The organism is Streptomyces coeruleorubidus, assembly GCF_008705135.1.
Taxonomy (GTDB): domain Bacteria; phylum Actinomycetota; class Actinomycetes; order Streptomycetales; family Streptomycetaceae; genus Streptomyces; species Streptomyces coeruleofuscus.
This window is the reverse complement of record NZ_CP023694.1, coordinates 4,618,748-4,731,967: the sequence shown is the minus strand read 5'-3', so window position 1 is coordinate 4,731,967 and position 113,220 is coordinate 4,618,748. Positions and strand designations below refer to the sequence as shown.

General features: G+C 70.8%; 100 protein-coding genes and 4 tRNA genes (2 of these 104 only partly in view). 55 read left to right on the top strand and 49 right to left on the bottom strand.

Annotated elements, in window-relative coordinates:
- Both CP976_RS21895 and CP976_RS21890 read left to right on the top strand, forming a co-directional pair.
- Positions 1-2,011: the 3' portion of a transglycosylase domain-containing protein gene (locus CP976_RS21895; RefSeq protein ID WP_208838940.1), read on the top strand. It extends 632 nt beyond the left edge of the window; 2,011 of the gene's 2,643 nt are visible here — the last part of the coding sequence; its start codon lies off the left edge, out of view; it ends in the stop codon at positions 2,009-2,011.
- Positions 2,012-2,132: 121 nt separating this feature from the next.
- Positions 2,133-3,644, top strand: coding sequence for a glycosyltransferase family 87 protein (locus tag CP976_RS21890; protein WP_150485443.1), 1,512 nt, complete (start codon positions 2,133-2,135; stop codon positions 3,642-3,644).
- Between the two features lie 88 nt (positions 3,645-3,732).
- Here the strand turns inward: CP976_RS21890 and CP976_RS21885 are convergent, their stop codons facing one another.
- From CP976_RS21885 to CP976_RS21875, 3 genes are all read right to left on the bottom strand, one after another.
- Positions 3,733-4,764 (bottom strand): alanine racemase, encoded by a 1,032-nt coding sequence (locus tag CP976_RS21885; protein ID WP_086846502.1) that lies wholly within the window; start codon positions 4,762-4,764, stop codon positions 3,733-3,735.
- 65 nt (positions 4,765-4,829) lie between these two features.
- Positions 4,830-5,951, bottom strand: coding sequence for a peptidoglycan bridge formation glycyltransferase FemX (gene femX, locus CP976_RS21880; RefSeq protein WP_086846504.1), 1,122 nt, complete (start codon positions 5,949-5,951; stop codon positions 4,830-4,832).
- Between the two features lie 166 nt (positions 5,952-6,117).
- Entirely contained in the window at positions 6,118-6,435 is a 318-nt protein-coding gene (locus tag CP976_RS21875; RefSeq protein WP_086846506.1) for a hypothetical protein, read from the bottom strand.
- A 264-nt stretch (positions 6,436-6,699) separates the two neighbouring features.
- Here CP976_RS21875 and rpsF point away from each other — a divergent pair, with 264 nt between their 5' ends.
- The 4 genes from rpsF to rplI all read left to right on the top strand — a co-directional run bounded on the left by rpsF (position 6,700) and on the right by rplI (position 8,407).
- Entirely contained in the window at positions 6,700-6,990 is a 291-nt protein-coding gene (gene rpsF, locus CP976_RS21870) for a 30S ribosomal protein S6 (RefSeq protein ID WP_030847098.1), read from the top strand.
- Between the two features lie 71 nt (positions 6,991-7,061).
- Positions 7,062-7,661 (top strand): single-stranded DNA-binding protein, encoded by a 600-nt coding sequence (locus CP976_RS21865; protein WP_150481898.1) that lies wholly within the window; start codon positions 7,062-7,064, stop codon positions 7,659-7,661.
- Positions 7,662-7,705: 44 nt separating this feature from the next.
- Entirely contained in the window at positions 7,706-7,942 is a 237-nt protein-coding gene (gene rpsR / locus CP976_RS21860; protein WP_003949403.1) for a 30S ribosomal protein S18, read from the top strand.
- An 18-nt stretch (positions 7,943-7,960) separates the two neighbouring features.
- Positions 7,961-8,407, top strand: coding sequence for a 50S ribosomal protein L9 (rplI, locus tag CP976_RS21855; protein WP_086599149.1), 447 nt, complete (start codon positions 7,961-7,963; stop codon positions 8,405-8,407).
- 137 nt (positions 8,408-8,544) lie between these two features.
- On the opposite strand, the gene CP976_RS21850 is transcribed toward rplI, so the two are convergent.
- Positions 8,545-9,882 (bottom strand): MATE family efflux transporter, encoded by a 1,338-nt coding sequence (locus tag CP976_RS21850; RefSeq protein ID WP_167537386.1) that lies wholly within the window; start codon positions 9,880-9,882, stop codon positions 8,545-8,547.
- A gap of 460 nt (positions 9,883-10,342) precedes the next feature.
- Here CP976_RS21850 and dnaB point away from each other — a divergent pair, with 460 nt between their 5' ends.
- Together dnaB and CP976_RS21840 are read left to right on the top strand one after the other, a co-directional pair.
- Positions 10,343-11,824: a replicative DNA helicase gene (gene dnaB, locus CP976_RS21845; protein WP_150481896.1), complete on the top strand. Its 1,482-nt coding sequence runs from the start codon at positions 10,343-10,345 to the stop codon at positions 11,822-11,824.
- A gap of 59 nt (positions 11,825-11,883) precedes the next feature.
- Positions 11,884-13,269, top strand: coding sequence for a serine hydrolase domain-containing protein (locus CP976_RS21840; protein WP_150481895.1), 1,386 nt, complete (start codon positions 11,884-11,886; stop codon positions 13,267-13,269).
- A gap of 55 nt (positions 13,270-13,324) precedes the next feature.
- Here the strand turns inward: CP976_RS21840 and CP976_RS21835 are convergent, their stop codons facing one another.
- Together CP976_RS21835 and CP976_RS21830 are read right to left on the bottom strand one after the other, a co-directional pair.
- Positions 13,325-13,777, bottom strand: a complete 453-nt coding sequence (locus CP976_RS21835) for a GNAT family N-acetyltransferase (protein ID WP_150481894.1) — start codon at positions 13,775-13,777, stop codon at positions 13,325-13,327.
- Positions 13,778-13,858: 81 nt separating this feature from the next.
- Positions 13,859-14,323 (bottom strand): MarR family winged helix-turn-helix transcriptional regulator, encoded by a 465-nt coding sequence (locus tag CP976_RS21830; RefSeq protein WP_086847970.1) that lies wholly within the window; start codon positions 14,321-14,323, stop codon positions 13,859-13,861.
- 143 nt (positions 14,324-14,466) lie between these two features.
- Here CP976_RS21830 and CP976_RS21825 point away from each other — a divergent pair, with 143 nt between their 5' ends.
- Together CP976_RS21825 and CP976_RS21820 are read left to right on the top strand one after the other, a co-directional pair.
- Positions 14,467-15,675, top strand: coding sequence for an MFS transporter (locus CP976_RS21825; protein ID WP_150481893.1), 1,209 nt, complete (start codon positions 14,467-14,469; stop codon positions 15,673-15,675).
- A 77-nt stretch (positions 15,676-15,752) separates the two neighbouring features.
- Positions 15,753-16,175, top strand: coding sequence for a GlcG/HbpS family heme-binding protein (locus CP976_RS21820; protein WP_150481892.1), 423 nt, complete (start codon positions 15,753-15,755; stop codon positions 16,173-16,175).
- Between the two features lie 71 nt (positions 16,176-16,246).
- Here the strand turns inward: CP976_RS21820 and CP976_RS21815 are convergent, their stop codons facing one another.
- The gene (locus CP976_RS21815) at positions 16,247-17,113 is read right to left on the bottom strand and encodes a GNAT family N-acetyltransferase (protein ID WP_150481891.1); all 867 of its coding nucleotides are present in this window, start codon (positions 17,111-17,113) and stop codon (positions 16,247-16,249) included.
- A gap of 531 nt (positions 17,114-17,644) precedes the next feature.
- Here CP976_RS21815 and CP976_RS21810 point away from each other — a divergent pair.
- Entirely contained in the window at positions 17,645-19,234 is a 1,590-nt protein-coding gene (locus CP976_RS21810; protein ID WP_150481890.1) for a globin domain-containing protein, read from the top strand.
- Positions 19,235-19,247: 13 nt separating this feature from the next.
- Here CP976_RS21810 and CP976_RS21805 read toward each other — a convergent pair whose 3' ends face one another.
- From CP976_RS21805 to CP976_RS21785, 5 genes are all read right to left on the bottom strand, one after another.
- Positions 19,248-19,730, bottom strand: a complete 483-nt coding sequence (locus CP976_RS21805; protein ID WP_086847958.1) for an NUDIX domain-containing protein — start codon at positions 19,728-19,730, stop codon at positions 19,248-19,250.
- A gap of 133 nt (positions 19,731-19,863) precedes the next feature.
- Complete coding sequence (locus tag CP976_RS21800) at positions 19,864-20,769, bottom strand: LysR family transcriptional regulator (RefSeq protein ID WP_150481889.1); 906 nt, start codon at positions 20,767-20,769, stop codon at positions 19,864-19,866.
- Positions 20,770-20,965: 196 nt separating this feature from the next.
- Positions 20,966-22,192, bottom strand: a complete 1,227-nt coding sequence (locus tag CP976_RS21795) for a cystathionine gamma-lyase (protein WP_229875465.1) — start codon at positions 22,190-22,192, stop codon at positions 20,966-20,968.
- A complete protein-coding gene (locus CP976_RS21790) occupies positions 22,189-22,680 on the bottom strand; it encodes a low molecular weight protein-tyrosine-phosphatase (RefSeq protein ID WP_150481888.1) in 492 nt (163 codons plus the stop codon). Before CP976_RS21790 ends, CP976_RS21795 begins: the two co-directional genes overlap by 4 nt.
- Positions 22,681-22,686: 6 nt before the next feature.
- Positions 22,687-23,064, bottom strand: coding sequence for a phage holin family protein (locus tag CP976_RS21785; RefSeq protein ID WP_086847953.1), 378 nt, complete (start codon positions 23,062-23,064; stop codon positions 22,687-22,689).
- Positions 23,065-23,124: 60 nt separating this feature from the next.
- Here CP976_RS21785 and CP976_RS21780 point away from each other — a divergent pair, with 60 nt between their 5' ends.
- The 4 genes from CP976_RS21780 (at position 23,125) to CP976_RS21765 (ending at position 25,410) form a co-directional block, all read left to right on the top strand.
- Positions 23,125-23,442 (top strand): cupin domain-containing protein, encoded by a 318-nt coding sequence (locus tag CP976_RS21780; RefSeq protein WP_059414731.1) that lies wholly within the window; start codon positions 23,125-23,127, stop codon positions 23,440-23,442.
- A 165-nt stretch (positions 23,443-23,607) separates the two neighbouring features.
- Positions 23,608-23,820, top strand: coding sequence for a DUF5326 family protein (locus CP976_RS21775; RefSeq protein WP_150481887.1), 213 nt, complete (start codon positions 23,608-23,610; stop codon positions 23,818-23,820).
- A 342-nt stretch (positions 23,821-24,162) separates the two neighbouring features.
- Entirely contained in the window at positions 24,163-24,876 is a 714-nt protein-coding gene (locus tag CP976_RS21770) for an IclR family transcriptional regulator (RefSeq protein WP_086847980.1), read from the top strand.
- A 99-nt stretch (positions 24,877-24,975) separates the two neighbouring features.
- Positions 24,976-25,410 carry an SsgA family sporulation/cell division regulator gene (locus tag CP976_RS21765; protein ID WP_150481886.1) on the top strand — a complete coding sequence of 145 codons (435 nt, stop codon included), beginning with the start codon at positions 24,976-24,978 and terminating at the stop codon, positions 25,408-25,410.
- Positions 25,411-25,517: 107 nt separating this feature from the next.
- Here the strand turns inward: CP976_RS21765 and CP976_RS21760 are convergent, their stop codons facing one another.
- Positions 25,518-27,269 carry a YibE/F family protein gene (locus tag CP976_RS21760; RefSeq protein ID WP_150481885.1) on the bottom strand — a complete coding sequence of 584 codons (1,752 nt, stop codon included), beginning with the start codon at positions 27,267-27,269 and terminating at the stop codon, positions 25,518-25,520.
- Positions 27,270-27,523: 254 nt separating this feature from the next.
- Here CP976_RS21760 and thiC point away from each other — a divergent pair, with 254 nt between their 5' ends.
- On the top strand, positions 27,524-29,308 hold the full coding sequence (thiC, locus tag CP976_RS21755) for a phosphomethylpyrimidine synthase ThiC (protein ID WP_150481884.1): 1,785 nt from the start codon (positions 27,524-27,526) through the stop codon (positions 29,306-29,308).
- A 91-nt stretch (positions 29,309-29,399) separates the two neighbouring features.
- On the opposite strand, the gene CP976_RS21750 is transcribed toward thiC, so the two are convergent.
- The 3 genes from CP976_RS21750 to CP976_RS21740 form a co-directional block, all read right to left on the bottom strand.
- Entirely contained in the window at positions 29,400-30,266 is an 867-nt protein-coding gene (locus CP976_RS21750; protein ID WP_150481883.1) for a hypothetical protein, read from the bottom strand.
- A 183-nt stretch (positions 30,267-30,449) separates the two neighbouring features.
- Positions 30,450-31,541, bottom strand: coding sequence for a metallophosphoesterase family protein (locus tag CP976_RS21745; protein WP_150481882.1), 1,092 nt, complete (start codon positions 31,539-31,541; stop codon positions 30,450-30,452).
- 280 nt (positions 31,542-31,821) lie between these two features.
- Positions 31,822-32,934 carry a LacI family DNA-binding transcriptional regulator gene (locus tag CP976_RS21740; protein WP_150481881.1) on the bottom strand — a complete coding sequence of 371 codons (1,113 nt, stop codon included), beginning with the start codon at positions 32,932-32,934 and terminating at the stop codon, positions 31,822-31,824.
- Positions 32,935-33,365: 431 nt separating this feature from the next.
- On the opposite strand from CP976_RS21740, the gene hisC reads away from it, so the two are divergent.
- Complete coding sequence (hisC, locus tag CP976_RS21735) at positions 33,366-34,445, top strand: histidinol-phosphate transaminase (RefSeq protein ID WP_150481880.1); 1,080 nt, start codon at positions 33,366-33,368, stop codon at positions 34,443-34,445.
- 16 nt (positions 34,446-34,461) lie between these two features.
- On the opposite strand, the gene CP976_RS44690 is transcribed toward hisC, so the two are convergent.
- Entirely contained in the window at positions 34,462-34,569 is a 108-nt protein-coding gene (locus CP976_RS44690; protein WP_373304858.1) for a hypothetical protein, read from the bottom strand.
- A 181-nt stretch (positions 34,570-34,750) separates the two neighbouring features.
- On the opposite strand from CP976_RS44690, the gene CP976_RS21725 reads away from it, so the two are divergent.
- The 4 genes from CP976_RS21725 to CP976_RS21710 all read left to right on the top strand — a co-directional run bounded on the left by CP976_RS21725 (position 34,751) and on the right by CP976_RS21710 (position 42,014).
- A complete protein-coding gene (locus CP976_RS21725; protein WP_150481879.1) occupies positions 34,751-36,256 on the top strand; it encodes a cytochrome ubiquinol oxidase subunit I in 1,506 nt (501 codons plus the stop codon).
- Positions 36,257-36,276: 20 nt separating this feature from the next.
- Positions 36,277-37,281: a cytochrome d ubiquinol oxidase subunit II gene (cydB, locus tag CP976_RS21720; protein ID WP_150481878.1), complete on the top strand. Its 1,005-nt coding sequence runs from the start codon at positions 36,277-36,279 to the stop codon at positions 37,279-37,281.
- Between the two features lie 12 nt (positions 37,282-37,293).
- On the top strand, positions 37,294-40,851 hold the full coding sequence (gene cydD, locus CP976_RS21715; RefSeq protein WP_150481877.1) for a thiol reductant ABC exporter subunit CydD: 3,558 nt from the start codon (positions 37,294-37,296) through the stop codon (positions 40,849-40,851).
- A 104-nt stretch (positions 40,852-40,955) separates the two neighbouring features.
- Positions 40,956-42,014 (top strand): M23 family metallopeptidase, encoded by a 1,059-nt coding sequence (locus tag CP976_RS21710; protein WP_150481876.1) that lies wholly within the window; start codon positions 40,956-40,958, stop codon positions 42,012-42,014.
- 105 nt (positions 42,015-42,119) lie between these two features.
- Here CP976_RS21710 and CP976_RS21705 read toward each other — a convergent pair whose 3' ends face one another.
- From CP976_RS21705 to CP976_RS21690, 4 genes are all read right to left on the bottom strand, one after another.
- Positions 42,120-43,007, bottom strand: a complete 888-nt coding sequence (locus CP976_RS21705) for a Cof-type HAD-IIB family hydrolase (protein ID WP_190146863.1) — start codon at positions 43,005-43,007, stop codon at positions 42,120-42,122.
- Positions 43,008-43,079: 72 nt separating this feature from the next.
- On the bottom strand, positions 43,080-43,982 hold the full coding sequence (locus CP976_RS21700) for an LLM class flavin-dependent oxidoreductase (protein ID WP_150481874.1): 903 nt from the start codon (positions 43,980-43,982) through the stop codon (positions 43,080-43,082).
- Between the two features lie 83 nt (positions 43,983-44,065).
- Entirely contained in the window at positions 44,066-44,614 is a 549-nt protein-coding gene (locus CP976_RS21695; protein ID WP_150481873.1) for an RNA 2'-phosphotransferase, read from the bottom strand.
- 137 nt (positions 44,615-44,751) lie between these two features.
- Positions 44,752-46,509 (bottom strand): SDR family oxidoreductase, encoded by a 1,758-nt coding sequence (locus CP976_RS21690; RefSeq protein ID WP_150481872.1) that lies wholly within the window; start codon positions 46,507-46,509, stop codon positions 44,752-44,754.
- 168 nt (positions 46,510-46,677) lie between these two features.
- Here CP976_RS21690 and CP976_RS21685 point away from each other — a divergent pair, with 168 nt between their 5' ends.
- The 6 genes from CP976_RS21685 (at position 46,678) to CP976_RS21660 (ending at position 50,927) form a co-directional block, all read left to right on the top strand.
- Positions 46,678-47,646, top strand: coding sequence for an ABC transporter ATP-binding protein (locus CP976_RS21685; RefSeq protein WP_150485441.1), 969 nt, complete (start codon positions 46,678-46,680; stop codon positions 47,644-47,646).
- Positions 47,636-48,553: an ABC transporter permease gene (locus CP976_RS21680; protein WP_150481871.1), complete on the top strand. Its 918-nt coding sequence runs from the start codon at positions 47,636-47,638 to the stop codon at positions 48,551-48,553. The genes CP976_RS21685 and CP976_RS21680 overlap by 11 nt, the downstream gene beginning before the upstream one ends.
- A complete protein-coding gene (locus CP976_RS21675) occupies positions 48,550-49,461 on the top strand; it encodes an ABC transporter ATP-binding protein (protein WP_150481870.1) in 912 nt (303 codons plus the stop codon). The genes CP976_RS21680 and CP976_RS21675 overlap by 4 nt, the downstream gene beginning before the upstream one ends.
- A 9-nt stretch (positions 49,462-49,470) precedes the next feature.
- Complete coding sequence (locus CP976_RS21670) at positions 49,471-50,190, top strand: ABC transporter permease subunit (protein WP_150481869.1); 720 nt, start codon at positions 49,471-49,473, stop codon at positions 50,188-50,190.
- A gap of 101 nt (positions 50,191-50,291) precedes the next feature.
- Complete coding sequence (locus tag CP976_RS21665; protein ID WP_150481868.1) at positions 50,292-50,546, top strand: SGM_3592 family protein; 255 nt, start codon at positions 50,292-50,294, stop codon at positions 50,544-50,546.
- A gap of 275 nt (positions 50,547-50,821) precedes the next feature.
- Positions 50,822-50,927: transfer RNA gene (locus CP976_RS21660), tRNA-OTHER, on the top strand.
- Positions 50,928-50,948: 21 nt separating this feature from the next.
- On the opposite strand, the gene CP976_RS21655 is transcribed toward CP976_RS21660, so the two are convergent.
- The 9 genes from CP976_RS21655 to CP976_RS21615 all read right to left on the bottom strand — a co-directional run bounded on the left by CP976_RS21655 (position 50,949) and on the right by CP976_RS21615 (position 60,817).
- Positions 50,949-51,752, bottom strand: coding sequence for an HAD family hydrolase (locus CP976_RS21655; protein WP_150481867.1), 804 nt, complete (start codon positions 51,750-51,752; stop codon positions 50,949-50,951).
- A complete protein-coding gene (gene serS / locus CP976_RS21650) occupies positions 51,749-53,026 on the bottom strand; it encodes a serine--tRNA ligase (protein ID WP_150481866.1) in 1,278 nt (425 codons plus the stop codon). The genes CP976_RS21655 and serS overlap by 4 nt, the downstream gene beginning before the upstream one ends.
- Positions 53,027-53,568: 542 nt before the next feature.
- The gene (gene pheA / locus CP976_RS21645; protein ID WP_150481865.1) at positions 53,569-54,501 is read right to left on the bottom strand and encodes a prephenate dehydratase; all 933 of its coding nucleotides are present in this window, start codon (positions 54,499-54,501) and stop codon (positions 53,569-53,571) included.
- Between the two features lie 61 nt (positions 54,502-54,562).
- Positions 54,563-55,852 carry an iron uptake transporter deferrochelatase/peroxidase subunit gene (gene efeB / locus CP976_RS21640; RefSeq protein WP_150481864.1) on the bottom strand — a complete coding sequence of 430 codons (1,290 nt, stop codon included), beginning with the start codon at positions 55,850-55,852 and terminating at the stop codon, positions 54,563-54,565.
- A 6-nt stretch (positions 55,853-55,858) separates the two neighbouring features.
- Complete coding sequence (locus CP976_RS21635) at positions 55,859-57,886, bottom strand: copper resistance CopC/CopD family protein (protein ID WP_150481863.1); 2,028 nt, start codon at positions 57,884-57,886, stop codon at positions 55,859-55,861.
- Between the two features lie 13 nt (positions 57,887-57,899).
- Entirely contained in the window at positions 57,900-58,376 is a 477-nt protein-coding gene (locus tag CP976_RS21630) for a copper chaperone PCu(A)C (protein ID WP_150481862.1), read from the bottom strand.
- Positions 58,373-59,026 (bottom strand): SCO family protein, encoded by a 654-nt coding sequence (locus CP976_RS21625; protein ID WP_150481860.1) that lies wholly within the window; start codon positions 59,024-59,026, stop codon positions 58,373-58,375. Before CP976_RS21625 ends, CP976_RS21630 begins: the two co-directional genes overlap by 4 nt.
- A 91-nt stretch (positions 59,027-59,117) precedes the next feature.
- Positions 59,118-59,855 carry a YcnI family copper-binding membrane protein gene (locus tag CP976_RS21620; RefSeq protein ID WP_150481859.1) on the bottom strand — a complete coding sequence of 246 codons (738 nt, stop codon included), beginning with the start codon at positions 59,853-59,855 and terminating at the stop codon, positions 59,118-59,120.
- Between the two features lie 146 nt (positions 59,856-60,001).
- Positions 60,002-60,817 carry a hypothetical protein gene (locus CP976_RS21615; RefSeq protein WP_150481858.1) on the bottom strand — a complete coding sequence of 272 codons (816 nt, stop codon included), beginning with the start codon at positions 60,815-60,817 and terminating at the stop codon, positions 60,002-60,004.
- Positions 60,818-61,041: 224 nt separating this feature from the next.
- On the opposite strand from CP976_RS21615, the gene CP976_RS21610 reads away from it, so the two are divergent.
- On the top strand, positions 61,042-61,512 hold the full coding sequence (locus CP976_RS21610; RefSeq protein ID WP_150481857.1) for an ATP-binding protein: 471 nt from the start codon (positions 61,042-61,044) through the stop codon (positions 61,510-61,512).
- Between the two features lie 99 nt (positions 61,513-61,611).
- Here the strand turns inward: CP976_RS21610 and CP976_RS21605 are convergent, their stop codons facing one another.
- The 3 genes from CP976_RS21605 to CP976_RS21595 form a co-directional block, all read right to left on the bottom strand.
- Positions 61,612-64,605, bottom strand: a complete 2,994-nt coding sequence (locus tag CP976_RS21605) for a glycine--tRNA ligase (RefSeq protein WP_150481856.1) — start codon at positions 64,603-64,605, stop codon at positions 61,612-61,614.
- A 142-nt stretch (positions 64,606-64,747) separates the two neighbouring features.
- Positions 64,748-66,214 (bottom strand): aminopeptidase P family protein, encoded by a 1,467-nt coding sequence (locus CP976_RS21600; protein ID WP_150481855.1) that lies wholly within the window; start codon positions 66,212-66,214, stop codon positions 64,748-64,750.
- A gap of 76 nt (positions 66,215-66,290) precedes the next feature.
- Positions 66,291-67,808: a PP2C family protein-serine/threonine phosphatase gene (locus CP976_RS21595; protein ID WP_150481854.1), complete on the bottom strand. Its 1,518-nt coding sequence runs from the start codon at positions 67,806-67,808 to the stop codon at positions 66,291-66,293.
- Between the two features lie 502 nt (positions 67,809-68,310).
- Between CP976_RS21595 and CP976_RS21590 the strand changes: the two genes are divergently transcribed.
- Together CP976_RS21590 and CP976_RS21585 are read left to right on the top strand one after the other, a co-directional pair.
- Positions 68,311-68,976, top strand: coding sequence for a bifunctional DNA primase/polymerase (locus tag CP976_RS21590; RefSeq protein WP_150481853.1), 666 nt, complete (start codon positions 68,311-68,313; stop codon positions 68,974-68,976).
- Between the two features lie 55 nt (positions 68,977-69,031).
- Positions 69,032-69,667 carry a hypothetical protein gene (locus CP976_RS21585; RefSeq protein ID WP_167537383.1) on the top strand — a complete coding sequence of 212 codons (636 nt, stop codon included), beginning with the start codon at positions 69,032-69,034 and terminating at the stop codon, positions 69,665-69,667.
- Positions 69,668-69,911: 244 nt separating this feature from the next.
- Here CP976_RS21585 and CP976_RS21580 read toward each other — a convergent pair whose 3' ends face one another.
- The 3 genes from CP976_RS21580 to CP976_RS21570 all read right to left on the bottom strand — a co-directional run bounded on the left by CP976_RS21580 (position 69,912) and on the right by CP976_RS21570 (position 72,668).
- The gene (locus tag CP976_RS21580; protein WP_150481852.1) at positions 69,912-70,877 is read right to left on the bottom strand and encodes a DUF5926 family protein; all 966 of its coding nucleotides are present in this window, start codon (positions 70,875-70,877) and stop codon (positions 69,912-69,914) included.
- Between the two features lie 157 nt (positions 70,878-71,034).
- Positions 71,035-71,673 (bottom strand): ATP-binding protein, encoded by a 639-nt coding sequence (locus CP976_RS21575; RefSeq protein ID WP_150481851.1) that lies wholly within the window; start codon positions 71,671-71,673, stop codon positions 71,035-71,037.
- Between the two features lie 167 nt (positions 71,674-71,840).
- A complete protein-coding gene (locus tag CP976_RS21570) occupies positions 71,841-72,668 on the bottom strand; it encodes a glycerophosphodiester phosphodiesterase (RefSeq protein WP_150481850.1) in 828 nt (275 codons plus the stop codon).
- Between the two features lie 286 nt (positions 72,669-72,954).
- Here CP976_RS21570 and CP976_RS21560 point away from each other — a divergent pair, with 286 nt between their 5' ends.
- From CP976_RS21560 to CP976_RS21545, 4 genes are all read left to right on the top strand, one after another.
- On the top strand, positions 72,955-74,412 hold the full coding sequence (locus CP976_RS21560; RefSeq protein WP_150481849.1) for a S1C family serine protease: 1,458 nt from the start codon (positions 72,955-72,957) through the stop codon (positions 74,410-74,412).
- Positions 74,413-74,475: 63 nt separating this feature from the next.
- Positions 74,476-74,562 (top strand) — tRNA-Ser (locus CP976_RS21555).
- Between the two features lie 92 nt (positions 74,563-74,654).
- The gene (locus CP976_RS21550; protein WP_150481848.1) at positions 74,655-75,275 is read left to right on the top strand and encodes a DsbA family protein; all 621 of its coding nucleotides are present in this window, start codon (positions 74,655-74,657) and stop codon (positions 75,273-75,275) included.
- Positions 75,276-75,372: 97 nt separating this feature from the next.
- The gene (locus CP976_RS21545) at positions 75,373-76,125 is read left to right on the top strand and encodes a glycosyltransferase family 2 protein (protein WP_150481847.1); all 753 of its coding nucleotides are present in this window, start codon (positions 75,373-75,375) and stop codon (positions 76,123-76,125) included.
- 41 nt (positions 76,126-76,166) lie between these two features.
- On the opposite strand, the gene CP976_RS21540 is transcribed toward CP976_RS21545, so the two are convergent.
- The 3 genes from CP976_RS21540 to CP976_RS21530 all read right to left on the bottom strand — a co-directional run bounded on the left by CP976_RS21540 (position 76,167) and on the right by CP976_RS21530 (position 77,725).
- On the bottom strand, positions 76,167-76,928 hold the full coding sequence (locus tag CP976_RS21540) for a PIG-L deacetylase family protein (RefSeq protein WP_150481846.1): 762 nt from the start codon (positions 76,926-76,928) through the stop codon (positions 76,167-76,169).
- Between the two features lie 9 nt (positions 76,929-76,937).
- A complete protein-coding gene (locus CP976_RS21535; protein WP_150481845.1) occupies positions 76,938-77,162 on the bottom strand; it encodes a ferredoxin in 225 nt (74 codons plus the stop codon).
- A 95-nt stretch (positions 77,163-77,257) separates the two neighbouring features.
- Positions 77,258-77,725 (bottom strand): hypothetical protein, encoded by a 468-nt coding sequence (locus tag CP976_RS21530; RefSeq protein ID WP_229875471.1) that lies wholly within the window; start codon positions 77,723-77,725, stop codon positions 77,258-77,260.
- Positions 77,726-78,104: 379 nt separating this feature from the next.
- Between CP976_RS21530 and CP976_RS21525 the strand changes: the two genes are divergently transcribed.
- Positions 78,105-82,190, top strand: coding sequence for an nSTAND1 domain-containing NTPase (locus CP976_RS21525; RefSeq protein WP_150481844.1), 4,086 nt, complete (start codon positions 78,105-78,107; stop codon positions 82,188-82,190).
- Positions 82,191-82,371: 181 nt separating this feature from the next.
- On the opposite strand, the gene CP976_RS21520 is transcribed toward CP976_RS21525, so the two are convergent.
- The 4 genes from CP976_RS21520 to CP976_RS21505 form a co-directional block, all read right to left on the bottom strand.
- Positions 82,372-82,959, bottom strand: coding sequence for a GNAT family N-acetyltransferase (locus CP976_RS21520; protein WP_150481843.1), 588 nt, complete (start codon positions 82,957-82,959; stop codon positions 82,372-82,374).
- A 128-nt stretch (positions 82,960-83,087) separates the two neighbouring features.
- Complete coding sequence (locus tag CP976_RS21515; protein ID WP_150481842.1) at positions 83,088-83,612, bottom strand: DinB family protein; 525 nt, start codon at positions 83,610-83,612, stop codon at positions 83,088-83,090.
- 9 nt (positions 83,613-83,621) lie between these two features.
- Complete coding sequence (locus CP976_RS21510) at positions 83,622-84,086, bottom strand: hypothetical protein (RefSeq protein ID WP_190146864.1); 465 nt, start codon at positions 84,084-84,086, stop codon at positions 83,622-83,624.
- A 34-nt stretch (positions 84,087-84,120) separates the two neighbouring features.
- Positions 84,121-84,987, bottom strand: a complete 867-nt coding sequence (locus tag CP976_RS21505; RefSeq protein ID WP_150481841.1) for a bifunctional DNA primase/polymerase — start codon at positions 84,985-84,987, stop codon at positions 84,121-84,123.
- A gap of 369 nt (positions 84,988-85,356) precedes the next feature.
- On the opposite strand from CP976_RS21505, the gene CP976_RS21500 reads away from it, so the two are divergent.
- The 6 genes from CP976_RS21500 to CP976_RS21475 all read left to right on the top strand — a co-directional run bounded on the left by CP976_RS21500 (position 85,357) and on the right by CP976_RS21475 (position 90,839).
- Positions 85,357-85,680, top strand: coding sequence for a hypothetical protein (locus tag CP976_RS21500; RefSeq protein WP_150481840.1), 324 nt, complete (start codon positions 85,357-85,359; stop codon positions 85,678-85,680).
- 164 nt (positions 85,681-85,844) lie between these two features.
- Positions 85,845-86,795 carry a bifunctional MaoC family dehydratase N-terminal/OB-fold nucleic acid binding domain-containing protein gene (locus CP976_RS21495; protein ID WP_150481839.1) on the top strand — a complete coding sequence of 317 codons (951 nt, stop codon included), beginning with the start codon at positions 85,845-85,847 and terminating at the stop codon, positions 86,793-86,795.
- A complete protein-coding gene (locus tag CP976_RS21490; protein ID WP_150481838.1) occupies positions 86,792-87,175 on the top strand; it encodes a MaoC family dehydratase in 384 nt (127 codons plus the stop codon). Before CP976_RS21495 ends, CP976_RS21490 begins: the two co-directional genes overlap by 4 nt.
- The gene (locus tag CP976_RS21485) at positions 87,172-88,344 is read left to right on the top strand and encodes a lipid-transfer protein (protein ID WP_150481837.1); all 1,173 of its coding nucleotides are present in this window, start codon (positions 87,172-87,174) and stop codon (positions 88,342-88,344) included. Before CP976_RS21490 ends, CP976_RS21485 begins: the two co-directional genes overlap by 4 nt.
- A gap of 132 nt (positions 88,345-88,476) precedes the next feature.
- Positions 88,477-89,037, top strand: a complete 561-nt coding sequence (locus CP976_RS21480; protein ID WP_150481836.1) for a SigE family RNA polymerase sigma factor — start codon at positions 88,477-88,479, stop codon at positions 89,035-89,037.
- 125 nt (positions 89,038-89,162) lie between these two features.
- Positions 89,163-90,839: a long-chain fatty acid--CoA ligase gene (locus tag CP976_RS21475; RefSeq protein ID WP_150485437.1), complete on the top strand. Its 1,677-nt coding sequence runs from the start codon at positions 89,163-89,165 to the stop codon at positions 90,837-90,839.
- A gap of 29 nt (positions 90,840-90,868) precedes the next feature.
- On the opposite strand, the gene CP976_RS21470 is transcribed toward CP976_RS21475, so the two are convergent.
- On the bottom strand, positions 90,869-92,080 hold the full coding sequence (locus CP976_RS21470; protein ID WP_150481835.1) for an MFS transporter: 1,212 nt from the start codon (positions 92,078-92,080) through the stop codon (positions 90,869-90,871).
- Positions 92,081-92,210: 130 nt separating this feature from the next.
- Here CP976_RS21470 and CP976_RS21465 point away from each other — a divergent pair, with 130 nt between their 5' ends.
- A complete protein-coding gene (locus CP976_RS21465) occupies positions 92,211-92,792 on the top strand; it encodes a TetR/AcrR family transcriptional regulator (RefSeq protein WP_086851755.1) in 582 nt (193 codons plus the stop codon).
- Between the two features lie 46 nt (positions 92,793-92,838).
- Here the strand turns inward: CP976_RS21465 and CP976_RS21460 are convergent, their stop codons facing one another.
- A complete protein-coding gene (locus tag CP976_RS21460; protein ID WP_229875482.1) occupies positions 92,839-97,707 on the bottom strand; it encodes a hybrid sensor histidine kinase/response regulator in 4,869 nt (1,622 codons plus the stop codon).
- Positions 97,708-98,033: 326 nt separating this feature from the next.
- Complete coding sequence (locus CP976_RS21455) at positions 98,034-98,627, bottom strand: SSI family serine proteinase inhibitor (RefSeq protein ID WP_167537382.1); 594 nt, start codon at positions 98,625-98,627, stop codon at positions 98,034-98,036.
- A 259-nt stretch (positions 98,628-98,886) separates the two neighbouring features.
- Between CP976_RS21455 and CP976_RS21450 the strand changes: the two genes are divergently transcribed.
- From CP976_RS21450 to CP976_RS21435, 4 genes are all read left to right on the top strand, one after another.
- A tRNA-Ser gene (locus tag CP976_RS21450) sits at positions 98,887-98,977 on the top strand.
- A 199-nt stretch (positions 98,978-99,176) separates the two neighbouring features.
- Positions 99,177-99,249, top strand: a tRNA-Arg gene (locus CP976_RS21445).
- 156 nt (positions 99,250-99,405) lie between these two features.
- Complete coding sequence (locus tag CP976_RS21440) at positions 99,406-99,732, top strand: GYD domain-containing protein (protein ID WP_150481833.1); 327 nt, start codon at positions 99,406-99,408, stop codon at positions 99,730-99,732.
- 226 nt (positions 99,733-99,958) lie between these two features.
- Positions 99,959-100,825 carry a GNAT family N-acetyltransferase gene (locus CP976_RS21435; RefSeq protein ID WP_150481832.1) on the top strand — a complete coding sequence of 289 codons (867 nt, stop codon included), beginning with the start codon at positions 99,959-99,961 and terminating at the stop codon, positions 100,823-100,825.
- Positions 100,826-100,963: 138 nt separating this feature from the next.
- On the opposite strand, the gene CP976_RS21430 is transcribed toward CP976_RS21435, so the two are convergent.
- Positions 100,964-101,440, bottom strand: coding sequence for a MarR family winged helix-turn-helix transcriptional regulator (locus tag CP976_RS21430; protein ID WP_150481831.1), 477 nt, complete (start codon positions 101,438-101,440; stop codon positions 100,964-100,966).
- 106 nt (positions 101,441-101,546) lie between these two features.
- Between CP976_RS21430 and CP976_RS21425 the strand changes: the two genes are divergently transcribed.
- From CP976_RS21425 to CP976_RS21390, 8 genes are all read left to right on the top strand, one after another.
- Positions 101,547-101,963, top strand: coding sequence for an HGxxPAAW family protein (locus CP976_RS21425; protein WP_150481830.1), 417 nt, complete (start codon positions 101,547-101,549; stop codon positions 101,961-101,963).
- Between the two features lie 78 nt (positions 101,964-102,041).
- Positions 102,042-102,914: a DUF2797 domain-containing protein gene (locus CP976_RS21420; protein WP_150481829.1), complete on the top strand. Its 873-nt coding sequence runs from the start codon at positions 102,042-102,044 to the stop codon at positions 102,912-102,914.
- A 161-nt stretch (positions 102,915-103,075) separates the two neighbouring features.
- On the top strand, positions 103,076-103,816 hold the full coding sequence (locus CP976_RS21415) for a response regulator transcription factor (protein ID WP_167537381.1): 741 nt from the start codon (positions 103,076-103,078) through the stop codon (positions 103,814-103,816).
- Positions 103,813-105,429, top strand: coding sequence for a sensor histidine kinase (locus CP976_RS21410; protein WP_150481827.1), 1,617 nt, complete (start codon positions 103,813-103,815; stop codon positions 105,427-105,429). Before CP976_RS21415 ends, CP976_RS21410 begins: the two co-directional genes overlap by 4 nt.
- A 14-nt stretch (positions 105,430-105,443) precedes the next feature.
- Entirely contained in the window at positions 105,444-106,823 is a 1,380-nt protein-coding gene (locus tag CP976_RS21405) for a bifunctional glycosyltransferase family 2/GtrA family protein (protein WP_150481826.1), read from the top strand.
- Entirely contained in the window at positions 106,820-108,967 is a 2,148-nt protein-coding gene (locus CP976_RS21400; RefSeq protein WP_150481825.1) for an ArnT family glycosyltransferase, read from the top strand. Before CP976_RS21405 ends, CP976_RS21400 begins: the two co-directional genes overlap by 4 nt.
- A 105-nt stretch (positions 108,968-109,072) precedes the next feature.
- Complete coding sequence (locus CP976_RS21395; RefSeq protein ID WP_086847841.1) at positions 109,073-110,569, top strand: MFS transporter; 1,497 nt, start codon at positions 109,073-109,075, stop codon at positions 110,567-110,569.
- Between the two features lie 135 nt (positions 110,570-110,704).
- A complete protein-coding gene (locus CP976_RS21390) occupies positions 110,705-111,463 on the top strand; it encodes a TetR/AcrR family transcriptional regulator (protein ID WP_150481824.1) in 759 nt (252 codons plus the stop codon).
- Between the two features lie 4 nt (positions 111,464-111,467).
- On the opposite strand, the gene CP976_RS21385 is transcribed toward CP976_RS21390, so the two are convergent.
- Positions 111,468-111,938 carry a PPOX class F420-dependent oxidoreductase gene (locus tag CP976_RS21385; RefSeq protein ID WP_086601948.1) on the bottom strand — a complete coding sequence of 157 codons (471 nt, stop codon included), beginning with the start codon at positions 111,936-111,938 and terminating at the stop codon, positions 111,468-111,470.
- A gap of 10 nt (positions 111,939-111,948) precedes the next feature.
- Positions 111,949-112,311: an STAS domain-containing protein gene (locus CP976_RS21380; RefSeq protein ID WP_229875484.1), complete on the bottom strand. Its 363-nt coding sequence runs from the start codon at positions 112,309-112,311 to the stop codon at positions 111,949-111,951.
- 208 nt (positions 112,312-112,519) lie between these two features.
- On the opposite strand from CP976_RS21380, the gene CP976_RS21375 reads away from it, so the two are divergent.
- Positions 112,520-113,220, top strand: the 5' portion of a protein-coding gene (locus CP976_RS21375) for an ANTAR domain-containing protein (RefSeq protein WP_150481822.1). The gene runs 22 nt beyond the window's last position; the window shows 701 of its 723 coding nt (coding positions 1-701); it begins with the start codon at positions 112,520-112,522; the stop codon falls past the right edge of the window.

The window sequence follows — 113,220 nt, the reverse complement described above, 5'->3', positions numbered from 1 at the left end:
GAACAAGACGTTCTACCAGGACTCGGGCGTCGACCCCATGGGTATCGCCCGCGCCTTGGCGAACATGGCCCGGGGCGCTGACACGCAGGGTGGGTCGACGATCACCCAGCAGTTCGTCAAGAACACATACCTGAGCCAGGAACAGACAGTCAGCCGTAAGTTCAAGGAGATGTTCATCTCGATCAAGGTGGGCACGAAGCTCACCAAGGACGAGATCCTCCAGGGGTACCTCAACACCTCGTACTACGGGCGTGGCGCCTACGGCATCCAGGCCGCCGCCCAGACCTACTACGGCAAGAACGCGGAAGACCTCGAGCCGAGCGAGTGCGCCTTCCTCGCCGCGCTGCTCAAGGGCCCGACGTACTACGACCCCGCGGGCAACGAGAGTCTCGACCCCTCGGCGAACCCCAAGGACAACCTCAAGCGGTCCAAGGTGCGCTGGAGCTGGATCCTCCAGCAGATGCACAACGACAAGAAGCTCTCGGACACCGACTACCAGAAGGCGATCAGCAAGTACCCCACGCCCCAGGGCCGCAAGGCGACCAAGGGCATGACCGGCCAGATCAGCTACCTGGTGGACACGGCCAAGAAGTATGTCCTGAACAACTCCGACATCACGGAGAAGCAGTTCGACCAGGGCGGCTACCAGATCAAGACGACCTTCGACAAGAACAAGGTCGAGGCGCTGGCCAGGGCCGTCAAGAAGGTCGAGCAGGAAAAACTGGATCCGGAGAAGCGTGAGCTGGACAAGCACGTCCAGTTCGGTGCGGCGTCAGTGAAGCCCAAGGACGGCGCGATCGTCGCGCTCTACGGTGGCGCGGGTTACGAGAAGGGCCACTTCAACAACAACGCGGACACCTCGGGTGTCCCCGTCGGTTCGACGTGGAAGCCGTTCGTGCTCGCCGCCGCGATGGAGCACGGCACCTACCGGAGTGACGGTCCTCTCTCGCCGCTCAGCAAGTACAACGGCAACGACCGTCTCAAGGTCCGGAACAACGATGGCTCCTATGTCATGAAGAAGGACAACACACCGTTCCTCCAGAAGAACGAGAGCGACCGCCCCTGGGGTTACATCTCCCTGCGTAAGGCGATGGAGCAGTCCGTCAACACCCCGTTCGTCCAGCTCGGCATGGACGTCGGGATGAGGAACGTGCGGGACGTGGCCGAGAAGTCCGGCATCCTGGACGCCAGCTTCGCCACCCTCAACCCGTCGTTCGCGCTCGGTACGTCGACCCCCAGCGCGATCCGCATGGCCGACGCCTACGCGACGTTCGCCGCCGCAGGCAAGCAGGCCGCCCCGTACTCGGTGACCAGCGTCAAGCTCAACGGGCAGGAAGTCGAAGGCTTCGACAAGCCGCGCATCACACAGGCGATGCCCGAGAACGTGGCGAACAACGTCACGGACGTCCTGGAGAACGTCATCCAGAACGGTACGGGCAAGAACGCCCTGTCCCTGGGCCGTACGGCGGCCGGCAAGACCGGTACGACGGACGAGAACAAGTCGGCCTGGTTCGTCGGCTACACCCAGCAACTGTCGACCTCGGTCGCGATGTTCCGTGAGGACCCCAAGAGCGCCAAGCTGCTCTCCATGAACGGCACGGCGGGTGAGCCGTCCATCCACGGTGGTGACACCCCCACCGAGGTGTGGACCGAGTACATGAAGGCGGCGCTGAAGGGCAAGCCCGACCCCGGCTTCCCAGAAGCCGAGGAGATCGGCGATATCCAGGACGCGGTGGGTGCTCCGTCGCCGACCCCGACCCCGAGCATCACGCCCAGCGAAACCCCGTCCTCGTCGCCGAGCGCGACGCCCAGCGAGACCCCGACGCTTCCGTCGCCCTCGCCGAGTGACACCTGTGGGTTCTTCGGCTGCGAGGACGACGGCGGTACGGAGAACGGCGGAGGTACAGGCGGAGACGTGTCGCCCTCGCCCTCGCCGAGCGACACGGGCGGGGACGTCGGCAACACCAGAGGCAACGGCAACGGAGGCATCTTCGGAGGCCCCGAGGGATAGCCGACCGATCGCCCGGCTTGGGTGTTTCACGTGAAACGCGAAGGTGTTTCACGTGAAACAGGGGCCGCCGCACCTACCCGGTGCGGCGGCCCTCGGCGTATGGACAGACGTGTACGGCAGGATGTGCGGCATGGCCAGTGCAGAATCGACGCAAGCGAGCGTCCATGAGCCGGACCCGGTGCGGCCGACCCACGAGGACGAGGTCGCCGCGGCCGGCAGCGAGCTGATCGGCGGCCCGCTCGGGCGGCGTGCCCTGCTCGGGACGTCCAGGTGGACTCCCGTGCGAGTGATCGCGCTGGTCGCGATCGGCATGTTCGCCCTAGGCCTGGTCCAGAAGGCGCCCTGCTACAACGGCGCCTGGTTCTTCGGGGCCAGCTCCCAGTACACGCACGCGTGTTACTCGGACATCCCGCACCTCTACCAGGGGCGTGGCTTCGCCGACGGGCTCGTGCCGTACTTCGACAAGCTCCCCGGCGACATGCAGTACCTGGAGTACCCGGTGCTCACCGGCGTCTTCATGGAGGTCGCCTCCTGGCTCACGCCCGGCAGCGGCAGCATCCAGGACCAGGAGCAGTGGTACTGGATGGTCAACGCCGGGATGCTGATGGCGTGCGCATCGGTCATCGCCGTGTGCGTGACCCGCACGCATGCCCGGCGTCCCTGGGACGGTCTGCTCGTCGCCCTGGCGCCTGCCGCCGCGCTGACGGCGACCATCAACTGGGACCTGCTGGCGGTGGCCCTCACGGCCGCGGCGATGCTGATGTGGTCGCGTGGCCGCTCCCTCGCCTTCGGCGTTCTGCTGGGACTCGCCACGGCCGCCAAGCTCTATCCCTTCCTTATCCTCGGGCCGCTGCTGGTGCTGTGCTGGCGCGCGGGCAAGTGGCGTGAGTTCGGGACGGCTGTGGGCGGTGCGATCGTCGCCTGGGTCGTCGTGAACGGGCCGGTGATGCTCTTCGCGTTCGAGGGCTGGTCGAAGTTCTACACGTTCAGCCAGGAACGGGGCGTGGACTTCGGTTCCTTCTGGCTGATCATGGCCCAGAACTCGGACGACCCGCTCAGCACCGACACCGTCAACACGCTCGCCACGCTGCTGATGCTGGTGTGCTGCGCGGGTGTCGCGGTGCTCGCGCTGACCGCTCCGCGCCGCCCGCGGTTCGCCCAGCTCGCCTTCCTGATCGTCGCGGCGTTCATCCTCACCAACAAGGTCTACTCGCCGCAGTACGTCCTGTGGCTGGTGCCCCTGGCCGCCCTGGCCCGGCCTAAGTGGCGGGACTTCCTGATCTGGCAGGTCTGCGAGGTGGCGTACTTCCTGGGGATCTGGATGTACCTCGCGTACACGACCAGCGGAGACGCCCACAAGGGGCTGCCCACCGACGGGTACCACTGGGCCATCGGCCTGCACCTGCTGGGCACGCTGTACCTGTGCGTCATGGTCGTGCGCGACATCTTCATGCCGGACCGGGACCCGGTCCGCCGGTCCGGGGACGACGATCCCTCGGGCGGAGTGCTCGACGGCGCTCAGGACGTCTTCGTACTCGGCCCCGCGGCTCGACCTCCCCGGCACGCGGCCGCTCAGTTCGACGGGCCGCAGGTCGAATGGGGCAGGCGGGGCGCGACGGGCGGTTCGCTCTGAGCGAACGGCGCGAAAGGCCGTACACGGAAGACCGTGTACGGCCTTTTTGCTGTGCCGGCTGTGCTGGGCCCGTCGGCGCGTACGCCGGTCAGCGGTCCATGAGCCGGTCGAACTGCGTGGTGGTGTGCCGCAGATGGGCCACCAGCTCCTCGCCGACCTTCGGCTCCGGGGCGTCCGCGGGCACGAACAGGATCGACACCTGCATGTGCGGCGGCTCGGCGAACCAGCGCTGCTTGCCGCCCCAGACGAACGGAGAAAGGTTCCGGTTGACCGTCGCGAGGCCGGCCCGGGCGACGCCCTTGGCGCGCGGCATGACGCCGTGCAGCGCCTTGGGGGCCTCCAGGCCCACCCCGTGCGACGTACCGCCCGCCACGACCACCAGGAAGCCGTCGGAGGCCGCCTTCTGCTGCCGGTAGCCGAAGCGCTCCCCCTTGGCCACGCGCGTGACGTCCAGGACCGCGCCGCGGTACTCGGTGGCCTCGTGGTCCCCCAGCCACAGCCGCGTGCCGATGCGGGCACGGAACCGCGTCTGCGGGAACTGCTGCTGGAGCCGGATGAGTTCCTCGGCCTTGAGGTGGCTGACGAACATGGTGTGCAGAGGCAGCCGGGCGGCGCGCAGCCGGTCCATCCAGCCGATGACCTCCTCGACCGCGTCCGAGCCGTCGGTGCGGTCCAGCGGCAGGTGGATCGCGAAGCCTTCCAGACGGATGTTCTCGATGGCGGCGTGCAGCTGGGACAGATCCTGCTCGCCGATGCCGTGCCGCTTCATCGAGGACATCACCTCGATCACCACACGGGCGCCGACGAGGCCGTACACGCCGTCTATCGACGACACCGAGCGGATGACCCGGTCCGGCAGGGGCACGGGCTCCTCGCCGCGCCGGTACGGCGTCAGCACCAGCAGGTCACCGCCGAACCAGTCCTTGATCCGGGCGGCCTCGTACGTCGTGCCGACGGCGAGGACGTCCGAGCCCAGCCGCGTGGCCTCCTCAGCCAGCCGCTCGTGCCCGAAGCCGTAGCCGTTGCCCTTGCAGACCGGCACGAGGCCGGGGAACTGCTCCTGCACGTGCTTGTGGTGCGCCCGCCAGCGCGCGGTGTCGACGTAGAGCGTGAGCGCCATGGCCGGACCTGGAACCTTTCTCGTGGTTGCCGTGTATCAGAGGTATGGAAGCACTGAACGTGACATCAGCGGCGCGACATGTAGATGTCGAGCGCCTTGTGCAGGAGCTTGTTCAGCGGGAAGTCCCACTCGCCGAGGTACTCGGCGGCCTGCCCGCCCGTGCCCACCTTGAACTGGATCAGACCGAAGAGGTGGTCGGTCTCGTCCAGCGAGTCGGAGATACCGCGCAGGTCGTAGACGGTGGCGCCGAGCGCGTAGGCGTCGCGCAGCATCCGCCACTGCATCGCGTTCGAGGGCCGGACCTCGCGGCCGATGTTGTCGGAGGCGCCGTAGGAGTACCAGACGTGCCCGCCGACGATCAGCATCGTCGCCGCCGACAGGTTCACGCCGTTGTGCCGGGCGAAGTACAGCCGCATGCGGTTGGGGTCCTCGCTGTTGAGGGCCGTCCACATGCGCTGGAAGTACGACAGCGGGCGCGGCCGGAAGTGGTCGCGCACGGCCGTGATCTCGTACAGCCGCTGCCATTCCTCGAGGTCCTGGTAGCCGCCCTGGACGACCTCGACGCCGGCCTTCTCGGCCTTCTTGATGTTGCGGCGCCACAGCTGGTTGAAGTTCTTGTGGACCTCTTCCAGGGAGCGGTTCGCCAGCGGCACCTGGTACACGTAGCGGGGCTGGACGTCTCCGAAGCCGGCGCCGCCGTCCTCGCCCTGCTGCCAGCCCATGCGGCGCAGCTTGTCGGCCACCTCGAAGGCGCGCGGCTCGATGTGGTCGGCCTCGATGTCACGCAGGCGCTTGACGTCCGGGTTCTGGATGCCCGCCTTGATGGAGGGGGCCTCCCAGCGCCGGATGATCACCGGCGGGCCCATCTTCACGGAGAAGGCGCCCTGCTGCTTCAGGTGCGCCAGCATCGGTTCGAGCCATTCCTGCAGATTCGGCGCGAACCAGTTGATGACCGGGCCCTCGGGCAGGTAGGCGAGGTAGCGCTTGATCTTGGGGAGCTGCCGGTAGAGGACCAGGCCGGCACCGACCAGCTCGCCCGTCCTGTCGTCGAACCACCCGAGGTTCTCGGAGCGCCACTCCGCCTTGACGTCAGCCCAGGCCGGGACCTGCATGTGGCTCGCCGACGGCAGGCTCTGGATGTAGGCCAGATGCTGCTCTCGACTGATGGTCCTCAGGGTCAGGCTCATTTCGGGGCGCTCCTCGGGCTGGTGTGTCCCCATAGGGTCAGGGGCTCCGGCTCTCGCGCGAAGCCTACTGCGCCTTGGATGCGCGCCGGTTGGGCGTACGGAACCTTCGCCCCGGCCCGTGAACGGCCGGGACGGCACTCAGTGTTCGGAAGGAGTGTCCCTGGCGTCAGTCGAGGAGACCGCCGAAGAGACCGCCGTGCGCCATGCCCAGGAAGAACCCGACGCCCGCGGCACCGAGGCCGAGGATCAGGCCGAAGCGCTCCCGGGTCGTCTCCGAGACCCACTGGCCGTACGCGCCGGTGAGAATGCCCACCAGGCCGGTCCAGGAGCTCAGCAGATGCAGGTCTTCGTCGACCAGTGCCGTGATGAACGACGTGATGCCCAGCACCAGGGTCACCGCGAGCAGGGTGTCCTGGAGGGGGTGGGGCTTGCCGTCCGTGGCGAAGAGGCCGCCGGCGGTGTTGGGTCGCAATGCCTGTGCCATAGGGCACCTCCTGCGAAAGTCGGCGCAACGTAGCGCCATACACACCCGATGTGTACAGATTGGCTGCCCTGACGGCCGGATTTCAACCGCAAGCCGCTATGCGGGTAGTCTGTACCGTCCGCACCGGTGTCTGCCCATGTCACGGCAGGGGCTTCTCCAGGGAACCCCCGATTGTCAGTGGTGGCCGATACCGTTGCCTACGCATCACAACCCTCCTGCCACGGAACGACCGTGGCCGCTGAGTCCAAAGGAGGTGGGTTCCACATGCGTCACTACGAGGTGATGGTCATCCTCGACCCCGAGGTCGAGGAGCGCGCTGTCTCTCCGTTGATCGAGAACTTCCTGTCTGTCGTCCGTGACGGCGGCGGAAAGGTCGAGAAGGTCGACACCTGGGGCCGTCGTCGTCTCGCGTACGAGATCAAGAAGAAGCCCGAGGGCATCTACTCGGTCATCGACCTGCAGGCCGAGCCTGCGGTCGTCAAGGAGCTCGACCGCCAGATGAACCTGAACGAGTCGGTCCTCCGGACCAAGGTCCTCCGTCCCGAGACCCACTGAGCTCACACGCTCAGCTGATCCCGGGATTCGAGTAGCAAGCAGCCAGAGCAAACCCGCCGAGAGGTTCCCCCATGGCAGGCGAGACCGTCATCACGGTGGTCGGCAATCTTGTCGACGACCCCGAGCTGCGCTTCACCCCCTCCGGTGCGGCCGTCGCGAAGTTCCGTGTCGCGTCCACTCCCCGCACCTTCGACCGCCAGACGAACGAGTGGAAGGACGGCGAGAGCCTCTTCCTGACCTGCTCGGTCTGGCGTCAGGCGGCGGAGAACGTTGCCGAGTCGCTCCAGCGAGGCATGCGCGTCATCGTGCAGGGCCGGCTGAAGCAGCGGTCCTACGAGGACCGTGAGGGCGTCAAGCGCACGGTCTACGAGCTGGACGTCGAGGAAGTCGGCGCCAGCCTGCGCAATGCCACGGCCAAGGTCACCAAGACCACCGGCCGCGGTGGCCAGGGCGGTTACGGCGGCGGCGGTGGCGGTGGCGGTGGCGCCCAGGGTGGCGGCGGCTGGGGCGGCGGCCCCGGTGGCGGCCAGCAGGGCGGCGGCGCTCCCGCCGACGACCCGTGGGCGACCGGCGCTCCTGCCGGTGGCAACCAGGGCGGTGGCGGCGGCTGGGGCGGTGGCTCCGGCGGCAGCGGCGGTGGCGGCGGCTACTCGGACGAACCCCCCTTCTAGGGCGGGTTCGCACCCCAACTTCTTGATCACACAGGAGATACACCATGGCGAAGCCGCCTGTGCGCAAGCCGAAGAAGAAGGTCTGCGCTTTCTGCAAGGACAAGGTCACGTACGTGGACTACAAGGACACGAACATGCTGCGGAAGTTCATTTCCGACCGCGGCAAGATCCGTGCCCGCCGCGTGACCGGCAACTGCACCCAGCACCAGCGTGACGTCGCCACGGCCGTGAAGAACAGCCGTGAGATGGCGCTGCTGCCCTACACCTCCACCGCGCGATAAGGGAAGGGTGACCGACACATGAAGATCATCCTCACCCACGAGGTCTCCGGCCTCGGTGCCGCGGGCGACGTCGTCGACGTCAAGGACGGTTACGCTCGCAACTACCTGATCCCGCGGAATTTCGCTATCCGCTGGACCAAGGGTGGCGAGAAGGACGTCGAGCAGATCCGTCGTGCTCGCAAGATCCACGAGATCCAGACCATCGAGCAGGCCAACCAGATCAAGGGCCAGCTCGAGGCGGTCAAGGTTCGTCTGGCCGTCCGCTCCGGCGACGCCGGTCGTCTCTTCGGTTCCGTCACCCCGGCCGACATCGCTTCCGCGATCAAGGCTTCCGGTGGCCCCGAGGTCGACAAGCGCCGCATCGAGCTGGGCTCGCCGATCAAGACGCTGGGCGCTCACGAGACGTCCGTGCGTCTGCACCCCGAGGTTGCCGCCAAGGTCAACATCGAGGTCGTCGCGGCCTGAGTGTCGCGCTCGCTGAGGCAGTGAGCGATGGGGTCGCACCCTTCGGGGTGCGGCCCCATCGCCGTTTCGGCGCCATCGTCGTTTCACGTGAAACACGGTGTTTCACGTGAAACAGTCAGCGAGGGCGAGCCCGGCGGTCAGCGGGTCGCGCCCGTCACGATCCAGCGGCCCGAGCGGGTTCGGAGCCACAGCGTCACCATCCGGACGGTCATCATCAGCGTCATGGTGGCCCACAGGGCGGTGAGCCCGCCGCCCAGTACCGGCACCAGCAGGGCGACCGGGGTGAAGACCGCGAGAGTGAGCAGCATCGCCCACGCCAGGTAGGGGCCGTCGCCAGCACCCATCAGGACCCCGTCCAGGACGAAGACAATGCCGGAGATCGGCTGCGAGAGGGCGACGATGAGCAGGGCGGGCAGCGCCGCGTCCTTGACCGCGGAGTCACTGGTGAACAAGGGCAGGAATGCCGGGCGGGCGATGACGACCAGGATGCCGAGGACGACTCCGACGGCGATCCCCCACTCGACCATGCGACGGCATGCATCGCGGGCGCCTTGTGCGTCACCGGCTCCGAGGTAGCGCCCGATGATGGCCTGTCCCGCGATGGCGATGGCGTCTAGGGCGAAGGCGAGCAGGCTCCACAGGGACAGGATGATCTGGTGTGCGGCGATGTCGGCATCACCGAGACGGGCGGCGACCGCCGTGGCGATCATCAGGATCGCCCGCAGGGAGAGGGTGCGAACCAGCAGCGGCACACCGGCTTGTGCAGAGGCCCTGATCCCAGCGGCGTCCGGGCGGAGCGAGGCACCGTGCTTGCGCGCACCGCGCACGACCACCACGAGATAGACCACGGCCATGCCCCACTGGGCGATGACGGTGCCCCAGGCGGATCCGGCGATCCCCAGGTCGGCGCCGTAGACGAGCCCCGCGTTGAGAGCGCCGTTGGCGACGAAGCCGGCGATGGCGACGTAGAGAGGGGTCTTGGTGTCCTGGAGGCCGCGCAGGACACCGGTCGCGGCGAGGACGACGAGCATGGCCGGTATGCCGAGCGCCGAGATGCGCAGGTACGTGGTGGCATAGGGAGCCGCCGCGTCCGAGGCGCCGAAAAGGTCCACGACGCCGGACGCCGTCGGTATGACGACGGCGACGACGGCAGCGCCGAGGAGCAATGCCAGCCAGATGCCGTCCATGCCCTGGCGGATGGCGGCTTGGAGGTCGCCCGCGCCGACGCGGCGGGCGACCGCCGCTGTCGTGGCGTAGGCGAGGAAGACGAAGACACTGACGGCGGTCATCAGCAGGGCCGAGGCGACGCCGAGGCCGGCGAGTTGGGCCGTGCCCAGATGGCCCACGATCGCGGTGTCGGCCATGAGGAAGAGGGGCTCGGCGACGAGAGAGCCGAAGGCCGGCACGGCCAACGAGACGATCTCTCGGTCGTGCTGTCTCCGGCCGCTTCGGTGACGCGCGGGGGCCTGTGTCATGTGCACCAATCTAATCGTCCACAGGTAAGAGATGCAAAGGTTTTGCAACCCTTACCTTCCGTCCAGCGGTACGCACTGCTGTGCACCATTCGAAGCGATCTTGCGCCGGTTGGGAAAGTTTTTCTTCTGCACAACCGGTGGACGGCAAATGCGCAGGTCAGAGACGTCCGTCGGAGGAGACTCGGTGCTTGTTCACAGGCCTGTCCACCGGGTCGTGCACAGGTTTTGAGGAGTTCTCCACAGCATCTGGGCCGTCGTCCACATGGCCTGTGGATAACCAGATTGGCTGACGGTGCCGACAGGCCTACCGTGGTCCGGCGCCCGCTCCGTCCGCCGGTCTTCAAAACGTCACAAAACCGGCGCTGGCTAACCGGAGTTGGGCGTCTCATTTGTCAGTGCCGTGCCGTACAAAAGAGGGGCACGGCGAGGTCTGCTGCGGCGGACGGGAGGAGGTGGCTCGGTGAGCATTTCCGAGCCCTTGGACGACCCGTGGGCCGACAGCGGTCCCAGTGATCGTCTGCCCGCCTCCCGCCGACGTGGCGAGGGAGCCCGGGGCCGCGACGAGCAGCACGAGCGCGGCAGGGACAACGGCGCATGGGACGGCGGCGCCTCCCCGGCGTTCGAACGGGTACCGCCGCAGGACATCGAGGCCGAGCAGTCCGTCCTCGGCGGCATGCTGCTCTCCAAGGACGCCATCGCCGACGTCGTCGAGATCCTCAAGGGCCACGACTTCTACAAGCCGGCCCACGAGACGATCTACCAGGCCGTCCTCGACATCTACGCCAAGGGCGAGCCGGCCGACCCCATCACGATCGCCGCCGAGCTCACCAAGCGCGGTGAGATCAACAAGGTCGGCGGAGCCTCGTATCTGCACACCCTCGTCCAGACGGTGCCCACGGCCGCCAACGCCGCCTACTACGCGGAGATCGTCCATGAGCGGGCCGTGCTGCGCCGCTTGGTCGAGGCGGGCACACGCATCACGCAGATGGGATACGCGGCCGACGACGACGTCGACGAGATCGTCAACCGCGCCCAGGCGGAGGTCTACGCGGTCACCGAGCAGCGCACCAGCGAGGACTATCTGCCGCTCGGCGACATCATGGAGGGTGCGCTCGACGAGATCGAGGCGATCGGCTCGCGCAGCGGTGAGATGACCGGTGTGCCCACGGGGTTCACGGACTTCGACTCGCTCACGAACGGGCTGCACCCGGGCCAGATGATCGTCATCGCCGCGCGTCCCGCCATGGGTAAGTCCACGCTCGCACTGGACTTCGCGCGGGCCGCCTCGATCAAGAACAATCTGCCGAGCGTGATCTTCTCGCTCGAAATGGGGCGCAACGAGATCGCGATGCGTCTGCTGTCCGCCGAAGCCCGGGTCGCCCTTCACCACATGCGGTCGGGCACGATGACGGACGAGGACTGGACCCGCCTGGCCCGGCGGATGCCGGACGTCTCGGCGGCCCCGCTCTACATCGACGACTCCCCGAACCTGTCGATGATGGAGATCCGCGCCAAGTGCCGCCGCCTCAAGCAGCGGAACGACCTGCGGCTGGTGGTCATCGACTACCTCCAGCTGATGCAGTCCGGCGGTTCCAAGCGGGCCGAGAGCCGTCAGCAGGAGGTCTCGGACATGTCCCGTAACCTCAAGCTGCTGGCCAAGGAGCTGGAAATCCCGGTCATCGCGCTCTCGCAGCTGAACCGTGGCCCCGAGCAGCGCACGGACAAGAAGCCGATGGTCTCCGACCTGCGTGAGTCCGGTTCCATCGAGCAGGACGCCGACATGGTCATCCTGCTGCACCGCGAGGACGCCTACGAGAAGGAGTCGCCGCGCGCGGGCGAGGCCGACCTGATCGTGGCCAAGCACCGAAACGGCCCGACGGCGACGATCACGGTCGCGTTCCAGGGTCACTACTCGCGGTTCGTGGACATGGCACAGACCTGAGCCGGTGCCGGCGGTGAAATGAGGTCGACTCGCCGGGCCGGACCAAGTGGACTTGGGCCATGACGACACCCAAGGAAGAACTGCTTCCCGCAACGAGCCGTGCGCTGCTGCACCGGATCGCCGTGGCACAGACACAGGGGCGGGCCCCGTCGCTGGTCGCGGCCGTTGTCCGGGACGGGCGGGCGGTGTGGCACGGCGCCCGGACATCGGTGGACGGCGAAGAGCCCGACGAGCACGTCCAGTACCGCATCGGCTCGATCACCAAGACCTTCACCGCCGTTCTCGTGATGCGCCTGCGGGACGAGGGATTGCTCGGGCTCGGGGATCCACTGGAGAAGTACGTGCCGGGCACCGGCGCGGGGGAGGCCACGATCGCCGAACTGCTCGCGCACACGGGCGGGCTGGCGGCCGAGTCGCCCGGTCCGTGGTGGGAGCGCACGCCCGGATCTCTGCGGCCGGAACTGTCCGACGTGCTCGGTGAGCAGCCTCTCCTGCACCCCGTCGGCCGACGGCACCACTACTCGAACCCCGGCTACACGTTGCTGGGCGCGCTCGTCGAGGAGCTGCGAGGGACCTCCTGGGACGAGGCACTACGGCGTGAAGTGCTCGAACCACTGGAGCTCGACCGGACGGACGTGCGACCGCGGGCCCCGCACGCGGGTGGCTGGGCCGTGCATCCCTGGGCCGACGTCTTGCTGCCCGAGCCCGCCGAGGACCTCGGCCGTATGGCACCCGCCGGTCAACTCTGGTCGACCACGGCGGATCTGGCCCGGTTCGCGGCCTTCCTGGTGAGGGGCGACGAGAGGGTGCTGAGTGCCGAGTCCCTGCGGGAGATGCGGACCCCGGCGGCACCGGCGGAAGCTGCGGATGTGATGTCCGGTGACGCCTACGGCCTCGGCATGCAGATTCAGCGCAGGCACGGCCGGCTGCTCGTGGGGCACAGCGGGTCCCTGCCGGGCTTCCTGGCGAATGTGTGCATCAGCGTGGAGGACGACGTGGCGGCGGTCGTGCTGGCCAACTGCACCTCGGGTCCGCTGGTGTCCGGCGTCGCCGCCGATCTCGTCCGTATCGTCGCCGAGGCGGAGCCGCGCATCCCCGCCCCATGGAGGCCACTGAGTGACGTCGACCCGTCGATGCTGGAGCTGACAGGGCAGTGGTATTGGGGCACGTATGCCTTCGCCCTGCGGCTCACGGCCGACGGACTCGCCTCACTTGAGCCGCTGTCCGGCAACGGGCGACGCTCGCGGTTCCGACCGAACGGCGACGGCACCTGGACTGGCCTGGAGGGTTACTACGCGGGAGAGCTGCTGAAGGCCGTACGGCGGCCGGACGGGTCCGTGAGCCATCTGGACCTGGGTTCGTTCGTGTTCACGCGTCAGCCGTACGACGAAGGGGCTCCTGTGCCGGGCGGGGTCGACCCTGAGGGCTGGCGAGGGATCGCTTAGACGGTGACGTGGGGGAGGGCCTGTTTCACGTGAAACAGGCCCTCCCCCACGTCGGTCACAACGAGAGCTTGAAGCCTGTGTGGGAGGCCGTGAAGCCGAGCCGTTCGTAGAAGCGGTGGGCGTCGGTTCGTGTGTTGTCGGAGGTCAGCTGAACCAATTGGCAGCCTTGACGCCGGGATTCATCGATCGCCCACTCGATGAGCTGTGTTCCCAGACCGCTGCCGCGCTCGTCGGCATGGACGCGTACGCCTTCGATGATCGACCTGGTGGCACCGCGCCGGGAGAGCCCGGGAATGATCGTGAGCTGGAGCGTGCCGACGACGCGGCCTTCCCGGACCGCCACGACCAAGCGCTGGTTCGGATCGGCGCTGAGCCGCTCCAGCGCGGCCAGATACGGGGTGAGGTCGTCGGGTGACTCGCGCTGTGCGCCCAGCGGGTCGTCCGCGAGCATGCCGACGATCGCGGGTACGTCGTCGGCGGTCGCGGGGCGTATCTCAAGATCTCCCATGGGCCGCACCCTACGCAGCAACGACCGGGCACTGCACAGGAACGGCCGGATCCTGCGCGAGACGGCCGGTGCGAGCGGAGTCTATGCGGGCACCGGAGCCTTCAGCGTCTCCACGACCCGGACCAGCGGGGCCAGCTCCGGATTCTTCGCCGCCTCGTCGAGGGCCGCGCGCAGGGCGGCGTCGTTGGTCGGCCGGGCCTCCTCCAGCAGCTTGAGGCCTGCCTCGGTGACGTTCGTGTAGATGCCCCGCCGGTCGGTGGGGCACAGGTAGCGCTCCAGGAGGCCGCGGTCCTCGAGCCGGGTGACCAGACGTGTGGTGGCGCTCTGGCTGAGGACGACCGCGTCGGCGACCTGCTTCATCTGGAGATGGCCACCGTCTCCGTCGTGCTGCCGGCTGAGCACGTCGAGCAGGGAGTACTCGCGCGCGCTGAGGTCGTGCTTGGCCTGGAGAGCGCGCTCGATGCGGGCCTCGATCCTCCCGTGCAGCAGGGAGAGGGCGCACCAGCTCTGGGCGAGAGCGGTGAGCGCGGGGTCCGTCGCTGTCATTGGCGTTTCCTCCGTCCCGGAGCGGCTGACACCCAGGATAGAGCAGGTCCGCAATAGACGGCGCTTGCGGTTAGCCCGCGTATGCAACTATTGTTGGCGCACGCAAAGCGCTCCTGCAATCGTCTGGGAAGGTGTACCCCTCCATGCCTCTCGCGCTTCTGGCCCTCGCGATCGGGGCCTTCGGGATCGGCACGACCGAGTTCGTGATCATGGGCTTGCTGCCCGAGGTAGCGGGCGACTACGGGGTCTCCATCCCCACCGCCGGCTACCTGGTGACCGGCTACGCGCTCGGTGTCATGTTCGGCGCCCCGCTGATGACCGTGCTGGGCACCAAGGTTTCCCGCAAGCGGATGCTGATGCTGCTGATGGGCCTGTTCATCGTCGGCAACCTGCTCTCGGCACTCGCTCCCGCTTTCGCCGTCATGCTGATCGGCCGGATCGTCGCCTCGCTGGCCCACGGTGCCTTCTTCGGGATCGGCTCGGTCGTCGCGGCGGACCTCGTCGCCCCGGACAAGAAGGCCGGAGCCATCGCGATGATGTTCACGGGCCTGACCGTCTCCAACGTCGTCGGCGTTCCGCTGGGCACACTCGTCGGGCAGTCCGTCGGCTGGCGGGTGACCTTCGGCATCGTCGCCGCCCTCGGCGTCGTCGGACTGGTCGGCATCGCCCGGCTCGTCCCCGACATGCCCAAGCCGGAGGGGGTGCGCCTGCGGCACGAACTCGCCGCCTTCAAGAACGTGCAGGTGCTGCTCGCGATGGCGATGACCGTCCTCGGCTTCGGCGGCGTCTTCGCGGCCATCACCTACATCGCCCCGATGATGACCCACACCGCGGGCTTCGCCGACGGCTCCGTCACCTGGCTGCTGGTCCTCTTCGGTCTCGGCATGGTCGGCGGCAACCTCGTGGGCGGCAAGCTCGCCGACCGCGCCCTGATGCCCATGCTGTACGTCTCCCTGGGCGCTCTGGCCGTCGTTCTGGCGCTGTTCACCCTCACCGCGCACAACAAGCTGCTGTCGGCCGTCACGATCACCCTGATCGGCGCCCTGGGCTTCGCCAGCGTCCCGCCGCTCCAGAAGCGGGTCCTCGACCAGGCGCACGGCGCGCCGACGCTGGCCTCCGCCGTGAACATCGGCGCCTTCAACCTCGGCAACGCTCTGTCCGCTTGGCTCGGCGGCCTCGTGATCGCGGCGGGCTTCGGCTACACCGCCCCCAACTGGGTCGGTGCCGTCCTGGCCGCGGGAGCCCTGGGCCTGGCCCTCCTCTCGTCCGCCCTCGAACGCCGCGCCGGAGCCACCAGCACCGTCGTCACGGGATCCGCGTCGGCCGAGCAGCGGGCCGCCATCCACCACTGAGCCACGGGGCCGACCAGGTACACCGTCTGCCCCCGGCCCGGATCAGCACGATCCAGCGAATTCCAGGAGAACCAGCCATGAGCACCACCACCGCAGTCGCCCCGCTGACCACCCAGGACGCCGACATCCTCGTCACCGCCGCCCAGCGTGCCGCCGAGGCAGCAGGCGTCACGGTCAGCGTCACCGTCCTGGACGCGGGCGGCCATCTGCTCGCCTTCCGGCGTGACGACCGTGCCGTGCTGATCTCCGGCGAGACCAGCACCCGCAAGGCCTACACGGCTCTCCAGCTGAACGCGCCCACTGCCGACCTCGTCGACGCCGTGCAGCCCGGAGGCCTCTTCCACACCCTGCCCACCGCGCTCGACCGGCCGCTGCTGTTCATCGCCGGCGGTGTGCCGGTGCATCGCGACGGCCGCCTGATCGGCGCGCTCGGTGTCGGCGGTGGTGCGCCGGAGCAGGACCACGCCTTCGCCACGGCCGCCGTGGAGGCACTCGCCTGACGGCCCGCTTCAGCGACACGACGCCGGTTCCCCGGCCCCCGGGGGAACCGGCGTTGTCGTATCGGGGCCCTTCAGCCCGCCGCGACCGTGACCGGGGCGAACCGACGGCTCCAGTCCCCGGGCAGGTCGGTGATCCCGTACGACATCACCGAGTTGAAGGCGACGGGCGCCAGGCCGCGGTCCTTCACCCACGCGAGCAGCTCGGTGTGCCGGACGTCGATGTCGGTGCGCAGGGGACGGTCGGTGTGGGCGGCGAGGGAGGCGATGAGCGCCTGGGCCACCGACGTGTCGCGCGCGATGAGCGGACCGACGACATGGGTGTCCATGTTGGGCCAGGCGGCCGCGTAACCGGTGATCCGTCCGTCCTCCTCCGCCACGCGCAACTGGTCGGCGAAGGCCGGCAGCCGGGTGACGATGTGGGTGCGGTCGGTCCCGAACGCCTGCTCGTCGAGCCGGAGGATCGCAGCGAGATCCTCGGCGGTCGCGGCACGGGTGGCGACCGTCGGCTGCGGTCCGCCAGGAGTGAAACGCCCGCACACCATCTCCGCCCGCCCGGTGACCTTGAAGCCGAGTTCCTCGTAGAGGGGTCGGCCGTACGGCGTGGCATGCAGGGTGAGGGGTGTGGTGCCCATCGCTGAGATGACGTGGCGCATCAGCCGGCGTCCCACGCCCTGTCGGGCGTGCCGTTCGGCGACGAGGACCATGCCGATCGCCGCGAAGGCGGGGCGCTCCTGTGGTCCGTACTCGGTGACGACACAGGCGCTCACGAGGCCGCCGTCCGGGTCGTCGATGCCGTAGCCCTTTCCGGCCGTGAGGAGGAAGCCCCACTTGTGCTCCTCCCGTAGCCACCCCCGGTCCTCGGACAAGTCGGCGCAGGCGGCGAGATCGCGGAGCGTCAGACGGCGGATGGGCAGAGAGGCAAGGGAAGGAGTCGGCACGCAGGTCAGGCTGTCCGACCGGAGCCCCTGACGTCCACCTCTTTCCCCGGAGCCGTACGAGATTTTGGCCAGTTGTGGCCGGCTGCACAGAGCGTGGACAGACACCAGACGTTTCACGTGAAACACAGGTGAGTCGCCCGGCATTCACCATGTTGGTGATCGCGCCGTGCCCTCATTCGTGACGGGGCAAGGGGGGACTTGTGTGCACAGCGGTGGCCGGTAGGGTCGACTCCGGTTCACGTCCGGGGCGGGCGACCTGTTCTGTGTGGGCCGCGTACAGGGCAATGCAGCCTAACGGGACGGAGAGATCGAAAACCCGCGTTTCCGGTTATGCGGCTGAGCCTCCCAGGCGAGTGGGAAGCTCAGGTGGGATTACTGCGGCCAATGTCACACTCTCGCCTTACTTGTCCGTAGAGAGCCGGAACACAGGTTGAATGTGGCCGCATTGGCCGCGACACGGATGGGAACGCAGTCCGTCCACGGGGGAAAGCAGGCACCTTCCGACTGGGAAGTGCGCAGACCGACCGAAAGATGCTCGAGGCGAGGCACACCATGGACGCTCCGACCACCACGTCTGCCGACAACGGCACTTCTGGCGGCGGGGGCGACTGGTTCACGCCCCGCACCAAGCCGACGGCAACGCCTGAAGAGGAGCCCGGGACGCCGGACGGCCGTCGCCCGGCTGTGATACGCCCGGTGGGACGGCAGACGGCCGCCCCGGAAACGCCGGCAGACGGCACAGCTCCTCCACCCGCCGCGCCGACAGACAGGGCGAGCACGGGCGTGCCGGACCAGGAGCGCGAGCCCCGGGACGCGATACCCGCGCCCGGCCCCATGGCCGAGTCCTCCGCCCCGTCGTCGCCACGACCCGCGACCACGACGGTCACACCGGCCCCGGAGCCGTTCGCCTCCACAACAGGTCCTCCCGACGAGCCGCGTGTTCCCCCTCAGCGGCCCGAACCGGTGTCGCCCCCAGGACCGGCAGCCTCCGCCCCGGCCAGGGAAGCGTCCCCGGACGCCGTCCTCATTCGCCGCGCGATGGCAGAGGTCACGCCCGTGGCCGACAAGGTCACCTCGTACTTCTACGCCCTGCTCTTCGTCCGCCACCCGGACCTGCGTTCGCTCTTCCCGGCCGCGATGGACACCCAGCGGGACCGGCTGCTCAGGGCGCTGCTCACGGCCGCCGAGCACATCGACAACACCGATGTCCTGGTGGACTACCTGCAGAACCTCGGCCGGGGCCACCGGAAGTACGGAACGCGGGCCGAGCACTACCCGGCCGTCGGCGAATGCCTGATCGGCGCGCTCAGCAAGTATGCCGCCGGGGTCTGGGACGAGGAGATGGAGGCGGCCTGGATACGGACGTACACCACGATCTCCCAGATCATGATCGACGCGGCGGCCGCCGACGAACTGCGTGCCCCGGCTTGGTGGTACGCCGAGATCGTCACACACGACCTCAGGACCCCGGACGTCGCCGTCGTCACCGTCCGCCCCGACCAGCCCTACCCCTTCCTCGCCGGGCAGTACACAAGCCTGGAGACTCCCTGGTGGCCCCGGATATGGCGGCACTACTCCTTCGCCTCGGCGCCCCGCTCCGACGGCCTGCTGTCGTTCCACGTGAAGGCCGTCCCGGCGGGCTGGGTCTCCAACGCCCTGGTGCACCGCGCCCGGCCGGGTGACATCGTCCGGCTCGGCCCGCCCGCCGGCTCCATGACCGTGGACCACACCACCGACAGCGGGCTGCTCTGCCTGGGCGGCGGCACCGGCATAGCGCCCATCAAGGCGCTGGTCGAGGACGTCGCCGAGCACGGGGAACGCCGGCCGGTCGAGGTCTTCTACGGAGCCCGTACCGACCACGACCTGTACGACATCGACACCATGCTCCGCCTCCAGCAGAGCCACCCCTGGCTCTCGGTCCGCGCGATCATCGACCAGCTGGCTCACCAGCAGCTTCCGGACGCGGTACGGGCCTACGGGCCGTGGAACGAGTACGACGCCTACCTGTCGGGCCCGCCCGGGATGATCCGCAGCGGTGTGGACGCCCTGCGGGACATCGGCATCCCGTCGGAGCGCATACGGCACGACTCCGTGGAGGAACTGGTCGCGGCCGGCCCCTGAGCCTCCTCCGGTGTCAGCCCAGGTCAGGGGCGTGCATGGCGAGTACGCCCTCGATGTTGCCGTCCAGGTAGTGCCGCAGTGACAGCGGAACGAGATGGACGGAGGCGATTCCGACCCGGGTGAAGGGCACGCGGACGATCTCGTACTCGCCGACCGGCTCGTCCACCTCGGGGCCGTGGCGGAGCGAGGGATCCATGGACTCCAGGCGGCAGACGAAGAAGTGCTGCACCTTCACACCGGTCGCCCCGCCGTCGTCCCCGATGTGCTCCACGGTGTCCACGAAGCAGGGCACCACGTCGGTGACCTTCGCGCCGAGCTCCTCGTACACCTCGCGGTGCAGGGCGTCGACAACGGTCGGGTCGCTGGGCTCGACTCCGCCGCCGGGAGTGAGCCAGTAGGGATCCATGCCAGGCTTGGTGCGCTTGATCAGGATCAGGTCGTCACCGTCCAGCAGAACGGCACGGGCGGTGCGCTTGACCACAGGTCGGACGGTCATGGGTGAAATGTGGCCCGGTTGGTTCCACGTGAAACATCGCGAAACGTCACCGGCCGAGCTCCCAGAGTGAGGCACCGTCCGGGCTGCCGCCCTTCGCGCCCGCGCAACCCGGCACCCGCCCTCGGGCGCCTCCTCAGCACCAGTCGGCCGCCGCCCGCTGCAACCATTCGTGGGCCCGCGCGATATGGGGCATCGCGAGCGTCCCGGTGCGCACCACCAGGAAGTACGTGCGCAGCGGCGGCACCGCCGGCTCGTGAAGGGCGACCACGTCCCCCCGCTCCAACGCGGCCCCGCACAGATAGCGGGGCAGCACGGCCAGGCCCGCGCCGGCGACGGCGCACGCCAGAACCGCACGCAGGTCGGGGACGACGACCGTGCCCGGAGCGGCCGGGCGGGAGTCGAAGACGGAGGCCCAGTAGCGGGAGACGAAGGGCAGCGACTCGTGAACCTCCACCACGGGTACCTGTTCCAGGGCCGGTTCCGGCTTGCGGTCAGGCTGCCCGGCGCCGATCTGTTCGGCCCAGCGCGGGGCGGCGACCAGAACGTGTTCCTCGTCGCAGAGCGCAGTCGCCGTGAGCAGGGCACCGCGGGGACGGGCCGTGCTGATGGCCAGATCATGATGCCCGGCGGAAAGCCCTTCCAGCGTTTCCTCGGCGTTCCCGAAGGAGGCGCGCAGCGCGAAGCCCTGACCGTCCTCTCCGGTCAGCTCCGTGAGGGCGGGCAGGGCTCGTTCCGCGGTGAACTCCGGTGGTCCGGCGAGGTGCAGGGTCCGTAAGGAGGAGTCGTCGTCGAGGCCGGTCTCGGCGATCTCCACCAGGGCGTCGAGATGCGGTGCGGCCTTGTGGGCGAGCTCGTCGCCGATGCTCGTCGGGGTCACGCCGCGGGCCTGCCGCAGGAACAGGGGGCGGCCCAGCTGCCGTTCCAGCGTGCGGATCTGCGAGGTGACGGCCGGCTGGGAAAGGCCGAGCAGGGCGGCGGCGCGGGTGAAGGAACCGGCCCGGTGCACGGTCACGAAGGTCCGCAGCAAGGCCAGATCCACGCCGCTCTCCCCTCGTCGGTCCTGCTCCCGGCCCCCCGACCGCGCTCAACTATAAATAAGTCGATAGGTCTCTGTCGCTACCGTGATTGGACACTGACAGAGAGTCAACTAGCCTTGGTCGCGCGGTTCTTGCGCGCGGAACCGGGGGACGGTCCGAGCCACGAGGGGGGAGGCTCGGACCGTCCGTGGGGGGTGGTCAGGCTGCCGACGCGTCCAGCGCACGCAGTACATCCGCCACCAGATCCTCTCGATCCTCGGCGCCCACCGACAGGCGGATGAAGCCTTCCGGCACCGCGTCGCCGCCCCAGCGCCCGCGCCGTTCGGCCGTGGACCGCACTCCGCCAAAGCTCGTCGCATCGTCCACGAGCCGCAGGGCGTCGAGAAAACGGTCGGCACGCGCGCGCGTGGGCAGCGTGAACGACACCACGCACCCGTAGCGCCGCATCTGCCGCGCGGCGATCTTGTGCGCGGGGTCGTCGGGAAGCCCGGGGTAGCGTAGCCCGGTCACCTCGGGCCGCTCGCGCAGCGCCTCGGCGACCGCCAGGGCCGTCGCGCTCTGCCGGTCGACCCGCATCTGGAGCGTCGCGATCGAACGGTGCGCGAGCCAGGCCTCCATCGGCCCGGGAATCGCGCCGACGATCTTGCGCCAGCGGCGTACGGCGGCCATGGCCTCGGGGCCCCGGCCGACGACGTAACCCAGGAGGATGTCGCCGTGACCGGTGAGCTGCTTGGTGCCGCTGGCCACGGCGAAGTCGGCGCCGAGCTCCAGGGGGCGCTGGCCGAGCGGTGTGGCGAGGGTGTTGTCGACGGCCACCAGGGCGCCACGCGCGTGCGCCGCCTCCGCGAGCCGCCTGATGTCGCACACGTCGAGGCCGGGGTTCGACGGGGTCTCGATCCACAGCAGCTTCGCGCCGTCGAGGACGTCGAGCTGGGCGTCACCACCGGTGGGGGCGGTGCGCACCTCGATGCCGTACGCCTCCAGCTGGGCGCGCACCAAGGGCAGCGCCTGGTAGCCGTCGTCGGGCAGGACGCACACGTCCCCGGCGCGCAGCTGGGAGAAGAGCACGGCTGAGATCGCGGCCATGCCGGAGGCGAACACGAGCGTCTCGGCGCCGCCCTGGCCGGGCGCCTCCAGCTCGCCGACGGCGCGTTCCAGCAGCGTCCAGGTCGGGTTCTCGTCACGGCCGTAGGTGTAGGGGCCGGTGGGCTCGCCCGGCAGGTGGTAGTGGGCGGCGAACACGGGCCCGGGCAGGGTGGGCTCGTACTTGGCAGGCTCGGGCAGCCCGGCCCGCACCGCACGCGTGCCGTCACCGGCGCCCGCCGCCACAGGGGCGATCTCGCGCCCCGCACGGCCCGCGGCACCGGTCGCCGGACCGGCGCCGCCCGTCACCCCATGCGCGTCGCCCGCTGCGGATTCACTCATGCCGCCCGTCCCTCCACGTCCTCACGCACCGCGGCGAGCAGACCGGCGCTCGCCGCCTCCACCATTTCAAGGCACTCCGCGAAGCCCTCGGCGCCTCCGTAGTAGGGGTCCGGCACGTCGAGGTCGTCACCCGCGGCGGGGTCGTACGAACGCAGCAGGCGTACCTTCTGCGCGTCCTGTTCCGTGGGCGCGAGGCGGCGCAGAGCCCTGAGATGGCCGGCGTCGAGGGCGACGACCAGGTCGAGGCGGGAGAACCATGACGGCTGGAACTGGCGGGCCGTGTGCGCGGTGGCGTAGCCGTTCTCCGCGAGGACGGCCACCGTGCGCGGGTCGGCGCCGTCACCCTCGTGCCAGCCGCCCGTGCCGGCGCTGTCGACCTCGACCAGACCGTCGAGACCGGCCTCCGCCACACGCGCGCGGAAGACGATCTCGGCCATCGGGGAACGGCAGATGTTGCCCGTGCAGACGAAGCAGACGCGGTACGTCATGCGCGCTCAGTCCTTGTCGGGCAGGACGACGTTCAGTGCCCAGGAGACGACGGAGATGATCAGGCCGCCCAGGACGGCCGTCCAGAAGCCCTCCACGTGGAAGCTGAGGTCGAGCTGGTCGGCCAGCCACGAGGTGAGCAGCAGCATCAGCGCGTTGACGACCAGGGTGAACAGACCGAGCGTCAGGATCAGCAGCGGGAGGCTGAGGAGCTTGACGACCGGCTTGACCAGGAAGTTCACCAGGCCGAAGAGCAGCGCGACGATGATCAGAGTGCCGATCTTCTTGCCCGTGCTGTCACCGGTGAGGGTGATCTTGTCGAGCAGCCACACGGCGACCGCCAGAGCACCCGCGTTGGCGATCGTCTTGACTAGGAAATTCATCATGTGTCTGATCGTGGCAGACCTGATCGGACATGGGCACAAGAGGCAGGGGCGGACAAGGCGATGAAGGCATTCCGGCTGGACGAACTGGAGGCGGAGCGCGCCGCCAACGAGGGCGCCTACCTGCAGTTTCTGCGGGAGCAGAACATGTCGGTCGGCCTGTACGCCCTCGATGCGGGCGACCAGGATCCACAGAAGCCGCACAACCAGGACGAGGTCTACTTCGTTGTGAGCGGCCGTGCCGCGATCACCGTCGGCCTGGAGACGACGCAGGTGGCACGCGGCAGCGTGATCTACGTACCGGCCGGCGTCGCGCACAAGTTCCACCACATCACCGAGGACCTGAGGGTGCTGGTGGTCTTCTCTCCGCCCGAGAGGTGACGGTCCGTCTCCGGGTTCCCTAGGGGTTCGGTCAGGGGGAGACAAGGGGCGCGAGGCCCCCGCCGGGCCCCCTCCCGGACCTAGCATCGAGTGCAGGACATCAGAGATCCAGAAGTACCGACAGGACCCGGCACTCGAACGGGCGGAGAGGTAAGGACGAGGGCGATGCGAGAGATCTTCATGGGACTGCCGTGGTGGGTGAAGTGGATCGCGGTGCCGGTCATCGCCCTGGTCGTGTTCGGCGGGCTGATCGCCAGCGTGGTCGGGTTCGTGATCGGACTGCTCTTCAAGGTGCTGGTCTTCGTGGCGCTGGTCGGTGGACTGATCTACGTCGTACGGAAGTTCACGTCGAGCTCCTCGTCGCGCAGCGACTGGTGAGACCGGTGGGAAACCGGTGGGGGTAGCGGGAAACACCCGGCGTGACCGGTTCCCTCGGCCGGGGGAAGTTTCCGTTCCGGGCCGTCTGCGTGCGGTGGCAGACGAATAGAGTCCGGAACTCGACGCGGGGACATCCCCCGCGAGCGGCGTACACCCTCACCCGTGTCCATCGGCACGGTCTACCCCCTCGCGCTTCGGGAGTGACCCTTGGCCCCGGCAGACACCGCACGTGTCCACCTGCACACCGTCCCCGCGCAACCCCGCTCGGCGCCCCCGTCCGAGCAATCGCCTCCCGCCACGCCACCTCCTCCGGCGACCCTCATCGGGTCCGTGCAGCGCGCGATGCGCCTGCTGGAGACCGTCGCGGCGCACGAGTACGGCGCCCCCGCCAAGCAACTGGCCCGGGAGACCGGGCTGGCCCTGCCCACCACCTACCACCTGCTGCGCACCCTCGTGCACGAGGGCTATCTGTGCCGGGACAAGGGCCTGTTCTTCCTGGGCGAGGCCGCCGAGCGGCTGAGCAGCAGCGGGGCACGGCAGAAACGTCGCAGCACGGTCGTCGACGCCCTCGCGCACTGGCGGGACACGCTCGGCGTGCCCGTGTACTACGCGGTGTACCGCGAGGGCGAGATCGAGCTCATGTGCGTCTCCGACACCCCGGCCAACCCCGCGGTCGAGGAGTGGGCCGACTTCCGAGAGACCGGGCACGCGCACGCCATCGGGCAGTGCCTGCTGTCCCAGCTGGACGAGGAGGCCCGCCGGGACCACCTCGACCGCTATCCGGTACAGGCGCTCACGCCGTACACCGTGCGGGACAACCACAGCCTGCTGCGCCGTCTGGAGCGAGTGCGGCGGATGGAACCTGTGACCGAGCGTCAGGAGTACGCCCTGGGCGCCGTCTGCGCGGCGATTCCGCTCACTCTCGGCACCACGGCCGCCACGATGGCCATCTCCCTGCCCGCCCACCAGGAGCACCGACTGCTCCCTGCGGCCCGGCAGTTGCAGAGCGAGATCGGAAGTCTGCTCGGATCGCTCGCGCTCTCTATCAGTATGTGAAAACTCACTCCTTGTGATCTGCTGTGTACGTTCAGCAAGATTCCACCAAGTGTCAGAGGTTCGTTCCCGGCCAGTCCACGGCGAATGACGGGGTTAGCGATGCACGAGTCCGTACAAGCAGAGGTCATGATGAGCTTTCTCGTGTCCGAGGAGCTCTCCTTCCGCATTCCGGTGGAGCTGCGCTATGAGACCAGTGACCCCTATGCCGTCAGGCTCACCTTCCACTTGCCCGGTGATGCCCCGGTGACGTGGGCTTTCGGCCGGGAGCTGCTGATCGACGGGGTCGGCCGGCCGTGCGGGGAGGGCGATGTGCGGGTCACACCCGTCGAACCGGACGCGCTGGGAGAGGTGCTGATCCGGCTTCAGGTGGGCAGCGACCAGGCGCTGTTCAGGTCGTCCACGGCACCGCTGGTCGCCTTCCTCGACCGCACCGACAAGCTGGTGCCGCTGGGCCAGGAGGGCTCACTCGCCGACTTCGACGCCCATCTCGACGAGGCCCTGGACCGCATCCTGGCGGAACAGGGCGCCGGCTGAGCCATCCGTCGGCGGCATGGTGGAGTAACGCTTCACCGGATGCCGCCGAGCTGAGCAGGAACGCTTCTCCGTACGGTGGGACACATGGCTTCGGAGTGCGAGAGCCGTCAGCGCTTGCGACGCCGGCCCTTGCCCCCGCGTGCCGGGGCCGCGGCGGCCTCCACGGCGGGCTGCGCGGCGGGCTGCACTCCCGGGCGGTCGGCCGAGACCACCAGCGCGGCCAGGGCCGTGGTGACCGGCACCGAGGCGACCAGTCCGATCGAACCGATCAGCGTGCGCACGATCTCCTCCGCGACCAGCTCGCTGTTGGCGACCGTCCCGACACTGCTCTGCGCGATGGAGAACAACAGGAGCAGCGGCAGGGCGGCACCCGCGTAGGCGAGGACGAGCGTGTTGACGACCGAGGCGATGTGGTCGCGGCCGATCCGGATACCCGCGCGGTAGAGGCCGCGCCAGCCCATGGACGGGTTGGCCTCGTGCAGCTCCCAGACCGCCGAGGTCTGCGTGACCGTCACGTCGTCGAGCACACCCAGCGATCCGATGATGACGCCGGCGAGCAGCAGACCGCTCATGTCGATCGTCGGGTAGAGGCCGTGGATCAGACCGGTGTTGTCGTCGGTGTTACCGGTGAGCGCCGCCCAGCCGATGAACAGAGAGCCGAGAACGCCGATCAGCAGCAGGGAGATGAGGGTGCCGAGCACCGCCACGGATGTCCGGGCCGACAGGCCGTGACACAGATACAGGGCGATGAGCATGATGGCGCTCGCACCGACCACCGCCACGAGCAGCGGGTTCGAGCCCTGAAGGATCGCGGGCAGGATGAAGAGGTTCAGCACCAGGAAACTGATGGCCAACGCGACCAGGGCCATGACACCGCGCAGCCGCCCGACGACCACGACGACCAGGGCGAAGATGCCGGCGAGCAGCGCCATGGGCAGGCGGCGGTTGATGTCGGTGACGGAGTACTGGAGGTCCTTCGGCGCGGAGGGCTCGTAGGCGACCACGACCTCCTGGCCCTCTTCCAGCTGGCGGGACTGGTCCGGCTGGACGATCTCGGTGAAGGTACGGCCCTTGTCCTTGCCGCTGTCGACCCGGATCGTCGCCCGCTTGCAGGTGCCGTTCTCCTGCTGCACAGCGGAGGAGCCCTCGGCGGTGGACGTGTCGCCGGTCGGCGGGACGCCCGAGGCGCCGGCCTCCTTGCAGCTCACCTCCACGACCTTGGTGACCGAGGCCTGCTGCGTCTGCCGGTCGAAGCCCACGCCGGTGCGCTCGTGCGGCGGGGCGCCGCCCGGCCACAGCACGGCGAGACCGATCAGCACGGCGGCGCCGAAGGGGATCAGGACCGCCGCGATGACCTTGCGCAGGTGCATGGAGACGGGCGTGGCAGGACCATGGCTGTGAGTGTGCGAGTGCCCGTGGCCGCCGCCGGGTGCGGGGTCGGGGCCGTTTCCGTGACCGTCACCCCCACCGGGTCCGTGACCCCCACCGGGTCCGTGACCCCCACCGGGTCCGTGACCTCCGCCGGGCCCTCGGCCTTCGCCGTGCCCGTCGCCCCCACCGGGTCCGTGACCGCCGCCGGACCCGTGGCCTCCACCGGGCCTGTCGCCCTCTCCGCGTCCGGCATCGTGCCAGCCTCCGGAGCCGGGACCGTACGCACCGGACGGGCCGGAGGAGCCGGACGGACCGGCACCCTGCCCGTTCTCGGGACCGGTCCTGTGCCCGTGCGCCTGTCCCCGGGCAGGGCCGAGCCCGCCCGGGGCGGCGAAATCGTGCTCGTGCCCACGGCCGTTGCCGTTGCCGGCGCCGGATCCGCGGGGCGGTTCGGGCGGTGGGTAAGGAGGACGCTGCGTCGTGGTCACCGACCGATCATCGCAAGAACCAGGGGGGCCCTCTGTTCACCGCGCCAGAATTACCGCTAGCGTGGAGGCGCCTTTTGTACACGCGGGAGCTCGGAGCACCGGGCTGAGAGGGCGCTGACCTCCGTCCCAGCGATGTTTCACATGAAACATCACCGAAGTCGAGTGATGTTTCACACGGAACGTCGGCAGACGGAAGCCGCTGCGTCGACCGCCGAACCTGTTACCGGGTAATGCCGGCGTAGGGAGTAGGTCTCATGACCAACAAGGACGCACGCACGCCTGCCTCCGTTCAGGACGCACAGTCCGACGAGGCCGGGAAGTCCATCGGCTGGCACAAGGCGTACGTCGAGGGCACCCGCCCCGACCTGCGCGTGCCGGTCCGTCAGGTGCACCTCACCAACGGGCGGTCGGTCACGCTGTACGACACGTCGGGCCCGTACACCGATCCTCTGGTCGACACCGACGTCCGCAGGGGCCTGCCGCCGCTGCGCGAGAACTGGATCATCGGCCGTGGCGACACCGAGGAGTACGCGGGCCGACCTGTCCGTCCCGAGGACGACGGCATCAAGCACACCTCGCCGCGCGGCGGCCTGCGCAACCTCGACGCCGTCTTCCCAGGACGTCCGCGCCAGCCGCGCCGCGGGAGGGACGGCAAGGCGGTCACGCAGCTCGCGTACGCCCGCCGCGGCGAGATCACGCCCGAGATGGAGTACGTGGCCATCCGGGAGAACGTTTCGCCCGAGGTGGTCCGCGATGAGATCGCGGCGGGCCGGGCGGTGCTGCCGGCCAACGTCAACCACCCGGAGATCGAGCCGATGATCATCGGCAAGCGTTTCCTGGTGAAGGTCAACGCCAACATCGGCAACTCGGCCGTGACGTCCTCCATCGAGGAGGAGGTCGAGAAGATGACCTGGGCGACCCGCTGGGGCGCCGACACGGTCATGGACCTGTCCACCGGCCGCAACATCCACACCACACGCGAGTGGGTGCTGCGCAACTCGCCCGTCCCCATCGGCACCGTGCCGCTCTACCAGGCCCTGGAGAAAGTCGACGGCCGGGCCGAGGAGCTGACCTGGGACATCTACAAGGACACGGTCATCGAGCAGGCCGAGCAGGGCGTGGACTACATGACGGTCCACGCGGGTGTCCGCCTGGCGTACGTGCCGCTGACGGCCAATCGCAAGACCGGCATCGTCTCGCGCGGCGGTTCGATCATGGCCGCCTGGTGCCTCGCGCACCACAAGGAGTCGTTCCTGTACGAGAACTTCGAGGAGCTCTGCGAGATCCTCGCCGCGTACGACGTCACGTACTCCCTCGGCGACGGCCTGCGGCCGGGCTCGATCGCGGACGCCAACGACGAGGCACAGTTCGCGGAACTGCGGACTCTGGGGGAACTCAACCGGATCGCGAAGCGTTTCAACGTACAGACCATGATCGAAGGCCCGGGCCACGTCCCGATGCACAAGATCAAGGAGAACATCGACCTTCAGCAGGAGATCTGCGATGAAGCTCCGTTCTATACGCTCGGCCCACTGACCACGGACGTCGCGCCGGCGTACGACCACATCACCTCCGGCATCGGTGCCGCGATGATCGCCTGGTGGGGCACGGCGATGCTGTGTTACGTCACGCCCAAGGAGCACCTGGGCCTGCCGAACCGTGACGACGTCAAGACCGGCGTCATCACCTACAAGATCGCCGCCCACGCAGCGGATCTCGCCAAGGGACATCCGGGTGCCCAGGAGTGGGACGACGCGCTGTCCGACGCCCGTTTCGAGTTCCGGTGGGAGGACCAGTTCAACCTCGCCCTCGACCCGGACACGGCACGGGAGTTCCACGACGAGACCCTGCCGGCGGAGCCCGCCAAGACGGCTCACTTCTGCTCGATGTGCGGTCCCAAGTTCTGCAGCATGAAGATCTCGCAGGACATCCGCCGTGAACACGGCGGCACCCAGGCCGAGATCGAGGACGGCATGGCCCAGAAGTCGAAGGAGTTCGCGGCGAGCGGGAACCGCGTGTACCTGCCCATCGCGGACTGATCCGTCCGCACACAGGCCGAGGGCCGGGGACCGGTGGTCCCTGGTCCCCTGGCCCGCGGGGGCGAACCGGCCTGCGGCACCGACCCGATGGTTACTCCGGCTGGTTTTCCGGTCCTCCGAAGTCCGGGCTGGTGTAGTCGGGGCTGCTGAAGCTCGGCCGCGAGCCGCGGTCGCCGTCCTCCGGGCTGGTGAAACCCGGGCGGTCGTAGCCGAGGTGCGGGATGCGGCTGACCGGCGTGGACGGGGAGGTGTGGTGCAGCGCGGCGGCCGAGCTCGGGTCGACGAGGGCCTCCCGGAGGAAGGGCAGGATGCCGCGTTCCAGCAGGGCCTCGCGCCAGGCCTCCCTGGCCCGGTCCACCTCCCCGTGCAGTTCGTCGTGTCGGCCGCCCTCGGCCGTCGGCTTGTTGCGCAGGGCGGTGATCAGCAGTCCCACCGCGGCGACGAGGATCGCGACCGCGGTCACGGCACCGAACACCCAGCCCGTGGTGAGCATGGTCCGGGCGAACGCCTGCTCGGGGTTGAGCATCTGGAGGATGTAGCCGACGAGCAGGAAGATCGCCGCGGCGGTTCCGGCCAGGACGGGGGCGAGGACGGCGACGACGGCGACGACGCCCGCGCCGGCGGTCTCGGCGACCTCGCCCATGGTGGCGGCGAGGCCCGCCGCGCCCGTGTCCGGCTCGGAGGAGCCGGATGCGCGCACGGCCGGTTGGTGGGACGGCGCCGGCTGGCGCGATTCCTCACGGACCTTGACGTAGTGCTGGTACTCGGTCGACGCGGCCGCCGTGATGAGCGCGGTGGCGTTCAGCGCCATGGTGCGCAGTTGCTCGGGGTTGAGCCGCTGTCCGACAGCGGCCAGTTCCGGACGGTGTGGTGCGGAGCGCAGCGCCTCATCGAGGATCCGCTCGTATTCCTGGCGGTCCTCGCTCAGCAGGTGCTGCGGAACGCTGTTCATGTGCATCCCCCGATGCTCCGTAGGGCTTGGGGCTCGGCATGCTGACGAGCCGTCGGGCAGAAACGGAGGGGAGCCTGCTACGGATAAGCCGATGGTAGAGCCGTGAAGGTGGGCGGTGACAGGGGGTTTACCGAAATTGGCCCCTCACCGGTGCGGTCCTGTGACGGGAAACGCCTGCCCGGTGAACGTTCACGTAGCCAGCGGCAGTTGCTGGACCAGCAGCTTTCCGGCCATGGTCACGCCGCCGTCCATGGCGATGGCGAGTCCGTCGGCGTAGACGTGCGGTCCCTCGACCACGGGGTCGGAGTTGTCCTCGTCTTCCTCGGCGCCGACCTCGCCCAGCAGATAGGGAATCGGGCTGTGGCCGTGAACGATGCGGGTGCCTCCGTACGTATCGAGCAGGGAGCGCACGGCGTCCGCGCCGCCCTCGTCGCGGAAGGAGAACCGTTTGGTGAACTTGCGGAACAGGTCCCAGACCTCGTCCGCGTCGTTGCGTGTGAGCGTCTCGCGGACGGTGTCGTTGACCTCCTCGATGGAACGGCCGTAGTCGAGGTAGGCGGTGGTGTCGGAGTGGACGAGCAGGTGGCCGTCGACCTCCTCTACGGCGTCCAGACGGGCCATCCACTGCAGGTGGTGGTCCTGGAGGCGGTCCATGTCCGTCTTCTGGCCGCCGTTGAGCAGCCAGGCCGCCTGGAAAGTGGCGGTCCCCGCGCCGGAGTTGACGGGGGTGTCGCCGAACCGCTTGGCGCCGAGCAGCAGCAGCTCGTGGTTGCCCATGAGCGCCTTGCAGTAGCCGCCCGCCGCGGCGGCCTCGGCGGACAGCCGCATCACCAGGTCGATGACGCCGATGCCGTCCGGGCCGCGGTCGGTGAAGTCGCCGAGGAACCACAGCCGGGCGGTGCCCGCGCACCAGTTGCCGGCGGCGTCGAGGAGGCCCTTCTCCTGGAGCGCGGCCACCAGCTCGTCGAGGTAGCCGTGCACGTCGCCCACGACGTAGAGCGGGCCCTGCCCGGTGTCGGCCTGCGGCGCTGCGGCGGCCTCGGGGTCGACGGTCACCTGGACGGTGTCGCCCCGGTTGATCACGGGCAGATCGCGCTCGGTCGGCGTGTACCCCTCGGGGTAGGTCTCCCCGGGCGGCGGGGCGACCTCGCCGGGGTGGGCGCTGTGGACGTACGGACCGGCCTCGTGGACGTACGCGGGCACCCGGAAGTCGCGCAACGTCGCCGTCCGCTCCACCTCGGGTCCCTGACCGGCCCCCTGAGTCATCGACCCCTCCACCATCGCGCCGCATCTGCACCGCATCGGACTGCCTGGTCGTAGCGGCCCGTCGGTGTCGTGGGCCCATCATAGGAATGCGGATCGCGCCATGTGATGACCCAGGGGTGGTGAATCAGAGCAAGAGTCCAGTTCACCGCGGCTTTCGCCCCGATTGGGCCGGGCTTTGACCACCGTGTGACCGTCCTCGCTTTCCTTCTCTTCGCGAGAACGATCCCTTCTCTCCGGGGGACCGGCCCTGTTTCTCCCCAGGAGTGCGAACTTCCCTTTACGCGGGTGTACCGGTCTACGTCTCCTCGGGCGACCGGGGCGGGCTGACCGTCGTGCGCGGCGAACGCCGCTGGGACGACGTGCGCACGATCAGCTCCGTCGGTATCACCTGCTCCACCGGACGCTCCGCCTCCGCTCCCTCGATGGCGTCGATGAGGAGCTGCACGACCGCCGTGCCGATGCGGCGCGGTTTCAGGGAGAGCGTGGTGATGGGCGGCTCGGTGTTGGCGTACACGGTCGACTCGCTGCAACAGACCAGCAGCAGGTCGTCCGGTACGCGCAGGCCGTAGCGGCGGGCGGCGGCGAGCAGGTCGGTGCCGTTCGGGTCGAACAGCCCGTAGACCGCGTCGGGCCGGTCGGGGCGGGCCAGGAGCCGGTCGGCGGCGACCGCACCCGCGCACGGATCGTGCGCCGGGTAGGCCTCGTACACCGGATCCTGGCCGACGCGCTCGCACCAGCGCAGGTAGGCGGTGGTCGACAGGTGGGTGTACGTGTCGGTCGTCGTGCCGGTCAGCAGGCCGATGCGGCGGGCGCCGGCGTCGGCCAGGTGGTCGAGGATGCCGAGAACGGCGGCCTCGTGGTCGTTGTCGACCCAGGCCGTGACCGGCAGCGAGCCGGCCGGGCGGCCGTCGGACACGACCGGCAGACCCTGCCGGACGAGTTCGCTGACCACCGGGTCCTGGTCGGAGGGGTCGATGACGACCGTGCCGTCCAGGGCGACGTTCGACCACACGTCGTGGCGGGAGGTCGCGGGCAGGATCACGAGGGCGTAGCCGCGGGCGAGTGCGGCGGAGGTCGCGGCCCGCGCCATCTCGGCGAAGTAGGCGAACTCGGTGAAGGTGAAAGGTTCATCCCCGTACGTCGTCACGGTCAGGCCGATGAGTCCCGACTTGCCGGTGCGGAGGGTCCGGGCGGCGGCCGAGGGGCGGTAGCCCAGCCGGTCGGCGACCTCGCGGACGTGGCGCCGGGTGGCGTCCGGGAGCCGGCCCTTGCCGTTGAGGGCGTCGGAGACGGTCGTGATGGACACTCCGGCGGCGGCGGCCACGTCTCTGATACCCGCCCGACCCGGCCGACTGCCTCGACGTGAGGTTTCCGCGCGGCTCACCTGGTGCTTCCCTGCTGCTGTCATGGCGAGCCGATAGTAGGGCTCATGCGGTGGGGTAGTGCGGACGCATATGCACGCGTTGACAGGCACGTTTCTGCATGATCATTTAACCTCAATGGCTTTGGAAACCAAGGGCGTTGGGCGCTTCCATGCCAGTAGGTGTCTTGTCGGCGCGCACGGGCCTGCCAAGTGGCCGATGTTGCGAAGAGGTCTCAACTCACCTGCACGGGGGATGCGCGCCACGGCGTGCACCACCGGCGCGTAGATATATGTGCGGCGCGCCCCTGGATTCGTACGCCTTCGTACGGCGATGCCCCTGATGCCGGTGGGACGCACGAGGTCTGCGTTCGTCGCTCGGTCGTGGCTATACGCAGCGGCTCCGAATCCTCATAAGGTGAGGAGTATTGGATGTCGGCGGCGGTCATGGGCCGCCGGTCTTCACGAGGAGGACTGCGGTGAGCGAGACGAGCCCCAAGCTGCGCGCCGAGATGGAGGGGATCCCCACCTACAAGCCGGGCAAGCCGGCCGCGGCGGGCGGGCCGGTGGCCTACAAGCTGTCCTCCAATGAGAACCCCTACCCGCCGCTGCCGGGCGTGCTGGAGACGGTGACGGCGGCGGCCTGCAACTTCAACCGCTACCCGGACATGGCCTGTAGCGGGCTGATGAATGAGCTGTCCGAGCGGTTCGGCGTGCCCCTCTCCCACCTGGCCACCGGCACCGGGTCGGTCGGTGTCGCCCAGCAACTGATCCAGGCCACCTCGGGCCCCGGCGACGAGGTCATCTACGCCTGGCGGTCCTTCGAGGCGTACCCGATCATCACGCAGATCAGCGGCGCTACGTCGGTGCAGGTGCCGCTGACGTCCGGTGACGTGCACGACCTCGACGCGATGGCCGACGCGATCACCGACCGGACCCGGCTGATCTTCGTCTGCAACCCCAACAACCCGACGGGCACGGTCGTGCGGCGGGCGGAGCTGGAGCGCTTCCTCGACCGGGTGCCCGGTGATGTGCTGGTGGTGCTCGACGAGGCCTACCGCGAGTTCATCCGCGATCCCGAGGTGCCGGACGGTGTCGGGCTCTACCGCGACCGGCCCAACGTCTGTGTCCTGCGGACTTTCTCCAAGGCGTACGGCCTCGCCGGCCTGCGCGTCGGGTTCGCCATCGCCTACGAGCCGGTGGCCGCAGCGCTGCGCAAGACGGCGGTCCCGTTCGGGGTGAGCCAGCTCGCGCAGGAAGCGGCGATCGCCTCGCTGCGTGCCGAGGACGAGCTGCTCGGCCGGGTCGGCTCGCTGGTGTGTGAGCGCACCCGCGTGGTCGACGGGTTGCGCGCCCAGGGCTGGACGGTGCCCGAGACCCAGGCCAACTTCGTGTGGCTGCGGCTGGGGGAGCGCACGGTCCCGTTCGCGGAGGTGTGCGAGCAGGCGGGTGTGGTGATCCGGCCGTTCCCGGGTGAGGGTGTGCGGGTCACGGTCGGGGAGACCGAGGCGAACGACATCTTCCTGAAGGTGGCAGAAGGGTTTCGCAAGGAGCTGTAGGGCTCCGCGAGCCAGTTCAGGCGTCCAGGAGCCAGGGGAGGGCGAGGGCCTCGCCGTCGGTCCAGAAGGCGACGGTGCCGGGCTCGACGACCTCCCTGGCGCCTGTTTCACGTGAAACCGACACTCCTGTGTCGAAGTACACCCCCTTGCCCCAGGTGCGCGCTGTCTAGACGAGGGGCAGTGCCTTGGCTAGGGCCTGACTGTGACGGGGGAGACAGGGGACCCCCTCCAGGGCTCGAAAGTCCGTGCTGCATAATGGCTTGTGAATGTGAACGCTTTCACAAGCGTATGTAAGGAGCGGCGACGTGGACCTCGCTTTGGCGCCGGAGACCCTGGCGCGATGGCAGTTCGGCATCACCACCGTCTACCACTTTCTGTTCGTCCCCCTGACGATCTCGCTGGCCGCCCTCACGGCCGGACTGGAGACCGCCTGGGTGCGGACGGAGAAGGAGAAGTACCTCCGGGCGACGAAGTTCTGGGGCAAGCTCTTCCTGATCAACATCGCGATGGGTGTGGTCACCGGCATCGTGCAGGAGTTCCAGTTCGGCATGAACTGGTCCGACTACTCACGCTTCGTCGGTGACGTCTTCGGTGCGCCGCTCGCCTTCGAGGCCCTGATCGCCTTCTTCTTCGAGTCCACCTTCATCGGCCTGTGGATCTTCGGCTGGGACAAGCTGCCGAAGAAGATCCACCTGGCCTGCATATGGATGGTCTCCATCGGCACGCTGCTGTCCGCCTACTTCATCCTTGCCGCGAACTCGTGGATGCAGCACCCGGTCGGTTACCGGATCAACGAGGAGAAGGGCCGGGCCGAGCTCACCGACTTCTGGCTGGTGCTGACCCAGAACACCACGCTCAACCAGGTCTTCCACAGCTTCTCCGCGGCGTTCCTGACGGGCGGCGCCTTCATGGTGGGGATCGCCGCCTTCCACCTGCTGCGCAAGAAGCACATCCCGGTGATGCGGACCTCCCTCCGGCTCGGCCTGGTCACCGTCGCCGTCGGCGGCCTGCTCACCGCGGTCAGCGGGGACACCCTGGGCAAGGTCATGTACGAGCAGCAGCCGATGAAGATGGCCGCTGCCGAAGCGCTGTGGGACGGCGAGAAGCCGGCGCCCTTCTCGGTGTTCGCGTACGGGGACGTCGACAAGGGCCACAACAAGGTCGCCCTGGAGATACCCGGCCTGCTCTCCTTCCTGGCCCACAGCGACTTCGAGTCGTACGTGCCGGGCATCAACGACACCAACAAGGCCCTCCAGGAGAAGTTCGGCCCCGGTGACTACAAGCCCATCGTCCCGGTCGCCTACTGGGGCTTCCGCTGGATGATCGGCTTCGGCATGGCGTCGTTGGCGATCGGCCTGCTGGGGCTGTGGCTCACCCGGAAGAAGTTCCTGCTGCCGGCAGCCTGGCGGACCGGGGAGGACGAGGTACCGCATCTGGTCCTGTTCCGGAAGCCGCTCCGGCCGCGACTCACCCGCCTGTACTGGCTGGTGGCGGTCTGGACGATGGCCTTCCCGCTGATCGCCAACTCCTGGGGCTGGATCTTCACCGAGATGGGCCGCCAGCCGTGGGTCGTCTACGGCTTGTTCCAGACGCGGGACGCGGTCTCCCCCGGTGTCTCCCAGGCCGAGGTCATCACCTCGTTGATCGTCTTCACCACGCTGTACGCCATCCTCGCCGTCATCGAGGTCAAGCTGCTGGTCAAGTACGTCAAGGCGGGCCCGCCGGAGCTCACCGAGGCCGATCTCAACCCGCCCACGAAGATCGGCGGCGACTCCCGTGACGCCGACAAGCCGATGGCCTTCTCGTACTAGGCCGAGGGAGCTGCACAGTCATGGAACTGCACGACGTCTGGTTCGTCCTGATCGCCGTCCTGTGGACCGGCTACTTCTTCCTGGAGGGCTTCGACTTCGGGGTCGGTGTGCTCACGAAGCTGCTCGCCCGCAACCGGCCCGAGAAGCGGGTATTGATCAACACCATCGGCCCTGTCTGGGACGGCAACGAGGTATGGCTGCTCTCGGCGGGCGGCGCGACCTTCGCCGCCTTCCCCGAGTGGTACGCCACGCTTTTCTCCGGCTTCTACCTTCCGCTGCTGCTCATCCTGGTCTGCCTCATCGTCCGGGGTGTGGCCTTCGAGTACCGCGTCAAGCGGCCCGAGGAGAACTGGCAGCGTAACTGGGAGACGGCGATCTTCTGGACTTCGCTGATCCCCGCGTTCCTGTGGGGTGTGGCCTTCGGCAACATCGTGCACGGCGTGAAGATCGACCAGGAATTCAACTACGCCGGCGGCGTCCTGGACCTGCTCAACCCGTATGCGCTCCTGGGCGGACTCGTCACGCTGGCGCTGTTCACCTTCCACGGAACGGTGTTCGTCGGGCTCAAGACCGTCGGGGAGATCCGGGAGCGGGCGCGGAAACTGGCGCTGCGCGTCGGTCCGGTGACCGCCCTGCTGGCCCTCGCCTTCCTGCTGTGGACGCAGTCCGACCGGGGCGACGGGGCGTCGCTCGTCGCGGTGATCGCGGCCGTGGCGTCGCTCGTCGTGGCGCTGGTCGCGGCGCGGGCGAGGCGTGAGGGCTGGGCCTTCGCCCTGTCGGGGCTCACCATCGTGGCCACGGTGGCGATGCTCTTCCTGACGCTGTTCCCGAACGTCATGCCGTCGACGCTGAACCCGGACTGGAGCCTGACGGTCACCAACGCCTCGTCCAGCCCGTACACGCTGAAGATCATGACCTGGTGCGCGGCGATCGCCACTCCGGTCGTGATGGTCTACCAGGGCTGGACGTACTGGGTGTTCCGCAAGCGCATCGGTACGCAGCACATCGCCGAGACCGTGCACTGAGGTGTGTTTCACGTGAAACCAATCGATCCGCGTCTGCTCCGGTACGCCCGTGCCACCCGGGTCTTCCTGGTGGCGGTCATCGCCCTCGGGGCGATCGGGGCGGGGCTGGTCATAGCGCAGGCGATGCTCATCGCCGAGATGGTGGTCGGCGCGTTCCAGCACCGCATGGCCGTGTCCGAACTCGCCACTCCCCTGCTGCTCTTGACTGCTGTCGCGGCCGGTCGGGCGCTGGTCGGCTGGCTCACCGAGCTTGCGGCGCACCGGGCGAGCGCGGCGGTGAAGTCCGAGCTGCGGGGGCGGTTGTTGGAGCGTGCCGCTCAGCTGGGGCCGGGGTGGCTGAGCGGGCAGCGGACCGGTTCGCTGGTCGTTCTGGCCACCCGGGGTGTCGACGCCCTCGACGACTACTTCTCGCGGTACCTGCCGCAGTTGGGTCTCGCGGTGGTCGTGCCAGTGGCGGTGCTGGCGCGGATCGTCACCGAGGACTGGGTCTCCGCGGCCATCATCGTGGGCACCCTGCCGCTCATCCCGGTCTTCATGGTGCTGATCGGCTGGGCCACCCAGTCGAGGATGGACCGTCAGTGGCAGCTTCTGTCGCGGCTGTCCGGTCACTTCCTGGACGTCGTCGCGGGGCTGCCGACGCTGAAGGTCTTCGGGCGGGCCAAGGCGCAGGCCGAGTCGATCCGGCGAATCACCGGCGAGTACCGGCAAGCGACCATGCGGACGCTGCGGATCGCCTTCATCTCCTCCTTCGCGCTGGAGCTGCTCGCGACGATCTCGGTGGCTCTGGTCGCCGTGACGATCGGCATGCGGCTGGTGCACGGCGAGATGGACCTGTACATCGGCCTCGTCATCCTGATCCTGGCGCCGGAGGCGTATCTGCCGTTGCGGCAGGTCGGGGCGCAGTACCACGCGGCGGCGGAGGGACTCGCCGCGGCGGAGGAGATCTTCGAGGTCTTGGAGACGCCCGTTCCGGCGTCCGGTTCCGGGGCCGTGCCGGCGGGTGCGCTGGCCTTCGAGGGAGTGACCGTCCGCTACCCGGGGCGGTCGACGGACGCTGTGTCGGACGTGTCCTTCACCGTCGAGCCCGGTGAGACGGTCGCGCTGGTCGGGCCGAGCGGCGCCGGCAAGTCGACGCTGCTGAACGTTCTGCTCGGGTTCGTGTCACCGGCCGAGGGCCGGGTGCGGGTCGGGGGAGCCGACCTCGCCGACGTGGACCCGGAGCAGTGGCGGTCCCGGATCGCGTGGGTGCCGCAGCGGCCGCATCTGTACGCCGGGACGATCGCCGAGAACGTACGGCTGGCGCGGCCCGAAGCCGACGACGACGCCGTACGGCGGGCGCTGCGGGACGCCGGGGCGCTGGAGTTCGTGGACGCGCTGCCCGAGGGTGCGGACACCGTGCTCGGCGAGGACGGGGCCGGGCTGTCCGCCGGGCAGCGACAGCGGCTCGCGCTGGCCCGGGCGTTCCTCGCGGACCGGCCCGTGCTGCTGCTCGACGAGCCGACGGCCGCGCTGGACGGGGCCACCGAGGCCGAGGTCGTGACGGCGGTACGGCGGCTGGCGGCCGGGCGGACGGTGCTGCTGGTGGTGCACCGGCCGGCGCTACTGGGCGTGGCCGACCGGGTGGTGCGTCTGGCGGAGCCCGGGACCGCCCCGGTGCCTGTCGCGTCTTCCCCGGTGCCTGGCGGGTCCTCCGCGGTGTCTGTGCTGTCTTCCCCTGCGCCTGTCGCATCCGCCGCGGTCCGGAATCCCGGAACGGATTCCGCCGAGGCCGAGTCGCCCGCCGCGGTCTCTCCGGCCGAGCCGGATGGACGGCCCGCTTCGGGCGGGGTTCTCGCGCGCGTCCGCGCCATGTCCGGTGCCCGGCGCGGGCGGCTGGGACTCGCGTTGCTGCTCGGGAGTCTGGCGCTCGGGAGTGCCGTAGGGCTCATGGCCACCTCCGGGTGGCTGATTTCGCGGGCCTCGCAGCAGCCGCCCGTGCTGTATCTGATGGTGGCCGTGACGGCGACGCGGGCCTTCGGGATCGGCCGGGCCGTGTTCCGGTACGCCGAGCGGCTGGTCTCGCACGACGCCGTGCTGCGGATGCTGGCGGACACCAGGGTCGCGGTGTTCCGCAGGCTGGAGCGGCTGGCGCCCGCCGGACTGCGCCGGACCCGCCGGGGCGATCTGCTGTCCCGGCTGGTCGCGGACGTGGACGCGTTGCAGGACTACTGGCTGCGGTGGCTGCTGCCGGCCGGGGCGGCCGTCGTCGTGTCGGCCGCGTCCGTCGGGTTCACGGCGTGGCTGCTGCCCGAGGCCGGGGCCGTGCTCGCGGCCGGGCTGCTGGCGGCGGGAGCGGGCGTGCCACTCGTCACGGGGGCCGTCGCGCGGCGGGCCGAGCACCGGCTGGCGCCCGCCCGTGGGGTGCTCGCGACGCGGGTGGCCGATCTGCTCACGGGAACCGCGGAACTGACCGTCGCGGGTGCCCTCCCGGCGCGGACCGCCCAGGCACGCGAGGCCGACGGGGTGCTCACCCGGATCGCCTCGCGCGCCGCCACCGCCACGGCACTCGGCGACGGGCTCACCGCGCTGATCTCCGGCCTGACCGTCACGGCCGCCGCCCTGGTGGGCGCGCAGGCGGTCGCGGCCGGGCGGCTGGACGGCGTGACCATGGCCGTCGTCGTGCTCACCCCGCTGGCCGCCTTCGAGGCCGTGCTCGGGCTGCCGCTCGCCGTGCAGTACCGGCAGCGGGTACGCCGGAGCGCCGAGCGGGTGTACGAGGTGCTGGACGCCCCGGAGCCCGTGGCGGAGCCCGAGCAGCCCCGGCAGGTGCCCGCATCGCCGTTCCCGGTCGCCGTCCAGGGGCTGGCCGCGCGGCACGCGGGGCAGGACCGGGACGCGCTCGCCGGACTGGATCTGACCCTCGAGGAGGGCCGCCGGGTCGCCGTGGTCGGACCCTCCGGCTCCGGCAAGACGACGCTGGCACAGGTGCTGCTGCGCTTCCTCGACGCGGACGCGGGTTCCTACACGCTGGCGGGTGTGGACGCGTACGCGCTGCACGGCGACGACGTACGACAGCTCGTCGGGCTGTGCGCGCAGGACGCGCACCTCTTCGACAGCTCGCTGCGCGAGAACCTGCTGCTCGCCAAGAAGGACGCCACCGAGGACGAACTGCGTGCCGCGCTCGGCCGGGCCCGGCTGCTGGACTGGGCCGCCGGCCTGCCCGGCGGGCTCGACACTCTGGTCGGCGAGCACGGGGCGCGGCTGTCGGGAGGGCAGCGACAGCGGCTCGCGCTGGCCCGGGCACTGCTCGCCGACTTCCCCGTCCTGGTGCTCGACGAGCCCGCCGAACACCTGGACCTGCCGACCGCGGACGCACTCACCGCCGACCTCCTGGCCGCCACCGAGGGCCGCACGACGCTGCTCATCACGCACCGGCTGGCGGGTCTGGAGGCGGTGGACGAGGTGATCGTGCTGGACCAGGGGCGTGTCGTGCAGCGCGGGGCGTACGCGGAGCTGGTGGCCGTGGACGGGCCGTTGCGGGAGATGGCCGAGCGGGAGGCGGCATCGGAGTCGTTGGTGGGCGTGCCTTAGCGGGGCCACGACCGGCGCCGCACTGAGCCGTTCGGGGCAACCGGTCCCCCAGCCGTACGACGTGAACAGGGTCCGGCCGGCCGGTCTGGGCGACGATCACTGACATGCGCTCATATCGCCGCCACCGGCTGCTCGTTCCGGTTCTCTTGTGCGCCTTGGCGGTCCTCGCGGCCCGGCCGACGGCGGCGCTCAAGGAACCCGGGAGCGGCACCGGCGGGGACGCGGGCCTCAGCGCCGAAGTGGCGCGGCTGTACGAGGAGGCCGCGGTGGCGACGCAGCAGTACGAGGCCGGTCGCGAGGAGGCCGAGGAGCAACGGGCCAGAGCCCAGCGGGCCGAGGAGCTTCTGGACGGTCAGCGACGGCACATCGCGGCCCTGCACGAGGACCTGGGCAGGATCGCCCGCGCCCAGTACCGATCCAGCGGTGGCCTGCCGGTGGCCGCGCAGATGATCCTCGCCGACGGTCCCGATGACTTGATGCGAGGTCAGCACGCCTTCTCGCAGACGAATCTCGCCGTGAACAACGCGATCTCCAAGAGCCGCCGGGCCGAGGCACGGCTCGCCGCGGACGAGGCCAAGGCCGCGGCCCACTGGCAGGCTCTGGAGAAGCGAAACGCGCAACTCGCCGGGCTCAAAGCCGACATCGAGCAGAAGCTGGAAACGGCACGCTCGCAGCTCCAGGGGCAGGCGGACGCCTCGGTCGCAGCCGGGGCGTGCCGTGGGGCCGTGCGCCTCGACCAGCCGGAGACGGCCTTCACGAGCGCGTGGGTCGCGCCCGTGGAGACGTACGAGCTGTCCGCGTCCTACGGCAGCGGCGGTGCGCGGTGGTCCAGCAGGCACACCGGGCAGGACTTCGCGGTGCCGATCGGCACGCCGGTGCGGGCCGTGGGCGAGGGCCGGGTGGAGAAGGTGTCCTGCGGAGGGCCCTTCGGCATCGAGATCGTGCTCAGGCACGCGGGTGGCTACTACACGCAGTACGCCCATCTCGCGGCCGTCGCGGTCGACCAGGGAGAGCACGTCAGCCCCGGCCAGTGGATCGGCCAGTCGGGCAGCACGGGCAACTCCACCGGACCGCACCTGCACTTCGAGGCCAGGGTCACGCCGGAGATGGGCTCGTCCGTCAACCCGGTGTCATGGCTGGCGGCACGAGGGGTGTCGCTCTGACCCCGGCGAGAGCCGCACACAGTCGAACCACAGCCGGCCACTGCCACAGCCAGCCCCTGCCACAGCCAGCCGCAGCCGAGCCGCAGGCCGTAGCCGCCGCGACGGCTACGGCAGTTCCGTGAGCAGCCGCTCGATCACGACCGCCACCCCGTCCTCGTTGTTCGCGACCGTCCGTCCCGAGGCCGCGGCGACCACGTCCGGGTGGGCGTTGCCCATCGCGTAGGACCGGCCCGCCCAGGTCAGCATCTCGACGTCGTTCGGCATGTCGCCGAAGGCGACGACCTGCTCGTGCGAGATGCCGCGCTCGGCACAGCACAGGGCGAGCGTGCTGGCCTTCGACACATCGGGACCGCTGATCTCCAGCAGGGCGCTGGGGCTGGACCGGGTCACGTTGGCGCGGTCGCCGATGGCGAGCCGGGCCAGGGTCAGGAAGGCGTCGGGATCCATCTCGGGGTGGTAGGCCAGGATTTTCAGCACCGGCTCCCCGGCCGCGCGGTGGTCCGGCGACAGCAGTTCCTCCGCCGGGGCGAGGCTGTCGGGGGTCTCCATGTGCAGCTTCGGATAGGCCGGCTCCTGGTAGAAGCCGTACGTCTGCTCGACCGCGTACACCGTGCCCGGAGCCGCATCACGCAGCAGGCGTACGGCGTCCAGCGCGTTCGCCCGCTCCAGCTCCCTTACCTTCACGAACCGGTGGGAGCCGGGGCCGCCGTGCAGGTCGACCACGGCGGCGCCGTTGCCGCAGATCGCCAGGCCGTGGCCGTGCACGTGGTCGCTGACGACGTCCATCCAGCGGGCCGGGCGGCCCGTGACGAAGAAGACCTCGATGCCCGCCTCTTCGGCGGCGGCCAGCGCGGCCACCGTGCGCGGGGACACCGACTTGTCGTCGCGCAGCAGGGTGCCGTCGAGGTCGGTGGCGATCAGCCGCGGGGGGAGGGTACCGGCCGCGGTTTCGGGCTGTCGGGTCGCTGAGGTCACCCGGTCATTGTCCCGCATATGCCTGCACGGGCGTGCGGGAGTCCGCACAGGTGAGTGGATACCGTTCTCACCAGGAACGTCCCGAAGGCATCACCGCAACTGCGCCGGCGCCTCTATGGCGATCTGCTCGAACGCCTTCTCGTCCGTCGCGAAGGGAGAGTCGGGGATGGGCCAGTGGATCACGATCTCCGTGAAGCCCAGCTCCATGTGCCTGCCGACGAAGTCGACGAAGGCGTCCAGGGACTGGAGAGGACCGCCACGGTCCGGCGTGAATCCGGTGAGCAGGACCCTGTCGAGGTCGGTCATGTCCCGGCCGATTTCGGCACAGATGTCGCCGAGCTTCTCCGCCTGCCCGCGGATGGCCTGAATCGACTGTTCGGGGGTGCCGTTCTCGTACAGCTTGGGGTCACCGGTGGTCACCCACGCCTGCCCGTACCGGGCGGCGAGCCGCATCCCGCGCGGGCCGGTCGCGGCCACCGCGAACGGCAGCCTGGGGCGCTGCACACAGCCGGGGATGTTCCGTGCCTCGTGGGCCGAGTAGAAGTCGCCCTCGTACGACACCGCGTCCTCGCTGAGCAGCCGGTCGAGCAGCGGGACGAACTCGGCGAAGCGATCGGCGCGCTCGCGCGGGGTCCATGGCTCCTGGCCGAGCGCCGTGGCGTCGAAGCCCGAGCCGCCCGCCCCTATGCCGAGAGTGACCCGCCCGCCGGAGATGTCGTCTAGGGAGATCAGCTCCTTGGCGAGGGTCACCGGGTGCCGGAAGTTCGGCGAGGTCACCAGGGTGCCCAGCCGCAGCCGGTCGGTGACGGTCGCGGCGGCGGTGAGGGTCGGTACGGCGCCGAACCAGGGGCCGTCCCGGAAGGTGCGCCAGGACAGGTGGTCGTAGGTGTATGCGGTGTGGAAGCCGAGCTGCTCGGCACGGGTCCATGCCGCACGGCCGCCTTCCTGCCAGCGGCGGTAGGGGAGGATCACGGTGCTCAGACGCAGACTCATGGCATCGAGCCTAAGGGAGCGTTGCGGGTGACCCGTGTTTCACGTGAAACAGTCACCGTGCGCGGCTCGCCCCGCACAGCACGTCAGCGAGGCCCGGGAAGGCGCAGATACCGCGCCGGTACAGCCTGGGTCAGCCACACGCCGTTCGCGCTCACCTGGAAGACATGGCCGTCGCGATGCATGGCGGCCGCGTCCACGGTCAGCACGACAGGCCGGCCACGGCGGGCGCCGACGCGGGTCGCCGTCTCCCGGTCGGGTGAGAGACGCACGGCGTGTCGGTTCATCGGCCTGAGTCCCTCGGCCCGGATCGCGTCCAGGTTGCGGGCGACGGTGCCGTGGTAGAGGTAGGCGGGCGGGGTCTCCGTCGGCAGCCCGAGGTCGACCTCGACACTGTGGCCCTGGCTGGCGCGGATCCGGGTGCCCTCGACAGCGAAACGTCGTTTGTCGTTGGTGGCGACGACGTGGTCCAGTTCGGCGCGGGTGAAGGGGAAGCCATGTGCGGCGGCTGCGGCGATCAGCGTGTCGATCTCGACCCAGCCGGCTTCGTCCAGTGCCAGCCCGATTCTCGCCGGCTGATGGCGCAGATGCTTCGAGAGGTACTTCGACACCTTCACGGTGCGTCTTTCGTCCATCCCCTCAGGGTGCGGGAGAGACCTGAATCACGCGATCGAGTTTCCTCTTGGAGGTTTGATCCACAGCCAAGTGGTGTTATCCACAGCGGAATTGGCGATTCTGTGGACAACTGGCCCTCGTATCAAGCGGCTTGGGGTCACATCGGCGGCTTCACCCGCGCGATCCTCCGCAGCGCCCCCGGGGCGAACCGCGACAGCCAGCGCGCGCTCCGTGCCTCCGGCGTGACCGGGACCACCGCGTCATTGCGTACCACCGCCCGCACGATCGCGGCGGCGACCTTCTCCGGCGGGTAGTTCCGCAGCCCGTAGAGACGGGCGGCACGCTGCTGGAGCCGCTTCTCCTCGCCGGCGTCGACCCCGGCGAAGTGCGCCGTGGACGTGATGGCGGTGTTGACGAAGCCCGGGCAGACCGCCGTCACACCGATCCCCTGCCCGGCGAGTTCCGCGCGCAGGCACTCGCTGAGCATCAGCACGGCCGCCTTGGAGGTGCTGTAGGCGGGCAGTGCCCGGGACGGCTGGTACGCCGCCGCCGACGCCACGTTCACGATGTGGCCGCCCTGCCCGCGCTCGGCCATCCGCCGGCCGAAGAGCCGGCAGCCGTGGATCACACCCCACAGGTTGACGTCGAGGACCTTTTTCCAGTCCTCCGGCGTGGTGTCGAAGAAGGAACCGGACAGTCCGATCCCGGCGTTGTTCACCAGGACGTCCACCACCCCGTACTCGGTGGTGACCGTCTCGGCGAGTTTCTCCATGGCCTGCTCGTCGGAGACGTCGACCGTCTCCGCCCAGGCCTCGGGAGCGCCCGCCAGGCGGGACGACTCGGCGGTGCGGGCCGCCGCCTCCGCGTTCCGGTCGACGGCCACCACGCGCGCGCCGGCCTGGGCGAACGCCAGCGCCGTCGCCCGCCCGATGCCGCTGCCCGCCCCGGTGACCAGCACGAGCTGCCCGCCGAACCGCTCGGCGTGCCTGCCGCTCGCCATCACCGGGGACCGGCCGCTCTCGACGGACGTCACGAACTCCTCGATCCACGAAGCCAGCTGATCCGGACGGGTCCGTGGGATCCAGTGCCCCGCCTGGACGGTCCTGCGGGTCAGCTGCGGAACCCACTGCTCCAGTCCGTCGTGGAGCCGCTCCGACAGGAACCGGTCCTCCAGGGGCGTCACGATCTGCACGGGCGCGTGGGCGTACGCGTCCGTGCGCGGCCTGCGCAGCCGGGACCGGACGTTGTCCCGGTACAGCCAGGCCCCGTGTGCCGCGTCCGACGGCAGGGACGAGGTCGGGTAGTCGCCCCGGGGCACCTTCTCGACACGCTCCAGCACCCGGGGCCAGCGCTTGCCGAGCGGGCCGCGCCAGGCCAGCTCGGGCAGCACGGGCGTCTGCAGCAGGTACACGTACCAGGACCTGGCGCCCTGCCCGAGGAGCTGGCCGACCCGGCGCGGGGTGGGCCGCCGCACACGGCTGTTGATCCAGTGGCCGAAATGGTCCAGGGACGGCCCGGACATGGAGGTGAAGGAGGCGATGCGGCCCTCGGTGCGCCGCACGGTGGTGAACTCCCAGGCCTGCACCGAGCCCCAGTCGTGCCCGACCAGGTGCACCGGCCGGTCCGGGCTGACCGCGTCCGCGACCGCCAGGAAGTCGTCCGTCAGCTTCTCCAGCGTGAACCCGCCCCGCAACGGCCGCGGCGCCGTCGACCGGCCGTGGCCGCGGACGTCGTACGCCACCACGTGGAAGTGCTCGGCGAGACGCGCGGCGACCTCGGACCAGACCTCTTTGCTGTCGGGGTAGCCGTGCACCAGGACGACCGTCGGCCGCCGCGGATCACCCACCTCCGCCACGCACAGCTCGACTCCGCCGGTCCGCACCCGGCGCTCCCGCGCGCCCGTGAGCAACGTCATCCGGCGAATCTGGCAGTTGTTAGAGACATCGTCAATAGGGCGCTCCCGGGCGTGGTAACTCTCAAGAACCAGGTCCCCTAAGGGCCCGTACTACTCCAGGCTGACTCGAAAGCAGCTCTGCGGAGTGACGACCGCCACGCTTGCGGCCCCTACCTTCGAAGCGTGACTGTGATCGCGACCGAAAGCCTGAGCAAGCGGTTCCCCAGGGTGACCGCGCTTGACCGGCTCTCCGTGGACGTCGGGCCCGGTGTGACCGGACTCGTCGGAGCCAACGGAGCCGGCAAGTCCACACTGATCAAGATCCTTCTGGGTCTTTCCCCCGCCACCGAGGGCCGCGCCGAAGTGCTCGGCCTCGATGTCGCCACCAAGGGCGCCGACATCCGCGAGCGGGTCGGCTACATGCCCGAGCACGACTGCCTGCCGCCGGACGTCTCGGCCACCGAGTTCGTCGTCCACATGGCGCGCATGTCCGGCCTGCCGCCCACCGCCGCACGGGAGCGCACCGCCGACACCCTGCGCCACGTCGGTCTGTACGAGGAGCGCTACCGTCCCATCGGCGGCTACTCGACCGGCATGAAGCAGCGCGTGAAGCTCGCGCAGGCGCTCGTCCACGACCCGCAGCTGGTCTTCCTCGACGAGCCGACCAACGGCCTCGACCCGGTCGGCCGCGACGAGATGCTCGGCCTGATCCGCCGGATCCACACCGACTTCGGCATCTCGGTCCTGGTCACCTCGCACCTGCTGGGTGAACTGGAACGCACCTGCGATCACGTCGTGGTCGTCGACGGCGGCAAGCTCCTGCGCTCCAGCTCCACCACCGACTTCACCCAGACCACGACGACCCTCGCGATCGAGGTGACCGACACCGACGAGCACCCGGACGGCACCCGCGCGGTGCGCGAAGCGCTGCACGCGCGCGGGGTGAGCGTCGAGGACGGCAGCGGCCTGCCGGGCGCCGGCCACATCCTGCTGCTCACCGCCCAGGGCGAGGAGACGTACGACCTGGTCCGGGACGTGATCGCGGATCTCGGACTCGGCCTGGTGCGCATGGAGCAGCGCAGGCACCACATCTCCGAGGTCTTCACGACCAGCGACCAGCACGAGCAGCGGAAGGAGGCGGTCGGCCATGGCGGTTGAGCACTCCACGGGGACATCCGCCCCGGCGCCGGGTGACCAGACCCGCATCCACAACATCGGCTACCGCAGCTACGACGGCCCCCGGCTGGGCCGCGCCTACGCCCGCCGCTCCCTGTACTCGCAGTCCCTGCGCGGCTCCTACGGCCTCGGCCGCTCGGTCAAGTCCAAAGTGCTGCCCATGCTGCTGTTCGTGGTGATGTGCGTGCCCGCGGCCATCATGGTCGCCGTCGCGGTCGCCACCAAGGCCAACGCCCTGCCCCTGGACTACACGCGCTACGCGATCGTCATGCAGGCGGTCATCAGCCTGTACGTCGCCTCGCAGGCGCCCCAGTCCGTCTCGCGCGACCTGCGCTTCAAGACCGTGCCGCTGTACTTCTCGCGGCCGATCGAGACCGCCGACTACGTCCGCGCCAAGTTCGCGGCGCTGGCCTCGGCGCTGTTCATCCTCACCGCCGGTCCCCTGCTGGTGCTCTACGTCGGCGCGCTGCTGGCCAAGCTCGACTTCGCCGACCAGACCAAGGGATTCGCACAAGGACTGGTCTCCGTGGCACTGCTCTCCCTGCTGTTCGCCGGCATCGGCCTGGTCATCGCGTCCTTCACCCCGCGCCGCGGCTTCGGCATCGCGGCCGTGATCGCCGTGCTGACCATCACCTACGGCGCGGTCTCCACCCTCCAGGCCATCGCCGACGCACAGGGCAGCGGCGACGCCGTGCCGTGGATCGGACTGTTCTCGCCGATCACGATCGTCGACGGTGTGCAGTCCGCGTTCCTGGGCGCGACCTCCGCCTCCCCCAGCGGGGTTGGCCCGAGCACCGCCGAGGGCGTCGTCTACGTCCTCGTCGCCCTGGGCCTCATCGCGGCGAGCTACGGCCTCCTGATGCGCCGCTACAAGAAGGTGGGACTGTGACCACGCTCTCCATCGACCACGTCTCCCGCTGGTTCGGCAACGTGGTCGCCGTCAACGACATCACCATGACCGTCGGCCCCGGCGTCACCGGCCTGCTCGGCCCCAACGGCGCCGGAAAGTCCACCCTCATCAACATGATGGGCGGCTTCCTGGCGCCCTCCACCGGCACGGTCACCCTCGACGGCCAGCCGGTGTGGCGCAACGAGCAGATCTACAAGCAGATCGGCGTCGTCCCCGAGCGGGAGGCGATGTACGACTTCCTCACGGGGAAGGAGTTCGTCCTCGCCAACGCCGAGCTGCACGGCCTGGGCGCCAAGGCGGCCCAGAAGGCGCTCGCCACGGTCGAGATGGAGTACGCGCAGGACCGCAAGATCCAGACGTACTCCAAGGGCATGCGCCAGCGCGTGAAGATGGCCTCCGCCCTGGTCCACGACCCGTCCCTGCTCCTGCTGGACGAGCCCTTCAACGGCATGGACCCGCGCCAGCGCATGCAGCTCATGGACCTGCTGCGGCGCATGGGCGACGAGGGCCGCACGGTGCTGTTCTCGTCCCACATCCTCGAAGAGGTCGAGCAACTCGCCTGGCACATCGAGGTCGTCGTCGCCGGCCGGCACGCCGCCAGCGGTGACTTCCGCAAGATCCGACGCCTGATGACCGACCGGCCGCACCGCTATCTGGTGCGTTCCAGCGACGACCGTGCCCTCGCGGCCGCGCTGATCGCCGACCCGTCGACGTCCGGCATCGAGGTCGACCTCGCCGAGGGCGCGCTGCGCATCCAGGCCGTCGACTTCGGCCGCTTCACGGCCCTGCTGCCGCGGGTGGCCAGGGACCACGGCATCCGGCTGCACACGGTCTCGCCGTCCGACGAGTCCCTCGAGTCCGTCTTCTCGTACCTCGTCGCGGCGTAGGAGGCCCTGATGTACGACCCCACAGTCGCCCGGCTCACCTACCGGGCCCTGCTCGGCCGGCGCCGGGCCCTCATCCTCGGAGCCCTGCCGCTGCTGCTCGTCGCCATCTCGGTGGTGGTGCGCTTCCTCGCCGGGGCGGACGACCAGACGGCGGCGGATCTGCTCGGCGGCCTCGCCCTCGCCACGATGGTGCCGATCATCGGCGTCATCGCCGGGACCGGCGCGATCGGGCCGGAGATCGACGACGGCTCGGTGGTGTACCTGCTGTCCAAGCCGATCAAACGGCCGACGATCATCTTCACCAAGCTGATCGTCGCGATCGCGGTGACGATGGTGTTCTCCGCGGTGCCGACGCTCGTCGCGGGCTTCATCCTGAACGGCAACGGCCAGCAGATCGCCGTGGCCTACACGGTGGCGGCACTCGTCGCGTCCATCGCCTATGCGGCCCTGTTCCTGCTGCTCGGCACGGTCTCCCGGCACGCGGTGGTGTTCGGGCTCGTCTACGCGCTGGTCTGGGAGGCCCTGTTCGGCTCCCTGGTGCAGGGTGCGCGCACGCTGAGCGTCCAGCAGTGGGCGCTGGCCGTGGCCCAGAAGGTGTCCGGCGCCGACATGGTGACCTCGGATGTCGGCCTCACCACGGCGACGGTCCTGCTGGTGGCCGTCACGGTGCTGGCCACCTGGTTCGCCGGTCAGAAGCTGCGTTCGCTGACACTCGCCGGCGAGGAGTGACGTGCCCCGGCCTTGACGGGGGCTTCACCCCCGTCAGGGCACACTGGGCGAACGGTATGTAGGGATATCGCACGGAAGTTGGACGGCTGGGAGGGACGGGGATGGCGGGCGAGAGGGCTCAGTACGACGACCAAGGGCAGTCGGGATCCGGGTCCGGTGACGACGCGTGGGACGACCTCGTCCTGGACGACGCCTTCATACACTCCGCCGAGACCTCCGAGCCGTCCGCCCGCGCCCGGATGCTCGCCGCCCGCTGGCGGCGCGACGAACCGGAGCCACAGCCCTGGCGCTCCGACGAGCCGCCCGCGGGCTGGTTCTTCAGCAAGGCCCGGCGGCGCAGGTGGCGCAAGCGCTGACCGGCCCCGTCCGACCGCCGGTTTAATCGGTGGCGTCCTTTTCGCCCGGCAGGCAGAGTGGTCGTGTTCCTGCCGGACGAGGAGTCCGGCGTCACGTTCTGGGAGAGGAGCCGGACGATGTCCATGCACGGCAGTACGTCCAGCTCCCGTCAGGGCAGCCCGCGGCGGGTTCCGGAGTGATCGCTACCCCTCCGTAGAGCCCGCCCCACACGGGGAGCTGCCCGGGGCGGCCGCTTCGAGCACGCGAATCGAACGTCGCGTGAGGCCGCCCACCCGGAGGATTGGCCGAGTGGTAAGGCACTGGCTTGCGCTGTGTTCGATTCAAAGCGAGTCATGGTCGGGCCTGGAAAGCCCGCGCACGTTCGATCCGTGCATCCTCCGCCGCACACGCGACACGAAGGCTCAGCCCAGCAACCGCTCCAGCACCACCGCGATACCGTCCTCCTCGTTCGAGGACGTCACCTCGTCGGCGACCGCCTTCAGTTCCTCATGGGCGTCCGCCATCGCGACACCGTAGGAGGCCCAGGCGAACATCGGTATGTCGTTGGGCATGTCGCCGAAGGCGATCGTGTCGGCCGCCTTCACCCTGAGCCGACGGGCCGCCAGGGACAGGCCGGTCGCCTTGGACAGGCCCAGGGGCAGGAGCTCGACGATGCCCTCGCCCGCCATGACGACGCTGACGAAACCGCCGGCGGTGCGCGTGGCCGCCGCGCACAGCTCGTCGTCCGACAGCGTCGGGTGCTGGATGTACAGCTTGTTCAGGGGGGCGGTCCACAGGTCCGACGCGTCCGTGAACGGCGTCGCGGGCAGGTTGCCGTGGGCCGCGTAGCCGGGACCCACCAGCACCTCGCCGTCCAGGCCGTCGCGGCTCGCCGCCAGATACAGCGGGCCGACCTCCGCCTCGATCTTGGCCAGCGCCACCCCGGCCAGCTGCCGGTCCAGCGTCACCGACGTCAGCAGCCGGTGGGCGCCGGCGTCGTACACCTGCGCGCCCTGGCCGCAGACGGCCAGCCCCTGGTAGCCGAGGTCGTCGAGGATGTGCCGGGTCCACGGGACCGCGCGGCCGGTGACCACGATGTGCGCGGCGCCCGCCGCGGTGGCCGCCGCGAGCGCGTCACGCGTGCGTGCAGACACCGACTCGTCGGAACGCAGCAGCGTCCCGTCGAGGTCGGTGGCGATCAGCTGGTACGGGAAACCGGTGGTCACTTGGCCACCGGCTCCAGGACCTCCCGGCCGCCCAGGTACGGACGCAGCACCTCAGGCACCCGCACCGAGCCGTCGGCCTGCTGGTGGTTCTCCAGGATCGCCACGATCGTGCGGGGCACGGCGCACAGCGTGCCGTTGAGCGTGGCCAGCGGGCGGACCTGCTTGCCCTCACGGACACGGATCGACAGGCGGCGGGACTGGAACTCGGTGCAGTCCGAGGTCGAGGTCAGCTCGCGGTACTTGCCCTGGGTCGGGATCCACGCCTCGCAGTCGAACTTGCGGGACGCCGAGGCGCCCAGGTCGGCGCTCGCCACGTCGATCACGCGGTACGGCAGCTCCAGCGAGGTCAGCCACTGCTTCTCCCACTCCAGCAGCCGCTGGTGCTCGGCCTGCGAGTCCTCCGGAGCGACGTAGGAGAACATCTCGACCTTGTCGAACTGGTGCACCCGGAAGATGCCCCGGGTGTCCTTGCCGTGCGAGCCGGCCTCGCGGCGGAAGCAGGGCGAGAAGCCCGCGTAGCGCAGCGGCAGCTTCTCGGCGTCGAGGATCTCGTCCATGTGGTACGCCGCGAGCGGCACCTCGGACGTGCCGACCAGGTAGAGGTCGTCGTTGGCGAGGTGGTAGACGTCCTGGGCGGCCTGGCCGAGGAAGCCGGTGCCCGCCATGGACTGGGGGCGGACCAGGGCCGGGGTCAGCATCGGAGTGAAGCCGGCCGCGGTGGCCTGGGCCATCGCCGCGTTCACCAGGGCGAGCTCGAGCAGGGCGCCCACGCCCGTCAGGAAGTAGAAGCGCGAGCCGGAGACCTTGGCGCCGCGCTCGACGTCGATCGCGCCGAGGATCTGGCCGAGCTCCAGGTGGTCCCTGGGCTCGAAGCCCTCGGCGGTGAAGTCGCGGATGGTGCCGTGCGTCTCCAGGGTGACGAAGTCCTCCTCGCCGCCCACGGGCACGTCCGGGTGGACGAGGTTGCCGAGCCTCTGGAGCAGCTCCTGGGTCTCGGCGGCGGCCGCGTCACGTTCCGCGTCGGCGGCCTTGACGTCGGCGGCGAGCTGGCCCGCCTTCTTCAGCAGCTCGGCCTTCTCGTCTCCGGAGGCCTTGGGGATGAGCTTGCCGAGCGCCTTCTGCTCGGCGCGCAGCTCATCGAAGCGGACGCCGGACGACCTGCGCCGCTCGTCGGCAGACAGGAGGGAGTCGACGAGCGCGACGTCCTCTCCACGGGCGCGCTGCGACGCGCGCACACGGTCGGGGTCCTCACGGAGCAGGCGAAGGTCAATCACGCGGTCAAGGCTACCGGTGTGGGATGACCGCCCACGACTCACTATTCCGGCTGTCGCTTACGTACCGCTATGGGGTAATTGCGCGCAGTGTCAATAAATCGACCACCTCTCCCCGGAACGAGGCATCCGCAGGGCGCTGCATTGACTCGAATCCCTTGTGAGGAGCGGGACTTGGGGCCCGGTTGTCCACAGGGGTTCACACTCGCCGAAGAGTTATCCACAGGCTGTGTGGAAGATCTGTGGACTTCGGAATTGATCACTCCGGAAGGCCCGTCCGCACCGAAGAATTCCCGATACAAACCCGCTCCACCCTCACTTTCGAGTGGAAATGGGTCACTCCAAAGAGTTACCCAAGGGAAAACGGTGGACGAAGGGTGACCTGCCCGTCGATGGACACATCAGGGGCCTGTAGGGCGATTTGTCGACTGACCCACGCTTCGTTGTCGACTTGTCCCCAGGTCGAGAAGCGGACCTGTGGATAACTTCTGTGGATAACGACAATCACCAGGTACGACCGGCCTGAAGCCCGCCGGGAACCGGTTTTAGAACCGGCCGTCCTGGCACCGCGCCACCCAGTCCGCCGCCGACACGAACTCGTCGTCCGACGTACCCGGCCGCGGCGGCTGCACATCCCCGGGCTGCATGTCCGCGCGCGGGTAGGAACCGAGGTAGCGCACTTGGAGGCAGATCCGCTTGAGGCCCATCAGGGCCTCGGCCACCCGGCGGTCGGAGATATGGCCCTCGGCGTCGACGCAGAAGCAGTAGTTGCCGATGCCCGCGCCGGTGGGCCGGGACTGGAGCAGCATCAGGTTGATGCCGCGGGTGGCGAACTCGCCCAGCAGGTCGCGCAGGCCGCCGGGGTGGTCGTCACGCTGCCACAGCACGACGGAGGTCTTGTCCGCGCCGGTCGGCGCGGCGGGCCGGGCGGGCCGGCCGACCAGCACGAACCGCGTCTGGGCGTTCTCCGCGTCATGGATCCCGGTCTCCAGGGCTTCCAGGCCATAGCGGGCGGCCGCGAACTCGCCGGCGAAGGCGGCGTCGTACTGGCCCTCCTGGACCAGCCGGGCGGCGTCCGCGTTCGAGGCGGCCGACTCCCAGTGGGCGTCCGGGAGGTGCTTCTTCAGCCAGTTGCGCACCTGCGGCTGGGCGGCCGGGTGGGCGGAGACCGTCTTGATGTCCGACAGCTTCGTGCCCGGGCGGACCAGCAGCGCGAAGGTGATCGACAGCAGCACCTCGCGGTAGATCATCAGCGGCGCGCCGGCGACCAGCTCGTCGAGGGTGGTGGTGATGCCGCCCTCGACGGAGTTCTCGATCGGCACGAACGCGGCCTCGGCCTCCCCGGTTCGCACCGCGTCGAGCGCGGACTGGACGGACACGTACGGGATGAGTTCCCGGGTGGCGGTCTCGGGAAGCGTGCGCAGGGCGACTTCCGTGAAGGTGCCCTCGGGACCGAGATACGCATAGCTCGCTGGCATGACCTCACCCTAATGGGCTCGCGGAAGCGCTCTCCCCGACAACCCACTCAGAGATTAAATCTCACCCCTCCAGCAATTCCTGTCCCACATACTCGCCCTCGGCGGCCCCACCGGGCACCGCGAACAGGCCGCTCGACTCGTGCCGGATGAACTGGGACAGGGCGTCGCCGCGGTCGAGCTTGCGCTGCACCGGCACGAAGCCGCGCAGCGGATCGGCCTGCCAGCAGATGAAGAGCAGGCCCGCGTCGGGGACGCCGTCCTGGTCGATGCCGTCGTGGAAGGAGAACGGGCGGCGGAGCATCGCGGCGCCGCCGTTCTGGTCGGGCCGCGTGATCCGGGCGTGGGCGTTGATCGGGACGACGAGGTTGCCCTTGGCGTCCGTCTTCTCCAGGTCCATCGCGGTCGTCTCGGTGCCGCCGGACAGCGCCGCCCCGTCGGACTTGCGGCGGCCTATCACGTCCTCCTGCGCCTTGACGGAGAGCTTCTCCCAGTCGTCCAGGAGCATGCGGATCCGGCGTACGACGGCGTAGGAGCCGTTCGCCATCCAGGCCGGTTCGCCCTTCTCCGGCACGAAGATCCGCTGGTCGAAGTCGGCCTCGCTCGGCTTCGGATTGCGGGTGCCGTCGATCTGGCCCATCAGGTTGCGGGCCGTCATGGGGTGGGCGGTGGCGCCCGGCGAGCGGTTGAAGCCGTTCATCTGCCAGCGGACCCGGGCCGCCGAGCCCGCGTCCTTCTGGATCGCGCGCAGGGCGTGGAAGGCCACGAGGGCGTCGTTGGCGCCGATCTGCACCCACAGGTCGCCGTTGCTGCGTTTCTTGTCGAGGTGGTCGGAGGAGAACTCGGGCAGCGGGTCCAGGGCGGTCGGCCGCTGCTTCTCCAGGCCGGTCCTGCCGAAGAAGCTGTGACCGAAGCCGAAGGTGATCGTCAGTGACGAGGGGCCGGCGTCGCGGGCCACGTCGGTGTCGTCGTGGGCACTCGGCTCGCCCGCCATCAGCCGCCGGGCCGTCTCCGACCAGCGGCGCAGCAGGGCGGCGGCTTCCTTGCGGCCGGCGCCCGCCGCCAGGTCGAAGGCGACGAGGTGGCCGCGGGCCTGGAGGCCGTCGGTGATGCCGGGCTGATGTTTCCCGTGAAACATCGCATGGTCGGTGCCGAGCGAGGTGAGGGGAGCGGCGGCCTGGGTGGGGGCGGCGGCGTATCCGAGGGCCGCGCCTGCCGTGCCGAGTACGAGCCCGGTGGCACCGGCGGTGCCGAGCAGACGTCGCCGTGAGATGCCCTCGTCGGCCGGGCCCCCCTCGGTCTCCGCCGGGGCGGTGCGGTGAGTGCGGGCTTCCGGAATGGACTGGTCAGCCATGGTGGTTCAGCCGATCTGCGCGTTCTTGGAGACGGTCACCTCGTCGATGTCGGAGGTCCGCACGGTCACGTCGACCTTCCAGTCGCCGGCCATGGGGATCTGCACTCCGTTCGCCGACCAGTGTCCGGTTGCGATGTGGTCCGGGACGACGGGCAGCGGCCCGATGCCCTTGGCTTTCAGGGTGAAGTCGACCTTGACCTCGGGGATGTCGAAGGCCTGGCCGTCGGGTCGCTCGACGTAGACGTGCATCTCGTTGCCGCCCACGCGTGCGGGGTCGAGGTCGACGGTGACGATGCCCTTGCCGTTCTCGCCGCCGGTGTCGAAGGGCATGTTCAGGGTCAGGGCCCCGGAGGTGCCCGTGTCGGGCGAGGTGGACGCGGAGGACGAGGTGGCGGCCTTGGCGTCCTGCTCCGTGCGTCCCGGCTCGGTCTGCGTGAGGACGGTGGTGACGGCGAGCAGGACGACCGCGACACCGGCCTCGGCGAGCACGGAGCGGCGCAGGCCGAAGCGGTTCGGGTCGGCGTCCCGCAGCCGCTTCTGAAGGGCGGCGTCCCGGGCGGCCCGCTGCCGGGCGAGCTGCGCGGCCCGCTCGGTGTCGGCGGGTCGGGAATCGGGCTGCTCGCTGGAGTCGGTGTCGGTGGGTCCGGAATCGGGCTGCTCGCCGGAGTCGGCGTCGGGGTCGGTGCCCGCCACGGAGTCCGTGTCGGTCCGGTCATCACCGGTCACCTCGGGCTCCGCGTCACCGGAGGCCTCAGCCCCTGCTCCGACCCGCGCCTTCTCCCGCTCGGCGGAAACCGGCACCGTCTCCGCCAGCCGCCCCGTCCACCGGCGTGAGATCCACGCGACGCCGACCAGGACGGCCACGAGGGCGATCTTGGCGAGGAGCAGCTGTCCGTAACGGGTGTCGGTGAAGGCCGACCAGGAGCCGAGCTGGCGCCAGGACTGGTACGTCCCGGTGGCGATCAGGGCGAGGACGCTGCCGAAGGCGATGCGGGAGAAGCGGCGTACGGCCGACGCGTCGACGGGCGCGTCGGCGGGTGCCCGGTACAGGGCGACGAGCAGTGCGCCCAGCCCGCCGAGCCACGCGGCGACGGCGAGCAGATGGACGACGTCGACCGGCATGGCGATGCCCGCCTGGAGTCCGACCGAGGCGTGCTCGGACATCGCCCAGCTAGCCGCGAGCCCGGCCGCCACGACGACGCCGCCGATGGCGAGCCCGAAGGTCAGGTCCCGCTTCTCCTGTGGGTCCTCGCGCTTGTCGTACGCACCGAACAGCACGGCGATGAACAGCGCCGCCGCGGCGAGCAGCAGCAGCCGGGACACCAGGGCCGCGCCGGTCTTGGTCTGGAGCACCTGCCCGAGCAGGGACAGGTCGAAGATGTCGGCGACCTTCCCGGAGCCGGTGAAGGAGCCGCGCAGGAGCAGCAGGGCGAGGGTCGCGGCGGTGAGCGTGAGCCACCCGGAGACGACGAACCGCTGCACGGGCCGCACTCCGGAGCCGCGCGGCCAGCAGGCGAGGACGAAGGCGGCGCCGCCGGCCATCACGATGAAGCCGGCGTAGGAGACGTACCGTCCGAAGCCGTACAGCCAGCCGACCACGCCGTCGTCGGTCGCCTGATCGGAGACCGTCACGGACGTCTTGGACGGGGCGCCGATGGAGAAGGTGTAGGCACCGGCGACGGGGTGGCTGTCCGCGGACACCACCTGGTAGGCGACCGTGTAGGTGCCGTCGGGCAGGCCGGAGTGGAGCCGCACGGCGTACGTCGTGCCGCTGACGTTGGACGGCTCGCCCGCGTCCACGCGTTTGCCCTCGGGGTCGAGGACGCGCAGCGAGTCACCGGACATCGCGACCTGCTCGGAGAAGGTGAGCGAGATCCGGGCCGGGGCCTTGTCGACCACCGCCCCCTGCGCGGGGTCGCTGCCGGTCACCGCGGCGTGCGCGGAGGCCGGAGCGGCGCCGGCGAGGAGTGCGCAGGCCGCGGCCAGGAGCAGCAGCACCACGGTCCGGACGCGGGGGGCGATGGTCTGCGTCACAGGGGTCCCTCCCTCAGTGTCCGGTCTTCGGGGTGTAGGTCGCCGACTTCACCGGCATCTCGACCTCGACCGGGCCGGAGTGGGCGAAGTGCAGCTCGACGGAGACCGTCTGACCTTCCTTCGGCTTGCGCTTGAGCTGCTCGAACATCAGGTGGTTGCCGCCGCTCTTCAGCACGAGTTCGCCGTGGGCGGGGACCTTCAGGCTCTTGACCTCCTGCATGGCCGAGCCGACGGTCTCGTGCACGGTGACCTGCCCGGCGACGTCGCTGGTGACCGAGGTCAGTTCGTCGGCGGCACCGCCCTTGTTGGTGACGGTGAGGAAGCCGGCCGCCATCTCGTCGGAGACGGGCTGCGGCATGTACGCGGAACCCACGGAGAGTTCCGCCTTGCCGCTCCCGGAACCGGAGTCCCCCGAGTCCGAGCCGCCGCAGCCCGCCAGGGCCAGTGCCCCGGCTATGACGAGGGCCGCCGGGCCGAGTCGCCGCGTCACGGGTTCTCCCCCTTGGCGAGCTTGGGGAGGTCCTTGGTGTAGTCGTCGACGGTGGCGTCCTCGCCGTAGAGCACGTAGCCGCCGTCGGTCTTCGGCGAGAAGGCGATGACCTGGGTGCCGTGCTCGGAGATGACCTTGCCGTTCTTGTCCTTGCGCGGCGCGTCGATGGAGATGCCGAGAGTGCGGGCGCCGGCCTGGATGGTCGGGAAGTCGCCGGTGAGGCCGATGAACTGCGGGTCGATGCCCTTGAGCCACTTGCCGAGCTCCGCGGGCTTGTCGCGGTCCGGGTCGGTGGTGACGAACACGACGCGCAGCTCGTCCTGCTCGGCCTTGGGCAGCTGCTTCTTGGCCACGGCGATGTTGCTCATCGTCGACGGGCACACGTCGGGGCAGTGGGTGTAGCCGAAGTAGATGAGCGTGGGCTTGCCCTCGGTCTCCTTGCGGAGGTCGTACTTCTTGCCCTGCGTGTCGGTAAGGATCAGGTCCGGCTTCTCGAACGGCTTGTCGAGGACGGTGGCGGCCTTCTCGGTACCGGCCTGCTCCGATACGACGGCGACGGGCTTGTCGCTGTCGTTGCCGCTGCCGCAGGCGGTGAGGGTCAGGGAGGCCGCGGCGAGCAGAGCGGCCGCGGCGAAGGTCTTGGTGCGCATAGGAAAATGTCCCAGATGTCGGTGATTCGGCGCGTGCCGGGGCCCCGCCCGAGGGTGGGAGTCCGGCGCGCGCCGTGCAACGGAAGGGGCCTCAGGCGTTGGTGCGCCGACGCCCGGCCAGCACGCCGTAGGCGACGCCCGCCGCGCCGACCACGATGCCGACGACGCCCAGGACGCGGGCGGTGGTGTCGGTGCTGCCGGAGGAGGCGGTGTCGGCGGCGGTTTCGGCGGAGGCCTTCTCGGCCGACTCGGTGTCGGAGGCGGTGTCGCCCGAGGAGGCGTGGTGCCCGTCCTCGGCGGCGGACAGCTCCAGCACGGGGGCCGGGTTGTCGGGCTCTTCCTGGCCCTTCTGAGGCACCTCGATCCAGCGGACGACCTCCTTGTTGGAGTACGTCTGGAGGGCCTTGAAGACCAGCTGATCGGCGTCCTCGGGCAGTTGACCGATCGAGAGCGGGAACTTCTCGAAGTAGCCGGGCTCGATGCCCTTGCCGTCGGCGGTCCAGGTGACCTTGGTGACGGCCTCGGAGATCTTCTCGCCGTGCATCTCCAGCGGCTTGTCCAGCTTGGACTTGGTGACGTCGATCTTCCAGCCGGGCATCGGTTCCGGCATCACCGAGGCCAGCGGGTGGTCGGTGGGGAAGTTGATCTCGAGCTTGGTGGTGGAGGCGTCGTCCCGCTCGTTGGGGACCTTGAAGTCGACGACCGCGTAACCGCCCTTGGCGGCGGCGCCCTCGGGCTGCACGCTGACGTGCGCGAAGGCGGGGGCGGACAGGGCGAGAACGGTGACACCGGCGGCGGCACCGGCCGCGGCGATACGGGAAGCCTTCATGGAAGCAGAACTCCGCTGTGAGTCGGGTCGTGGAAGAGGGATACGCGCACGCGCGCGTGCCGCACGACGGCGGCCCTCCTCCAAGTCGTTCGAATCATCCGAATCGTTCGGTTCGTACGAAAAGGCGGAGTGGTGGTCGCGTCGCGTCAGGCGGCGAGGGCGAGTGCGGATGCGCGAGCCGTGGCGGCCGGCGGGCCGCGCCGGATCACCGTGTGCTGAAGTGCGGTCGTGCGCGGCGTGGCAGGCGCCGGCCGCACGGCGCGCACCGGGTGCGGACGTGCCTCCGGTGCTCCCGGCAGCCCGGCGCGCAGGGCGCGAACCAGCGCGAGCGCGGCCCGCAGGGAACGCACGAGCGCCCCTTCCGTGACACCCTGCGCCGACAGTTCGGTGAGCCGCAGCAGTGCCAGGTCGCCGTGGCGCAGCAGCCAGCCGGCGGCGATCGCCGCGAGGACGTGACCGAGCAGCATCGGCAGGGACGGCCACAGCGAGTCCGACGCCCCGGCGTCCCCCGGGAGATGCGTGTGCGCCCCCGTGGGGGGCTGGATCCGGGCGTCGGTGAGGATCTTGTGGGCCTGCGCCGGGCTGATCGCCGCCGCCGTCGTACCGCACACGAGCCGTGCGGCCTGCTGGACCAGCGCGGCGTCGCTCCCGCCCGCCGGCACCGACGACGTGGCGGCGGCCGTACCGTGCTGACCGAGTCCGAACAGCGTGTGCAACACCGTCTGACCGGCCGCGAGCAGTGCCGTGATCCCCGGCAGCGAGCGCACCCGCCCGGCCAGAGGTGCCGCCACCGCGGCCACCCCGAGGAACCCGGCGCCCAGCGTCCACAGCGGAATGCCGTCACAGGAGGCGAGCGCGTGACCTGCCCCGGCCAGCACGACACAGACCGCGGCGAACACCGCGGCCCGCAGGATCCGGAGCGTGAGTCCGGAGCGCGTCGCGCACGCGTGGGGGGCAGTCATGGCGGGGTCATCATCGCACTGGCCACCCAGGCCTCGTGCGGCAGGTCCGCAAGATGCCGTACGACCGGAACGTCACTCTCTGGCCCCGCCTGCCCCCCCACATACACCGATCAGGGCTAGGGCGCATCCGCCGTATGGGCGGCATCACGTCAACTTCACGCTTACATGCGGAGACACAGGGCAATACGTAACGGTATGTCGAGCCGCAGCCAGGAGGCTGGAGCATGAGCATCTGGTGGTCACTCCATCTGCGGCGCGAAGCTGCGAGCGTGCCGCTCGCCAGGCGCCTTCTGATCGGCACGATGGAGACCGCGGGCGTCGATCCCGATATCTCCTACGACCTTTCCGTCGCCCTCAGTGAGGCCTGCGCGAACGCCGTGGAGCACGGCGGGGACACCGCGTGCGGCGGCCCCGGTTCTGAGGCGTACCGGGTCACGGCGTACCTCGACGGCGAGAAGTGCCGGATCGAGGTCGCCGACGCGGGCCCGGGGTTCCCCGCGGCGTCCGCCGGCCGATCCCGCCCGCCGATCAGGACCGCACACTCCGACGCGGAGAACGGCAGAGGGCTGTGCCTCATCGAGCAGCTCGCCGACCATGTCCACATCGGCAACAAGCCGGGCCGGGGCGGGGCAGTGGTGAGCTTCGACAAGGTCCTCAAGTGGCGCAAGGACGCAGCGCCGCTGATGGCGGTCTGACCTCTGCCGACGCCCGGTCGGCTCGGGGGTGGTGGTTCACGTGAAACATCCGCCCCCTGCACGTCCGTCCCTGAACGTCCGTCCTTTCGGTGTCCGCCCCTACAGCGCGCCCCAGTCCAGCGTCGTACGCGCCAACCCCGCCACCTGACTGAGCAGCGCCAGCCGGGCCGCACGGACCGCCGGGTCGGGGTCCATCACCAGCACCTCGTCGAAGAAGGTGCTGATCGCCTCGACCAGCGGGGCGGAGACCTCGATCAGAGCACCGAGGTCGTCCTCGCGACCGTGCAGGGCCTGGCGTACGGCGTCGGCGCTCTCGGCGAGACGCAGCTCGGCGGGCGCCGTCAGCAGGGACGGATCCGCCGCCTCCACGCCGCCCTCGGGAAGGATGCGCGTCACCCGCTGGAACGCGGCAGCGAGCTCCTCGAACGCCTCCGTGCCGATGTGCCGCTCCAGCGTGGCCAGGGTGCGGTCGCCGTGGGAGGGCCGGTCGGCCCACACCAGGACGGCCTGGACGAGCCGATGCTCGTGCCCGGCGTCGGTGAGCTGCTGCTCGTAGCGCCGGGTGATCAGCTCGGCGGCCTCGGCGACCCGCTCGGCGGGCACCTCGACACCCTGGGCGGCGTACCGCACGGCAGCCGCGCGCAACCCTTCGCTCACCCGCACCCCGGCCACGGCGGGCAGGCTCCGCAGCACGTTGAGCAGCCCGATCGCGGCCCGGCGCACCCCGTACGGATCGGAACTCCCGGTGGGCGCGGCCCCGATCACGAACATGCCCGTCACCAGGTCGAACCGGTCGGCGAGCGACAGCACGGCACCCGCGTCCCCGGCCGGCAGGGCACCGCCGGCGGAGCGCGGCAGCTCCATCTCAGCCAGCGCCCGGGCGACCTCGGCGGACTCGCCGGCCCGGCGGGCGTACTCCTCGGCCATCACCCCGGCCAGTCCGGAGAACTCGATCACCATCTGCGACGCCAGGTCGAACTTCGCCAGCGCACCGGCGCGCCGGACGACGGTCACGGCCTCCTCGGGGAGCCCGGCGCGTCCGGCCAGGTCGAGGGCGAGGGAGGCGATGCGGTCGGCGCGGTCGGCGACCGTACCGAGCCGGTCCTCGAAGGTCAGCTTGTCCAGCCGGCGCCGGAACTCCGTCGGCGCCACCTTCAGATCCGCCCGCCAGAAGAACGCGGCGTCCTCGTAACGGGCCCGCAGCACGGCCTCGTTGCCCGCCCGCACCACGTCGTCGTCGCACAGGGCGTTGGCGAAGGTGACGAAGTGCGGCATCAGCCGCTCGCCGTCCAGCACCGGCAGATAGCGCTGGTGCTTGCGCATCACGGTGGTCAGGACACTCGCGGGCAGTTCCAGATAGCGCTCGTCGAACGACCCCCGCACGGCGTAAGGGAACTCCAGGATGTCGGTGATCTCGTCGACCAGATCGGCCTGGCCCGCCACGTCGATCCGGCCGCCCACCTCGGCCGCCGCCTCCAGGGCACCGCGGACCACCGCGCCGCGCCGGGCGTCCCGGTCGAGCAGGATGCCGTGCATGTGCAGGAAGTGCGGGTAGCCCTCGGCGGAGGTCACCCGGACCTCCGGATAAGGGGCTTGGCGCTGCACGCGCGTCGTGTCGCTCGCGGCGAGCGAGGAGACCACCACGGGCAGGGGAGTACGGCCCAGCAGCGCGAGCAGCCAGCGCACGGGCCGTGAGAACGACAGACCCGGGTCGCTCCACCGCATGTTGCGTCCGGCGCGCAGCCCCGACACGACCTCGGCCAGCAGATCGCTCAGCACCTCGACGGCCGGACGGCCCTCCTCGTGCCGGGTGACGGCCACGTACTCGACACCCTTGACGTTGACGATCCGCACATCGGTCGGCTCGGCCCCCTGACTGCGGGCGAACCCCAGCAGGGCAGGCGTCGGGGCGCCGTCCTTGAAGGCGGCGGCGACCTTGGGGCCACGCACGGTCCGCATGGTGTCCCGCTCGCGCGGCTGCACACCGTCGACCGTGATCACGATCCGGCGGGGCGTGGCCATCACGTTGATCGCGCCGTGCCCGAGCCGGGTCGCGGCCAGCTTGGCCGTGACCGACTCGCGCACCGCCTCGGTGGTGGCGGGGACGTCGGCGTACGGCAGTTCCTCCACGCCGATCTCGAACAGCAGCGTCTCGACGCCGGGCACCTTGGGCAGCGCGGCCCGCTGGGCCGGGGCCGGAGCGGCCGCCACCCCGAGCGGATGCTCCAGCGCCGCCCGCCGCCGCTCCCACAGCTTGGCCGACTCGTGCGTCAGGCCGCGCATCAGCGCGAACGCCTTGGCCCGCTCGGTGGTGCTGATCGCACCGCGCGCGTCGAGCACGTTGAAGGTGTGGCTGCACTTGAGCACGTACGTGTACGCCGGGACCGGCAGCTCCAGGTCGAGCAGGCGCCGGGCCTCGGCCGCGTACGCCTCGAAGAGCCTGTGGTTGGTGTCGAGGTCGGCGTCGTCGAGGTAGTAGCGGCTCATCTCGTACTCGTTCTGCCCGAACACCTCGCCGTACGTGATGCCCGGCGCGTAGACGATGTCCTTGAAGTGGTCCACGCCCTGGAGGTTCATCAGGATGCGTTCCAGGCCGTACGTGATCTCCACCGACACCGGGTCCAGGGCGACACCGCCGACCTGCTGGAAGTAGGTGAACTGGGTGATCTCCATGCCGTCCAGCCAGACCTCCCAGCCCAGCCCCCAAGCGCCGAGGGCGGGCGAGGCCCAGTTGTCCTCGACGAACCGCACGTCGTGCGCGCCCAGGTCGACACCGAGCGCCTTCAGGCTGCCCAGGTACAGCTCCTGCGGGTTGCCCGGGTCGGGCTTGAGGATGACCTGGAACTGGGTGTGGGTCTGGAGCCGGTTGGGGTTCTCGCCGTAGCGGGAGTCGTCCGGCCGCACGCTCGGCTCCACGTAGGCGACGCTCCACGGCTCGGGGCCGAGCACCCGCAGCGCCGTGGCCGGGTTGGCCGTGCCCGCTCCGACCTCGGTGTTCAACGGCTGCGTGATCATGCAGCCGTTGTCGCTCCAGTACTTCTGCAGGGTGAGGATGGCGTCCTGCATGGTCAGCGCCGTCTGGACGTTCTTCATGGTGATCGCGCCTGTTCCCCGAGTCGGACCGGCAAGGTCGGCCATGATCTCACACGCCAACTACCGTTGACCTGCGGTTTTTTCGCGCCCTACAGGGGTGCGGGGAGCTGCGCGACCAGCTCCCACGCACCCGCGCCCAATCTCAGCCCTTGACCGAGGCCATCCAGGCTTCGACCTCGTCCGCCCGACGAGGCAACGCCGCACTCAGATTCCTGTTGCCGTCCTCCGTCACGAGGATGTCGTCCTCGATCCGCACACCGATACCCCGGTACTCCTCCGGCACCGTCAGATCATCGGCCTGGAAGTACAGCCCCGGCTCGACGGTCAGGCACATGCCCGGCTCCAGCACACCGTCGACATACGTCTCGGTCCGCGCGGCAGCGCAGTCGTGCACGTCCATCCCGAGCATGTGCCCGGTCCCGTGCAACGTCCACCGCCGCTGAAGCCCCAGCTCCAGCACCCGCTCCACCGGCCCCTCGACCAGCCCCCACTCGACCAGCTTCTCGGCCAGCACCCGCTGCGCGGCGTCGTGGAAGTCCCGGTACTTCGCCCCGGGCTGCACCGCGGCGATCCCGGCCTCCTGGGCCTCGTACACGGCGTCGTAGATCTTCCGCTGGATCTCGCTGAACCGGCCGTTGATCGGCAGCGTCCGCGTGACGTCGGCGGTGTAGTACGTGTGCGTCTCCACACCCGCGTCGAGCAGCAGCAGGTCGCCCGACCGCACCGGCCCGTCGTTGCGCACCCAGTGCAGCGTGCAGGCGTGCGGCCCGGCCGCGGCGATCGTGCCGTAGCCGACGTCGTTGCCCTCCACCCGCGCGCGGAGGAAGAACGTGCCCTCGATGTACCGCTCGGAGGTCGCCTCGGCCTTGTCGAGGACCTTCACCACGTCCTCGAAGCCGCGCACGGTCGAGTCGACGGCCTTCTGGAGCTCGCCGATCTCGAACTCGTCCTTGACCAGCCGCGCCTCGGAGAGGAAGACCCGCAGCTCCTCGTCGCGCTCGGCGGTGACCTTGTCGGTCAGCGCGGCCTCGATGCCGGCGTCGTAGCCGCGCACCACCCGCACCGGGCCGGTGGCCTCACGCAGCGCCCCGGCCAGCTCGCGCACGTCGGAGGCGGGGATGCCGTACAGCTTCTCCGCCTCGGTGAGGGAGTGGCGGCGGCCGACCCACAGCTCGCCCTGGCCGTCCAGCCAGAACTCGCCGTTCTCCCGGTTCGAACGCGGCAGGAGGTAGATCGTCGCCTCGTGGCCCTCGCCCTTCGGCTCCAGGACCAGGACGCCGTCCTCGGTCTGGTTGCCGGTGAGGTAGGCGTACTCGACGGAAGCGCGGAAGGCGTACTCGGTGTCGTTCGAGCGGGTCTTCAGGTTGCCCGCGGGGATCACCAGCCGCTCGCCCGGGAAGCGCGCGGACAGCGCGGCCCGGCGGGCGGCGGTCTCGGCGGCCTGGGGGACGGGCCGGAGGTCACGCAGCTCGGTGTCCGCCCAGCCGCTCTTCATGTTCTCGGCAAGCTCGTCGGACACGCCCGGGTACAGTCCGTTCTTCCGCTGCTTGATCGGCTCTTCTTCGGCAGTCTCCGGGGTGTCCGAAGGCTCTTCTGCCACGGCGGTCATCCTCCTCGATACGGCGCTGGACCGCCCTCCACTGTACGGCGGCGCGGAAGCGGCCTCAGGGCGATGACGAGGAGCGTTACTCGAAGCGCGCCGCCAGCAGGACGACGTCCTCCGCACCGTCGGCCGCGTCCAGCCCGTCCGGCAGCAGGCTCCGCAGGACGTGGTCGGCGAGGGCGCCGGGGTCGCGCCGCAGTGCCCGGGGCGCTCCGGCCGCCGCCGCGTGCAGCCGGGCGAAGGCACGGTCGGTGGTCTCGCCGGTGCGGTGCAGCAGCCCGTCGGTGTACAGCAGGACCGTCTCTCCGGGCTCGGCGAGGATCTCCACGCTCGGCGCCTCCCAGCAGGCGAGCATGCCCAGCGGGGCGGAGACCGACGTCTCCACGAACTCGGTGCGGTGCTGTCCGATCAGCAGCGGCGGGCTGTGCCCGGCACCGGCCAGCGTGATCTTGCGGGCGGCCGGTTCGCAGTAGCCGAACAGGGCGGTGGCCGAGCGGGCCGGTTCGGTCAGCCGCAGCAGCAACTCCAGGTCGGACAGGACGGCGACCGGGTCCTCCCCCTCCATCACCGCGTACGCGCGCAGGGACGCCCGCAGCCGCCCCATCGCGGCGACCGCGCTGGGCCCCGCCCCGGTGACGGAGCCGACCGCGAGGCCGAGGGCGGCGTCGGGCAGCGGCAGCGCGTCGTACCAGTCTCCGCCGCCGCGCGGGCCGGTGCGGTGCCGGGCGGCGAGCTGGACACCGGCCACCCGCGGCAGCCGCGCGGGCAGCAGCTCGTCCGACATGGTCGCCATGGACGCGCGCGTGCGCTCCAGCTCGAGCAGCCGGGCGAGGTGTTCGGCGGCGTACCGGGCGTACAGGCCGACGAGGTGGCGCTGCCGCTCGTTCGGTTCGGCGGGTTCGTCGTAGAGCCAGACGACGGCCCCGAGGCGGCCGACGGACTCGGTGGTCAGGGGGAGGGCGTAGCTGGCGGCGTAGCCGAGGCGGGCCGCGACCTCGCGGTGGCGGGGGTCGAGCCCTTCCTCGGCGAACAGGTCGGGCTCGGCGATGCCGCTCTCGCCGCCGGGCGGTCCGTCGAGGAACCGTCCGTAGGACAGGGCGCTGCGGGGCACGGTCTCGATGTGGCCGAGGTCGGCGCGGGCCAGGCCCAGGCCGACGGTGGTGTCCGGGCCCAGGCCGTCGCCGGGTTCCAGGACGACGAGTCCGCGGCGGGCGCCCACCAGGGCGGCGCCGGCCCGCAGCAGTTCCTGGAGCGCGTCGTCGAGCGCGGAGGTGCGGTTCAGGCGTTCGGTCAGCTCGTGGAGGGTGGTGAGGTCGGAGACCCAGCCGGCGAGACGGTCCTGGAGTACCGCGCCCGGTGGGGCCGGGGGGTTCGCCGGGGCGGACGAGGAGGTACCACTCGCCGCGGCGGGCGGGACAGTGTGTGCGGGCGCCGGAACCGTTGAATCGATTCCAGCCACTTTCGGAGGGTGCGGGGCGTTCATGGCGTCCGGCTTTCCGACCAGCGCGTACTGCTCAAAAGCATCGCAAACCCCCATGTCATTCTGCGCCGCTAGCAGTGTCTCCACATGTACACGCACTCGTAAGGAGATGTCCAGCATTGTCCTGCCGGGATTACTGGTGTCTGTGAGGTCTGAGGGAACAAGTCTCCTTCCTCTTGCGTAAATGCGAAGTTGGCTTAAAACTGCCGCAAGGGACGGCTTATTGCGGTCGACTGGGCTTGCTCGACGGAGCGTCACAACGGTCGCGATGGGTACGTACTCGGTGAAGGCCAGGGGTGGTTGCGAACTACCCGGAACCTGGTGACGGACCCGGGCGTCTTAGTCACCGACGACCGTGCCCCATCCTCCCGTGGCGGAGGCGGAGAGAAATACGCGCGACGGCAAACGCCATACTTCGCCACCCCTACGCCACGCCCGTGCTTTTGATAGACGCAGTATGGGCGGGACGGCCGCGGAGGCAGTCAATGCTCGACCCATAGGGGTTCCCCTTGCGCACGGCAGGGGTGTGATGCGCCAACAGGTACGCACAGTGAAGTGATCGACACATGATGTGATGTGGACCACAGTGTTGCCGGCGTGCAACGGAAAGGAACGAGCGCTCATGCGCGAGATCCTCGGAAGGCGACGCAGGCTCCTGTCCAAGCGCAGCGACGGGAGGCCTGAGCTGATCGGCGCGGCCCTGACCTACGCGACGGAATGGCAGTGGCCCGTACTCCCGGGCGTGGCGGCGGACCCCGAGGGGCGGAACCGCTGCGGCTGCCCGGACCCCGAATGCACGGTTCCCGGCGCGCACCCCTTCGACCCCGGCCTGCTCGCGGCCACCACGGACGGGCGCATGGTGCGCTGGTGGTGGGGCAACCGGCCCACGGCGCCGATCGTCCTGGCCACCGGCGGCAAGGCGCCCTGCGCGGTCTCCCTGCCCGCCCTGCCGGCGGCCCGCGCCCTCGACGCGCTCGACAGCATGGGCATGCGGCTCGGCCCGGTCGTCGCGTCCCCCGCCCGCTGGGCGATCCTCGTGAAGCCGTACTCCATGGAGCAGCTCGGCGAGCTGCTCTACGCCAAGGACTTCGTGCCCGGCTCCCTCCGCTTTCACGGCGAGGGCGGCTACCTGGCGCTGCCGCCGTCCGAGACGGGCCAGGGCGAGATCCGCTGGGAGCGGGCGCCGCTGCCCGGCTCGGCGTCGCCGTGGGTGCCCGATGTGGAGGCCGTGGTGGACGCCGTGGTCGAGGCCCTCACTCGTACGGGTGTGAGCGCGCCCGAGTTGTAGGGCCGTAGGGCGCGCCGAGCCCGGGTTCCGCCCCGGCGCGTTATGTTCCGGGGCCATGCCACGTCATTCCCGGGGTCGCCCCCGGGACCCCCGAAAGGTCCGGCTGCTCGCCCTCGCGGGCGTCGTGGCGGCGTGCGCGGCCGCACTGCCGCTGGCGGTGCCGTCCGCGGGGTCCCCGGATGCGGGGGACACGACGCAGTCCGGGGGCTCGGCGGACCGTGCCGGCGTACGCGGCGGTTCCGTGTCCGGTTCCGGACAGGGCGGCGCACGTCCCTCCCGGCCGTCCGCGGACGGCAAGGCGCCTTCCGCCGCGGCCGGTCTCCCCGCGTTCGGCCCGGGCCTGTCGACCGCCGCGCGCTGCGGTCCCGAACTCTCCTCCCCCGACGGCATCGAGGCGCAGACCTGCGTCGTGACGCAGGCCGCGGACATCTGGGCGCGGACCTACTACCGGAATGCGACCGGCGAGGCACTGGACGCCGTACTGAGCCTGATGGGGCCCGGCGACCGGACCGTGCGCATCACCTGTGCGGTGGGGGCCGAGGACGAGCCGGGGACGTGTGAGACGCCCCGCGAACCCGCGCGCGGGGACCTGGCGGCGTACACGGCGGTCGCGGAGTTCGCCCGGCGGGCCGGCCAGGGGCCGCTGCTGCTGCGCTCGGGGAGCAACTCGCCCACGCACGCGGGCAGTTGACGAGTCGCTGCGCTCCGTGAACGGTCGCGCGCAGAGAAAGACCCGGTTGCTGGCGACGGGGGATGCACCAGCAACCGGGCTACAGGAACGGTAACAAGAGATCGGCGGTTCGCAAATTCGATCTCGCCCTTTCCGGTCACCGACTGGCTTGTCCCGGCAGGGAGTTGTGAAGGGATTGCACCTGTCCGGAGTGCGAGGGACCGACCAGCCGGTCGAGCGGCCCGCCGATCCATCTGACGATCCGTCAGCTGAGCGTGACCTGCCGGTTGGTGAGGCCGCCCCGCGCGCGGCGCTCGTCCGCCGTGAGCGGCGCTTCCGTGGTCAAGGCGGTGGCGAGGCGCTCGGCGAACTCCGCCGCAGGCTTCTCCACGTCCTCGGCCGTGACACCGCTCGGCAGGTCCCAGACCGGCACGGTGAGCCCGTGAGCGCGGAAGGAGCCCACCAGGCGGGTGCCCTCGCCCAGGCTCGACCGGCCCGCGGCGTGCAGCCGCGCGAGAGCGTCCAGAAGCTGCTCCTCGGGGTGGGGCATGACCCACCGCAAATGGTTCTTCTCGGGTGTCTCGCACCAGTAGGCGGCGTCCACGCCCTGGAGCTTGACGGTCGGGATGGCCGCGGCGTTGGCCCGCTCCAGGGAGGCGGTGACCTCCGGCGTGGCGTTCTCCGGGTCGGGCACCCAGAACTCGAAGCCGCTGTGCACCTCCGGCTCGAAGGCACCCTCCGGGTCCAGCAGATCCTGGAGCCGCGGACCGTCGGCCGGGGCGCGGCGGCCCTGTACCGGTGTGCCGGGCTCGGCTTCCAGGGCGCGCTGGAGGATGTCGGCGAGGTCGCGGCTGATGTCGCCCGACGAGGTGTCGTTCTGGAGGCCGAGCATGACCGAGCCGTCGTCGCGGCGCAGGGCGGGCCAGGCCATGGGCAGGACCGTGGCCAGCGTGACCGCCGGGACGCCTTCGGGGAGGCCGTCCTTGAGCTTCAGCCCGGCCGTGGCCGCCGGGACCAGCTCGCGCAGGGCCACCCAGTCGCACTCGCCGGGCAGGCCCTCGAAGGGGCGGTGCACCAGCTCGGTCGCGGCGTGGGCCGCGGCCCGGCCGTGACAGGCCTTGTAGCGCCGGCCGCTGCCGCAGGGGCAGGGCTCACGAGCGCCGACGACCGGGATCTCTCCGTCCGTGATCTGCGGGCGCTTGGCCTTCGTCTGGGGTCGCTTCTTGGCCATCGATGGGTCTCCCGGTTACGGCTCGTCTCGTACGGTCGCGAGCCTAGCCGTTCGCGCCCCGGGCGACGGGATCCTGTGGACAACACGGGGCCTGTGGACCACCCAGGTCCGGTGGACAACCGGCCCCCCGTGGACGACGGGGCAGGCCGGCGCCGGGTCAGTCCATGTCGTCGAAGGCGTCCGCGAAGTCCAGCCCGGGTATCTGGGACACCGCCGGAGCGGTGACGCGTGTCGCGAAGTCGTCGCGGCGGTGGCCGGCGTCCGGGTCGTACACGTCGGCGTGGACGACGACCCACACGGTGACCTCGCCGCGGATGTCGTCCCGGACGCCCCAGTCGTCGGCCAGCGCGGTGATGATGTTCAGCCCGCGGCCGCCGTGCGCCGTGACCGACGGGGTCGCCGGGGCGGGGCGGGTCGGGCCGCCGCCGTCCGTGACCTCGACGATGAGCCGGCCGGACGGATCCACGCGCCACGCGGCACGGACGTCACCGTCGCCGGAGAACGCGTCGCCCAGGGGCCTGCCGTGCTTGCACGCGTTGCTCAAAAGTTCGGAAAGGATCAGTACGGCGTCGTCGATGACCGATTCCGCTACGCCACCTCTGCGCAACTGCGCGCGCATCCGGTGTCTCGCTTCCCCCACGCCCGCAGGGCCATGGGGTACGGCCATGCTCGACGACGTGGGCACGTCCTGTGCCACCACCAACGCCACCCCCGAGACCTCCTTCGCCCCACGCCACGGTGTGGATGCCCCATTGGCCTGTACCGGAAACCGGCCAATCCACGTCCTGTGACGCATTCACCACGATCGAATACGGACCGAACGCGCCGGAGCACTCCCTGTAATCGTGTGGCTGGATTTCGTCGGCGTGGCCGAGACGCGAGGATCCCGCCCGTCGCCGGGTGGGGTCAAGAGGTGTGCATGGGTCTGGTGGGATTGGTGTGGTTGGCGGTGGCTCGCCACCTTCAGCGGCCGAGCTGGTCGAGCACCGCGCGCGGGCGGTTGGTGATGATGGCGTCGACACCGAGGCCGACGCAGAGATCCACGTCCTCGGGCTCGTTGACGGTCCACACGTGCACCTGGTGGCCTGCTTGCTTCAGGCGCTCCACGTAGAGGGGGTGGTTGCGCACGATCCGGATGGACGGGCCCGCGATCCGCACGCCCGGGGGCAGGCGTCCGTCGCGCAGCCGGGGCGAGACGAACTGCGTCAGGTGGACCGTCGGCAGTGTCGGCGAGGCGGCCCGCACGCGGTGCAGTGAGCGGGCCGAGAAGCTCATGACCCGCACCTGGGACTCCCCGGCGGTGGCCGGGGCGTCGAGGCCGAACCGCTTCAGCAGGACCAGCAGCCGCTCCTCGACCTGCCCCGCCCAGCGCGTGGGGTGTTTCGTCTCGATGGCCAGTTCCACCCGGCGCCCGGCGTCGGAGACGAGTCCGAGCAGCCGCTCCAGGGTCAGGACGGACGTCGCCTCGCGGTCCTCCGGGCGGTGCTCCCAGTCGGGGTCCTCGTCACGCCCCTTGTAGGCCTCGCCCGTCTTCCAGGAGCCGAAGTCCAAGGCGGCGAGGTCGGCGAGCTCCAGGGCGGAGACCGCGCCGCGGCCGTTGGACGTACGGTTGATCCGGCGGTCGTGGACGCACACCAGGTGGCCGTCGGCGGTGAGGCGCACATCGCACTCGAGGGCGTCCGCGCCGTCCTCGATCGCCTTGGTGTACGCGGCCAGGGTGTGTTCCGGGGCGTCCTCGGAGGCACCGCGGTGGGCGACGACTTGAATCACATGCTGCCGTGCGTGGGTCACCGCGTCATGGTGCCACCGCGCGCGGGTACGCGTCCGGTCGGACGGACTCGACGGATGGGCAGGTCCGGACGGAGGCACTGGAATTGCATCCTTTTCGTCAGTAATGACCTATATAAAGAATGGCCCCGGACCCACAGCCACCGCTTATGGTGCTCTGACGGCCAGTGGGAAAAGCTGACGGCATACAAAGGGACAAGCACAGCTGTATCGCGCAGGACCGTCGCCGGCGTGAAAAAGCGTGACCGAGTGCGACCCAGAAGACAGCCGTGGATCGAGGAGAGAAGCTGTGAGCACCGAGAACGAGGGCACCGCGGTACCCCCCGCCCCGTCCGCACCCCCCGTGCCGGTGGACGCTCCCGCTGCTCCGGCCCCCCAGGGACAGCCGCCGCAGGGACAGGCGCCCCAGGGGCACGCACCTCAGGGACCGGGACCGTACGGACAGGACGCCGAGGGCCAGTCCGCCCACGGCCAGGGCGCTTCCGGCGACGCCGCGCATCACGGCGTCTCCTCCTCCGCCCCCGACCCCTCCTGGCCGCCGCCCCCGCCGCCGGCCTCCCCGCCGTACGGCGACGGCGGTTCCGGTTCCGGTTCCGACGGCTGGGGTTCCTCGTACCAGCAGCCGGCGCCGAAGTCCGGCCGTGGCCGCGGTGGTCTGGTCGCCGCGATCCTGGCGGCCGCGCTGGCGGCGGGCGGCCTGGGCGGCGGTCTCGGCTACACGCTGGCGAAGAACAACGACGAGAACACCGGCTCGACGACGGTCTCCGCCTCCACCAGCGGCGGCGACGTCAAGCGCGACCCGGGCACGGTCGCGGGCACGGCCGCCAAGGCGCTGCCGAGCACGGTCACGATCGAGGCCGAGAGCAACAGCGGCGAGGGCGGCACCGGCACCGGCTTCGTCTTCGACAAGCAGGGCCACATCGTCACCAACAACCACGTCGTGGCCGGCGCGGTGGACGGCGGCAAGCTCACCGCGACGTTCCCGAGCGGCAAGAAGTACGACGCCGAGGTGGTCGGGCACGCGCAGGGCTACGACGTGGCGGTCATCAAGCTCAAGAACGCCCCGGGCGACCTGAAGCCACTCACCCTCGGCGACTCGGACAAGGTGGCCGTCGGTGACGCGACCATCGCGATCGGCGCCCCCTTCGGCCTGTCCGACACGGTGACCACGGGCATCATCAGCGCCAAGAACCGCCCGGTCGCCTCCAGCGACGGAACCGGCAGCCAGGCGTCGTACATGAGCGCCCTCCAGACCGACGCCTCGATCAACCCGGGCAACTCCGGCGGACCGCTGCTGGACGCGCAGGGCAACGTCATCGGCATCAACTCCGCGATCCAGTCCACCGGCAACGGCGGCTTCGGCACCGGCCAGTCCGGCTCCATCGGCCTGGGCTTCGCCATCCCGATCAACCAGGCCGAGTACGTCGCCCAGGAGCTGATCAAGACCGGCAAGCCGGTGTACGCGAAGATCGGCGCGTCCGTCTCGCTGGACGACAGCTCGAACGGCGCGCAGATCACCGACCAGGGCGCGACACCGGTCGAGCCGGGCGGCCCGGCCGCCAAGGCCGGCCTCAAGCCCGGCGACGTCATCACCAAGCTCGACGACCGGGTGATCGACTCCGGCCCCACCCTGATCGGCGAGATCTGGACCCACAAGCCCGGTGACAAGGTCACGATCACCTACGAGCGCGGCGGCAAGGAGCACACCGTCGACCTCACCCTGGGCTCCCGCGTCGGCGACAACTGAGCCCCACCCGCCCGCACGGACCCGTTACCCTTGTCCCCGCGCCGCCGATCACGGCCGGCGCGGGGAGGCGTGCCCGAGCGGCCGAAGGGAACGGTCTTGAAAACCGTCGTGGCAGCGATGTCACCGTGGGTTCAAATCCCACCGCCTCCGCGCAGGTCATAGATGTTGCAGATCAGAAGGGGTGCCACTCTCCGGAGCGGCACCCCTTCCGCGTGTGTCGATCGGGACCGTGGAGCGATGAGATGACCGAACAGCGCACTGTCGACTTCTGGTTCGACCCTGTCTGCCCGTACACGTGGATCAGCTCGCGATGGATGGTCGAGGTCACCAAGGTGCGGCCGGTGACCGTCCGCTGGCGGGTGATGAGCCTCTCGGTGCTCAACGAGCACCGGGACGACCATCCCGAGGGTGAGTGGGAGGAGTACATGTGGGCGCCGGTGCGCGTGTGCGCGGCGGTGGAGGAGCGGTTCGGTCAGCAGGCGCTCGGTGATCTCTTCACGGCGATGGGCACCCGCTTCCACCTGCGCGGTGACTGGGGGAACCTCGCGGCGGCGCTGGCGGATGCCGGGTTGCCGGAGGCGATCGCGGAGGCCGCCGAGTCCACCGCCTACGACGAGACGATCCGGTCCTCGCACGCTCGGGCCGTCGCCCTGGCGGGTGGCGACATCGGTACCCCGGTGCTGTCCGTCGCCGGGCCCGGCGGCGAACGCGTCGGTTTCTTCGGCCCGGTCGTCTCCCCCGCTCCCACCGGGGAGGCCGCCGGGCGGTTGTGGGACGGTTTTCTGATGCTGGCCGGTGTTCCGGGCTTCTTCGAGGTCAAGCGCACTCGGACCGAGGAACCCCGGTTCGGCATGGGCGGCTGACGCGGGATCTCGGGCAGGTGCCGTGGGGCGGAGGAGAGCCACGGGGCTAGGATCGCCCCGTAATACGGACATCTGTGCAGGTCGCGGGGGGTTTCGGGTGCGCATCGTCGTCGTCACCGCTGTGCACGGCCCGTCGGCCCGGTTTCTGCCGGAGGCCTACGCCTCCCTCTGCGAGCAGGGACTGCCGGAGGGCTGGGAGTGGCACTGGGTGATCCAGGAGGACGGGGAGGGCGCGGACGTACGGCCGTACGTGCCCGACGACGAGCGGGTGACGTTCCGGCAGGGCCGGGCCGGGGGGCCCGGAGTGGCCCGGACCGTCGCGCTGGCGCATGCCGAGGGCGCGTACGTGAAGGTCCTGGACGCCGACGACCGGTTGCCGCCGGGCACGCTCGCGCGGGACCTGGCGGCGCTGGAGGCCGACCGGAGTCTGGGGTGGGCGACGTCGCGGGCGCTGGACCTCATGCCCGACGGGTCGACCGTCGGGTTTCCGGGCGACCCTGACCAGGGGCCGATCGAGCGCGGGACCGTGCTCGAGCACTGGAAGGCCAACGGCTTCCTCGCCCCGGTCCATCCGGCGTCGCTGTTCGTACGGCGGGAGTTGCTGCTCGCCCTGGGCGGCTGGATGGCGCTGCCCGCGTCGGAGGACACGGGGCTCCTGCTCGCACTGAACGCCGTGAGCCGGGGGTGGTTCTCGGGGGAGGTGGGGCTGCTGTACCGGAAGTGGGAGGGGCAGGTGACCGGGCAGAAGGCCCATGTGGACCGGGCCGAGCGCGCTGCCCGGATGGCGGTCGTGGAGGCCAGGGCCCGGGCTCTGGCGGGCCTTCGGTGGCCGTTTCCGGTGGGGCACTGACCTCGGCAGGTCACCTCCCTCCGGCTTGAGTTGGTCACCGGCTACGGCAGGAGGTCCGTCCCCGCCCCCGCCGTCGCGACGAGCTCGTGGCGGATGTACCACTCGGTACCGAGCAACCGCTCCCGCTCGGGCCCCGGCAGTGCGGCGATCAGGCCCGGGGCGGCTCCCCGGGCCACCTCCGTGCGGTGTGCCAGCACGGCGGCGATCTTCCGGTCCAGCCAGGGGGTCACGTCGACGGTCGTCGTGACCCGGTCGTCCGGGACCGTGCGCAGCGTCTTGCCCGTGGGGGCCAGATGTCCGCCCCACGCCCGGACGGCGGAGTGCGGGTGCGTGGACAGATACAGGGCGCTCGGCTGCCAGGCTTCACCGGCGTCCGGGTAGAGGCGTTCGAGGCCGGCGGCGTGGACCGCCGACAGGGTCACGCGGTGGGTGTGCACATGGTCCTCGTGACCGGTCAGGCCGCCGTAGGCGTCGTGGGTGACGACGATCTCCGGGCGGAACTCCCGGATGTGCGCGACCAGGCCGCCCACCGCCTCGTCGAGCGGGGCGTCGCACAGGCGTGGTCTGCCCGGGGCCGACCGCGGGACGCGGGAGTCGGCGTAGCCCAGCAGACGTGGCTTGCCGGCGTCGAGGATGCGGAGCGCTTCGGCCAGTTCCGCGGCGCGCGCGGTGTCCGCCGCCCAGGTGGCCGTGACGACCGCAGTGCGGGACCCCGCCGCCGCGTGCCGGGCGAGGGTGCCGCCCGCCGTCAGGGACTCGTCGTCGGGGTGGGCGAAGACCGCGAGGAGGCTCGGTACCGGCACCGGTCCTCGCTACGGGCGGTCCGGTGCGGAGGCCGCGCCCGCCGCGTCCGTGATGCTGATGGCCTGGCTGGGGCACTTCTCCGCCGCCTCCAGGATCTCCGGGGCGTCACCCGTCCGTTCGTGGCCCGGGCGGACGGCGCCGAACCCGTCGACGAACTCGAAGACCGCCGGGGCCCTGTGGACGCACTCGGCGGAGCCGTAGCAGAGCTCGCGGTCGACAGAGACCACCTTCATCCCCTTCATCCCCCTTGTCCCCCACCGGCGGATGCCGGAAGCCGGCGGGACCTCAGGTGTTGACTGCCCAGCGGCAGACCGGCTGAACCGGCCGTCTAGCGTGCTCCGGCCGTCGCGAGCCAGTGGGCGACCCGGCGTACGGCGGCCTCGTCGAGGCGTTCGACGAGGGCCTGGACGGTCGCGTCGTCCTCGGGAGAGAGGTCGTAGAGGCCCGCCTTGCTCAGGCCGGACATGAGGACCTGGTGGCGGCGGCCGGTCATGCGTTCCGCCAGCGGGGCCGGTTCGGAGGCGGAGGCTTCCGGGTCCGGCCGGGACGCTGCCGGGCCCGGCTTCAGGGGCGGGTCGAAACGGTGCCAGTCGCCGTCCTTCGGCCCCCACAGGGCGAAGGTCACCTCGTGTCCGCGTGCCCGCAGTGTCTGTGTCATCTCGCCGAGGGCGTGCAGCACGGGCGAGCGGTGGGGCGACTCCGCGGCCGTCCGCCAGGTCTGCGCGGCCGGCTGGTAGTACATCGCCACCCAGCGCGGGGCGCCCTGCGGTCGCGGGCTCTCGGGACGTGTCTCCACTGTGCTCACCCCTGTACGTCGCTCCGGAAGCGGTACGGCAGGCCGACCCTGGCAGCGGCAGGCGAACGGCAGGCAGACCATAGCTGACGGATCGTCAGTTATCCAGGGCCGGACGGAGATGTAGAGCGCGGTCCGCTGGGGAGGATCACCACGTCGTCCGGCACCGGTCCCTCCCCTCGTGGGGACCGGTACCGAACGGTGGGGTCACGGTCGTCCGACTCCGCTGGAGGTCGACCGGATGAGTGTGGTGCTGCGTCCGGATCCTGCCAGTTTCGGCAGCCGACGAGGAGTCTCCGGTTCCGGACGGGCGGTATTACCGCAGGTCAGGCGTATAGAGTGAGTTTTCCGGTCCGGACGTCCAGGCGCGGGGAGTTAAGGAGTGGAGACCTTGGGTTCCGACTCCGGGGCACGCACCGCCTTCGCGGAGCGCCTCGCACTGCTGTACAAGGAAGCCGGGAACCCTCCACTCAAACGTGTGTCCGAAGCGGTCGTCCGGCTCCAGCGGGTCGACGAACGCGGGCGTCCCGTCCGGGTGTCCGCGCAGCGCATCAGCGACTGGCGCCGGGCCCGGAACGTACCCGCTCAGTTCACCGCCCTCGCGGCGGTGCTGCACGTGCTGATCCCCGAGGCGCGGCGCGCGCGGCCCACACCGGTGTCCCCGGGGCTGTACGACCTCGGTCAGTGGCAGCGGCTGTGGGAGACCGCGGTGGCCGGCCCGGTCGGCGAGCGCGGCGCGGTTGCGACGGAGCAGGAACGGTCTGCCGCCGAGGCCCCGCCCGCTCCCAGCGGGGTGTGCCCCTACCGGGGGCTGGCCTCGTACCGCCACGAGGACGCCCGGTGGTTCTTCGGCCGGGAGCGGAGCACGGACGCGCTCGTCGCCCAGCTCCGGGCCGTGCCGGAGACGGGCGGCCTGGTCATGCTCGTGGGTGCGTCGGGGGCGGGGAAGTCGTCGCTGCTGAACGCCGGGCTGGTGCCCGCACTGCGGGACGGCGCGCTGGGTGAGGACCTCGACGGCGGCGACCGGGGCGACAGCGACAGCAGGGGTGAGGGGGGTGCGGGCGGCCGGGCGACCGAGGTCGTGCAGCTCGTCCCCGGCGGTGATCCGCTTGCGGAGCTGACCCGGTGCATCCCCGACCTGGGGCCGGTCGTCTCGGCCATGGTCAGGGCCGGGGGATCCGCCGCGGAGGGCCCCGTCGTCCCCACCACGGTGGGCCCGCGCGTCCCGAGGGGCCCCGACATCCGTGCCGCCGTGGCCGCCTGGGCACGGCGCGAGGCGCCGGCCGGTGCGCGGCCGGTCGTCATCGTGGACCAGTTCGAGGAGACGTTCACCCTCTGCCCCGACGAGGCGGAGCGGCGCGCGTTCGTCGAGGTCCTGCACGCCGCCTGTTCGCCGGGCGGCGACGGCGATCCGGCCCCGGCGGTCGTGGTGCTGGGCATACGGGCCGACTTCTACGAGCGGTGCCTCAGGTATCCGGAACTGGCCGACGCGCTCCAGCACCGGCACATGGTGCTCGGCCCCCTGACCACCGCGGAGCTGCGCGAGGCGGTGACGGGCCCGGCCAAGGCCGTCGGCCTGGAGCTGGAGCCGGGCCTGGCGGAGCTGATCGTCCGGGAGGTGAGCGCGGACGGACCGCGGGGGGCGCACGACGCGGGAGTGCTGCCGCTCCTCTCGCACGCCCTGCTCGCCACCTGGCAGCGCAGGAAGGCGGGCCGGCTGACGCTCGCCGGGTACCGCGCGGCCGGCGGCATCCAGGGCGCGGTCGCGGCGACCGCCGAGCGGGCCTGGTCCGGTCTCGACCCGGCGGCGCGCACGGCGGCCCGGCTGCTCCTGCTCCGGCTGGTCCGGCTGGGCGAGGACACCCAGGCCACGCGCAGGCGGGGCACCCGGCGCCAGTTGGCGGACGAGTCGTCCGACCCCGGCAAGACCGAGGAGTCGCTGGAGGCGCTGGTCCGCGCCCGGCTGGTGACGCTCGACGCGGAGACCGTGGAGATCACTCACGAGGCGCTGCTGCACGCCTGGCCGCGGCTGCGCGACTGGATCGACGACGACCGGCAGGGCAACCTGCTGCGCCAGCGCCTGGAGGAGGACGGCCGGGCCTGGGAGGAGTCGGACCGCGACACCGCACTGCTCTACCGGGGGTCCCGTCTGGAACAGGCCCACGGGTGGGTGAAATCCGCCGGGGACACGTTCCTGACCCGGAGCGCGGTGGAGTTCCTGGCCGCCTCGGTCCGGCTGCGCAGGCGCATCATCTGGATCAGCCGGGGCGCGGTGGCGGCCTTGGTCGTGCTGGCGGTGCTGGCCGCGGGAGCGGCCGTCGTCGCCTGGAAGCAGCGGGACGACGCCGTGTTCCAGCAGGTGCTCGCCCAGGCCGATCGCGTCCAGGACACGGACCCCTCGCTGTCCGCGCAGCTCGACCTGGTGGCACACCGGCTGCGGCCGGACGACAAGGGCGCGAGCAGCCGCCTGATCTCCATCGTGAACGCCCCGCTGGCCACACCGCTGGTCGGCCACACCGGCGCCGTGTACCTCACGACGTTCAGCCCGGACGGACGGACCCTGGCCACCGCCAGCTACGACCGGACCGTACGGCTGTGGAACGTGGCCGACCCCAAGCGTCCGAAGCCCCTGGGCAAGCCGCTCACCGGCCACACCAGCTGGGTGAGCAGCGCGGTCTTCAGCCCGGACGGCCGCACCCTGGCCAGCGCCGCCGACGACGGCACGATCCGGCTGTGGGACGTCACGGACCCCGGCCGCCCGCAGCCCCTCGCCCGGCCGCTGACCGGCCATGACGGCACGATCTACCTGATCGCCTTCAGCCCGGACGGGCGCACGCTGGCGTCCGTCGGCGACGATCACACCGTACGGCTGTGGGACGTGGCCGACCCGAAGCGTCCCAAGGCCCTCGGCAAGCCTCTCACCGGGCACAAGGCCGCCGTGCGCTCGGTGGCGTTCAGCCCGGACGGCCGGACGCTGGCGGCAGGGGGTGACGACGGCACCGTCAGGCTGTGGGACGTGACGCGGCCCCGGCGTCCGGAGCCGGTCGGGGAGCCGCTGACCGGCCACACCGACACGGTGCACTCCGTGGCCTTCAGCCCCGACGGCCGCACGCTCGCCAGCGGCAGTGCGGACGACACCGTCCGGCTCTGGAACATGGCCGACCGGCGTCGCCCGGCAGCGATCGGAGCGCCGCTCACCGGCCACACGGGTGCGGTGTGGTCCGTGGCCTTCAGCCCCGACGGAAACATGCTCGCCGCCGCCAGCGCGGACAGCACGGCGAGCTTGTGGAAGGTCAGTGATCCGGCGTACCCGTCGCAGGTCGGCGGGCCCCTGGCGGGCAGCAGCGGCGAGATGTACGCGCTCGGCTTCAGCCCCGACGGGCGCACCCTCGCCACCGGGACGGGCGACAACAAGGTCCGCCTGTGGTCGCTGCCTACGGCGGACATGATCGGCCGGACGGGAGTGTTCCGGCCGGACGGGCGGGTGCTCGCGACGGCGGCGCTCGACGGCCGGATACGGCTGTGGGACGTGCGGAAGCCCGGCAGGCCCGTGCCGATGGGCGAACCGTTTCTGCCGAAGGGCGGCGTCCGTTCCCTGGAGTTCTCCACCGACGGCCGCACCCTCGCGGTGGTGACGGGAGACCGGGCCGTGCAGCTGTGGAACGTCGGGGATCCGGACCGTCCCGTCCCCCACGGGCCGCCTGCCCCCCTGCCCATCCGGTTCGCCGACCCGCTGGCCTTCAGCCCGGACGGCCGCCTCCTGGCGACCGCCTACGACGACCGCACCATCCAGCTCTGGGACATCGCCGACCCGTCCCACCCCCGTCGGCTCGGCGAGCCCCTCACCGGTCACAAGGGGTACGTCAACTCCCTCGTCTTCAGCCCGGACGGCCGTACGCTCGCCAGCGGCAGCGCCGACGGCACCATCCGGCTGTGGAACGCGATGGAACCAGGACGTGCCGTCCTGCGCGGCGCACCTCTCAGGGGCCACCTCGGAGCCGTCAACGTCCTCGCCTACAGCCCCGACGGGCACACGCTGGCCAGCGGCGGCGACGACAACTCGGTCAGGCTCTGGGACATCGAGGACCCCTCCGAGGCCTCGGCGGAGAGGAGCCTCAAGGGCCACACGGAGGCGGTCGTGTCACTGACCTTCAGCCGCACGGGCCGCACCCTGGCCAGCGGCGGCAACGACAGCACCGTCCGGCTCTGGAGCGTCTCCGACCCCTCGAAGGCCGGCGCGATCGGCCAGTCGATGAGCCCCAACGCCAAGAGCGGCACCTTCCTGGCGTTCAGCCCGAACAGCCACATGCTCGGGGTGTCGAGCGGCACCGACACCATCCGGCTCTGGAACCTGGACGTCGACGATGCCGCACGCCGCGTGTGCACGATGACCCGGGGCGTGCTGACGCCGGAGACCTGGCGCGAGTACCTGCCCCGGCTGTCCTACGACCCGCCGTGCGAGCCCTGACGGGACCCGATCGCACAACAGGCCGTGGAATCACGGCAGTTGAGTGATACGAGTCACAACTCCGGCTTTGCTGACGAACAGTCGGTTCCGATGGGCAAGCGCTTGTTACCCTTGGCCATAGCCCGACCGCTGGTGCATCCCCCGTCGCCAGCGGTCGGGCCTTCGCGTGTGCGGGTGGCTTCTACGTGTGTGCGTGGCCGCGCAGGTCGAGCCGCATCAGGACCCGGGGGTGGCCGGCCAGCACCGAGGTGGTGTCCGCCGCGTACGTGAAACCGGCGCGTTCGAAGTTCTTCCGCAGGCCGGCGTACGCCATCGTCAGGTCCACCTTGGCGTCGCCGCTGTCGAGGGGATACGCCTCGATCGCCGGTGCGCCGTGGGACCGGGCGAACTCGACCGCGCCGGCGATCAGGGCGTGCGAGATGCCCTGCTTCCGGTGACCGGGGCGGACCCGGACGCACCACAGCGACCAGACGGGCAGGTCGTCGACGTGCGGGATTTTGCGGTTCCGGGCGAAGGAGGTGTCCGAGCGCGGGGCGACGGCGGCCCAGCCGACCGGTTCGTCGCCGTCGTAGGCGAGCACGCCGGGGGGCGGATCAGCGCCGCACAGCTCGGCGACGTACTCGCCGCGGGCCGGGCCGCGCAGTTCGTTGTTGAGCTTGGAGGGGATCCGGTAGCTCAGGCACCAGCAGACGTTCGCCCCGGGCGACTTGGGCCCCAGCACGGCACGGACGTCCTCGAAGTCCGTGGCGGGCCGCACGTCGATGCTCATGCCCTCACGATGCCACGGGCCGCCCGGCCGCGCCGCCCGGCTCGGCGGACACTCTCTGGGGGGTGTCCGCACCCTGGGACCTGGGAGCCGGCGACACGGCCTGGCTGAACGCGTTGTGGAGGGCCTGCTCAGGCCGAAGCCGCGCGCAGCAGCCGCAGTTGGCCGATCTCGGTCACGTTCTTCATCAGTTCCGCGTTCACCCACGCCACCATGTGGGCGACGGTGTACTCGGGGTCGTCCGGCGAGGGGAACGGTGCCGTCGCGTCCAGGTCGGCGTCGGTGAGGTCGTCCAGGACGGCCAGCCACCGGGTGCGCAGGCCGCGCAGCCACTCGATGGTCGGTGTGCCCTCGCCCGGCCAGGCGATGTCCGTGCGGTCGCGGGGCGGGCGGCCCTGGGCGTGGTCGAGGGTCACGCTCCACCACCAGCCGATGTGCCAGCTCACCCAGGCGATGGTGGGGACGAGCACGGGGTCGGGCTCGGTGTCCGCCCAGTCCGGTACCCAGGTGCCGTCGGGGCCCCTGCGCATCGTCCAGCAGAGCGGGGCCGGCTCCCAGAGGAAGTCCTCCGGCTCCAGCCGCTCCAGGTGGTACTCGAACAACGACCAGGTCAACTCGAACTGCCAGCGCGGAAGTACCGTGCGGGAAACGCTCATCGGACGACCCTACGCAAGCGCCCGGGCGTCCCTGGCCAGTCCCGCCCAGTCGAGGTCCCGCAGCCCGGGTTCCGCGTCGCAGCCCGACGGCAGGCGAGGCGTGGTCTGGAACCAGAGAACGGTGAGACGGGAGCGGTACGCGACCGGGTCGCGGGCCGGATCGAGAGCCGTGGAGTGGAACGTGCCGACGCAGGCCACGGGGGGCAGGACCTCGACGGGCCCGAGGCCGCCCGCGTACTGGTCGGGGTAGGCGCGCGGCGGCGGGACCAGGTGCACCGGCGTGCCGGGGCGGGCCCGCGCGGCGGTGCGCAGCAGCCCCCGGATCCGCAGGTCGTTCACCGGCTTGCAGGGATAGCCCTCCAGCAGGTCGCCGTACGTCGACGTGAACCGCAGCTCGGCGAGGTCCACCGGGCGGCCGGAGGCCAGGACGAGGCGGGCGAGCGCCAGGGCCGGCGATGTGGCGTGCTGTTGCATGGAGGTCTTTCGGTGCTCGTGTACGGGGTGTCGCTCATGGCCGGTGTCCCGTCAGCCGCGCCGCCGAAGCGATCGTCGCCCGGGCCTCGCGCTCGGCGAGGCCGGTACCCCGCGCGGCCTCGACCAGGGCGTCCACGAGCGCGGGGCCGATGCCGTCCTCGTAGGCCCGGCAGGCCGCCCAGAACAGCCGGGTGTTGCGCTGACCCTCGTGCGCGGCGAGGACGAACTGCACCAGGCCCTGGCCGTGTCCGCCGGTCGCCGGGGGCGTGGGGTGGTGGGCGCGGGGCGGCGGGAGGAGCAGGCGCAGGAGGGAGCGCGGGCAGGGGGCGGGGGCGAGATGGGCGGTTCCCGGGGCCGCGGCGTACACGCCCTGGCCGGTGCGGGAGCCGGGGCCGACGAGGTAGCCGCCGGCGCCCCGGATGTCGATGCCGGGCGCGAGGCGGCCCGCCGAGTTGGGGACGACCACGTCGGGCGGGCCGCTCAGCCAGAGGTGACGGCCGCCGGACGGGGTCACGACGACCACCGTCGGCGGGATGGTGAACAGGTGCCGCAGCGCCAGCTCGCGCAGGGCGGCCGAGGAGTCCGTGCCGGTCTTCACGTCCAGGTCGATGCCGATCAGGTGGTGCGGGGGCAGGCCGCACGCGATGCCGTATCCGGTCGCCCAGGGCGCCGCGGCGAACAGTTCGCGGATGCGGGCAGGGTCGCTGGAGGCGTCGTAGACACCGTGGCCGGGCCGGCCGCACTCGCCGTGGCAGGGGGAGGGGGCGGGGTCGTCGCGGTGCGGGGAACGCAGCGCCGGGAGCTTGGTGCGGGACAGGGGGATGACGGCCAGTCCGCGTTCGGCGGCTGACAGGGCGTGTGCGAGGGCCAGCGTCGTGGCCTGCCGGTCGGTGGTGGCCATGCTTCTAGTTTCGTACGTACGTTCGAAAAAGGAAAGAGGGAGCGGGTGCGACGCGCCGGGCGGCGGGCCGGACAGGGAAAGTGCTGGAACGCTCAGTCCCTTGCAGTATCTGGGTTCGAACGCCCCTTTTCGCTCCCGTTCGGGACGGAAGTGGCGCAAAGGGGTTTATCGACGTGTCATCACGCTTGCGTGCGAATGGTGGCTTCCGGTCTGGTTCGCCGGGGATTCGGTGGGCAACTCTGGATTCGCGACGTCGCGTACCGCACCGGGGCGGTCGGCGAACTTCCCTGGTGACAGCAGTGCTTCACGCACGGTCGGCCATGAGCCGGCGGTGTGCCCCTGGTTCCGAAGTCCTGGAGGGACAACAACATGGCACGTATCCGTACCGCCCGCGTCATCGCCGCCGTCTCCGCCCTACCGCTCGCGGCCGTCCTCTTCGCCGGTGTCGCGACGGCGGACAACGGCGCCTTCGCGGACAACGGATCGATCGCGTCCGCCACGGAGGCCGAGCAGGGCATCCTCGGCAGCGGCGTCGGCGGCGACAACTTCGGCAACTCCGCCACCACGCAGCAGCAGGCCGTCGGCGAGGGCGCCTCGAACCAGAGCAACACCGCCCAGGTCAACGGTACGGAGCCCACGGCCGTCAATCAGGGCAACGCCAACACCGCCGTCACCTTCGCCCCGCTGTGGTGATGAGCTGAGCGGGCCGGTCGACCGGCATCGGCCCGCGTCCTGTGTGGGTGTGCTTCGTGGGGTGACAAGCGCCTGGGCGGCGGTACTTCGGTACCGCCGCCCAGGCGCTTTCGGCGGCCGCGGGGCCTTGACGGAACCGCGCATCTGACGGACAGTCAGAAACCGTGAACGGTGAGCCGGAGGTCCACGAGGAGTTCGAGGCGCGCCTGAAGGCCTACGAGGGCCGCCCGGCCGCCGCCACCGGGGTCGGCCGGGACCCCGTCAACGAGCCGATGATCAGGCACTGGTGCGAGGCCATGGGGGACACCAACCCCGCGTACACGGGCCCGGACGCCATCGCGCCCCCCACCATGCTCCAGGCGTGGACCATGGCCGGCCTCTCCCGCCGCCCCGAACGCACGGCGGCCTACGACGAACTCCTCGGCCTGCTCGACGAGTCGGGCCACGACGCGGTCGTCGCCACCGACTGCGAGCAGGAGTACCTCCGCCCCCTGCGCCCCGGGGACGACATCACCTTCGACTCGGTGATCGAGTCGGTGTCCGGCCGCAAGACCACGAAGCTCGGCACGGGCTACTTCGTCACCACTCGCACCGACATCAAGGCGAGCGGCGAACTCGCCGGCACCCACCGCTTCCGCATCCTCAAATACGCCCCCGCACGCCGGCCGAAAGCCTCGAACGCCCCGAAGGAACGCCGCCCTCGTCCGGTCGTCAACCGCGACAACGCCGGCTTCTGGGAGGGCGTGGCGCGCCACGAGCTGCTGATCCAGCGCTGCACCGGCTGCGGCACCCTGCGTTTCCCCTGGCTGCCGGGCTGCAACGGCTGCGGCTCCCTGGAGTGGGACACCGTCGAGGCGAGCGGCGAGGGCACGGTCTACTCGTACGTCGTCATGCACCACCCGCCCTTCCCGGCCTTCACTGCATCCGATCATGCCGCTGCCGCGGCGGGCCCTTTTGCGGTCGGGCTGATCGAGCTCGCGGAGGGCGTGCGGATCATCAGCAACGTGGTGGGGGTGCCGTACGACAAGGTGCGCGTCGGGATGCCCGTACGGCTCTGCTTCCGGCAGTACGACGACGAGCTGGTGCTGCCCGTCTTCCAGGAGGTGACGCGGTGAACGCCGGCGACCGCCTCCCGCCCCTGGAGATCCCGATCACCCGCACCCTGATCGTCGCCGGGGCGATCGCCTCCCGGGACTACCAGGACGTGCACCACGACCCGGAGCTCGCCCGGCAGAAGGGCTCCCCCGACATCTTCATGAACATCCTGACGACCAACGGCCTGGTCGGTCGGTACATCACCGACCACTTCGGGCCGCGGGCCGTGCTGCGCCGGGTGGCGATCCGGCTCGGCGCGCCCAACCACCCCGGCGACACGATGGTGCTGACGGGCACGGTCGAGCAGGTCGACGGGGACCTGGTGACGGTCCGGGTCGTCGGCGCGAACGGCATCGGCAAGCACGTCACGGGCACGGTGACGGTGAGGATTCCGGCATGAGCCTCAGAGGGCGGGACGGTCTCGGCGGGCGCGCCGCCATCGCCGGCATCGGGGCCACCGAGTTCTCCAAGGACTCGGGCCGCAGCGAACTGCGCCTGGCCGTCGATGCGGTGCACGCCGCCCTCGCGGACGCGGGGCTGACACCCGCCGACGTCGACGGAATGGTCACGTTCACCATGGACACCAGCCCCGAGATCACCGTCGCCCAGGCGGCGGGCATCGGCGAGCTCTCCTTCTTCTCCCGGATCCACTACGGCGGCGGCGCGGCCTGCGCCACCGTCCAGCAGGCGGCCCTGGCGATCGCCGCGGGCGTGGCGGACGTGGTCGTCTGCTACCGGGCGTTCAACGAGCGCTCGGGGCGCCGCTTCGGCTCCGGGGTGCGGCACCGGGAGCCGTCGGCGGAGGGCGCGGCGCTCGGCTGGGCGCTGCCGTTCGGCCTGCTCACCCCGGCGTCGTGGGTGGCGATGGCGGCCCAGCGCTACCTCCACACCTACGGGCTGACCACGGAGGCCTTCGGGCACGTGGCCGTCGTCGACCGCACGTACGCGGCGACCAACCCGGCGGCGTACTTCCACGGCCGGCCCATCACCCTGGCCGACCACGCCGCGTCCCGCTGGATCGCCGAACCGCTGCGGCTGCTGGACTGCTGCCAGGAGACGGACGGCGGACAGGCGCTCGTCGTCACCTCCGTGGCACGGGCCCGCGACCTGCCCCACCCGCCCGCCGTGATCGCGGCGGCCGCCCAGGGCGCGGGACGCGCGCAGGAGCAGATGACCAGCTTCTACCGCGACGACCTCACCGGCCTGCCCGAGACGGCGGTGGTGGCCCGGCAGCTGTGGCGGACCTCGGGGCTCGCGCCCGCCGACATCGACGTGGGCATCCTCTACGACCACTTCACGCCGTTCGTGCTGATGCAGCTCGAGGAGTTCGGCTTCTGCGCCCCTGGCGAGGCACCGGACTTCGTGGCCGAGGAGCGCCTGCCGCTCAACACGCACGGCGGGCAGCTCGGAGAGGCGTACCTGCACGGCATGAACGGGGTGGCGGAGGCCGTCCGGCAGATCAGGGGGACGGCGGTGAACCGGATACCGGGTGCGGAACGGGTCCTGGTGACGGCGGGGACGGGCGTGCCTACGTCGGGGCTCGTACTGACCGCCGACTCTCAGGGTTGACCCGCAGTACCCCGGGTCCTCCACTCCACCTACAGGAGGTGCGGCGGACCCCACCCCTACAACCTGAGGGGGACCCCGCTTCGGGACCTGCGGCCGATCCGCCCGAGGTGGCTCCGCTCATAGCGTTGAGCCATGACCACACTCGTCTGCACCAGCGCGTCGAAGGCCGCTGCACCAGCGGCGCGGACACTTCCGTACCCGTCGTTCTCGTCGTACGTCAGGGCCCGCCAGCCGGTGCTGCTGCGTACCGCCCGCTCGCTCACCGGCAACCCGAGCGACGCGGAGGACCTGTTGCAGACCGCGCTGACCAAGACGTACGTCGCCTGGGAGCGCATCGAGGACCACCGCGCCCTCGACGGCTATGTGCGCCGGGCGCTGCTGAACACGCGGACCTCCCAGTGGCGCAAGCGCAAGGTCGACGAGTTCGCCTGCGACGAGCTGCCCGAGCCGGAGCCGGTGCGCGGCGGCGACGACCCGGCCGAGCAGCAGGCGCTGCGCGACGCGATGTGGCGGGCGATCATGCGGCTGCCGGCCCGGCAGCGGGCGATGGTCGTCCTCAGGTACTACGAGGACCTCAGCGAGGTCCAGACGGCCGAGGTGCTCGGTGTCTCGGTGGGCACGGTGAAGTCGGCCGTCTCCCGTGCGCTCGGCAAGCTCCGCGAGGACTCTGAGCTGGGGCTTGTCCGTAGTTGAGCGGATGTGTCGGTCGCCGCTGAGCGGTTCCGTCGGCAGCCGTGACCTGATCGATCGCCCGGTCCTAGTGACATACCACGCGGTATGTGCGCAGAATCAGCGCAACCTTGACCACCGCGCAGGCAATGTCGCCCCGGGAGGACGCCGTGCTGAGCACCATGCAGGACGTACCGCTGCTGATCTCGAGAATCCTGACCCACGGGTCGACGATCCACGGGACATCACAGGTGACCACCTGGACCGGTGAGGACGAGCCGCACCGCCGCTCCTTCGCCGAGATCGGCACCCGCGCGGCCCAGCTCGCACACGCCCTGCGCGAGGACCTCGGCGTCGCAGGCGACGACCGGGTCGCCACCCTGATGTGGAACAACGCGGAGCACGTGGAGGCCTACTTCGCGATCCCCTCCATGGGCGCGGTCCTCCACACGCTGAACCTCCGGCTCCCGCCCGAGCAGCTGGCCTGGATCGTCAACCACGCGGCCGACCGCGTGATCATCGCCAACGGCTCGCTGCTCCCCCTGCTCGCCCCGCTGCTCCCGCACCTGAAGACGGTCGAGCACGTGGTCGTCTCCGGCCCCGGGGACCGCTCCCTGCTCGCGGACACGACCGCGCGGGTCCACGAGTACGAGGACCTGATCGCCGGGAAGCCCACCTCGTACGACTGGCCCGAGCTGGACGAACGCCAGGCCGCCTCCATGTGCTACACCTCCGGCACCACCGGCGACCCCAAGGGCGTGGTCTACAGCCACCGCTCCATCTATCTGCACTCCATGCAGGTCAACATGGCCCAGTCGATGGGCCTGACCGACGAGGACACCTCGCTGGTCGTGGTGCCGCAGTTCCATGTGAACGCCTGGGGTCTGCCGCACGCGACCTTCATGACCGGCGTGAACATGCTGATGCCGGACCGCTTCCTCCAGCCGGCCCCGCTCGCCGCGATGATCGAGAGCGAGAGGCCGACCCACGCCGCCGCCGTCCCGACCATCTGGCAGGGCCTGCTCGGCGAGCTGACCGCGCACCCGCGCGACGTCTCCTCCCTCACCCAGGTCACCATCGGCGGCTCTGCCTGTCCGCCGTCGCTGATGGAGGCCTTCGACAAGCTGGGCATGCGGGTCTGCCACGCCTGGGGCATGACGGAGACGTCCCCGCTCGGTACGATCGCCCGTCCCCCGGCCGGTGTGGCCGGCCCGGAGGAGGAGTTCGCCTACCGCCTCACCCAGGGCCGTTTCCCGGCCGGTGTCGAGGCCCGGCTGACCGGCCCGGGCGGCGAACGCCTCCCCTGGGACGGCGAGTCGGCCGGTGAGCTGGAGGTGCGCGGCCCGTGGATCGCCGGCGCCTACTACAACGGCCCGGGTGCCGACCCGCTCCGCCCCGCCGACAAGTTCAGCGAGGACGGCTGGCTCAAGACGGGCGACGTGGGGACGATCTCCGCCGACGGCTACCTCACCCTCACCGACCGGGCCAAGGACGTCATCAAGTCCGGCGGCGAGTGGATCTCGTCGGTGGAGCTGGAGAACGCCCTCATGTCCCACCCCGAGGTCGCCGAGGCGGCCGTCGTCGCCGTCCCCGACGAGAAGTGGGGCGAGCGCCCCCTGGCCACGGTCGTCCTCAAGGAGGGCTCCACCGCCACCTTCGAGACCCTGCGCGCCTTCCTCGCCGACGAGGGCAACATCGCCAAGTGGCAGCTCCCGGAGCGCTGGACGGTCATCCCGGCGGTGCCGAAGACGAGCGTCGGCAAGTTCGACAAGAAGGTGCTGCGCAGGCAGTACGCGGAGGGGGAGCTGGACGTCACGCGGCTCTGAAGCCCCGGGCACGCCTGGTCTGACCGCCGTCATCGCCGTACGGCGGTCAGCCCCCACCCCAGCACCAGCCACACGCCCGCCACTACGCACACCCCGCCCCAGCCGAAGTGGCTGAAGGCGAACCCGGCGAGGGCCGAGGCTCCGGCACCGCCCGCGAAACCGGCGACCACATAGGCGGTGTTGGCGGTGGCCGGGGTGGACGTGGCGGTCAGGGCGAGGGTCTGGTTGGCGACATGGGACGCCACCAGCGCCGCGTGGATCAGCACCGCCGCGGCGAAGAGCGCGCCGAGCGTGTGCCCGCCCAGCCAGAACAGCGGTACGGACACGGCGGCGAGCAGATACGCGGACCGCACCACACGCGCCGCGCCGAACCGGTCCACGAGCCCGCCGGCCAGCGGTGCCACCGCGGTCGCCGTCAGTCCGAAGAGCCCGAAGAGCCCGGCCGTCGCGGTGGACAGCCCGTACGCCGGCCCGGTCAGCAGCAGGGCGAGCGAGGTCCACAGCGCGCTCCACGCCCCGAACATCCCGGCCTGCCGCAGGCAGGCGCGCCACAGGTCGGGCGAGTGGCGCAGCACCGAGGGCAGTGCGGCGAGCCCGGCGAACAGCGGGCCCTCCCGCCGCCGCTGCGACGGCAGGACGAGGGTGGTCGCGAGCCCCAGGACGAGGGTGAGTACGGCAGCGCCCGCGAACACCCACCGCCACCCGAAGGCCTGTCCGGCCAGTCCGCCCAGCACCCGGGCCGCGACGATGCCGGTGAACAGGCCCGCGATGACGGCCGCGACATGACGGGCACGCCGCTCGGCCGGGGCGCGTTCGGCGACCAGCGGGACGAGGAGCTGCGGGATGACGGTCGCGGCCGAGGCGACGAACACGGCGACCGCGAGTGCGGTGACACCCGGGGCGGCCGCGCTGGCGGCCAGCGCGACGGTCGTGACGAGCGTGAGCCCGCCGACCAGCCGGCGCCGGTTCGCGCTGTCGCCGAGCGGGGCGAAGAACAGCAGGCCGACCGCGTAGCCGAGCTGCGCGACCGAGGCGATCCAGGCGACGGCCGAGGGCGCCGAGCCGAAGTCGCGCGCCATGAGCGAGAGCAGCGGCGCGGCGAGGTAGATGTTGGCGGCGGTGACCGCGCTGCACACGGCGATCAGAGTGAGGAAGAGACCGGTGGCGGGCGTACGCGCCTCCGGCACGGGGGCTGTGCCGGCCGGCCGGGACGTGGTCGTGGCTGTGGTCGCTGACGGCATGGGAGGGGGACTCCTTGGAGTCGACTCTAACAACTAACTGGTTGGTTGGATGACGAGGCAACAGTGTGGGCCGCCCTGTGATTCCCTGTCAACCAAACAGTTGGTTACTTGGCGCGCTACCCTCTCCCCCATGGGAGCAGCAAGGGACCCCGAGGCCACCAAGGCCCGGATCTTCGAGGCGGCGGTCGCCGAGTTCGCCCGGCACGGCATCGCCGGCGCCCGCATCGACCGCATCGCCGCCGAGGCCAAGGCCAACAAGCAGTTGATCTACGCCTACTTCGGCAACAAGGCGGAGCTGTTCGCGATCGTCCTCGAGAGGAAGATGCTCCACCTCGCCGAGGCCGTCCCCATCGACCCGGACGACATCGAGGGCTGGATCGACCGCCTGATGGACTACCACGCCGCCCACCCGGAGCTGCTGCGCCTGCTCTTCTGGGAGGGCCTGGAGTACGGCAGCGCCGAACTGCCCCACGAGTCCGACCGCCAGGAGCACTACGCCCGCAAGGTCGCCGCCCTCCGGGACGGCCAGGACCGGGGCGTCGTCACCGACGCCATCCCCGCGGCCGACCTGCTGTTCCTGCTGACGGCCCTGGCCAACTGGACCGCGGTCGTGCCGCAGATGCGGCGCATCCTGGTCGGCGGCGAGGATCCCGACCGGGACCGCCTGCGCACCTCGGTCAAGGAGGCGGCCCGCCGCCTCACGGCCCGATAGCGGGCTCGGACGGGCCTGGGCGGTCCCGGACCGGCCCTGAACGGTCCTAGTTGGTCCCGATCCGGGACAGCAGGTCGACGATCCGGGTCTGCACCTCGCCGCTGGTGGACCGCTCGGCGAGGAACAGCACGGTTTCTCCGGAGGCCAGCCGCGGCAGGTCGGCCTGGTCGACGGCGGCCGTGTAGACGACGAGCGGGGTGCGGTTGAGCTGCCCGTTCGCACGCAGCCAGTCCACGATCCCGGCCTGCCGCCGGTGCACCTGCATCAGGTCCATCACGACCAGGTTCGGCCGGAACTGCCCCGCCAGTGTCACCGCGTCGGCGTCACTCGCCGCCCGCGCGACCTGCATCCCGCGCCGCTCCAGCGTCGCCGTCAGCGCCAGCGCGATCTCCGCGTGCTCCTCGATCAGCAGCACGCGCGGCGGGTGCTGCTCACTGTCGCGCGGCGCCAGCGCCTTCAGCAGGACGGCGGGATCGGCACCGTACGCCGCGTCCCGCGAGGCCTGCCCGAGTCCGGCCGTGACCAGCACCGGCACCTCGGCGGCGACGGCGGCCTGCCGCAGCGACTGCAACGCCGTACGCGTGATCGGCCCGGTCAGCGGATCGACGAACAGCGCGGCGGGGAAGGCCGCGATCTGCGCGTCGACCTCCTCGCGCGAGTTCACGATCACGGGCCGGTAGCCGCGGTCGCTCAGCGCCTGCGAGGTGCTGACGTCCGGCGCGGGCCACACCAGCAGCCGCCGCGGATTGTCCAGCGGCTCCGGCGGCAACTCGTCGTCCATCGGCTGCGGCAGCGGCGGATCGGCCACCTCGACGGCACCGCCGGGCCCGTCCAGCGGCTCCGGCCCCTCGGCGGCGTTCTCGTCCGGCGCGCCTATGGCGTACGACCGTCCACCGCCCTCGGTCATCTGCGCGAGCCGCGACTGACCGGCGAGGGACGGCTGCGCCGGGACGGGCGCGGGGACCGGGGCGGTGCCCTGCGCGGGCGTCGGCTCGGCCGCCGGATGTGGGCGCGCGGCCTGCTCCGGGCGGGGCGCCGGTTCCTGGCGGGAGGTCTGCTCGCTGCGTCCGGCCTGCTCCGTCCGCGCGGCCGGGTCGGGCGGCGTGCCGAGCTTGCGGCGCCTGCCCGAACCGCCCGACTGGTGCGGGGGCGGCGTCGCCGACTGCTGGGACACGGGCGCACCCGGCGCCTGCGGCACGGAAGCGGCCGAGGGACGCGCGACGGGCACGCCCGACGGCTGCTGCACGTGGGCCGCCTGCCGGTTGAACGGCACGCCCTGGCCCAGCGTCCGCACGCTGATCGCCCGCCCCTGCGTCGAGTTCGGGTCGACGGGCGCGGCCGCCTCCGCGGGCAGGGGCTGAGCCGCCCGCTGCGCCTGCGCCGCGCCCTCCGGGGGCAACGGGGTGCCAGCGGGCGGGGTGTGGGGCTGCGGGGTAGGGGCCGGCGTCTGGATCTGGGCCGCAGGGGTGCCGTTCGGGGGTGCGGGATGGTGGGCGGTGCCGTTGGGCGGTACCGACTGTGCCGCCCCGTTCGGGGGCATGGCGAAACCGGTCCCCGTGCTGTCGTCGGCGGCGGGCCAGGGCTGTGGCTGTGGCTGGGGGACCGGGGTGCCTTGGGCCGGGGAAGGGGACTGGGCTCCGGTGGTGGCGGTGCCCGGAGCAGGGGTCCCCTGGGCCGGGGTGCCTTGCCCGGGGGCGGCCTCGGCGGGGAGCGGCTGACCGGCGGAGGGCTGCTGCTCCGGCGCGGCGACGCCCTGCTGTGGCAGGGGCTGCGCGCCGTGTGGCTGGTTCAGGGAGGCAGGCTGGAGCGCCTGACCCGGCAGGGCCGCCTGCACGCTGTGCCCGAGACCGCCCGGGGCGGGGACGGACACGCCCTGCGGGGGTACGGCGACACCTTGCGGGGGTACGGCGACGCCCTGCGGGGGCGCGGCGACGCCCTGGGGCGGGACTGCGGTGCCCTGCGGCTGGGGGACGGTGCCCTGCGGGCTGTTCCCCTGGGGCTGAACGGCGCTGCCCTGCGGGTGAGCGGCGTTCCCCTGCGCCGGAACCGCCACACCCTGCGGCGGTACGGCCGTACCGGGGGCGACCTGCCCGGCGGCGACCCCGGCCTGGACGGGCACACCCTGACCCGGGGCGCCCTGCCCCGGAACGGCCTGGCCCACCGCAACCTGACCGGTGACGTCCTGCTGTGAGGGGACACCCTGCACAGGCGCCGTGCCCGGCGCCTGAACTCCGCTCCCCTCGGCCGGCTGAGCCGCCACGGCCCGCCGCCGACGCCCGGTCGGCGCACTCGTGGGATGCGGCTGGGGCGGGGTGTGATCGGCGGACTGATCGTGCGGGACGGCGTCATGCCGCCCCTCCTCGGCAGCCACGTCACCGACGGCAGCCGAACCGGGAACCGCCACGGCGCCCTGTCCCTGCCCCGGCACCTGTCCCTGACCGGGCACACCACCCGGCGCTACCTGCTGCCCCTGGTCGGCAGGGCCGACCGGTCCGGTCGGTCCGGTCGGTCCGGCCGGGAGCTGATCCGCCTCGGCCGGCGGCAGTGCGAACACGGGACGCGGCCCGGCCGCCGCTGCCTCCTGCGCGGCCGCCCGCTCGGCGGCGGCAGCCAGGGCCCGCCGCCGACGCCCGGTCGGCTGCGAAGCCTGGGCCTGCCCCTGGGCCGCGTCGCCGGAACCCGCGGCGGCCTCGCCGGACGGCGCGGGCAGTGCCGGCGGCAGCGCGTGCTGCTCGCCGGGCTCACGCCGGGCCCGCCCCCCGACGGGCGCGGGCACACCCTGCGGCGGAACGGTCCCGCCCAGCCCCGTGCCCGAGGCGGCGGTTCCCGCCGCATGCTCGGCGGCCGTGACGACGGCCCCCTCGGCGACACCCTGGACGGCACCTCCGACGGGCAGGGCCGGAGCCGCACCGGCCTGCTCGGCCGCACGCCGCCGCCGCCCGGTACCGCCCGACACGGCCGCGTCCTCACCGGAGGCCTGCGCGGCGGGCAGGGCAGCCGGTTCCCCGGCGGCCCGCCTCCTGCGCCGCCCGGTGGGCGCGGCCCCCTCGGCGCCGGCCCCACCGGCCCCATCACCCTCAGCAGGCACATCAGCGTCCAGGAAGGCATCGGTGTTGGCCCGCCGCGCCCGCCGCCGCCCTCCACCGGAGGTCTGCCCACCGGAGGTCTGCTCCCCGGAGGCAGCGGACATCCCCTCGTCGACCGCCTGGGAGCCCTGGGCTGCGGCATCCGCCGCATCCGCGGCAACCGCCCCGGCGCCGCCCCCGATCGGCACTTCGAGGACGTAGGCGCTACCGCTCATCCCCGGCACTTCATGCGTCTGGAGCACGCCACCGTGAGCCCGGACGATCCCCCGGACGATGGGCTCGTGCACGGTGTTGCCGCCGGCGTACGGCCCGCGCACCTCGATGCGTACGCCCTCGCCCCTCTGCGCCGCCGCGACCACGACGGTGTTGTCCATGTAGCCGCCCGCCGACACGGGCGTGTTGCCGGTCGCGTCGACCCCCGCCACGTCCGCGACCAGATGCGCGAGGGCGGTCGCGAGCAGCCGGGGATCGACCTCGGCCTCGATGGGCGGCGCGTGCACGGCGAACTGCACCCGCCCGGGCCCGATGAGCTCGACGGCCCCGTCGACACCGGCGGCGACGACGGCGTCCAGCATCACCTTCGTACGGGAGATGCCCTCGCTGCCCGCGTCGAGCCGCTGGTAGCCGAGGACGTTGTCGATGAGCGTCGTGATGCGCGAATACCCGGCGGACAGGTGGTGCAGCACCTGGTTGGCCTCGGGCCACAGCTGCCCGGCGTCGTCCGCGGCCAGCGCGGCCAGCTCACGCCGCAGCTCCTCCAGCGGCCCGCGCAGGGACTGCCCGAGCAGGGTCAGCAACTGCTCGTGCCGCGCGGCGAGCGCCTCGTACCGGTCCTTCTCCCGCTCCCCGAGCGCGGCGTACCGATCCTCGTTCGCGCCGAGTTCCTCGGCGTGCCGCTCGCGCAGCTCCTCCAGCTCGGTGACGTGCTGCTGGCGCAGCGCGGTCAGCTCGGAGGCGTGCTCCTCGGCGATCCGCTCCAGCTCTTCCTCGTGGCGCTTCTGAGCCGCTTCCTTCTCCTCGACGACGGCGTCGTACGGCCGCCGGTCGGTGAAGGTCATCACGGCGCCGACGAGCTGGTCGCCGTCGCGCACGGGCGCGGTCGTCAGATCGACCGGCACCTTGCCGCCGTCCTTGGCGTACAGCACCTGCCCGCGCACCCGGTGCTTGCGCCCGGAGCGCAGGGTGTCGGCGAGCGGCGAATCCTCGTACGGGAAGGGCGACCCGTCGGCGCGCGAGTGCAGCACGAGATCGTGCAGTGCGCGCCCGCCGAGATCGCTGGCCCGGAAACCCAGTATCTGAGCGGCGGCCGGATTGACCAGCACGACCCGACCGTCGGTGTCGGTCCCGACGACGCCCTCGGCCGCGGCCCGCAGGATCATCTCGGTCTGCCGCTGCGACCGCGCGAGCTCGGCCTCGGTGTCGACGGTCCCGGTCAGGTCCCTCACGACGAGCATGAGCAGCTCGTCCCCGCTGTACCCGTACCCGTCGTAGGCCTGCTGCCCGTTCTCCAGATTCGCACTGGTGACCTCGACGGGGAACTCGGTCCCGTCCGTCCTGCGCGCGATCATCCGGGTCGGCTTGGTCCGGGCATGCGGATCGAGGTGCTCGGGCCGTCGCATGGACCCGGGGATGAGCTTGGAGTCGAACTGCGGCAGCAGATCGAGCAGCCCGCGTCCCACCAGAGCGGTTCCCGGCGTCTCGAAGGCCTCCAGGGCGATGGTGTTGGCGTTGACGACGGTCCCATTGGCGTTGACCAGCACCAACGCGTCGGGAAGAGCGTCCAGTATGGCTGCGAGGCGAGCAGCGCCTCGGGATGGCCTGCTGCTCACGAGACGCTTCCTCCCTGTTACCGCACCTTGCCGACCGCTCGGGCCATCTTGCCAACCGTCCCGCAGCGTGTCACGCGAGGGAGTCTAAGGGCTGCGGTTGCGCTCGCGACGCCGGATGAGAGCGAGGTCGCACGAGGAAGTGACCCCGAACTGACGACCGAGTAACCGTCAAACGCCCGCCCTCCTGCAACGACGTCGCGGGACCTTCGCGGGACCTTTACGAGGACAGTGTTTCTGTACCGTTTCGCCCGGGTGGCCGGATGGAGGCGTGCGTGGCCGGATAGGGACGCCGAATGCCGGCACGCGCTTCCCCCGGATCCTTTCTTTCAGGGGCGCTGCGGGGCCCTCATGTCCGGCAGCAGCGGCACGAGCCGGTCCCAGCGGGCGATCCCGCAGCCGTCGCGGCGGTCGTACGTGGCGTCGACGGGCCGTCCGGCCCAGGTCCCGGTGACGTGCGCAGTGGCCGGCCCGCCGTACTGCATGGTGCAGAAGCCGCCTTCCGGGGCGGGTGCGAAGACGTCCTTCCCCCACCGCGTGTCCCGTTGCAGGGCGGCACAGGCTCCGCGCGGGTCGGGATGGCTGCCGCCGTCGGGCCCGCAGTACAGCTCATACGTCCCGTCGGCTTCACCGCCCGCGTTGCGCACCGTGACGGTGAGATGGTCCCGGTCCGTGCCCTGGCGGCCATCAAGCCCGGCCGGGGACGGGCCGGCCTGGGCGTACGCGGCTGAGGACACCGCGGCCAGCGCCCCGAAGGCGGCGACGGAGGCGGCGGCCCCGACGACGAGCCGCCGCAGCCCGGGACGAGCGATGGCCCGGGAGGTCCCGGACGCCCGGGAGGCCTGGGAGGTCCGGGAGGCGTGGGAGATCCGGGAGGTCCCGGACGCGTTTCCGGGGTCACCCCGGCGAATGGCATGCGACATCGACATGACCTGACTAACGCGGCGCGGCCCCGTACGTTGCGCGCCGGTCCGATGCGCCGCACGACTCCACCGCACTCCTCGCCACCTCGCACCCCGAAAAGCCGCTGCCCGACACCCCTCGCTACCGCCGCACCGGCCGGACAAGGCCTTTGCCCTGCGCCCTTCCCGCCTAGTACCGTGGGGGTCGATTGGTGACAGCACGCTCGACTGTGTCATCATCGGCACGCACCGACTCGCGCTCGCGCGGGAGGATGTGCGTGGAGGCGTCGCCTAGTCCGGTCTATGGCGCCGCACTGCTAATGCGGTTTGGGTCTTAAAGCCCATCGAGGGTTCAAATCCCTCCGCCTCCGCACCTGATCACGAAGCCCCGGTCACCCGACCGGGGCTTCGGCGTCTCCGCCCCCGTCACTCAATGCGCCCCTGGGGTCGTTTCCGCAGGTCACAAGGGGTATGGCAAACGGATTTCACATGGCGGCGGCGGTCATGTAATGTTCTTCCTGTCGCCGCGAGCGAGCCGGAAGGCCCGAGAGCGGCGAAAAAACAGAACAAGCACTCGTAGCTTAACGGATAGAGCATCTGACTACGGATCAGAAGGTTGCAGGTTCGAATCCTGCCGAGTGCACAGCAGACCAGAGGCCCCGGATCACTCCGGGGCCTCTGGCGTTTGCCCGACTCGATGGGCGCACACCGTCCCCGGCCGTTCGGGGGATGCGCGGGTCACGCCGGCGCCTTTCCCGCCCGGCGGGGGCATCCCTTGAGGGAACGAAAGGGAGACACGATGCCGCTCTACCTGTCGAGGTTCAGCTACACCCCGGAGACCTGGGCGAGGCTGATCGGCCGTCCGGAGAACCGCGCACAGGCCGCTCAGTCGTACATCGAGTCCGTCGGCGGGAAGCTCCACGGCTTCTGGTACGCCTTCGGCACGCACGACGGCTACAGCCTGTGGGAGGCCCCGGACAACGTGTCCATGGCCGCGGTCGCGATGGCGATCAGTGGAGGCGGCGCGCTGAGTTCACTCGAGACGACGGTGCTCCTGACCGTCGACGAAACCATCGAGGCCCTGCGCACAGCCGAGCAAGTCCATTACCGGGCTCCTGGGGCGTAGCGGTCCGGATCAGGTACAGCGAGAAGTTCCTTGCCCATGCCGAGCTGGATCGACTCCGTGACATCGGCCAGCCGGGACACCGGTCCGCCACGGTCGTCAGTGATCAGGTAGCAGCGCTTGCCGTTACCGCCGGCTCAAGGGAGCAGACCGAGCCCCCGAATCCGCACCGCGCCGGCCGGTCGAAACCCGGGTGCGGCCTGTCGGTGCGGTGATGTGTGATCGGGGCATGGCGATTGTGTTGGGCGAGCCGGGAGTTGACGGCCTGCGCGAGGCCGTGGGTGTGCTGCGGGAGTGGCAGTACGAGGGGGCGCCGATGCAACTGCATCCGGGGGACCTGGGCTGGTTCTGGCGGTTAGGTGCGGGGGCGACCGCCGAGGCGGTCAGGACGTGGAGCCGGGGCGGGCGGATTCTCGCCGTCGGGCTGCTGGACGGGCCTGGGTTGTTGCGGCTGACGATCGCGCCGGACGCTCACCGGGACGGGGAGCTGGCGCGGCAGTTGGCTGACGACGTGACCGACCCGGAGCGCGGCGTCCTGCCCGAGGGGAAGGTGAACATCGAGGCGCCGATGGGTGCGCTGCTCCAGGAGCTGCTGGCCGGGGAGGGTTGGAGCACGGACGAGCCCTGGACGCCGCTACGCCGTGACCTCACGGAGCCGGTGCGGGACTCAGGCGTGCGGATCGTGGCGGTCGGGCCGGAGCAGGCGCACGAGTTCGTGGCCGTCCATCGGGCAGCGTGGGACGGGTCCAGGTTCACGGACGAGCGCTGGCACGCGATGGCGGCCGGACTGCCGTACGCCGACGCCCGGTGTCTGGTCGCGTACGACGGCCGGGGCAACGCGGTGGCGGCGGTGACGGTGTGGTCCGCCGGTCCGGGTAAACCCGGGTTGCTCGAGCCGATGGGCGTGCACCGGGAACATCGCGGTCGTGGCTACGGCAGGGCGATCAGCGCCGGCGCGGCGGTCGCACTCCGGGAGCTGGGCTCGTCGAGCGCGATCGTCTGCACTCCGAGCTCCAATGCCGGCGCCGTCGCCACCTACAAGTCAGCCGGCTTCCGGCAACTCCCCGAGGTCCGGGACCAATACCGGGACGCCTAGCGCTGCTACGGCTCTGAACCGCTTGCGCTTGCGGGTTGCCCGATCGACGGTGTCCCCAGGCCCACGCTGTCGAGGACCAGGGCACCATTCAGGCCGCCGCTCCGGGTCGGCCGGGCCGGTGCTGCTGAGGGGCAGCTTTCAGTCAGTGCGGCAATGCTCCTCCAAGTAGTCCGCCGCCAATGCGCTCGCGCGGGTGAACCAGTCGTTCAGGACCGCGATCTCGTCGGGGGAGTAGTTCGCGAAGAGTTCCGTCAGGCGGGCGTAGTACGGCTCGTAGACCTCTCGGACGCGGGCGACCGCGGCCGGCTGGGCGGCTACGCGGATGCGGCGGCGGTCGGTCGGGTCGGGGCGGCGGGTGATGTAGCCGGCGCGTTCCAGGCGGTTGAGGATGCCGGTGACCGCGCCCGTGGTGACGTGGACGCGGGCTGCCAGGTCGCCGGCCGTGGGCAGGTTCTCGCCGGCCTCGATGACGTAGGCGAAGCAGGTGAGGTCCGTCACACTCAGGCCCACCTGTTGGGCGATCTCGTGCTGTCCGACCAGGTGGGTCGCGATGAGGTGGTCCATCGCCGACAGTGCCTGCTCCGGCGTGGCGGCCGGACGCGGCTTGCCTTGCATTCCCAGATCCCTTAGTTCGTGAGATGTTTGGGTTCTAAACGCTTAGTTGGTGAGGGGTTCGGGGTGGGTTCCCCGGAGCCTTCGTGTGTAAGGGGGCACGCAGCGCATGAGCGCACATCAGTATGACCACGGGCACACCGCCGCCGGGTGGGTCGGAACCGGGATCGCGAGTGTCGGGGCCGCCGTGGCGGGGGTGGGGGTGTGTTTCGTTTCGGGTGTGCTGATCGCCGGTGGGCTCGGGATCGGTGTGGTCGCGCTGCTCGTCACCTGGGCGCTGCATCTGGCCGGCTGGGGGAAGGGACCGGGGATCCGGCCGCGGGAGGAGTGGGGGTGGCGGGTGCGGGACTCGGGGGCGCGGGCCGGGCATGACGAGTGCCTCGGGTGCCGGCTGGCCGGGCGGCGGCGGACGGCGGCCGATTCGGGCCGTACCGCGGAGGTGGCCGTGGGTGTTCCCGTGCGCGGTGATGTGAGCTTGGGCGGGGAGCCCGAGGCTGCCGCCGTGGGGGCCGATTCCGGGCGCTGACTCCCGCGGGCGTCGTTGTCAGTCGGCGTCGTGGTCAGCCGGCGCCGTTGTCAGTGGTGCCCTCTAGTCTCGGCAGAGATGGCACAGGCATGGAAGTGCTCGGGGCTGCGGTGGTCGGCGGACGGTCCCGTGCTGGCGTGGGACGGTGGGCGGCGCAGTGCGCTGACCTGGGGGAAACGGGTGGCCTTCGGGGTCGCGGAAGGGGGCGTGCGGACATGTGTGGGGGCTCGGGGGCATGCGTGTCCGACGGGGGCGGCCGTGTCGGGGCGGAGCACGGGGGCCCGGTGCGAGGAGTGTGCGCGGCTGGACCGGGCGCACTCCGTGGCCGCGGACACGATCGCGGACGATCCGCGGCCGTACCACGTGTATCTGGCGTGGTTCGGGCCCGGCATGGTCAAGGTCGGGATCACGGCGGAGGAGCGGGGCTCCGCGCGGCTGCTCGAGCAGGGTGCCGTGTGCTTCAGCTGGCTCGGAGTCGGGCCGCTCATGGCCGCGCGGCGTACGGAGGAGCTGTTGCGGGCCGCGCTGGGGGTGCCCGACCGGATTCCATACGCCGAGAAGCGGACCGTGCGGGCCGTGTTGCCGGAGGCGGCGGCTGACCGGGCCGTCGACGTCGCCGAGTTGCATGCGCGAGCCCTGGCGCTCCCCGCGTGGCCGGAGTCGCTCGTGCGGGAGCCTCTGCGAGTTGTCGATCACGCGGAGGTGTTCGGGCTCGCCGGGTTGCCCGTCGCCGTCGGGGAGGTGGGCGAGCTCGTCGCCGGTGGGGTAGTGAGCGGGGAACTCGTGGCCGCTGCCGGGCCCGATCTGCATCTGGCGACCGGGGGTGGGGTCGTCGTGCTGGACACGCGACTGATGAGCGGGTGGGGGCTGGTGCCGGCCGGAGGTGCGGAACTGACTGTTCCGGTGAGGGAGTTCAAGGAGGAGGTCGGTGTGCAGGACGGGTTGTTCTGACCCGCCTGCTGAATGAACCCCTCCTGATGAAACCCCGCTCGCCGATGAAACCCCGCTCGCTTGCGTTCCCAGGAGTTTCCTGAGAAGCGCCTGTGTGTTTCTCAGGGAAATCACAGGCTCTCGAAAGGGCGCTCTCAGAGCACCCCGACACCGTGTGCACCATGACCACGACCTCGCCCCAGGGGCGCACCGAACTGCTGAGGCCGGACGGGAGCCCCGTCCGAGTGCTTGTGGTGGACGACGAGATGTCGATCACCGAGCTGCTGTCCATGGCGCTGCGCTACGAGGGATGGCAGATCCGGAGTGCCGGTGACGGCACGGGCGCCATCCAGACCGCGCGCGACTTCCGGCCCGACGCCGTCGTGCTCGACATGATGCTGCCCGACATGGACGGGCTGGCCGTGCTCGGGCGGCTGCGCCGTGAACTGCCCGACGTGCCGGTCCTCTTCCTCACCGCCAAGGACGCCGTCGAGGACCGGATCGCCGGGCTGACGGCCGGCGGTGACGACTACGTCACCAAGCCGTTCAGCCTCGAAGAGGTCGTCGCGCGGCTGCGCGGGCTGATACGGCGGTCCGGTGCCGCCGACCGGCGCTCCGACTCCACGCTGGTCGTCGGCGACCTCACCCTCGACGAGGACAGTCACGAGGTCACCCGGGCCGGTGAGAACATCCACCTGACCGCGACCGAGTTCGAGCTGCTGCGGTTCCTGATGCGCAATCCGCGGCGCGTGCTCAGCAAGGCGCAGATCCTCGACCGCGTGTGGTCCTACGACTTCGGCGGGCAGGCCAACGTCGTCGAGCTGTACATCTCGTATCTGCGGCGGAAGATCGACGCGGGGCGCGAGCCGATGATCCACACCCGGCGTGGTGCCGGCTACCTGATCAAGCCCGCGACCGCATGAGCGGGCGGCGACGGCCGAGTACGCAGCAGAGGGCGGGCAAGCTGTCGCGAGCGGGCAAGCCGCGCACGCTGCGGACGCGGCTCGTCGTCGCGTCCGTGGTGCTGATCGCCGTGGTGTGTGCGGTGATCGGGACGGTGACGGCGCTTGCCCTCAGGTCGCATCTGTACGAGCAGTTGGACGGGCAGCTCGGCGGGGCCGCGGCCAGGGCCGCCCAGAGCCCGCCCAGGGACTTCGGCGAGGATCTGAACGGCGGTTCCGACGCGCCCGCGCAGAAGAAGGAGAGCCTCACCGAGTTCGTCACCCGGGGACCGCAGCCGGGCGGCACGGTCGCCGCCAAGATCGAGGGCGGCCGGATCACGGAGTCCAAGTACGGCGTGTCCGTGGACAACTACCCGATGAGCGCGCGGTCGCTGAACTCCGCCCAGACCGCCGCGCTCGCCTCCGTGCCGCAGACCGACGGACCGCCGAGGACCGTCGACATCCCCGGCCTCGGCGAGTACCGGGTCGAGTACAAGTCAGGCGACAAGGGCAGCTACTACGTCGCCATCCCCACCACGGACGTCACCAACACCATCAACACCCTCATCCTGGTCGAGATCAGTGTCACCGCGGCAGGACTGGCCGCCGCCGGTCTGGCCGGTCACGTACTCGTCGGCGTAGCCACCCGCCCCCTCCGCCGCGTCGCCGCCACCGCCACCCGGGTCTCCGAACTCCCGCTGCACACCGGCGAGGTGAATCTCAGCGAGCGGGTGCCCGACTCCGAGACCGACCCGCACACCGAGGTCGGCCAGGTCGGTGCCGCGCTCAACCGGATGCTCGACCACGTCCACGGCGCGCTGCACGCACGGCAGCAGAGCGAGACGCGGGTCAGGCAGTTCGTCGCCGACGCCAGTCACGAGCTGCGCACCCCGCTCGCCTCCATCCGCGGATACGCCGAGCTGACCCGGCGCGGCAGAGAGGACGTCGGGCCCGACACCCGGCACGCCCTCGGGCGGATCGAGTCCGAGGCCGGGCGCATGACCCTGCTCGTCGAGGATCTGCTGCTGCTCGCCCGGCTGGACGCCGGGCGGCCGTTGCAGTTCGAGCAGACCGACCTCGTACCGCTCGTCGTGGACACCGTCAGCGACGCGCGTGCGGCCGGCCAGGACCACAACTGGCGGCTCGACCTGCCCGACGAGCCCGCGCTCGTGTCGGCGGACGCGGCCCGGCTCCAGCAGGTCCTCGTCAATCTGCTCGGCAACGCCCGCACCCACACCCCGCCCGGTACGACCGTCACCGCCCGTGTCCAGCGGCGCGGCCCCTGGCTGTGCGTGGACGTCGAGGACAACGGGCAGGGCGTACCCGCCGAGTTGCTCCCGCACGTCTTCGAACGGTTCGCCCGTGGCGACTCCGCGCGGACCCGCGCCACCGGCTCGACCGGTCTCGGCCTCGCCATCGTGCAGGCCGTGGCGACCGCGCACGGCGGCGCCGTGACCGTCGACAGCGGGCCCGGGCGGACCGTGTTCACCGTGCACCTGCCCGCGCTGCCGGCCCGGCCGCAGCCGGAAACGAGCCGGCGACAGCACTCACAGGCACGCCACAGCGTCACCACATGGGCACAACAGGGCGCCTGACGAAAGTCGGTTCCATGCGAACCGATTCTTCTCCCGGCACCCTGCCGGCGCGGGAGCACCTCCCGGCCGCACCAGCCGGTACGCCTGTCCTGGACGTAGTGATCCCCGTCTACAACGAGGAGAAGGACCTCCAGCCGTGCGTCCGCAGACTGCACGAGCACCTCGCCGGCACGTTCCCGTACGCCTTCCGCATCACGATCGCGGACAACGCCTCCACGGACACCACCCCGCAGGTGGCGGCACGGCTGGCGGCGGAGCTCCCCGGGGTCACCACCTTCCGCCTGGAGCAGAAGGGCCGCGGCCGGGCCCTGCGGGCCGTCTGGTCGGCCTCGGACGCCCCGGTCCTCGCCTACATGGACGTGGACCTGTCCACCGACCTCAACGCCCTGCTCCCGCTGGTGGCGCCGCTGATCTCCGGCCACTCCGACCTCGCGATCGGCTCCCGGCTGGCCCGCAGCTCGCGCGTGGTGCGCGGCCCCAAGCGGGAATTCATCAGCCGGGTCTACAACCTCATCCTGCGCGGCTCGCTCCAGGCCCGCTTCTCGGACGCCCAGTGCGGGTTCAAGGCGATCCGCCGTGACGTGGCGCAGGTGCTGCTGCCCCTGATCGAGGACACCGGCTGGTTCTTCGACACCGAGATGCTGGTGCTTGCCGAGCGCGCGGGGCTGCGGATCCACGAGGTGCCGGTCGACTGGGTCGACGACCCCGACTCGACCGTGCACATCGTCAGGACCGCGACCGACGACCTCAGGGGCGTGTGGCGGATCGGAAGGGCCCTGGCCACCGGTTCGCTGCCGCTGGACCGGCTCACCCGGCCGTTCGGCGACGACCCGCGCGACCGTGAGATCAAGGACGTACCGCGGGGCCTGGCCCGCCAGTTGGTCGGCTTCTGCGTCGTCGGCGGCCTGTCCACCCTCTTCTACCTGCTCCTCTACAGCGGCTTCCGCGTCTTCACCGGCTCCCAGGCCGCCAACGCCCTCGCCCTGCTGGTCTCGGCGATCGCCAACACCGCCGCGAACCGGCGGCTCACCTTCGGGGTGCGCGGGCGCGGCGGGGCCGTACGGCACCAGGCACAGGGCCTGGTCGTCTTCGGCATCGGGCTCTCCCTGACCAGCGGCTCGCTCGCCGCGCTGGGCGCGGCCACGTCCGAGCCCGCGCACTCCACCGAGCTGGCGGTCCTCATCGCCGCCAACCTCGCGGCGACCGTGCTGCGTTTCCTGCTCTTCCGGGCGTGGGTGTTCCCGGACCGACACGACAGCGGGACGACGGTGGTCGCCTCCCACCACACCGACCAGTTCCGCGCCGGTGAAGCCGCGGACGGCCCCTGGAGGGACGCCACCGTGCAGCTGCTGCCGGTGCGCCCCCACGACACCGATGCGAGGGACTTGCGATGACCGTCCACTACGACCAGCAGATCGCCGACAGAGACCCCAGTTCCGGGCCCCGGACCCCTCGTCCCCCTGCCTCCGCACCGGCCCCCGACGCCGGTGAACCGAAGCGGCCCTTGCCGCAACGGCTGTGGCGCGGCCGGCCCGAGGACCCCCGCTGGGCCCGCCCGGCCTTCCTCGGCCTGCTGCTGGCGACCGCGGTGCTCTACCTCTGCAACCTGAGTGCCTCGGGCTACGCCAACTCCTTCTACTCGGCGGCCGTCCAGGCGGGCAGTCAGTCCTGGAAGGCCTTGTTCTTCGGTTCGCTGGACGCCGCCAACGCCATCACCGTCGACAAGCCCCCGGCCGCGCTGTGGCCGATGGCCCTGTCCGTGCGGCTGTTCGGCCTCAGCTCCTGGGCGATCCTCGTCCCCGAGGTCCTCATGGGCGTCGGCACGGTGGGCGTCGTGTACGCGGCCGTACGCCGCCGGTTCAGCCCGGCGGCCGGTCTGATCGCGGGCGCGGTGCTCGCGCTCACCCCCGTCGCCGCGCTGATGTTCCGCTTCAACAACCCCGACGCGATGCTGGCCCTGCTGATGGCCGTGGCCTGCTACTTCGTCATCCGGGCCTTGGCGGACGGCCGTACGAAGTGGCTGGTGTGGGCCGGGGTGGCCATCGGCTTCGCCTTCCTCGCCAAGACCCTCCAGGCCTTCCTGATCCTGCCGCCGCTGACCCTCGTCTACACGGTGTGCGCACCGGTCTCGGTGAAGAAGCGCTTCGGGCAGCTGGCCCTGGCCACGGTCGCGCTGGTCGCGTCCGGCGGCTGGTGGGTCGCGGTCGTCGAGCTGTGGCCCGCGTCCTCCCGCCCGTACATCGGCGGCTCGCAGAACAACAGCTTCCTGGAACTGACCTTCGGCTACAACGGCCTGGGCCGCCTCAACGGCGACGAGACCGGCAGCGTCGGAGGCGGCGGCGGCAACGGCGGTGGAGCCTGGGGCGAGACCGGCTGGGATCGCCTGTTCAGCTCCAGCATCGGCGGCCAGATCTCCTGGCTGATCCCGGCCGCGCTGATCCTGCTGGTGGCGGGCCTGGTGGCCACGCGCAAGGCACGCCGTACGTCGGTGACGCGCGGTTCGTTCCTCGTCTGGGGCGGCGCGCTGATCACGACCATGCTGGTCTTCAGCTACATGCAGGGCATCTTCCACGAGTACTACACGGTGGCGCTCGCCCCCTACATCGCGCCGCTGATCGGCATGGGTTCGGCGCTGCTCTGGGACAAGCGCGACAAGGCGTGGGCGTCACTGACCCTGGCGGCCGCGATGACGGTCACCGCGGCCTGGGGCTACGTCCTGCTCAACCGATCCTCCGACTACCTGCCGTGGCTGAAGTGGTTCGTCCTGGTCGGCGGCCTGACGGCGGCCCTCGGCCTGATCTTCGCCGGCCGGCTGGGACGCCGGCTGGCCCTGGGAGCGGCGGGACTGGGCCTGGTCACCGCACTGGCGGGTCCGGCTGCTTACACGCTCACGACGGTGAACGAGGGGCACACGGGCTCGATCGTCACCGCGGGACCGGCGGTCGCGGGCGGTCGCGGTGGGCCGGGTGGCGGTGGCGGCCCCGGCGGTGGCGGCTTCCCGGGCGGTGGCCCGAACCAACAGGGCCGACAGGGCCAACAGGGACAGGGACAACTGCCCGGCAACGGCTTCCCCGGTGGGGGTTTCCCGGGTGGCGGCCAGAACCAGCAAGGCCAGAACCAGCAGAACGGCGATGGCGGCCGCATGCGCGGCGGTGGCGGCATGGGCGGTCTGCTCAACGGCGCCAGCGTCGGCTCCGAGGCCAAGAAGCTGCTGGAGACCGACGCCGGCCGGTACACCTGGGCCGCGGCGGCCATCGGCGCCCAGAACGCCGCGAGTTACCAGCTGTCCACCGGCGAGCCGGTGATGGCCATCGGCGGCTTCAACGGCACGGACCCGTCCCCGACGCTCGCGCAGTTCAAGACGTACGTGGAGGAAGGAAAGATCCACTACTTCATCGCCTCCGGCGCGGGCGGCGGCATGCGCGGCGGCAGCGACGGCTCGTCGTCGCAGATCACCTCGTGGGTCGAGGCCAACTTCAAGAAGGTCACGGCCGGTTCGGCCACCTTCTACGACCTCACACAGAAGGCGAGCGACTGACAGTCCCCTGACCGGGAGAAGGGCGGTGGCCGAGAGTCACCGCCCTTCTCGGTGGCGCGATTACTCGGTTGTACGGCGTATGGGAACTATTCTACGGTGTACAGCATGACGACGTCCCCACAGGAAGAGGCCCCGCCGCAGACGGCGCACGGCGGCCACCCCCAGCGCTGGCTGATCCTCGGTGTCATCTGCCTCGCGCAGCTCACCGTCCTGCTCGACAACACGATCCTGAACGTGGCGATCCCCTCGCTCACCCGCGAGATGGACGCGACGACCGCCGACGTCCAGTGGATGATGAACGCCTACTCACTGGTGCAGTCCGGCCTGCTGCTCACGGCGGGCAACGCCGCCGACCGCTACGGCCGCAAGCTGCTGCTGATGTCGGGCCTGGCGATCTTCGGTGTGGGCTCGCTGGTGGCCGGCCTGTCCCAGAGCCCGGCCCAGCTGATCGCGGCCCGCGCCGGCATGGGGGTCGGCGGCGCGCTGCTGATGACCACGATCCTCGCCGTCGTCGTGCAGATCTTCGACGACAAGGAGCGGGTCAAGGCCATCGCGCTGTGGTCCACGGTCAGTTCGCTCGGTTTCGCGGCCGGGCCGCTGATCGGCGGAGTGATGCTGAACCACTTCTGGTGGGGCGCGATCTTCCTGATCAACATCCCCGTCGCGGTGCTCGGCCTGATCGCGGTCGCGGCGCTCGTACCGGAGTCCAAGCACAAGGCGGGCGACCGTCCCGACGTGGTCGGCGCGGTGCTGTCGACCATCGGCATGACGGCCGTCGTGTACGCGATCATCACCGGCCCCGAGCACGGCTGGACTTCCGGGCAGGTGCTGGTCTCCGCGCTGATCGGCGTCATCGTTCTCGGTCTGTTCGTGACCTGGGAGCTGCGGATCGAGCACCCCATGCTCGACATGCACTTCTTCCGCAACCAGAAGTTCGTGGGCGCGGTCGCGGGCGCGATCCTCGTGGCGTTCGGCATGACGGGCTCGCTGTTCCTGCTCACCCAGCACCTCCAGTTCGTGCTCGGCTACGAGCCGCTGGACGCCGGTCTGCGGACGGCGCCGCTCGCGTTGACCGTGGTCGCGCTCAACTTCACCGGGCTCGGAGCGAAGCTGGTGCTCAAGGTCGGCACGCCGGCGGCCATCGCCCTCGGCATGACCCTGGTGTCGGCGGGGCTGGCGGCGATCGCGCTGCTCGGCGGGCACGGATACAGCGGGATGCTGCTCGGCCTGGTCGTGATGGGCGCGGGTGTGGCGCTGTCCATGCCGGCCATGGCCAACGCGATCATGAGCGCGATACCGCCGGAGAAGGCGGGTGTGGGCGCGGGGATCAACGGGACGCTCGCGGAGTTCGGCAACGGCCTCGGTGTGGCGGTCCTCGGTGCGGTGCTCAACTCGCGGTTCGCGTCGCTGGTCGCCGTATCGGCGGCGTCGCTGCCGGCGGCACTCGCGGCAGCGGACTCGGCTGAGGAGAAGGCGCGTATCTCCGACGCGTTCGCCTCCGGCCTGGAGACGAGTCAGTTGGTGGGGGCGGTGGCTGTGCTGGCCGGGGGGTTGGTCGCGGCGGCGTTGTTGCGGCGGGCCGAGCGGGCAGAATCCGCCTGAGCTCGGGGCGTACGGTCGTCTCACGGGTGCGGGGACGTAGTGGCTGGTCGCGCCCCGCGGGGGAGCCGCAAGTCGACACAGCCCCGCGCCCGTGAAAGACAATGATCGGCATCAGCAAGTCGAGGAAGGTGCGCCATGGCGAAAGCGGCTCGGGAGAGTCAGCCGCGGACCAGCGTCTGGCTGGAAAGCAAAGCGCACCGGCGTCGCGGCGGTGGGCAGCCCTCGGGCCTGGACCGCGCGCGCATCATCGAGGTCACCGTCCGGCTGCTGGACGCCGAGGGGCTGGCCAAGTTCTCGATGCGGCGGCTGGCGGGTGAGCTGAGCGTCACCGCGATGTCCGTCTACTGGTACGTCGACACCAAGGACGACCTCCTCGAACTCGCGCTGGACGAGGTCATGGGCGAGATGCGGCTGCCGGATCCGGACGCCGACGAGGACTGGCGCGACCAGGTGCGGGCGCTCGCGTGGGAGTACCGGACGCTGCTGGTGAATCACCCCTGGGTGTCCGCGCTGGTCGGCGTCTTCCTCAACATCGGCCCCAACAACCTGGCCTTCTCCCGGGCCGTACAGCGCGTCGTCCGCAGGACCGGGCTGCCCGCGAAACGCCTGACGAGCACGATCTCGGCCGTCTTCCAGTTCGTCTACGGCTACGGCACGCTGGAGGGCCACCTGTCCGCCCGTGCCAAGGCCGGCGGCATGACCGTGGACGAGTACTTCCAGCAGGCCCTGCGCACCGTGACCGCGGCCCCGCAGGCCGCCGACGTCGTGCAGGAGTCCCAGGAGATCATGGCGGCGCGCGGCGGTGACACGGTCGCCGAGATGCTGGAGCGCGACTTCGAGTTCGCACTGGAACTGCTGATCGCGGGCATCGAGGCGATGGTCGCCCGCGAATGAGGTGTTACTCCCCCTCGGCCAGCCGCGCCGGGAACCCGCCGGTCGCCACCGGGCCCCACCGCTCCGGTGTGACGCGGATGATCGACTTGCCCTGCTTGAGCATCGCCGCGCGGTACTCGTCCCAGTCGGGGTGCTCCCCGGCGATGTTCCGGTAGTACTCCACGAGCGGCTCGACGGAGTCGGGCGGGTCGATGACCTCAGCCGTGCCGTCGATCTGGACCCAGGGGCCGTTCCAGTCGTCGCTGAGGACGATCAGGCTCACCCGGGGGTCCCGCTTGGCGTTGCGGGTCTTGGCCCGCTCCGGGTACGTCGAGACCACGATCCGGCCCGAGTCGTCTACCCCGCAGGTCAGCGGCGAGCCCTGGGGGCCGCCGTCGGCGCGCCGGGTCAGCAGGATGGCGTGGTGCCGGGGCCGTACGAAGTCGAGCAACTCGTCGAGGGAGACGCGGGTGTTCGTAGCGATGTTCGGTGCCATGTCCGGCAGCCTACGACTCCATGGCCTCGGCGACGTCGTCGTACACGGGCACGTCCCGGCGCAGGCCGGTCAGTTCCAGGACGCGGCTCGCCACACCCTCCGGCCGGGCCACCAGGCGCAGCCTGGCCCCGGGGGGCAACCGGTGGCGGATGTCGTTGATGAGGCGGACGCCCTGGGAGTCCATGAAGCAGGTCGTGGTGAGGTCGAGGATCAGTACCTCCAGCCGGTCACCACGGGCCTGAGCCTCGGACACGATGAGCGGAAGCAGCTGCTCCGCGTTGCAGAAGTCGATCTCCGCGGGCATGGTGAGGTGGACGCGGCCGGGCAGGTCGCGTGGTTCGGTGGGATTCGGGAGGAAAGTCACAGCACTCACCTGGCAGACGTTCGTCCGGATTCCGGTAAGGCCTCTTCCTGACCCGTGGGGCCATTCCACCATGCCGGAGCGCGGCTGCGGAAGCGCCTGTGGTGGCCGTCGGCCGGACGTCACCTTGACGCAACCGAGCAGCTAGAGTGCTGTTCGTCCTGTGCTCGCAGTCGGGAATGTGCTGCGGAGCTCTCCTGCGCACGGCCTTAGGCCGTGCATGCCGAAGAGGTTCGTGGTGGCTGCGTCCGAGTTTCCTGATTTGCCCCGTTTTCCGGTCGGCTTCGAGCTGGCCGAGGCCTTGACGGTGGCGTCTCAGCAGCTGCACGAGACCCCCACCCGGCACAACACGCTGCGCACGGCGGTCCGGCTGGCCGTGCACCTCATGCCCGGGGCCGAGCACGCCGGCATCTCCGAGATCGAGCGCGGCAACAAGCTCCGTACGCTCGCCTGGACCGACGACGTCGTGCGCTCCGCGGAGGCAAGGCACGGCGGCCGGGAACCGCACAGGCACTGGGACCGGTTGTGGCACAGCCCGGTGGTGCGGATGACGGACAGCGAGGACGACGACGGCTGGGACGTGCTGTCGGCCCTGGGGCTGCGCTCGGCGCTGTCGCTGCGGCTGCGTGCCGACCGCCGCCGGCTGACCGTGCTCACGGCCTACGCGCGCAAACCCGGCGCCTTCGACGAGGACGCCACGCGCATCGGCCGGCTGCTCACCACACACGTCAGCATCGCCCTGGAGTCCGCCACCGTGCGCGAGCAGCTCACCGAGGCCATGCACACGCGGGACCTGATCGGCCAGGCCACCGGCATCCTCATGGAACGCCAGAGCATCGACGCGGCCGCGGCCTTCGAGAGCCTGGTGCGGGCCTCCCAACGGGAGAACGTGAAACTGCGCGACCTCGCCCGCCGGATCGT

Excerpts from the sequence above, each read along its gene's own strand:
- CP976_RS21510 (WP_190146864.1), bottom strand. The coding sequence starts at position 84,086 with ATGCAACAGCACGCCACATCGCCGGCCCTGGCGCTCGCCCGCCTCGTC.
- CP976_RS21395 (WP_086847841.1), top strand. The coding sequence starts at position 109,073 with ATGACGACGTCCCCACAGGAAGAGGCCCCGCCGCAGACGGCGCACGGC.
- CP976_RS21810 (WP_150481890.1), top strand. The coding sequence starts at position 17,645 with ATGCTCGAGGCGAGGCACACCATGGACGCTCCGACCACCACGTCTGCC.
- CP976_RS21550 (WP_150481848.1), top strand. The coding sequence starts at position 74,655 with ATGACCGAACAGCGCACTGTCGACTTCTGGTTCGACCCTGTCTGCCCG.
- CP976_RS21520 (WP_150481843.1), bottom strand. The coding sequence starts at position 82,959 with ATGAGCATCGACGTGCGGCCCGCCACGGACTTCGAGGACGTCCGTGCC.
- CP976_RS21480 (WP_150481836.1), top strand. The coding sequence starts at position 88,477 with ATGACCACACTCGTCTGCACCAGCGCGTCGAAGGCCGCTGCACCAGCG.
- CP976_RS21785 (WP_086847953.1), bottom strand. The coding sequence starts at position 23,064 with ATGATGAATTTCCTAGTCAAGACGATCGCCAACGCGGGTGCTCTGGCG.
- CP976_RS21485 (WP_150481837.1), top strand. The coding sequence starts at position 87,172 with ATGAGCCTCAGAGGGCGGGACGGTCTCGGCGGGCGCGCCGCCATCGCC.
- CP976_RS21605 (WP_150481856.1), bottom strand. The coding sequence starts at position 64,605 with ATGAAGAACGTCCAGACGGCGCTGACCATGCAGGACGCCATCCTCACC.
- CP976_RS21710 (WP_150481876.1), top strand. The coding sequence starts at position 40,956 with ATGCGCTCATATCGCCGCCACCGGCTGCTCGTTCCGGTTCTCTTGTGC.
- CP976_RS21790 (WP_150481888.1), bottom strand. The coding sequence starts at position 22,680 with ATGACGTACCGCGTCTGCTTCGTCTGCACGGGCAACATCTGCCGTTCC.
- CP976_RS21775 (WP_150481887.1), top strand. The coding sequence starts at position 23,608 with ATGCGAGAGATCTTCATGGGACTGCCGTGGTGGGTGAAGTGGATCGCG.
- CP976_RS21620 (WP_150481859.1), bottom strand. The coding sequence starts at position 59,855 with ATGAAGGCTTCCCGTATCGCCGCGGCCGGTGCCGCCGCCGGTGTCACC.
- CP976_RS21830 (WP_086847970.1), bottom strand. The coding sequence starts at position 14,323 with ATGACAGCGACGGACCCCGCGCTCACCGCTCTCGCCCAGAGCTGGTGC.
- CP976_RS21505 (WP_150481841.1), bottom strand. The coding sequence starts at position 84,987 with ATGGCCACCACCGACCGGCAGGCCACGACGCTGGCCCTCGCACACGCC.
- CP976_RS21820 (WP_150481892.1), top strand. The coding sequence starts at position 15,753 with ATGAGCACCACCACCGCAGTCGCCCCGCTGACCACCCAGGACGCCGAC.
- efeB (WP_150481864.1), bottom strand. The coding sequence starts at position 55,852 with ATGGCTGACCAGTCCATTCCGGAAGCCCGCACTCACCGCACCGCCCCG.
- CP976_RS21780 (WP_059414731.1), top strand. The coding sequence starts at position 23,125 with ATGAAGGCATTCCGGCTGGACGAACTGGAGGCGGAGCGCGCCGCCAAC.
- CP976_RS21750 (WP_150481883.1), bottom strand. The coding sequence starts at position 30,266 with ATGCACATGAACAGCGTTCCGCAGCACCTGCTGAGCGAGGACCGCCAG.
- CP976_RS21455 (WP_167537382.1), bottom strand. The coding sequence starts at position 98,627 with ATGTCGCATGCCATTCGCCGGGGTGACCCCGGAAACGCGTCCGGGACC.
- CP976_RS21835 (WP_150481894.1), bottom strand. The coding sequence starts at position 13,777 with ATGGGAGATCTTGAGATACGCCCCGCGACCGCCGACGACGTACCCGCG.
- CP976_RS21610 (WP_150481857.1), top strand. The coding sequence starts at position 61,042 with ATGAGCATCTGGTGGTCACTCCATCTGCGGCGCGAAGCTGCGAGCGTG.
- CP976_RS21890 (WP_150485443.1), top strand. The coding sequence starts at position 2,133 with ATGTGCGGCATGGCCAGTGCAGAATCGACGCAAGCGAGCGTCCATGAG.
- CP976_RS21435 (WP_150481832.1), top strand. The coding sequence starts at position 99,959 with ATGGCGATTGTGTTGGGCGAGCCGGGAGTTGACGGCCTGCGCGAGGCC.
- CP976_RS21690 (WP_150481872.1), bottom strand. The coding sequence starts at position 46,509 with ATGACGTTGCTCACGGGCGCGCGGGAGCGCCGGGTGCGGACCGGCGGA.
- CP976_RS21600 (WP_150481855.1), bottom strand. The coding sequence starts at position 66,214 with ATGACCGCCGTGGCAGAAGAGCCTTCGGACACCCCGGAGACTGCCGAA.
- CP976_RS21745 (WP_150481882.1), bottom strand. The coding sequence starts at position 31,541 with ATGGTGGAGGGGTCGATGACTCAGGGGGCCGGTCAGGGACCCGAGGTG.
- CP976_RS21705 (WP_190146863.1), bottom strand. The coding sequence starts at position 43,007 with ATGCGGGACAATGACCGGGTGACCTCAGCGACCCGACAGCCCGAAACC.
- CP976_RS21405 (WP_150481826.1), top strand. The coding sequence starts at position 105,444 with ATGCGAACCGATTCTTCTCCCGGCACCCTGCCGGCGCGGGAGCACCTC.
- CP976_RS21590 (WP_150481853.1), top strand. The coding sequence starts at position 68,311 with ATGCGCGAGATCCTCGGAAGGCGACGCAGGCTCCTGTCCAAGCGCAGC.
- CP976_RS21465 (WP_086851755.1), top strand. The coding sequence starts at position 92,211 with ATGGGAGCAGCAAGGGACCCCGAGGCCACCAAGGCCCGGATCTTCGAG.
- CP976_RS21575 (WP_150481851.1), bottom strand. The coding sequence starts at position 71,673 with ATGCGTCACAGGACGTGGATTGGCCGGTTTCCGGTACAGGCCAATGGG.
- CP976_RS21425 (WP_150481830.1), top strand. The coding sequence starts at position 101,547 with ATGAGCGCACATCAGTATGACCACGGGCACACCGCCGCCGGGTGGGTC.
- CP976_RS21500 (WP_150481840.1), top strand. The coding sequence starts at position 85,357 with ATGGCACGTATCCGTACCGCCCGCGTCATCGCCGCCGTCTCCGCCCTA.
- CP976_RS21430 (WP_150481831.1), bottom strand. The coding sequence starts at position 101,440 with ATGCAAGGCAAGCCGCGTCCGGCCGCCACGCCGGAGCAGGCACTGTCG.
- CP976_RS21400 (WP_150481825.1), top strand. The coding sequence starts at position 106,820 with ATGACCGTCCACTACGACCAGCAGATCGCCGACAGAGACCCCAGTTCC.
- CP976_RS21700 (WP_150481874.1), bottom strand. The coding sequence starts at position 43,982 with ATGAGTCTGCGTCTGAGCACCGTGATCCTCCCCTACCGCCGCTGGCAG.
- CP976_RS21805 (WP_086847958.1), bottom strand. The coding sequence starts at position 19,730 with ATGACCGTCCGACCTGTGGTCAAGCGCACCGCCCGTGCCGTTCTGCTG.
- CP976_RS21885 (WP_086846502.1), bottom strand. The coding sequence starts at position 4,764 with ATGGCGCTCACGCTCTACGTCGACACCGCGCGCTGGCGGGCGCACCAC.
- CP976_RS21595 (WP_150481854.1), bottom strand. The coding sequence starts at position 67,808 with ATGCTGGACATCTCCTTACGAGTGCGTGTACATGTGGAGACACTGCTA.
- CP976_RS21440 (WP_150481833.1), top strand. The coding sequence starts at position 99,406 with ATGCCGCTCTACCTGTCGAGGTTCAGCTACACCCCGGAGACCTGGGCG.
- CP976_RS21615 (WP_150481858.1), bottom strand. The coding sequence starts at position 60,817 with ATGACTGCCCCCCACGCGTGCGCGACGCGCTCCGGACTCACGCTCCGG.
- CP976_RS21695 (WP_150481873.1), bottom strand. The coding sequence starts at position 44,614 with ATGGACGAAAGACGCACCGTGAAGGTGTCGAAGTACCTCTCGAAGCAT.
- CP976_RS21765 (WP_150481886.1), top strand. The coding sequence starts at position 24,976 with ATGCACGAGTCCGTACAAGCAGAGGTCATGATGAGCTTTCTCGTGTCC.
- CP976_RS21580 (WP_150481852.1), bottom strand. The coding sequence starts at position 70,877 with ATGGCCAAGAAGCGACCCCAGACGAAGGCCAAGCGCCCGCAGATCACG.
- CP976_RS21535 (WP_150481845.1), bottom strand. The coding sequence starts at position 77,162 with ATGAAGGTGGTCTCTGTCGACCGCGAGCTCTGCTACGGCTCCGCCGAG.
- CP976_RS21385 (WP_086601948.1), bottom strand. The coding sequence starts at position 111,938 with ATGGCACCGAACATCGCTACGAACACCCGCGTCTCCCTCGACGAGTTG.
- CP976_RS21420 (WP_150481829.1), top strand. The coding sequence starts at position 102,042 with ATGGCACAGGCATGGAAGTGCTCGGGGCTGCGGTGGTCGGCGGACGGT.
- CP976_RS21410 (WP_150481827.1), top strand. The coding sequence starts at position 103,813 with ATGAGCGGGCGGCGACGGCCGAGTACGCAGCAGAGGGCGGGCAAGCTG.
- CP976_RS21740 (WP_150481881.1), bottom strand. The coding sequence starts at position 32,934 with ATGACAGCAGCAGGGAAGCACCAGGTGAGCCGCGCGGAAACCTCACGT.
- CP976_RS21825 (WP_150481893.1), top strand. The coding sequence starts at position 14,467 with ATGCCTCTCGCGCTTCTGGCCCTCGCGATCGGGGCCTTCGGGATCGGC.
- femX (WP_086846504.1), bottom strand. The coding sequence starts at position 5,951 with ATGAGCCTGACCCTGAGGACCATCAGTCGAGAGCAGCATCTGGCCTAC.
- CP976_RS21415 (WP_167537381.1), top strand. The coding sequence starts at position 103,076 with ATGACCACGACCTCGCCCCAGGGGCGCACCGAACTGCTGAGGCCGGAC.
- CP976_RS21865 (WP_150481898.1), top strand. The coding sequence starts at position 7,062 with ATGGCAGGCGAGACCGTCATCACGGTGGTCGGCAATCTTGTCGACGAC.
- CP976_RS21840 (WP_150481895.1), top strand. The coding sequence starts at position 11,884 with ATGACGACACCCAAGGAAGAACTGCTTCCCGCAACGAGCCGTGCGCTG.
- CP976_RS21585 (WP_167537383.1), top strand. The coding sequence starts at position 69,032 with ATGCCACGTCATTCCCGGGGTCGCCCCCGGGACCCCCGAAAGGTCCGG.
- CP976_RS21390 (WP_150481824.1), top strand. The coding sequence starts at position 110,705 with ATGGCGAAAGCGGCTCGGGAGAGTCAGCCGCGGACCAGCGTCTGGCTG.
- CP976_RS21665 (WP_150481868.1), top strand. The coding sequence starts at position 50,292 with ATGGCGGGCGAGAGGGCTCAGTACGACGACCAAGGGCAGTCGGGATCC.
- cydB (WP_150481878.1), top strand. The coding sequence starts at position 36,277 with ATGGAACTGCACGACGTCTGGTTCGTCCTGATCGCCGTCCTGTGGACC.
- CP976_RS21875 (WP_086846506.1), bottom strand. The coding sequence starts at position 6,435 with ATGGCACAGGCATTGCGACCCAACACCGCCGGCGGCCTCTTCGCCACG.
- rpsR (WP_003949403.1), top strand. The coding sequence starts at position 7,706 with ATGGCGAAGCCGCCTGTGCGCAAGCCGAAGAAGAAGGTCTGCGCTTTC.
- thiC (WP_150481884.1), top strand. The coding sequence starts at position 27,524 with ATGACCAACAAGGACGCACGCACGCCTGCCTCCGTTCAGGACGCACAG.
- CP976_RS21470 (WP_150481835.1), bottom strand. The coding sequence starts at position 92,080 with ATGCCGTCAGCGACCACAGCCACGACCACGTCCCGGCCGGCCGGCACA.
- CP976_RS21515 (WP_150481842.1), bottom strand. The coding sequence starts at position 83,612 with ATGAGCGTTTCCCGCACGGTACTTCCGCGCTGGCAGTTCGAGTTGACC.
- CP976_RS21795 (WP_229875465.1), bottom strand. The coding sequence starts at position 22,192 with ATGAGTGAATCCGCAGCGGGCGACGCGCATGGGGTGACGGGCGGCGCC.
- rpsF (WP_030847098.1), top strand. The coding sequence starts at position 6,700 with ATGCGTCACTACGAGGTGATGGTCATCCTCGACCCCGAGGTCGAGGAG.
- CP976_RS21850 (WP_167537386.1), bottom strand. The coding sequence starts at position 9,882 with ATGACACAGGCCCCCGCGCGTCACCGAAGCGGCCGGAGACAGCACGAC.
- pheA (WP_150481865.1), bottom strand. The coding sequence starts at position 54,501 with ATGCCAGCGAGCTATGCGTATCTCGGTCCCGAGGGCACCTTCACGGAA.
- rplI (WP_086599149.1), top strand. The coding sequence starts at position 7,961 with ATGAAGATCATCCTCACCCACGAGGTCTCCGGCCTCGGTGCCGCGGGC.
- CP976_RS21680 (WP_150481871.1), top strand. The coding sequence starts at position 47,636 with ATGGCGGTTGAGCACTCCACGGGGACATCCGCCCCGGCGCCGGGTGAC.
- CP976_RS21670 (WP_150481869.1), top strand. The coding sequence starts at position 49,471 with ATGTACGACCCCACAGTCGCCCGGCTCACCTACCGGGCCCTGCTCGGC.
- CP976_RS21625 (WP_150481860.1), bottom strand. The coding sequence starts at position 59,026 with ATGCGCACCAAGACCTTCGCCGCGGCCGCTCTGCTCGCCGCGGCCTCC.
- CP976_RS21475 (WP_150485437.1), top strand. The coding sequence starts at position 89,163 with ATGTCGCCCCGGGAGGACGCCGTGCTGAGCACCATGCAGGACGTACCG.
- CP976_RS21770 (WP_086847980.1), top strand. The coding sequence starts at position 24,163 with ATGCGCCTGCTGGAGACCGTCGCGGCGCACGAGTACGGCGCCCCCGCC.